The following is a 110,569-nucleotide window of genomic DNA, read 5'->3' on the forward strand; positions in this document are numbered from 1 at the left end:
TCGGCGCGGGGCTGTTGGAGCCAACTGGCGAGCTCGTCGGCGAGCTCTTGCGTTTGGTGGAACAGCCGGTGTTCGTCCGTTGCCGTCTCATCTTCATCGCCGACATAGTCGATCGCAGCTTCCGCCATCGCCGAAAGCTCGATGAGCTGCATGCGCCAGCGCTCAGCTGAGTGCCGCAGCCCGCCGGACGCAATCGCGAGCGCCGCTTTCCGCTGACTTTCCGTCTCTGCTTCGAGCAGGTCGGCCAGTCCTTCTGCTTCGGTCAGGTCAATACGGCCGTTCTCAAGTGCCCGGCGGGTGAACTCACCCGGCTGCGCTTCCCGGAGCCCATCCAACTCGCGCAGGGCCAGGAGCACGGCGCCGACCACCGCGCGGCCACCATGGCAATGGAACTCGACCAGATCCTCGCCCGTCGAAGTGGCCGGTCCATCGAAGCGCAGCAGCAACGCTCGGTCGAGTTCGACGCCAGCTCCATCACGCAGGGTGCGGAGGCAAGCCGTACGCGGTTCGGGCAAACCGCCGGCGAGGAGCCTAGCAGACCGGCGTGCAAGAGGGCCGCTGACCCGGATGATTGCGATGGCGGCCGGTGGGCGGCCACTCGAAAGCGCGTAGATCGTGTCGGATCCGCTCACCGGCGGGCTGCCTCAGGCGATTTCCTCAAGCAAGCAGGCGACCCACGCCAACCTGCGGATCGACCCAGCCGTCGTAGATCATCTTCATCGCCACCCATAGGATTACGACCAGACCGATATAAGCGATCCAGCGGTAGCGCTCGATGTAGCGGGCGATGACGTTGGCCGCGAGGCCCATCAACGCAACCGCGAACACTAAGCCGACTATGAGGATGCCGGGGTGTTCGCGAGCCGCACCGGCGACCGCCAGCACATTGTCCAGGCTCATGCTGACATCCGCCACTGCGACGGCCCAGGCGGCTCCGGCGAAGCTCTTCGCTGGTCGCAAGCCCGAACTCTCGTCGCCTGCAACTTCGGGCGAACCGTGGCTCTCCCCGCCGGCGTGCCGAAGCTCGCGCCACATCCGCCACGCCACCCACAGAAGTAGCAGACCACCCACCAAGATGAGCCCGATGATTTGCAGCAATTGCGTGACGATCAGCGCGAAGCCGATGCGCAGGACCAGTGCCGCGAGGACGCCGATCAGGATGACCTTCTTGCGCTGCTCGGCTGGCAAACCCGCAGCAAGGGCGCCCACGACAATCGCATTGTCGCCGGCCAGCACCAGATCGATCATGAGCACCTGGAGAAAGGCGGCGAAGGCGCCCGGCTCGTTGATGTTGGAGAAGTCCTTGACAATCGACGCCCAGATCTCGGCCGGGCCGCCGAAATCCATCGGCGCAGCGTTGACGGAGGCGACGGCGCTTAGCAGCAAATCGAGCAAAGGAACTTACCCCGTAGGCGGTTGGAACTAGGAAGCAGTTGGAAAGCCAAGAGGCGGGTTCGAGTTCCCGGGCCCCTGCCCCGTAACCAGACTACTGGTTCATCGATGCGAAGAAGTCTTCGTTCGACTTGGCGTCCTTCATCTTGTCCAGCAGGAACTGCATCGCGTCGACCGTGCCCATCTGCATCAGAATGCGGCGGAGCACCCACATCTTGGACAAGGTGCCCTGTTCGACCAGCAGCTCTTCCTTACGGGTGCCGCTCTTGCCGACGTCCAGCGCGGGAAAGATGCGTTTGTCCGCGACCTTGCGATCGAGCACGATCTCCGAATTGCCGGTGCCTTTGAATTCTTCGAAGATGACCTCGTCCATCTTGGAGCCGGTGTCGATCAGCGCGGTGGCGATGATGGACAGCGAGCCGCCTTCCTCGATGTTGCGGGCAGCGCCGAAGAAGCGCTTGGGCCGCTGCAGGGCGTTGGCGTCGACGCCGCCGGTCAACACCTTGCCCGAGCTCGGCACTACCGTGTTGTAGGCGCGGCCAAGACGCGTGATGGAATCGAGCAGGATCACCACATCCTTCTTGTGCTCAACCAAGCGCTTGGCCTTTTCGATCACCATCTCAGCCACTTGCACGTGGCGCGATGCGGGCTCGTCGAAGGTCGAGCTGATCACCTCGCCGTTGACCGAGCGCTGCATGTCGGTGACTTCCTCCGGCCGCTCGTCGATCAGTAGCACAATCAGGAACACTTCGGGATGGTTGTCGGTGATCGCCTTGGCGATGTTCTGCAGCAGCACGGTCTTGCCGGTCCGCGGCGGCGCGACGATCAGCGCGCGCTGGCCCTTGCCTTGAGGCGAGACGATGTCGATGACCCGCGCGCTCTTGTCCTTGACCGTCGGGTCGAGCGTGTCGAGCCGCAGCTTGGCGTCGGGGTAAAGCGGGGTCAGATTGTCGAAGTTCACGCGGTGGCGGACCACCTCAGGATTGTCGAAGTTGATCCCGGTGACCCGCGTCAGGGCGAAATAGCGCTCGCCATCCTTGGGGCCGCGGATCTCGCCTTCTACCGTGTCGCCGGTGCGCAGGCCAAAGCGGCGGACCAGCTGAGGCGCGACGTAGATGTCGTCAGGACCGGCAAGATAATTTGCTTCGGGCGAGCGAAGAAAGCCGAAGCCGTCGTTTAGCACCTCGATGGTGCCCGCGCCCATTATTTCCGCCCCGCTCTCGGCCCGGACCTTGAGGATCGAAAACATCAGATCCTGCTTGCGCAGGGTGGACGCGCCCTCCACCCCCATCTCCTCAGCCTGTGCGACAAGCTCGGCCGGGGTTTTCTGCTTCAGGTCCTTGAGGTGCATGGGTGAACTCTATGCTGGCTGGTGTTCGGCGTGGGGAGAGCCGGTGACTCGACCGCAACAGGAAGGCAGTCACACCGGCGGGGGAACAGGGCACAGTCGATCGCGACTGCGTGACACGAGGTTATGGCCAGCGCCCTAGGCTGTCAACATGGTTGGGCTGCGCCGCGACTGCAAGGTCAGAACGGTTTGACGATCACCAGCACCACGATCACGGCCGTCGCAATCCCCGGAATTTCGTTCATGATCCTGAGCGTGCGGTTCTCCAGCGGCCGCGCCCCTTTGGCGAGCTTGCGGCCGTACGCCGACATCCAGCCTTGATAGCCGGTCAGCAGGACCACCAACGCCAGCTTGGCGTGGAACCAGCCTTGCGCGAAGGCATCGATGTTGAGCGCCAGGGCGAGCCCCAGCACCCATACGATCAGCATCGCCGGCCCCAGGATGATCGATCGGGCGCGGCCTTCCCGTTCGATCCAGGCACGGTCCTCGGCCGAGCCGGGAGCGGTGGCATGGTGGTAGACGTAAAAGCGCGGCAGCAGAAACAGCCCGGCGATCCAGAAGATTACAAAAGTCAGGTGGGCCGCCTTCACCCACAGGTAGGCGCTACCCATGAAGCCGACATATTGATCAAGCCCGGTCACAGCGGCTTCCCTAGCAGCCGCAGCAGGGTTTCAACATGGGCGATCGGCGTGGTTTGCTGGATGCCATGGCCCAGATTGAAGATGTGCGGCCGCCCGGCAAGCGCATCGCAGATGTTCCGGATCGCATTCTTCAGCGGCTCGCCTCCAGCGATCAGGGAGAGCGGGTCGAGGTTACCTTGAACCGGCAGGCTGTCGGGCAGGACCGAATGGGCCCAGGCCGGATCCACTGTCTCGTCCAGGCCTAACGCGTCCACACCGGTTTCGCGGGCGTAAGCGGCAAGCTTGCCTCCCGCGCCCTTGGGGAAGCCGATGATCTTGAGCTGAGGCCGCTCGGCTCGCAGCCGCTCTACTAGCCGCGCGGTCGGGGCGATCACCCATCGCTCGAACTCGCGCGGAGCAAGACTGCCGGCCCAGCTGTCGAACAGCTGCACTGCATCAACCCCGGCATCGACCTGCCCGAGCAGGTAGGTGAGCGTCGTGTTCTCGATCGCCTCGACGATCGCGGCGAAGCGGCCCGGATCGCGATAGGCCAGCTGGCGGGCATCGGCCTGTTCGCGGCTGCCCTCGCCGGCGACCATGTAGGTGGCGACCGTCCATGGGCTGCCCGCGAAGCCGAGAAAGGTAGTGGAAGGCGCAAGCTCGGCCTTCACTCGCCGCACAGTCTCATAGATGGGCTGCAGGCGATCCATGCGCGGCTGGAAGTCCCCGAGCGATGCATCGGTGAGCGGCGGCGCAAGCCGCGGGCCCTCGCCGGCCACGAAGCTCAGCTCCTGCCCGAGGGCATGGGGCACGATCAGGATGTCCGAGAACAGGATCGCTGCGTCGAGCGGGAAGCGGCGCAGCGGCTGCAGCGTGATCTCGGCAGCCGATGGCGGATCATAGACCATGTCCAGGAACCCGCCCTTGTCCGCCCGCAAGGCGCGATACTCAGGCAGGTAGCGGCCGGCCTGCCGCATCATCCACACCGGCGGCGGGTCCCGCCGCTCGCCTCCGAGAACGGCGAGGAGCGGCTTGTCGACCGATTGATCGAGGGGCTTGGGGTCCACCCTTTTCTTCTCTTTCTTATAGATTCTTAAAAAGGATGATGAAGTTAGATGGGCGGCGGGAGGTGGGGAATAAGGCCGCCTCCCGAACTTGCCAACAGGCAGGTGCAGCCAACTCGGCTTGGGCTCCGGCGAGTCGGGTCGAGGCGCTCCCGCTATTCACAGGCTGGGGATCACTGCCGGCGGCAGTGGACAGAATGCCGGATGACCCTTGCGCTGGCAGGGGCGATCACGAAGTTTGGACCGTACCCAGCTCGGCGCTAGGGGAAGCCACCGGCTTTTCCACAGGAACATGTATGGACCTGCTACTTGCTTCAACCTCCCCGATCCGGGGGACGCTACTGGCCAACGCCGGCGTACCCTATAGTGCGGTGCGGCCGGAAGTGGACGAGGCCGCGGTGAAAGCGGGGTTCGCCGGAAGCGATGCCGGTCTGGCGACCGCGCTGGCGGGAGCCAAGGCCCTGAGCGTCAGCCGCAGCCGGCCGGACGCGCTGGTAATCGGTAGCGATAGCATCGTTTCGGTCGAGGGCCGCCGCTTCAGCAAGCCCGGCGGCCGCGGGCAAGCTGCCGAGCACCTCCGCTTCTTCTCCGGCCGGAGCATGCAGCTCACCAGCGCGGTGGCTCTGACCTGCGGCGAAACAGTGGAGTGGCGGCACGCGGCTGAAGCCCGGCTGCAAGTGCGGCCGCTCACCGACAGCTTTATCGAAGCCTACCTCGACGCCGACTGGCCGGAGGTCAGCTACTGCGTCGGCGTGTTCCGGCTGGAAGGACCCGGCGTTCAGCTGTTCTCGGCGATCGAGGGCGATCATTTTACCATCCTGGGCCTGCCGCTGCTGCCGCTGCTCGGCGCCCTGCGAGAACGCGGCATGCTGGCGGCATGATGTCGCCGACACCCTATGCCGAGGTGATCGGCGACCCCATTGCGCACAGCAAGTCGCCGCTGATCCACGGCTTCTGGCTCGGCAAGCTTGGCCTTGAGGGAGCTTACCGCGCGACGAGGGTCACCACGGACGAGCTGCACCTTTACCTTGCTGAACGCCGACGCGACCCTAGTTGGCGCGGCTGCAACGTCACCATGCCGCTCAAGCGGGCAGTCGTTCCTTACGCTGGACGCCTCAGCGACGACACGTCGGTGCTCGGCGCGGCCAACCTCCTCCTGCCGGACGGCCAAGGCGTTCTGCGCGCGGAGAACAGCGATGTCCGGGGCGTGGCGGAGCCGCTATCACGATTGCCGCGAGCCGATTACCCCGGCCATGTCGCGACCTACGTCCAGATCATCGGCTCGGGAGGCGCGGCCTTCGCTGCCGGTCTTGGGGCGGCTCGGGCCGGCTTTGGTGACTTCGACGTCTTCTGCCGCTCGCGGGAACAGGGCCTTACTTTAGCCGGTCTGATCGGAACGCCCTTCGGCGAGTGCCAATCTATTGATGCCCTGGGCCCGATCCGCAATCCGGATAGCGGCCCAGAGGACCAGCGCTACTCCCACGTGATCATCAACGCGACGCCGCTGGGCATGGCAGGCCAACCCGAGGTTCCGGTCGACCTGTCGAGCTACTACCCCGATACGATCGTGTTCGAGATGGTGTACCACCCGCTGGAAACCGGCCTAGTTAAACAGGCGCGCGCCTTGGGGTTGCGGGTGATCGACGGAGTGGACATGCTCGTTGCGCAGGGCGCACGCGCATTCGAGGCGTTCTACGGCCATTCTGCACCGCGCGAGCATGACGCTGAGCTCCGGCGGCTTCTCATCCAATGATCACTCTCGCGCTCACCGGCTCGATCGGCATGGGCAAGTCCACAGTGGCGCGAATATTCGCTGATCTCGGAGTCCCCGTGTTCGATGCCGACGCTGTGGTGCGGATGCTGCAGGGACCTGGCGGGCGGCTGGTGGCTCCGATTGAGCAACGGTTTCCAGGCACGACCCGCCACGGCAGCGTCGACCGGGAGGCGCTCAGCACAGCGGTGCTCGGGTCGCGGCAAGAGCTGGTGGAGCTCGAGGCCATCGTGCACCCCGCGGTACAAGCCGAGCGCGCCCACTTCATCGCGGAACATGGCGGTGCGCCGGCGCTGCTGTTCGACACTCCCTTGTTGTTTGAAACCGGCGGCGAGAACGCCTTCGACCATGTTCTGGTGGTCAGCGCTCCCGCTGCGCTGCAGCGGCAGAGGGTGCTGCAACGGCCCGGGATGACCGCAGCCAAGCTCGACGCCATCCTGGCGCGACAGATGCCTGACGAGGAGAAGCGCAGCCGCGCCGACTTCGTCATCGACACCTCCGGCAGCCTGGCCCAAACCGAGACGCAGGTGCGTGCCATCCTGGCTGGACTAGGCCTCGCGACAAGCGCATGACGCCATTCATGCGCGAGATCGTGTTCGATACGGAGACCACCGGCACCAACCCTGCCGGGGGCGACCGGATCGTGGAAATCGGCTGTGTCGAGTTGGTCAACCGGGTCGAGACCGGGCGAACCTTTCACGCCTACTTCAACCCGCAGCGCGCCATGCCACCCGAAGCGGAAGCGGTGCACGGCCTGTCGAGCATCTTCCTGTCGGACAAGCCCCTGTTCGACGACCGTGCGGCCGAGCTGATCGACTTCATCGCCGACGCGCCGCTGATCGCCCACAACGCCGGCTTCGATTTCGGCTTCCTCAACGCCGAGCTCGCTCGCTGCAGCCGCGACCCCGTGTGCCTCAGCCGCATGGTCTGCACCCTGGTGATGGCTCGGAGCAAGCATCCGGGTGCCAAGCACAGCCTCGACGCGCTGTGCAGCCGCTTCGGCGTGGACCGCAGCCAACGGGTTAAGCACGGTGCTTTGCTCGACGCGCAGCTGCTTGCCCAGGTTTATGTCGAGCTGACGGGCGGTCGCCAGATCGGCCTTGGGCTGATGACCGAGATCGCCCCACAAAGCGGAGAGCGCTTCGGCTACGCTCCGGCGCAGCGCCCGATCCGCCCGCCGCGGCCGCATTCTGCGTCGCTTGAAGAACGGCAACGGCATGCCCAGTTCCTCCGGGCGATAACCGACCCGTTGTGGGCCAGGCTCGCCGTGCCCGAAGGGCGGACCGCGACTTGCTGAATGGGGCTGGCCATGGTCGGTACAGGGAGGATCGCGCACGTGGATGTTCGGGTTTCCGGCCACCAAGTCGAGACGGGCGGCGCCCTGCAGGAGCATGTTGCGACGCGGGTCACGGGCTTGGCAGAACGCTATTTCTCCCGCGCGATCGGAGCGAATGTGACGTTCGGCAAGGGGCCGCACGATCACGGCTTCACCTGCGACATCGTCGCGCCCGTTGCCCATGGCATGGTGCTCAAGGCCAGCACCAGGGCGCCCGACGCGCACATCGCATTTGATGCGGCGGCCGACAAGATCGAACGGCAGCTCCGCCGCTATGTTGGCCGCTTGCGCGAGCACAAGGGCGCTAGCGAGGTCTCGCCAAGCATGAACGAGAACGCGGCTTACACCGTCTTCGCCGCACCCGCGGACGAGCCTGAGGTCGCCGACTACCCGCCGATCGTCGCGGAAACGCGCGTCGACATCCCGGAGGCGAGTGTCGGCGATGCGGTCATGATGATGGACCTGCGGAACACCACCGCGCTGATGTTCCGCAACAGCGCGACGGGCACTTATAACATGGTTTATCGCCGCGAGGACGGGACGGTCGGATGGGTGGAGCCTAAAGCGGCCTGAAGCTCGCCTCTCTTTACTTGCGCAAGCTCCGGGGCGGGCTTGCCGGACAGAATGCGCATCTATGCTATTGCATGATTTCATCGACCTGGAAGCGATCAAGCCGAACCTGCCGGCCACCAACAAGCGTGGCGTGTTCCAGATCTTGGGGCAGATGGCAGGGCAACGGCTAGGGGTCGCGACCGGCGCGGTAGTCGCGGCGATCACTGACCGGGAACGGCTGGGCTCGACCGGGTTCGGCAACGGCGTAGCCATCCCGCACGGCAAACTTCCCGGCTTGGCGCGCATCTACTGCAGCGTCGCGCGGCTGTCGGAGGCGATCGAATACAAGGCGATTGACGGGCACCCGGTCGATCTCATCTTCTTCATGCTTTCGCCGCCCGATGCCGGCGCAGATCACCTCAAGGCATTGGCGGCGATCAGCCGGGCGGCGCGCCACGCGCCGACGCTAGAGAAATTGCGTGGTGCCCGCTCGCGCGATGCGCTGGCGGCGGTTCTGATAGGCGTGGATGAGCGCGACGCAGCCTGACCGACTTGCCCCGGGGCTCGAGGTCGCATCGTTCCTGCGGCTTGCCGAAGCGCACGGCGGCTTCGGGATGGTTCTGCACAAGGGGGACGAAAGTCGCGGCTCTCTCCTGCTGGTGATTCTGGAACGCGGCCGGCAAACCAGCTTGCTGGAGCGAAGCCTTGGCGCCGATGGAGTGTACGATTGGACGGTAACCGGCCCGCGTGAGATCGATTCGGCGCTCGCAACACAATATGTTGCGCGACGCAGCCACTCCGACCCGGATTGTTGGGTGATTGAACTGGATATCCCACACAGCGAACGATTCATCGCTGAAACGATCGGGACGACTTGATCATCAGCGAAATTGCGGTGAACGGAGGAACCATATTCAGCGGGTGCTTCCGTGAGCGGCAATTCTAGCCGTTGCGGTGAGTGGCGCGAGACGGGGGAAAAGCCAAGCTGCGTGAGCGAACCATCGCTCGGTCCTGCGCATCCTTGCGGCTGCTCCACCGCACTTGATCGGTTCTTGAATGCTGCATCGTTTCGCCGTGCTGATTGCCGGGATCGCGCTTACCGCCGGTTCGGTTGCTCCCGCCCAGGTTGCTCCGGTCTCCGTCCAAACCTCGGTGCCCAGCACGGCCCTTGACGATGTGCCTTCACCGGCAACGCCGCCTATTACGCCCTCTCCCGACGCCGCTTCCATTACCGAACCGGCCATGGTCGAGCTCAAGCCGGCCATTCAACCTGCCGCTTCGCTCGCCGAGAAAGTGGCGGAAATGCGCGGCAGCGACGCCGGCAGCCGTGAACTGGAATGCCTGGCGGCCGGCGTCTATTTCGAGGCCAAGAGCGAGCCGCTGGCCGGTCAGCTTGCTGTCGGCCAAGTCATTGCCAACCGCGCCAACAGCAGGGGCCGCTTCCCTTCATCCTACTGCGGCGTGCTGTTTCAACGCGGCCAGTTCAGCTTCGTTCGGGGCGACCGCTGGCCGGCCGTGAACAAGTCGGGGGCGCAGTGGAAGAATGCTGTGGCGATCGCCCGCATCGTCGACGCCGACCTGCACGACAGCAGCATTGGCCGGGCGCTTTTCTTTCACGCCCGCCGCGTGTCGCCCGGCTGGCGCCTGACCCGGGTGGCCAGCGTTGGCAACCACGTCTTCTACCGCTAGTTTTCGTCCCCTCTTTGTTCTAATGCTCGGGCGTGAGTAGCGCGCCCGAGCCCCTTCTCGATCCTGGCTGCTTTGCCGATGCGTCTCCGGTCGCAGCGGAGGTGGCGCGCGGGGTCACCCGGCTGTTCTTTCGCCAGGACTTATTCTCCATCTGCGAAGTGCCGCTGCCGAATGGGCGCCGCGCCGACATGATGGCGATCGACCCGAAAGGGTGCCTGACCATTGTCGAGATCAAGGTCAGCCGTGCCGACCTGGCGGGCGATGCCAAGTGGACCGACTACCTCGAGTTTTGCGACCGCTTCTTCTGGGCGGTCCCGCCCGCCTTGGCCGGCTTGCTGGATGCGGACCGTTACCTGCCGGGCGATGTCGGGATCATCGTTGCCGACCGCTACGATGCCGCCGTCTCCCGCGTCGCGCCGCAGCGGCCGCTCGCCCCCGCGAGGCGGAAGGCGGAGCTACTGCGCTTTGCGCGCCGGGCCGCGCGCCGCCTGTCCGCCCACATCGATCCCACGCTGGGTTTCGGGAACTAGGCCCTAGAGCTTGGGACCGGCGACGCCGGACGCCTTGGCCGGCTTGACCGTCTCCAAGAGCTTCAACAGGTCCGGGTTGCGGCGATCTTCGTTGGCATAGTCGCGCGCGCTGCGGCCGGTGGCATTGTCCTTGCGGTCCGCGTCGGCGCCTGCCTCCAGCAGCCGCTTGACCACGGGCGGGTGCCGCTGCTGCACGGCGATGATCAACGGGGTCTCGCCGGCACGATTCGCGAGGTCGACCCGGGCTCGGCTACGCAGCAGCCGGTCAACCGCGTCGGCGTCGCCGATGCGTGCCGCCACGATCAACGGGGTGTCGCCGGACTTGGCCTGAATGTTAGCGTCCGCACCCTTGCCCAGGAGGTAGCCCAGGTAAGTCTGGTCGCGCCGCGCGGCGACGATATGCAGCGCCGCCTCGCCGCGGTCGTTGCGGAAATTGATCACGGTGGAGCCGTCCGCTCCAAGCAGCTCTTCGACCTTGGCGCCGTCACGGTCGCGGACCGCTTGAAGGAAACTGAGGCCGGCCGGGGTATATTGCGCGAGCGCCGTCGATGCGCTTGCCACCAGCATTGCCCCGACCACCAAGCACTTGGTAAGCTTGTGCATTCCTGCCCCGTCCTGCCGTTCACCCTTGACCGCCGGGCGCTTACCAGACCACAGCTGCCATGACCATGAACAGCGACGATCCCTGGTGGCACAAGCCTTTGGCGGAGCTCGATCGGGGGCAGTGGGAAGCGTTGTGCGATGGCTGCGGCCGCTGCTGCCTGCATAAGCTGGAGGACGAGGACACGGGCGAGCTGTTCCCGACCAACGTCGCCTGCAAGCTGCTCGACCGGAGGAGCGGCCTGTGCAGCGATTACGCGAACCGCCGCAAGCACGTCAGCGACTGCGTGCAGCTGGCGGTGGGCAAGCTGGACGCCCTAGAATGGCTGCCGTCCACCTGCGCCTACAAGCTGCGCGGGGAAGGGCAGCCGCTTCCCTCCTGGCACTATCTGGTGAGCGGCAGCCGTGAAACTGTGCATGAGGCCGGCATGTCGACCCGTGGCTGGACTGTCAGCGAAGTGGATGCAGGCCAGCTAGAGTTTCATCTTGTCGACCGGGACCTTTGAGGTTCCAGGATTGCCGCTGCCGGTCGCGGTCCGGCGGCTGGCGAACGCCCGGCGGCTGCGGCTCAGGATCGATCATGATCGCCAGCTGCTTCGGCTGACGCTGCCGACGCGGGGCTCTGCTAGGGCCGCGCTGCGTTGGGCCGGCGAGCAGCGAGCGTGGGTGGAGCAGCAGCTTGCGGCAGAGCCCGGCTCAATCCCTTATGTGGACGGTGCAACCATCCCATTCCGCGGCGAGCCGCTGACCATCTGCTGGCACGAAGGCGCCCGCCGCGGTGTCCAGCGTGTGGGCGCGAAGCTCCAGGTCGGGGGCCCACACCCGAGTCTTGCTCGCTCAATCGAACGCTGGCTGCTCGCCGCAGCGCGGGAGGAGCTCAGCGCCGAGACTGCGCGGATCGCTGCTCTCGCTGGAGTATCTGTGCGTTCGGTGGCGACCGGCGACGCCGCGACTCGCTGGGGGAGCTGCTCATCAGCGGGCGTCATCCGCTACAGCTGGCGGCTGATCCTGGCCCCCCCGGAGGTCCTCCGCTTCGTAGTGGCGCACGAGGTCGCCCACCGCCTGCACATGGACCATTCGCTGGCCTTCAAGGGGGCGGAGCAACGGCTGTTCGGCGGTTCGGTCAGCGACGCGCGGCGGTTACTCCGAGAACTCGGGCCGGCTCTGCGCAGGGTCGGTCGGGGGGGCTGAAGGCACCTTCCGCGGGTCGCGGGGCGGCTGGGGCGCGGGGGGCGGAGGGACGCCACGGTAGAGGCGGTCGATCTCCGTTTCTTCTTCTAGCAGCTGGCGATAAGGTTCGGGCGGCTGACCGGCTTGTGGAAGCGGCTGCGATTGCGGATCGACCGGCTGCACCTCCAGCGGATTGCCATAAGCATCGACCAACGGCTCGCCGCCGCCCGCTTCGTTGCCCCACAGCTGCTCCTCTGGCTCCAGCTGCCAGTCGGGCATCGGTACGGCGGTCTCGAATTGCTCCACCGGACGACTGGCGACTGCGGACACCATGAAGTCGTGGAACGCCTTGGCGGGAGCGGTGCCGCCCTGAAGGCCGGCGATCGGACGAGCGTTGTCGCGGCCCATCCACACGCCTGCGGTGATCCCGGACGAGAAGCCGATGAACCAGCCGTCCTTGTTGGATGAGGTGGTCCCGGTCTTGCCGGCGACCGGCCGCCCGATTTGCGCCGACCGGCCGGTGCCCGACAGCACGGCGGTCTGCAGCAGGTCGGTCATCTCCGCCGCTACCCAGGGCGCCACCAGCACGCGGGCGTCGCTTTCCTCATGGCGGTACAGCATGCGGCCGTCCGCGGTGGCGACGCGGGTGATACCATAGGGCATGACCCCGACCCCGCGATTGGCCACGGCGGCATAGGCGCGGGTCATGTCGATTAGGCGCACGTCCGCGGTGCCCAGCACCATCGAAGGGTTGGTCGAGATGTTTCCGGTGATCCCGAAGCGGTGCGCCATGTCGGCGATGGTGGAGAAGCCCAGCTCGGCGCCGATCTTGGCGCTGATGGTGTTGATCGAGCGGGCGAACGCCTCGCGCAGGGTGACCGGGCCCAGGTGTGTCCGGGTCGAGTTGCGTGGCCGCCAGCCTTCGATGGTGACCGGCTCATCGACCAGGGTGGTGGTCGGCTTCATCCCGCTTTCGAGCGCCGCCAGATATACGAACAGCTTGAATGCCGAACCTGGCTGCCGCTGCGCCTGGGTCGCGCGGTTATAGAGCGAGCTGACGTAGTCGCGGCCGCCGATCATCGCTCGTACCGCTCCGTCTCGGTCGAGCGCCACCAGCGCGCCCTGTGCGGCGCGCGGCGTGTTGGCGTTGATCGCGCGGTCGGCGGCGCCCTGCATGCGGGTGTCCAAGGTCGTCCATACGTCGATCGGCTCGGACGTCTCGTCGATCAGTGTGTCGAGCTGCGGCAGCGCCCAATCGGTGAAGTAACGGATGCTGTTCTGCTTCTCGGTCGGTTGCACCATGATCCGTGCGGGGTCGACGTTCTGCGCGGCGCTACGCGAGATGAAGCCGTTCTCGACCATGGTCTGCAGCACCACTCCGGCGCGCCCCCGGGCGGCCTCCACGTCGGCGGTTGGCGAGTAGTTGGACGGCGCCTTGACCAGTCCGGCGATAACCGTCGCTTCGCCCAGGCTCATGGAGGTGGCGTCGTGTCCGAAGAATGTCCGCGACGCGGCGTCGATGCCGTAGGCGCCGCCGCCAAAGTACACTCGGTTGAGATATAGCTCGAGGATCTGGTCCTTGCTGAACTTGCGCTCGAGCGCGAGCGCCAGGATGCCTTCCTTAACTTTGCGCCCGAAGGTCCGGCTGTTAGTCAGGAAGATGTTACGGGCGAGCTGCTGCGTGATGGTGGAACCGCCCTGGGTCCAGCGACCCGTGTCCAGCCGCACCTTGAACGAGCGTGCGATGCCGATCGGATCAACGCCGATGTGTCCACGAAAGCGCTTGTCTTCCACGGCGATCATGGCGCTGCGCATCGCCGGCGGGATGTCCCCGTACGGGATCCACTTGCCGAAGCTGGGGCCAAGCGACACCAGCAGCTTGCCGTCGGCGCCGCGCACCCGGATCATCTGGCCGAGGTCGTTACGCTGGACGAGTTCGCCGTAGCTCGGCAGCTGCGTCGTCGCCACACCGACCGACACTGCAAGCGCGATCAGCCCGGCGAGGAAGGCGTACAGCCCCCACCAGAACAGCCGGGTCAGCACCGAACGCTTCGGCGTGGCGGGGAGCGGCGCTGCGGAAGGTCTGCGGGGCGGAGCGGCCATCGGTACCGATGGCTTACGGACTCAGCAGGAACCCCGCAAGGTCGGCTTAGGAACGCCCGTCCTTCGGCTCGAACTCAAGGCTTGCCGAATTGACGCAGTAGCGCAGACCGTTGGGACCCGGACCATCGGGGAACACGTGCCCGAGGTGACCTTCGCACGTGGCGCAGCGGACCTCCACCCGGCGCATGCCGTGGCTGTCGTCCGCGATCTCCTCGACCGCCTCGCCCGCCACGGGAGCGGTGAAGCTCGGCCAGCCGCTGCCGCTTTCAAATTTGGTGTCGCTCGGGAACAAGGGCGCGCCGCAGCCCGCACAGCGGTACTCGCCCGCCGCCTTGTTGCCGAGCAGCTCGCCCGTCCACGGCGCCTCGGTGCCCGCTTGGCGGAGGATGCGATAGCGATCCTCGCCCAGCTTCGCGCGCCACTCCGCTTCGTTTGTCGGCATGTTCGCCATGATCAACTCCTTGTGCCGTTCCATGTGGGAAGGCCGCCGTGGAGAGGGAAGGGTCGTGCATCTTCTTGTAAACTGACGGGTTGTTGCTCTCGTGAGCCAGATCCGTCTTCCCGAGGCCAGTGCCCGCGAGGTGCTGCTTGTTCGCGCCATTGAAAGCGAGGATCCGGAGGGCGCCGTGCTGACCCGCGAGGACCGGCAGTTCGCGACGGGCGCAGCGCTCAGCGAACGCGGGCTAGGCGAGCGGGACGATCCGCGCGAGACCGCCCGTTTTCTCCACCGCCGCTCCGAACTGGCGCTCGAACGTATGCTCAGCCGCTTCCCAGCCTTGCGCCGCGCTTGCGGCCTGTCGCGCTGGCCGCCGTGGCTGAACTGGGCGGTTCCGCTGCTGGCCTTGGCGGTCGGACTCGTCAGTCACCGGCTCGACGGTGATCGCCTCAACATCCTTGCTTTTCCCCTGCTCGGTATGCTGGCCTGGAACCTCCTGGTCTATGCCTGGCTGCTGGTCGGGAAGATCCGGCGTGCGCTCGGCCGGCGGACGGAGATGAGCGGACATCCGCTGTTGCAGTTGCTGGAGCGGTTTGGAGGCCCTGCCGCCACCCGCCTTGCCGCTCAGCCGACGCTGGAGCGCGGGGTGGCGCGCTTCGTGCGCGATTGGGGCCGGGCAGCCGGAGCGCTGACCCGCTACCGGGCGAGCCGCACGCTCCACCTGGGCGCGGCGCTGTTCGCGGTGGGCGTGATCGCCGGCTTGCTGATCCGTGCCCGCTACACCGCCGAGTACCGCGCGGGCTGGGCCGGAACCTGGGCGGGGGCGGAAGGGGAGGTTGCGGGCTTTCTCCAGCTCGTCCTCGGCCCGGCGAGCTGGCTGACCGGGATCGCCCTGCCGGACGTCGAACGGCTGCGCGCCCTGCGCGGCGGCGGGGAGAATGCCGGCGATTGGCTGATCCTGTGGGCGGTCACCGCAACCTTGTTCGTGATCGGCCCGCGGCTGCTGCTCGCCGCCTGGAACGCAGGCAAGGCTGCCGTTCTGAAGCGGCGGGTGCCGGTTCCGGGTGCCGAGGACTTCTACGTACGCTCCCTGCTCCGCAATGCGCTTGGCCGCCCTGGCGTCGCCCGAGTTGTCCCGTACGGCTTCGAACCCTCGCCCGCGGCTCGCGAGCGGCTTGGCCGGCTGCTCGGAGCTGCGTTGGGCGAGAAGGTCCGGGTCGAGGTGGACGACCCCGTTCCCTATGGCGCCGAGGACCGCTGGCTAGCGTCCGAAGGCAGGGACCTCGGCCGTGCCGACCAGTTGGTACTGCTGTTCGCCATGGCCTCGACCCCCGAAGCGGAAAACCACGGTGCGTTCGCGCGCGGCGTGCGCGACGCGCTGGTCGGCGGCGGTACCGGCCTCACCTTGCTGATCGACGACAGCAGCTTCCGCGAACGGCTGCGTGGGCAGGCCTCGGCTTCGCGGCGGCTGGACGATCGCGCGTCCGCCTGGCGGGGAGTGCTGGCGCCGGTCGGCACCGCGCCGGTGCTGCTCGGGCTCGAGCTCGGCGAGGACGAGGTCAGCGCCCGGACGCTGGAGAAGGCATTGATGCGCTCACCGGTACCGGCATGAGCGACGAACCGCCCCGCACCGTCAACCTTAGCCTGATCAGCCACACCAATGCTGGCAAGACCACCCTGGTGCGGACGCTGCTCGGCCGCGATGTGGGCGAGGTGCGTGATGCGGCGCACGTGACCGAGGTGGCAACCGGATATGTCATGCTGCAGGCGGACGCCGACACGCTGATGCTGTGGGACACGCCAGGCTTCGGCGACACCGCTCGGCTGGTCAGCCGCCTGCGGATCAGCGGCAATCCGATTGGCTGGCTGCTGACCCAAGTCTGGGACCGCTTCCGAGACCGGCCCTTGTGGTCGTCGCAGCAGGCCGTGCGCAACGCCCGCGATGAAGCGGACGTCATCCTCTACCTCGTCAATGCCAGCGAGGACCCGGCCGGCGCTGCCTATGTTCCGCTGGAGATGGAGGTGCTGGCCTGGGTGGGCAAGCCGGTCATGCTCCTGCTCAACCAGACCGGCCCGCCGGGCGAGCAGTCGCGCAGCGATGAGGACCGCTGGGGCCGCCATCTTGCCCATCTCGAACTGGTGCGCGACACCATGACCATGGACGCCTTTGCCCGCTGCTGGGTGCAGGAAGGCGAATTGCTGAAGCGCATCGATCCGCTGCTTCCGCCGGACAAGCGTCCGGCGATGCCCGCGCTGGCAGCGGCCTGGGCGGAGCGCAACCTCGAGCGCTTCCACCGCTCCATGCACGTGTTGTCCGAGCAGCTGGCGGGCGCGGCGACTGCGCGCGAGGACATCCCCGACCGCAACATCGGCGACCGAATCCGCGGCGCGATCCTCAACCCCGCAGGCGGCGACAACTCGCCCGAAGCGCAGCGCGCGATGGGCCGGCTGGCCGAGCGGCTTGACGCTGACATCCGCCGCTCGACGGACGAGCTGATCGCCCTCCATGGCCTCAGTGGCAAGGCGGCGCGTGAGGTGCTCAAGCGGTTGAAGCGCGACTACACCGAGTCCGCTCCGGCCCGCGAGGGCGTGGCCACCGTGCTCGGCGGCCTCATCTCGGGGGCGGCCGGCGGGCTTGCGGCCGATCTCGCCGCCGGCGGACTGACGCTGGGCGCCGGCATGTTGGTCGGGTCGGTTCTCGGCGCGTTCGGGGCCAAGACCGCCGCGCGCGGCTACAACATGGCGCGCGGCGAGGAGACCAACGCCGTGCGCTGGTCGGAGGAGTTCCTGGCCGGGCTGACCCGCTCGGCCCTGCTGCGCTATCTGGCGGTGGCGCACTTCGGCCGTGGCCGTGGCGAGTGGGAAGAGGGCGAGCACCCCACCCACTGGCAGGCTGCGGTAGAAAAGGCGGTAGCCAGCGAGCAGTCAGCGCTTCGGTCCGCCTGGGACCGCGCCAAGGACGGGCTTGAGGCTGTTGCCGACGCGCTGCAGCCGGTGCTGGCCCATGCGGCCAAGCGGCTGCTGGTCGGGCTGTACCCCGAGGCAGAGGAAATCTTCGCGGCGGATCGGCATGAGCCTAGACGGCTCCGTCACTCCCGCGAGGGCGGGAACCCAGCTGCTGCGCTTACGTCCCGCGTGTCGACGGCGGCGGATGCGCTGCCGCCTCCGCGGGAGTGATCTGAGCAAAGCTGGCTGGGCCCCGCAGCACGGCTAAGGCGATCGTGCAGGCCGCCGTGCCCCCGGCACGGCTAAAGCTTCGCTTCACCTTCACGATGGTGCGGTCGAGAAGACTCGAACTTCCACGCCCTTTCGGGCACAACGACCTCAACGTTGCGCGTCTACCAGTTCCGCCACGACCGCATCATATTCGCCGGCCCGGAGGACCGCCGCTGGCAAGGCGCGAGCCTCTAGCAGCGGCTCCCGGCCTGCGCAACTGCCCGCCGCTCAGCCGGCCTGGCTGCTCCCCTCGGCACCCATTGCCCGGCACGGCTCCTTGGCCGAGACGCCGCCGAACGACACGTCCAGGCACGCCGCCGATGCCGGAATGTTGAGTTCCGCGCTGTTGAACGAGGCGCTGCCGCCCGGCGAGAGCACGGCGGCGGGCGGCGGGATGGTCCAGCGGTAGACCACCTGCTGCTCCAGGCTCCGCAGCTGCGCCTGCAAGGGGGGCACGCGCTGGGCCTGGTCGGTCGGGTTGATGACCTTGCCGCTGACCTCCAGCAGTTGATTGCCGCTGGCCAGCGTGCGGCGGTTGCGCTCGTCGATCTGCACCAGCAGCGGAGTGTCGTTCGGCTGCGCTACGCCAAGCCGCTGCTGCCATCTTGCCGGAGCCAGGAACCACAGGGCCGCCGCCAGGCCGGCGATCAGGAGCGCGGCGACCAGCAGGTACAGCCAGGTGCGCGAGCGCCGCTCGTGGTGCTCCTCGGGCGCGTAGGCGGCGAACGCAGGCTCCTCGGCAGCCTCCGCCACACCTTCCTCCGGTAACGGCTGCGCGGCATGCGGCTGCCCGGGTGCGGACACCGGTTGCGCTTCGAAGTCGCTGCGCGCGGTTGCCACCGCCTCCGGCTGGTCGGGCGCCGCGAACATCGGCGTCGTGGCGTCAGGCTCCGGCAGCGGGTGCGCGTCCGGGTCGCCAGCGTCCCATGCCGCCTCCCCCGGCGTGTCGGGATGGGCATGATCCGCCAGAGCGACTTCTGGAGCCTTTCCACCAGGCTCTCCCGCGGGGTGCGTCAGGGGCGCCGGCGCGGGGAACTCCTCCGCGCTGCCAAGTTCGGGTTGCCTCTGGTCGGGCATATCGTGTCGCGGGTCGAGCTCCTGCGGGTCCTGGTGCCAGCTGTGCTTGCACGATGCACAGCGGACCTGCCGGCCACCCTCGGGGATGGCGCCGTCCTTCACCACATAGCGGGTGCCGCACTCCGGACAGGTAAGGATCATGCAAGCGCCTTTCGCCCCCGGGTCCAATTCCGCGCTGGTAACCCCTCCCGAGCGCCATTGGCAAGGCGCGGCCCGCATGCGAGAGAACAGGGTGGGAGATGGGTGGGGTTCAGGTGAGCGCGATCGTCGAGTTCGACAGCGTGGGATTGCGTTACGGGACGGGTGCGGAGGTGCTCAAGGACCTCGACCTGCGCCTGCCGCGCGGCGGCTTTACCTATCTCATCGGGCCCTCGGGCGCGGGCAAGACCTCGCTGCTGAAGCTGCTCTACCTGGCGCAGCGTCCGACGCGCGGGCGGATGCGGATCTTTGGGGAGGAGCTGAGTGCCGCGCCGCGTGACGCCATGCCGGCCTTTCGCCGCCGCATCGGCGTGGTGTTCCAAGACTTCCGCCTGGTGCAGCACTTGTCGGCGTTCGACAATGTCGCGCTGCCGTTGCGGCTGGCCGGGCGCGATGAGGCGGACGTGATCGGCCCGGTCCGCGAGCTGCTGGCCTGGGTCGGGCTGGCCGACCGAGCGGCCGCCAAGCCGGCGACCCTGTCGGGTGGGGAGCAGCAGCGGGTAGCGATCGCCCGCGCGGTGATCGCCCACCCCGAGCTGCTGGTCGCCGACGAGCCGACCGGCAACGTCGACGCGGACATGGCGGCACGCCTGCTTCATCTGTTTGAGTCGCTAAATCGGCTCGGGACCACGATCCTGGTGGCGACGCACGACCTGTCGCTGATCGCCGCCACCAAGGGCGCGGAGCTGATGCGGTTAGAGAACGGCCGGCTGGTCGATCCCACGGGCGCGCTGCGCAACCCACCGCGGCGGGTCGGTGAAGGATGATGCTAGCCGCCCTGGTAACCCCCGCCGGCGAGCGCGGATTCCTGCCCGACCGAACGGGACGGCCGACCCCGTGGGTGATCGCGATCATGATGTTCGTGACGCTGGTGGTCGCCGCGGCCGGCTTGGCGATGGCCAACGCCGCGCGGGTGCTCGGAGACAGCGTGACCGGCCGCTATTCGATCCAGATTCCCGGCGGCGCGCGCACTGCTCCCGTCGCGGTCGCGACCGCGCGGCGCGTTCCGGGTGTTCTGGCGGTCAACCAAGTACCGGAAGCGGATATCCGCGCCACGCTGCAGAGCTGGCTTGGCCCCGAGGCAGCCTCTGCAGGCCTGCCGCTGCCCGCGCTGATCGACGTCGACCTTCAGCCCGGCGCCGATCCCATCCGGATGACAACGCAGGTGCGGCGCGCGGTCCCGCAGGCCCGCGTGCTCGCCTATAGCGAGCAGCTGGGCCCGGTCACCGGCTCGCTCCGCGCGCTGCAGTGGCTGGCGCTCGGGCTGGTGCTGCTGATGACAGCCGCGACAGCGGCTACCGTGGTGCTGGCGACCCGCGGCGCCTTCGACACCCACCGTTCCACCATCGAGATCATGCACGGCATCGGCGCCACGGACGAACAACTCGCCCGGCTGTTCCAGCGCCGGCTGGCGCGCGACGCGCTGGTTGGCGGAGTGGTGGGTGGCGCGGCGGCAGCGCTGGTGCTGCTGCTGGTGCGGACTGTCCCGGGTTCGCTGCTGAACGACCTTGGCGGCGGGCCGGTGCTGCGTCCGCTCGATTGGTTCCTGCTCGCGCTGCTGCCGCTGCTTGGCACGCTGGTGGCAATGCTGGTTGCCAGAACCACCGTCCTGAAGGCATTGCGCAGGGTCCTATGATCCTCCGCGCGGGTGCCCTGCTGTTGTTGCTTTACGCGCTAGGCTTCGCCCTGTTCGGCGTGACGCTCGGCGAACCGGCGGGTGCCACGGAGACCGACTCCGTCGTGGTCCTGACCGGCGGGCCGGGGCGGATCGAGCGTGGAATTGACGTCATGCGGCAGGGCGGGGCCAAGCGGATGCTGGTGGCCGGCGCCGATCCCAGCGTCACTCGCGCCGACCTCCGCCGCCGGCTCGGTGCGCGCTCGGCAAGCGTGCTGCGCTGCTGCGTGGATCTCGGCTCCGAGAGCGTTGATACCCGCTCCAACGCAGAGGAAGCGGGTCGCTGGCTGGAACGGAAGGGTTATCGCTCGCTGCGCCTGATCACTAGCGATTGGCACATGCGCCGGGCGGAATACGAGTTCCGTCGGCACCTGGACGACGATTTCTCCGTGATTACCGATGGCGTTCCAACCAAGCCGCGGCTCACTACTCTGTTCGGCGAGTACAACAAATATCTGTTGCGGCGCCTCGCCGTGCTGTTGGACCTGTGATGCAGTGGCTTCGCTCAGCGCTGTTTACCTTGCTCTTCTACTTGGGAACCCTGGTCTACGTGCTGGGCGTGTTCGCCGTGTCGCCGTTCGGCAGGGGGCCGGTTCGGGCGGTGGTGCATGGCTGGTCCGACTACCACCACTGGCTGGTGCACTACCTGCTCGGCATCCGTTGGCAGATCGACGGCACGATCCCTCCCGGACCTTACCTCATCGCCATCAAGCATCAGGCGGTGGTGGAGACCGTCGAGTGCCTGCGCCTGGCCGACACGCCGGTGGTGGTGATGAAGCGCGAATTGACGCAGATTCCGCTCTTCGGCTGGGTGACCCTGCGCTACGGAGTGATCGGCGTACATCGCGACGCGGGGGCCAGTGCGCTGCGGGAAATGATGGCCCTGGGCAAGCGGGCGATCGCTGACGGACGTCCAGTCGTAATCTTCCCGGAGGGCACGCGGATGCCGGTGGGCGAGACGCCGGAACTAAAGCCGGGCTTCGCCGGACTATACCGGGCGCTCGGCCTACCGGTGGTGCCGGTGGCTCTGGACAGCGGGCGCTTGTGGGGCCGGAGCTTGGTCAAGCGCCGCGGCACCATCCACGTCCGCGTCGGCGAGGTGATCCCTCCGGGTCTCAAGCGCGCAGAGATCGAGGCGCGGGTCCACGCCGCGATTAATGCTCTGGAGCTAGCTCCGCAGCCGCGCGCCTAGCTTGGTCGCCGCGGCGACGATCCTGTCGGACACCGCCTGTATCTCCGCTTCCGTCAAGGTCCTCTCGACCGGCTGGAGGGTCACCTCTACCGCAAGGCTGAGCTCGCCGCCTTCCGGCTGATACCGGTCGAACAGCCGAGCGCCGGTGATCAGCGCCTTGTCAGCACCGCGCACCGCCCGCACGAGCGTTTCGGCGGCGAGCTCGGGCGGCACCAGGAAGGCGAAGTCGCGGCTGACCGGCTGCAGGGCGGGCGGTGTGAAGGCCGGCCGACCGCGTGCAGTGGCCCGTGCTGCGGGGATCGCTTCGAGGTAGATCTCGGCGGCCTGGGTGGTGCCCTCCGGCACGTCGAACTGCCGCGCAAGACGCGGGTGAAGCTCCCCAAAGGCTGCCACTACGGTCTTGGGGCCAAGGCGCAGCGTCGCCGAGCGACCCGGATGCCAGGTCGGTCCAGCGTCGGCGAAGGTCTGGAGATTGCCGACCGGTGCGCTGGCTGCTTCGAGCAGGGCCAGCGCTTCTGCCTTGGCGTCGAACGGCGTGAACGGCCGGGCCTTGCCGGCCTGCCAATTGCGGACGCCTGCCTCGCCAACCAGCAGCACGGCGGCGGTGGGCCGTTCCGCATCATGGAGGTAGCGCCGTCCGATCTCGAATAGGCGAACGCTGGCCGCGCCGCGATCGAGGTTCCGCCGGGCCGCCGCCAGCAATCCCGGCAGCAGCGAAGGGCGCATGACCTTCATCTCTTCGCTGAGCGGGTTCGCCAGCGTCCATTGTGCGTCTCCGAAGCCCGCTGCCTCGGCCTCGCTGACGAAGCTCCAGGTGATCGCTTCATCGAGGCCACTGGCCGCGGCCGCGCGCCGCAGCCGCCGCTCCAGCCGCTGCGCCGCCGTGGCCGTCGGTCGGGTCACACCGGGATCGCGCGGCAGGGGTGTGGAGGGCACCCGGTCGTAGCCGTGGATGCGGGCGATCTCCTCCACCAGGTCGGCCTCGCCGTCGATGTCCGGCCGCCAGCCGGGCGGGACGATGCCGCCTGGCTCAACTGCGAAGCCCAAACGGTGGAGAATGGCATGCTGCTCGGAAAGCGGCAGGTCCAGCCCCGCAAGTTCGTTGACCCGGGCCGGCCGGAGCTCGACATGGCGCTCTGCGGTGACCGCCGCCCAGCGGCTGCTGGTCGCCAGCGTGACATCCGATGCCTCGCCGCCGCACAGTTCCAGGATCATGGCGGTGGCTGCCTCGACCATCTCCCCCATCGCCAGCGGGTCGACGCCCCGCTCGAAGCGTGCACGTGCGTCGGTGCCGACGCCATGCCGCCGCCCGGTCGCGCCGATACTCGCCGGATCGAACCACGCGCATTCCAGCAACACGTCTGCAGTGCCGTCCCCGACCCCGGTGTCCGCGCCGCCGATCACGCCGCCCAAGCCCAGCACCCGCCTGTCGTCCGCGATCACGCAGTCGTCTGAGACGACTTCATATTCCTTGTCGTTAAGCGCCAGGAAGCGCTCGCCGGCGCGGCCGCGGCGCGCGATGATGCGGCCTACCAGCTTGGCCGCGTCGTACACGTGCAGCGGCCGCGCCCGATCAACCGAGAAGAAGTTGGTGACGTCCACCAGCGCCGAGATCGGGCGCAGGCCGACCGCGGTCAGCCGGCGCTGCAGCCACTCCGGACTAGGGCGGTTGCGCACGCCGCGGATCAGCCGCCCGGCGAAGGCCTCGCAGCCACTGTCCTCCTCCGTGGCAATCGCTAATGGCTGCGCGAAGCCGCCGGACACCGGAGCGATCGGGCGCTCGACAAGCGTGCCCACCCCCGCGGCCGCGAGGTCGCGCGCGATCCCGCGGACGCCCAGACAGTCGGGCCGGTTGGGCGTGACCGCGATGTCGAACAGCGGATCGTCAAGGCCGGCGTAAGCGGCGAAGCTCTGCCCGACGGGAGCCTCGGCCGGCAGCTCAATGATCCCGTCATGCTCCTCGCCTAGCTGTAGCTCGCGGACCGAGCACATCATGCCGTTGGACTCGACCCCGCGGATCGCCGCGACCTTGAGGGTCATGGCGCTGCCCGGCACGTAGGCGCCCGGCGGACCGAACACGCCCTTCATGCCTGCGCGGGCATTGGGCGCGCCGCATACTACCTGGAGCGGACCCCCATCGTTGAACTCGGCGCCCGCGTTCACGGAGAGCACTTGCAGCTTGTCAGCCCGTGGATGCTTCTCGGCAGTCAGCACTTCCGCGACCCGGAACGGCGCCAGCGATTCTGCCGGATTGCTGACGCTCTCGACCTCTAGGCCGATGGCGGTGAGCTTTTCGGCGATCTCCTGCGGCGACGCGTCCGTTTGCAGGTGATCCTTGAGCCAGGCCAAGGTGAACTTCACGCGCCCACTCCCATGGACAGGGTGGGCACGGCCAGCGCGCTGAAGCCGTAGTGCTTGAGCCAGCGGATATCGCCGTCGAAAAAGGCGCGCAGGTCATCCATGCCGTATTTCAGCATCGCCAGCCGGTCGACGCCGGTGCCGAAAGCGAAGCCCTGCCATTGGTCGGGGTCGAGGCCGGCGGCGGCGATCACCTTGGGGTGGACCATGCCGCTGCCGAGCACCTCCATCCAGCCCTGCTGCCCGCCGACTACACGGCGGCCTTTCTCCAGCGACCAGCCGACGTCGACCTCCGCCGATGGCTCGGTAAAGGGGAAATAGCTCGGGCGCAGGCGGATGGCGATGTCATCGCGCTCGAAAAAGGCCTTTAGAAAGGTCTCCAGCGTCCATTTGAGGTGACCCAGGTGGATCGCGCGGTCGATCACCAGCCCTTCGATCTGGTGGAACATCGGCGTGTGCGTCGCGTCGCTGTCCGACCGGTACACGCGTCCGGGCGCGATCACCCGCAGCGGCGCCCCCCGCTCCTGCATCGCCCGGATCTGCACAGGGGAGGTATGGGTGCGCAGCACGTAAGGCAGGCCGTCGGCGTCGGTGCGCTGAAGGTAGAAGGTGTCGTGCATCGCTCGGGCAGGATGGCCGGGCGGGAAGTTGAGCGCGGTGAAATTATACCAATCGCTCTCGATCTCCGGCCCTTCCGCCACCGCGAAGCCCAGGTCGGCGAAAATTTCGGCCAGCTCCTCCATCACCTGGCTGATCGGGTGAACGGTGCCGCGTGAATGTTCGGGCGCAGGGAGCGACAGATCGATCCGCTCGGTAGCAAGCTTGCGCTCCAGCTCAGCGGCCTCCAGCTGCTCTCTGCGTTGGGCGATGGCGTCGGTCAGGCGAGCGCGCACGCGCTGAAATTCCGGCCCGCGGAGCTGGCGCTCCTCCGGCGTCATGCCGCCAAGCGTCTTGAGCAATCCGGTCACCCAGCCGCTTTTGCCGAGCGCCTCGACCCGTACCACGTCCAGCGCTGGCAGATCGTCGGCGGCGGCGATCCGCGCGATAGTTCCTTCCACGTCATTCATGGCGCGAAGCTGTAGCGGCGGCTCAGCGGCCCGTCACGAGGGCACGAACGGGTAGGGCGAGATGCTCTTGCGGTTCTCGTGCACCGCCAGCGCCCGGCCCGCGGGAGGAGTTGCCCGGTAAGGACATTGCAGCCGCGGACAGATCGAGCACGCCGGCCCGACCGGGGTGGCCGGAGTGTTCACCAAATCGAGGCCGTCCGAATAGGCGATCCGGCCCGCATAGCGGACATCGCAGCCCAGCCCGATCGCTAGGAGCGAATCGTCCCTGAGGTCTGGACGGATCGGCCGCTCAATCGTCCGACTGATGGTGAAATAGCGCTGCCCGTCGGGCGTTTCGATCAGCTGGCGGATCGTCTGCCCTGGCGTCTGAAAAGCCGCGTGCAGGTGCCAGCGCGGACAGGTGCCGCCGAAATGGCTGAACGGGAAGTTCTCGCCCGCATAGCGCTTTGAGATGTTCCCTGCGGGGTCGACCCGCAGCATGAAAAACGGCACCCCGCGTGCGCCCTGCCGGCCAAGCGTGGTCAGCCGGTGCGCCACCTGCTCGACGTTGGCGCCAAAATCGCCGCACAGCCGGTCGATGGCGTAGCGATGCTCTTCAGCCGCGAGCAGGAACTTGCCGTAAGGCATCATGATGGCGCCCGCGGCATAGTTCGCGAAGCTCATGTGCAGGAGGCGCCGGCTCCCCGGGTCAGGCGGGCGCGCCGCTTCCAGCATCCGGACGATGGTCGGATGGAACTCGAGCAGGCTAAGCTGATAGGCGATGCCGAAAGTGCGGTTCTCCGGCCGCAGCAGTGAAGACAGGAGCAGCAACCGGCGCTGCGGGTCGTACATCTGGCTGGCCTGTTCAAGCGTCTCGGGCGGGACCAGCCGCACGTCCACGCCGAAAGCTTCCTTGAGGCGCCGGCGCAGCGGCTCGGCCACCGACAGAGGATCGCCAAGCGCACCGCCCAGCGTCTCCGCACCCTCCTCCAGTTCGGGCCAGTGGTTGCGCTGCGACTGGATGTAGTCGCGCACCCAGGTCTCGGGCGTGATCAGCACCCGCGGGTCCGCGCCGCCGGTTGCTGCGTCCGGCGGATGCCGCTGCAGCTCGCGGAATGCCGTGTAGAGCCGGGTCAGTCCGTCGGCCAGGGCGGGGGCGTTGTCGGCGAGCTCCATGATCTCGTGCCGGCTGATCCCAAGGTCGGCGAACATGCCATCCGAGAAGACTTCCAGCAGCTGCTCGGCGCCGCCTCCATCGCTGCCCTCCGCCGCAAACTGCTTGATGTCGACATCGAACGTTTCAGCCAAACGCAGCAGAATGCCGGCGGTGACCGGCCGCTGATTGCGTTCCAAGTGATTGAGGTAGCTGGCGGAAATACCCAGTTCGCCCGCCATCGCCGCTTGCTGAAGACTGCGTTCACGCCGCAGCCGCTTCAATCTCGCACCCAGGAAGAGCTTGCGCTGCGCCATCGAGTCAGATTGTCAACTATTTACAAGGAGCACAAGTCGTAACTTGGCTGCTTAGCTCTTTTCGATGCGACGCGACTCGGCGGGTGGCGTTGGATGCCTTCTTTCGAAATTCCTAACGAGGGGTCGTCCATGTCCGATTACGCGTCCGTTGTTTCCGCTCCGCCTGGCCGTTTCGACGGCATCGAGCGTCCCTATAGCTCAGAAGATGTCGAGCGGCTCCGCGGCTCGGTGCCGATCGACTACACGCTTGCCCGCCGCGGCGCGCTGAAGCTGTGGGAGCTTCTGAATGGGCAAGAGGAGCCGATCCGCGCGCTCGGCGCCGTCACCGGCAACCAGGCGATGCAGCAGGTCCGTGCCGGGTTGCAGGCGATCTACCTGTCGGGCTGGCAGGTCGCCGCCGACGCCAACACCGCCGGCGCGATGTACCCAGACCAGTCGCTGTATCCGGCCAACGCCGGGCCGGAACTCGCGCGGCGGATCAACCGCACGCTGCAGCGCGCCGACCAGATCGAGCATCTGGAAGGCGGCGCCAAGCGTGATTGGTTCGTGCCGATCGTTGCGGATGCGGAGGCCGGCTTCGGCGGGCCGCTGAACTGCTTCGAGATCATGAAAGCCTATATCGAGGCGGGCGCCGCGGGCGTGCACTTCGAGGATCAGCTCGCGTCCGAGAAGAAGTGCGGACATCTGGGCGGCAAGGTGCTCATCCCGACCCAAGCGGCGATCCGCAACCTCGACTCCGCCCGGCTCGCGGCCGACATCTGCGGGGTCCCGACCGTGCTGGTCGCCCGCACCGATGCGGAGAGCGCCAAGCTCATCACCTCCGACGTCGATGAGCGCGACCGGGAGTTCATCACCGGCGAGCGCACGCCCGAGGGCTTCTTCCGCCTGCGCGAGGGGAGCGGGCTTGACCACTGCATCGCCCGCGGCCTTGCCTTCGCGCCGCATGCTGACCTGCTTTGGTGGGAAACCTCCCACCCGGACCTTGAGGATGCGCGCAAGTTCGCCGAAGCGGTGCACAAGGTCTATCCGGGCAAGCTGCTCGCTTACAATTGCTCGCCCTCGTTCAACTGGGCAGCCAAGCTCGACCAGGAAACCATTGCCAAGTTCCAACGCGAACTCGGTGCGATGGGCTACAAGTATCAGTTCGTCACCCTGGCGGGCTTCCACAGCCTAAACCACGGCATGTTCGAGCTGGCGTCGGGCTACCGCGACCATGGCATGGCAGCTTACTCGGAACTGCAGCAGGCCGAGTTCGCGTCCGAAAAGGACGGCTATACCGCCACTCGCCACCAGCGCGAGGTCGGGACCGGCTATTTCGACGCAATCGCCACCGCAGTCAGCGCCGGGCAGGCGTCGACCACGGCGCTGAGCGAGTCCACCGAAGCCGCCCAGTTCGTGGCTGCGGAATAATCTGGCCTGAGAAGGAGCATCAGCATGTCCAAGCGTTTCTGGATCGTCGGCGGCGAGTATTCCGACTGCATGTTCAAGCAGCTTCAGCCCGGCACAGAGCGGGTGAGCGGCCCCTTCCATGACGAGGTGAAAGCCCGCATGGAGTGGCAGCGCCTAACCTTCCGCGACCGTTGCGGTGCTACCGAGCGCTACTCGATCTGCGTTGAACCGGAGGCGCAAGCCCGGTGAGCACTGTGCTTGACCGAACGCGCGCAGTCGCCGAGCCGAGCGGGGTTCCGGGCGCCTCCGAGCTGCTCACTCCTGACGTGCTGGAGTTTCTAACCGAGCTCCACCAGCGTTTCGACGCGCGCCGCCGATCCCTGCTGGCCGCCCGCGGCGACCGGCAGGAGCGGCTGGACGCGGGTGAGCTGCCGGACTTCCCGGAGGCCACGCGCGACATCCGGGACGCCGAATGGCGGGTGGGCGAGATTCCGGCCGACCTCCGGGACCGGCGCGTGGAGATCACGGGGCCGACCAACGCCAAGATGGTGATCAACGCGCTGAACTCGGGCGCCAAGGTGTTCATGGCGGACTTCGAAGACGCCACCGCGCCGACCTGGGACGAGCTGCTGCAGGGTCAGCTCAATCTGCGGGCGCGCTGGCAGGGATCGCTGGGCTTCACCGACGCGGCGAGCGGCAAGCAATACCGGCTGAATGACAGTCCCGCTGTGCTGATCGTCCGCCCGCGCGGTTGGCACCTCGACGAGCGGCACCTCACGGTTGACGGCGAGCCGATCGCCGGCGGCTTGTTCGATTTTGGGCTCTACTTCTGGCACAACGCCAAGGCGGCGATCGCGGCGGGCTCGGGCCCCTACTTCTACCTGCCCAAGCTCGAGTCCCGCTTCGAAGCGGAGCTGTGGAGCGAGGTCTTCAGCATTGCGGAGACCAAGCTGCACCTGCCCCGTGGCACGATCAAGGCCACGGTGCTGATCGAGACGCTGCCCGCGGCGTTCGAGATGGACGAGATCCTGTTTGCCTTACGCGAGCATATTGTCGGTCTGAACTGCGGGCGCTGGGACTACATCTTCAGCTACATAAAGCGGTTCGGCCGGTCGCCCGAGCGGCTGACTCCTGACCGGTCGGCGATGACCATGGATAAGGCGTTCCTTGCGGCTTACTCGCTGCGACTGATCGCCACCTGCCATCGCCGCGGCGCCTTCGCGATGGGCGGCATGTCGGCCTTCATCCCCGTCAAGGGGGATGAGGCGGCGAACCAGGCCGCGATGGACAAGGTGCGCGCGGACAAACAGCGCGAGGTCGGCAACGGCCATGATGGCACCTGGGTAGCTCACCCGGCGCTGGTTCCCGTGGCGCTGGAGGCCTTTGAGCAGATGCACGGGCCCAACCAGCTCGACAAGCTGCCGCCGCAGGTTCCTGGACGCGACGAGATGCTGGCCATGCACAGCGGCTCGCGGACCGAGGAAGGCGCGCGCGAGAATATCCGCGTCGGCATCCAGTATATCGCCGCCTGGCTCAGCGGACGCGGCGCGGTTCCGCTCTACAACCTCATGGAAGACGCCGCGACTGCGGAGATCTGCCGGACGCAGCTCTGGCAATGGCTCCGGTTCGAAGCTCCGTTAGAGGATGGCCGCAAGTTCGACCGGGCGACGTTCGAACGGCTGTTCGAAGAGGACTTGGCGGCGATCCCGGACCAGCCGCATCTTGATGAGGCCGCGGGGTTGTTCCGCCGCATGATTCTCGATGAGGACTGCGAGGAGTTCCTGACCCTTCCGGCCTACCCGCTGCTTAACTGAACCAGCTCACGTTTGTCAGCGTGCCGAACGAAGAAGGGCGCCCCGGTCTTCCCGAGGCGCCCTTCTTTGTTTCACGTGGATCGCGAGCTTAGGTCGCGGCGGCCTGCTGCTGCTCCGCCTGCACGACATTGCCGCGGACCTGGCCGATTAGCGCGCGAAAGGCATCGCCTTCGTGCATCGCCATGTCGGCCAGCACCTTGCGGTCCAAGTCGACGCCGGTGACCTTCAGCGCGTGCATGAACTGCCCGTAGGTCAGCCCCTCGGCGCGGACCGCGGCGTTGATGCGCTGAATCCACAGAGCGCGGAAGCTCCGCTTCTTCACCTTGCGGTCGCGGTAAGCGTATTGCCCGGCCTTCTCGACCGCCTGCCTGGCGATGCGGATGGTGTTCTTGCGGCGGCCATAATAGCCCTTGGCTTGTTCCAGCAGCCGCTTGTGCTTGGCGCGGGTGGTTACACCCCGTTTGACGCGTCCCATGTCCTATCCGGTCCTTAGTTGAGGCCGTAGGGCGCCCAAAGCTTCACTCGCGCCGTGTCGGCGTCGGCAAGAACTTCGGTGCCGCGGTTCTGGCGGATATACTTGGCGTTGTGGCTGATCAGCCGGTGACGCTTGCCGGCGACGCCGTGCTTCACCTTGCCGGTGGCCGTGAGCTTGAAGCGCTTCTTGACGCCGCTCTTGGTCTTGAGCTTGGGCATTTTCGTCTCCTTGTTGCCCCCACGCAGGGGCGACGTTCGCAAACTGCCACGGCAGCCCTCACTGGCCGGGCCGTTCGTTTTTCCACTAATCTGGAAAGCGCGCGCCTATAAGGGTGGTCACGCGACAAGGCAAGGAGGCAGGCATGGAGCGGAAGGAGAACCAGGGGCCGGAGGGCGGAGTCACCGCGCACATCAGCATCCCCGATCGCCGTGGAGCGGAAGCGGTCGACTTCTACAAGGCGGCGTTCGGCGCACGCGAGCTGGCGCGGATGCCAAGCGAGGACGGCCGGCTGATGCACGCCCACCTGCTGATTAACGGCGGCTCGCTGATGCTGAACGACGAGTTTCCCGAGTATGTCGGATCGGGTGAGCCGACGGGACCCTATCATGGCTGCACGCTCCACCTGCAGGTCGCGGACGCGGACGCGACATGGAACGGCGCGCTTGCCGCCGGCGCGGCCGTGGTCATGCCGCTGGAAGACCAGTTCTGGGGTGACCGCTACGGTGTCATACGCGATCCGTTCGGCCATCGCTGGTCGATCGGCGCGCCGGCGGTCGCCAAGCAGGACTAGCCTACCAAGGCAGCGCTTCGCCGGTGCGGTCGAAGAAGCCGCCATTCCCGCTTGGTGAAAGGTCTGCGATCACTGCTCGCATCTGGCGAATACTCTCGCTCGCTGCCAATGGGGCGCTGGCGCCGCCCATGTCCGTCTGAACCCAGCCGGGGTTGAGCGTCGCGATGGTTACCCCACTGTTCGCCGCCTCGAGCGCCAGTACGTGCCAAGCCATGTTGAGTGCCGCCTTGGACGAGCGATAGGCGATGCTGCCCGCGGAACTATCAGTGATGCTTCCCATCCGGCTTGAAATGGCGACCATCTTCCCACGCGCCTGTTGCACGAGTGGCAGCACCGACCGCGCCAGTAAGGTTGGCGCAATGCAATTCACGCCGAAGACTTCAAGCCATGCCTGGCCGTCCTCGACGCTGGATACCTCGGGCGGTCCGTAGATGCCGGCGTTGGCGACGAGCAGGTCGAGGTTCGAGTCCAGTCGGTCCGCGAAGCCCGAGACCGCCTCGAGGTCACCCATGTCCAACGCTTCTTCCCGTACGGACAGCGCGGACAATGCCTCGCTTGGATTGCGGCGGGCGGCCACGACGGTCCAGCCCTCGGCTTGGTACTGGCGCACGAACTCCAGCCCTAGCCCACGATTGGCGCCGGTGATCAAAACTGTGGGCATGGCAAGTCTCCTAGTCGAACAGGCTCGAAACGCTCGACTCGTCGGCAATTCTCCGGATCGCCTCGGCCAGTAGCGGGGCGATGGTCAGGCGGCGGATCTTGTTGCCCCTTTCGTCCGGCTCGCCTGAGTAGATGGAATCGGTCACCACCAATTCGGTGAGCTCGCTTGCCCCGACGCGCGCGGCCGCGCCGCCCGACAGCACGCCGTGGGTCACGTAGGCGACCACCTCCGATGCGCCCTGCTGCCGCAACGCCGCCGCGGCGTTGCACAGGGTGCCGGCCGAATCGACGATGTCGTCGATGAGGATGCAAAAGCGGCCGGATACCTCACCGATGATGTTCATCACCTCCGACTCGCCCGCGCGCTCCCGGCGCTTGTCGACGATCGCCAGCGGCGCGTTGTTGAGCCGCTTGGCGAGGCTCCTGGCCCGGACGACGCCGCCGACATCGGGCGAGACGACGGTCATCGGCCGGTCGCCGAAGCGCGCCTGGATGTCGGCGCTCATCACCGGGGCTCCGAACAGATTGTCGGTGGGGATGTCGAAGAAGCCCTGGATCTGCCCGGCATGGAGATCGACCGACAGCACCCGGTTGGCGCCCGCAACGGTGATCAGGTTGGCGACGAGCTTGGCGGAGATGGGCGTACGCGGCCCGGGTTTCCGGTCCTGCCGCGCATAGCCGAAGTAGGGCACCACCGCCGTGATCCGCTTGGCCGACGCGCGGCGCAGCGCATCGATGCAGATCAGCAGCTCCATCAGATTGTCGTTGGCGGGGTAGCTGGTCGACTGGATGAGGAAGACGTCCTCGCCGCGTACGTTCTCGTGGATTTCGACGAAGATTTCCTCGTCGGCGAAGCGCCGCACGCTGGCCTGCGTCAAAGGCAGCTCCAGATATTCGGACATCGCCTTGGCAAGCGGTAGATTGGAGTTGCCGGCAAGCAGTTTCATGGTCACCCCCGAGGAACGCGCGCTCCGTCTAGCGGTGGGCGGCGCTGGACGAAAGGCTCGGTCGCGCTAGGAGGAGCGCATGACCGATCGCCTCCTGATAGCCTTGGCCCAGATGAACCAGCGGGTCGGCGACCTGCCGGGCAACGGCGCCGCCATCCTGGAGGCCCGCGGCCGGGCGACCGGCGCCGATCTCCTGCTGGTGCCGGAGCTGCAGCTGACCGGCTACCCGCCTGAAGATTTGGTGTTGAAGCCTGGCTTCCTGCGCCACACGGCCGAGCAGGCGGCACAGCTGGTCGCGGCGACAGCGGACGGCGGTCCGGCGCTGGCGTTCGGCTCCATCGTGGTGCGCGACGGCAAGGCGTACAACGCGATGATCGTCGCGGAGGGCGGCCGCGAATTGTTTATGACTCTCAAGCGCGAGCTGCCCAACTACGGCACTTTCGACGAGAAGCGGGTGTTCGCCAGCGGTCCGCTGCCGGAAGTGTTCGACTTCCGCGGCGTCCGCATCGGCTTGCCGATCTGCGAGGACATCTGGCTGGAGGATGTCTGCCAGCATCTGGCCGCGGAAGGGGCCGAGCTGCTGCTGGTCGCCAACGGCAGTCCCTACGAACTCGACAAGGACGATCTCCGTCAGACCCTGGTGAAGAGCCGCGTCGCCTCGACCGGCCTGCCGATGGCCTACCTCAACCGGGTCGGCGGGCAGGACGAGCTGGCGTTCGACGGCAGCTCGTTCGTGGTGAACGCCAACGGTGAGCTGGTGGTGCAGATGCCCGACTGGGACGACGCGCTGCTGTTGACCGAGTGGCGGCGTTCCTCGGGCGGCTGGTCGTGCGCGACCCGGCAGGACTACCAGCTCGACCCTTATCCGGAGGACGTCTACCACGCGATGATGGTGGGCCTGCGCGATTATGTCACGCGCAACGGCTTCCCCGGGGTGATCTTGGGCCTCTCAGGTGGCATCGACAGCGCCTTGTCGGCGGCGGTGGCGGTCGATGCGCTTGGGGCCGACAAGGTGTGGGGCGTGATGATGCCGTCCGTGTACACCGGCTCGGCGAGCGTGGAGGATGCCAAGGCAAGCGCGGAGCTGCTCGGCTGCCGCCATGACGTCATCCCCATTGTTTCTGCGGTGGAGGCGCTGGGGGAGATGCTCGCGCCCGCCTTCGCTGACACAGAACCGGGCCTTGCCGAGGAGAATATCCAGGCGCGACTGCGCATGGTCGCGCTGATGGCTCTCAGCAACAAGTACGGGCACATGCTGCTGACTACCGGCAACAAGTCGGAGATGAGCGTCGGCTATTCTACCCTCTACGGCGACCTAGCGGGCGGCTATTCGGTGCTCAAGGACGCCTACAAGACGACCGTGTTCGCCTTGTCGCGCTGGCGCAACGCGCAGCGGCCGGCGGATGCGCTTGGACCTGACGGGCCGGTGATGCCAAGCCGGGTGATCGACAAGCCGCCCTCCGCCGAGCTCCGGCCCGACCAGAAGGACGAGGACAGCCTGCCGCCGTACGCGCTGCTCGATCGCATGCTGGCCGGCTTGGTCGACGAGGAGAAGGGGGTGGCGGAGGTCGCGGCGGAGACCGGGGCAGAGATAGCGGTTGTGGCCGAGATCGAGAAGCTGGTGCTCCGCGCCGAATACAAGCGGCGCCAAGCTCCGCCCGGCGTCAAGATCGGTGGCCGCAACTTCGGGCGCGACCGGCGTTACCCGATCACCAACGCCTTCCGGACGCATCGCTCGTGAGCGTCGTTACCCGCTTCGCCCCGTCGCCGACAGGGCGGCTGCATGTCGGCAACATCCGCACAGCCCTGCACAACTTCCTGTTCGCGCGGCGTCATGGCGGCAGGTTCCTGCTGCGGATCGACGACACGGACAGCGAGCGCTCCACGCCGGAGAACGAGGCGAGCATCCGCGACGATCTCGCCTGGCTCGGCTTGCAGCCCGATGGCAGTGTGCGCCAGTCGGATCGCTTCGCCTTGTACGAACGCGAGTTCGAGCGGCTGCGGGCGGCCGGGCGGGTCTACGGCTGCTACGAGACGCCTGAAGAGCTGGACCTGCGCCGCAAGGTCCTGCTCGGGCGCGGCCTGCCGCCCGTCTACGAGCGCCCCGAGGGCGAGAACGCGCCCGTGCCGGGACGCACGCCGCACTGGCGCTTCCGGCTCGACCACGAGTCGCCGATCGCCTGGAACGACCTGATCCGCGGCGAACAGCGGTTCGACCCCAAGCTGCTGTCCGACCCGGTAGTCCGCCGCGCCGACGGCAGCTACCTGTACTTACTGCCCTCGGTGATCGACGACGTCGATCTGAACGTCACTCACATCGTTCGCGGCGAGGACCATGTCTCGAACAGCGCCGCGCAGCTGCAGATGTTCGACGCGTTGGGCAGCGCCCCGCCGCAGCTGGCGCATGAAGCGCTGCTGGTCGCGGCCGAGGGCAAGCTGTCCAAGCGCCTCGGTTCGCTCGGGGTGGATGCGATCCGTGACGGAGGGCTCGAAGCCACGGCGCTGCTGTCGGTGCTCGCCCGGCTCGGGACGTCGCAGCCGGTCGGAGCGGTTGCCAGTCTGGACGAACTCGCCCGCGACTTCGACTTAGGCCATTTCGGCCGCGCTCCCGCGCACTTCGACCTCCATGACGTCGAATTGGTCAATGCCAAGCTGCTCCACCAGCTGCCGTTCGCGCTGGTGCGCGACCGCTTGCCGCCCGAGCTGAGTGAAGCGGACTGGCTGCTGCTGCGCGACAACCTGCTTCATCTGGACGAAGCTGCCGACTGGCTGCCGGTGCTGGCCGGCGACCTGCCTGCACCCGAAATTGAGGCCCCGGACAAGCCTTACCTTGCGGAGGCCGCCGAGGTCGCCGAAGTCACCGACTGGGGCGGCGATCCATGGCACGCGCTGACCGGCACACTGAAGGAGCGCACCGGCCGCAAAGGCAAGGCGCTGTTCCTGCCGCTCCGCCTGGCGCTCACCGGACGGGAGTCGGGGCCAGAGATGGCAACGCTGGTGAAGCGCATCGGGCAGCGGCGCTCGATCGCGCGCCTGCGGAACGCCGCAACCTAGCCAGCCTGGTGCCCGAAGCGAGGCAGCCGCTCTCCTGCTTGCCAAACTTCATTTGTTATGTTGTAACATGCAGTGCTCAATGAGGAGGCTGCCATGCTCGCTTATGCCGCCCACCGCCGCCAACAGCGGAAACTCAGCCCAACCGCACTCAGTCTAATTGTCGGCGCCCACGCAGTGGCGCTGGCACTGCTGATCGGCGCCAAGATGGAGGTGAGCGGTCCTCCGCCCGTGACCAAGACCTGGGTCAAGCACATTCCGCTGCCGCCTGAGCCGCTGCCGCCACCGCCACCCCAGTCCCAGCCCCAGCTTGCACCTCGCACTCCGGCTCCGCAGCCCAGCAACCTCACCCAGCCCAAACCGCTAATCGACACGCCGACCGCCGCCCCGACGATCGACCTCGGGCCGCCCACCACAACGATCGTTCCCGACATCCGGCCGGTGCTGGAAACGCCGCTGCGTCCTCTGCCGCCCGCACTCGACCCGCCCAAGCCGGCGCCCCCGATCCGCGTTGCCGCGCGCTTCAACACCCCCGCCGACCTGCTCCGGCCGCCCTACCCCGAGGGTAAGCGTCAGGGCGAGGAGGAAGCCACGCTTCGCCTCCGCCTGTTGATTGACGCGCGCGGGCGGGTGACGTCTGTGGAGTCGGTCGGCCCGGCGGATCCCGAGTTCCTGGCCTCCGCCCGCCGTCATCTCGTTCGCCACTGGCGCTACCAGCCAGCGACCGAGAACGGCCGTTCGATTGGGTCCACCCTAGTGATCACCTTGCGTTTCCAGCTCGAGGACGCCTGACCGGGAGCACAGGACTGGCGGCGCCCAACCGCCAGTCCTATCTTAGGTTTCATGCCGATCTTTCCCCGCCCTTCCAGCCCGCGCGTGGCGCTTGCCGACCTCCGGGCCTTCCTCGGCCGGCGCAGCCGCGAGCAGGCCATTGGTGGAGCGCTCGCGCTGGTGATCACCTTGGCCATCGTCGTCGTGTTCTTCCTTGATGCCAGCGTGAACACGGCCCCGCCCGCGCAGATCATCTGGGTTGAAAGCTACGCCCCGACCCGCACCGACGCCGAGATCATCGCAGACCAGAAGGAGCGGCAGGCGGCCAAGGACGCGGCACGCAAGGCCCGGCAGGCCGAGTACCAGAAGCTGGAGAAGCAGTTCGGCATTGAGTGACGCCAGGTGGATGGCCGAGGCAGTCGCGCTCGGTGACGCTGCGTGCGGGCAAACGGCGCCCAATCCGAACGTCGGCTGCGTGATCGTCCGCGCCGGCGAGGTGGTCGGACGTGGCGCGACCGGAGCCGGCGGACGGCCCCATGCCGAAGCCGTCGCGCTGGAGCAGGCGGGCGAGCTGGCGCGGGGCGCCACCCTTTACACCAGCCTTGAACCTTGCGCTCACCGCAGCGTCCGCGGGCCGACCTGCGCCCGGCTGATCGCGGAGGCGGGGGTCGCCCGAGTGGTGGCCGCACTGCAGGACCCCGACGAACGCACCGCCGGCGACGGCTTCAAACAATTGCAGGCCGCCGGCACCGCCGTGGACGTCGGCAAAGGCGCGGAGGCGGCAGCCGAGTCGATCGCCGGGTGGCTGACCCGCTTGGCGCTGGGCCGGCCCCGGATCACCCTCAAACTTGCCCTATCGATCGACGGCAAGGTCGCGCTGCCTTCGGGCGAGTCGAAGTGGATCACCGGCGAGGACGCGCGGGCCCATGTCCACCTCGAGCGGGCGCGGGCCGACATGATCCTGGTCGGCCGCGGCACTTACTTGGCCGACCGGCCGCGGCTGGACGTCCGCCTCCCCGGGCTGGAGGACCGGTCGCCGCGCCGCGCCCTGTTGACCCGCGGCGAGCCGGTGCCCGGCTGGGAAGTGCTGCACTCGCCCGAGGACGTGTTCCGGCTTCATGACGTCAACGACCTGCTGGTGGAGGGCGGATCGGGGACGGCCACGGCATTCCTGACCGCCGACCTCGTCGACCGCATCCTGCTGTACCGTGCCCCGATCATCATCGGCCAGGGCAAGTCTTCCGTCGGCTACATCGGCCTGGATGCGATTGCCGACGCACATGGCCGCTGGGCACCGGCGGGCGGACGCTTGCTTGGCATCGACCGGCTCGAAGTCTACGAGCGGGTGCGTTCCAGCTGAGGTCCTCATGTTCACCGGAATCATCACCGACGTCGGTATCGTCCGCTCCGCCGAGCAGCGCGGCGACCTCCGGCTCGCGATCGGCTGCGGCTACAACCTCGGCACCGTGGAGCTCGGGGCGTCCATCGCCTGCTCGGGGGTGTGCCTGACCGTAGTGGACAAGGGCGCTGACTGGTTTGCAGTGGACGTGTCCGGCGAGACGCTGTCGCGGACGGCGCCGGCTGCCTGGCAGCGGGGCGCTCCGCTAAATCTGGAGCGAGCGCTCAGGATGGGCGACGAGCTGGGCGGCCACCTCGTCACCGGCCACGTTGATGCGGTCGGCGAAGTCATCGGCACCTGCCCGGAAGGCGCTTCGACCCGCATTGGGATCCGGGTTTCGCGTGAGCTGGGCGGAGCGCTTGCGCCCAAGGGCTCGGTTACGCTCGACGGCGTGTCGTTGACGGTGAACGAGGTCCGCGATGAGGTCGACGGCACGCATTTCTCGGTCAACGTCATCCCGCACACTGCCGCGCAGACCACGCTGGGAGCGCTCACCACAGGTGGGCAGGTCAACGTCGAGATTGACGTGCTGGCGCGCTATCTCCAGCGCATGCTTGCCGCCCAATCACATTGAAGAGCGCAGATATGAGCTTCGCAATCACACCATGATGTGATAACGAGCGCTTATGTCCTCTTCCCTCATCGACCGCCTTGCTGCCATCATCGACACCGGGGAGGTCAGCCGGGCAGGCCTGGCCCGGGCGGCAGGCCTTCATCCCAACAGCCTGCGCAAGCTCGGGTCGCCCGAGTGGAATCCCACCGCCGATACGCTCGTGCGACTCGAGAAACTGCTCAAGCGCGGCACGGCGGAGGTGCTGGTCGGTGCCGAGCAGATCATCGACGAGGCGCGTAACGGCCGCATGTTCATCCTGGTCGACGACGACGACCGCGAGAATGAAGGCGATCTGGTCATTCCCGCGCAGATGGCTACACCCGATGCGATCAACTTCATGGCACGGCACGGGCGTGGGCTGATCTGCCTGGCGTTAAGGGCGGATCGGGTCGAGCAGTTGCAGTTGCCGCTAATGGCCAGAGCCAACGGCACCCGGCACGAGACCGCTTTCACCGTGTCGATCGAAGCGCGCCATGGCGTCACCACCGGCATCAGCGCCGCCGACCGTGCGCGAACGGTGGCCGTTGCGATCGACAGCGCCAACGGGCCCGATGCCCTGGTTTCCCCAGGCCACGTCTTCCCACTCGTAGCGCGGCCGGGCGGCGTGCTGGTCCGCGCCGGTCATACGGAAGCTGCGGTGGACGTGTCCCGCTTGGCTGGCCTCAACCCGTCGGGCGTTATTTGCGAGATCATGCGCGAGGACGGGACCATGGCCCGGCTCGACGACCTGGTCGAATTCGCGCTGACGCACGGCCTCAAAATCGGCACCATTCGCGACCTCATCGCCTATCGGCTGAAGAAGGACAATATGGTGGAGCGGGTCGCCCAGACCGGCTTCATCGGCGGCTCGGGCGCCGAATGGCAGGCGCAAGTGTTTCGCGACAAGGCGACCGGCGCCGAGCAGCTCGCCCTGGTGCACGGCCCCTTGGACACCAGCCGGCCGGTCCTCGTGCGGATGCACAGCCTCGACCTCTTCGCCGATCTGCTGCGGGAGCGCGGTGAGCGGAGCGGCCTGCTGGCGGGCGCGATGAAGATGATCGAGGCCGAGGGCTCCGGCGTGATCGTCGCGTTGCATGCCGCCGCGCCCGGCTCGCTGTCGCGCGCGGCCGACCGCCGCTCCGGCAAGGAGGTGGCAGGCGGCGACATGCTGCGCGACTATGGCATCGGGGCCCAGATCCTCGCGGCGCTCAACGTCCATGACATGATCCTGCTCACCAACACCCAGCACTCGCCGGTGGCGCTCGGCGGCTACGGACTGGCGATCGTCGAGGAGCGCGGCATCGACTGCGGCGCGGAGCCCGCGGCGGAGCGCGAGACCGTCCTTCGACAAAGCTCAGGACAGGCCTGATGCCCCGGGTTCTCATTGCCGAAGCGCGGTTCTACGCGCACCTCAACGACATGCTGCTGGCCGGAGCCCGAAGGGCGCTGGAGGAGGCTGGGCACCGGCACGAGACGATCACCCTCCCCGGTGCGCTGGAACTGCCCGGAGCGATCGCGCTCGCCGCGGAGGCTGGCGAGTTCGACGCCTATGTCGCGCTCGGCGTGGTGATCCGCGGCGAAACCTACCATTTCGAGATCGTCGCCGGCGAGAGTGCCCGCGGGATCATGGCGCTGACCATGGACGGGCTGGCGGTCGGCAACGGCGTCCTGACGACGGAGAACGAAGCGCAGGCGATCGTCCGCGCCGACCCCGCGCAGGGGGACAAGGGCGGCGATGCGGCCCGGGCGGCGCTGGCGCTGCTCGCGCTGCGCGAGCGCTTCGTCAGCTGAGCGGCAGCAGCACCTCGCAGCGGCGCAGCGCCGGCGGAATCATCGGCGAGTTGTAGAAGGCGTACTCGGGCTCGGCCGCCAGGCAGTTCTCGCCGTGCCGCGCGAGCCAGCCGCGCAGCCGGTCGCCCTCGGCCGCGAGCCGTTCGTCGCTGGCGGTGCCGTGAAAGGTGATCGCACCGACCCGCCGCGCCGGGACTTCGGTCAGGGTGACGCCATCGGGCGCCATCGGCAGCTCGCCGCCTTCCGGTAGCGTCAACCGTACCCGCCAGCCGCCGTCCACCGCATCGTCGAAGACCGGCGGGTCGCTGGCCATCGGATTGCCCGCATCCTGCAGCACCGGCACCCGCATCGGCAGCTTCTCGCCCGGTCGCGACTTGGCGGTGAGATAGTCGGACAGGATGCGATAACCCTCGTTCAACGCCTGCTTGCGCGGACCCTTGACCACTGTTTCGGCGACCTGGAATGGAGGATAGGCGCGGATCTCGAATTCGCGCTCGCTGGCGAGCACGCGATGCTCGGGCTCCGGCGTCGCCCTCTCCCGCAGCAGCCAGGCGATGCCCAGCCCAAGGGCAGCACCTCCTGCCGCGACCGCCCAGCCCGTGTTCTTGCGCATTCGTCCGCTCTCCTTGCACGGACAATGGCTCAGGCGGCCTGCTGTTCCTGCAGGGTCGGGTAATCGAGATAGCCTTCCGGCCCCTGGCTGTAGAAAGTCTTGACGTCAGCCGCGTTGAGCGTCGCGCCGGCGCGGAGGCGCTCGACCAGGTCAGGGTTGGCTAGGAATGGCCGGCCGAAGCTGATCGCGTCGGCGATTCCTTCAGCCAGCCGCTGCTCGGCCGAAGAGCGGACGTAGTCGCTGTTGAGGACCAGCGCGCCGCTGAAGACCTGGCGGATCGCGGGGCTGATCGGGTCGACGTCCGATGCCAGAAAGGTGGACTGGCTGCCCGGTTCCCGCAGCTCCAGGCTGGCGACGCCGAGCTCACCCAGCGCGGCCGCTGCGGCGGTAAACAGGGCGAGGGGATCGCTTTCGTTGACGCCCTGCACCTCGCCGTTGGGCGACAGGCGGACGTGGGTGCGGGCGGCGCCTGCTTCGGCCACCAGCGCCTCCGTCACCTCGCGCAGCAGCCGGATGCGGCTCCCGACCGGACCGCCGTAATCGTCGTCGCGCCCATTGGAGCCGTCGCGCAGGAATTGGTCGATCAGGTAGCCGTTGGCGGCATGCAGCTGCACGCCGTCGAACCCGGCCGCGAGCGCATGGCGGGTAGCGCGCGCGTAATCCTCCTTGATCCGGGCGACGTCCTCGAGGGTCGCCGCCCGCGCCTTCACATAGGGCTTCTTGCCGTCATAGGTGTGCGCCTTGTGCGGAGCGGTGGTGGCCGAAGCGCTGACTGGCTGCCCGCCGCCCAGGTCCGGGTGCACCAGCCGGCCCATGTGCCATAGCTGCGCGATCATCCGCCCACCCGCGGCATGCACCGCGTCCAGCACCGGCTTCCACCCCTCGACCTGCGGGTCGGTCCACAGCCCGGGCGCATAAGGCCAGCCGAGGCCCTCGCGGCTGATCCCGGTGGCTTCGGAGATGATCAGTCCAGCCGCGGCGCGCTGGGCATAGTAGGTGGCCATCATCGGCGTTGGTACGCCTTCGCGGGTGGCCCGGCCGCGGGTCAGCGGCGCCATCCAAATACGGTTCGCAAGCTGGAGGTCACCGACGGTGAGCGGTTCGAAGAGACTTGTCATGGCGGCACAGATGGTCAGCCACTGCCCGCGTGGCTAGGGGGCGACCGTGACCAGCAAACCGCATCCACTCGCGTTCGCCGCCCTGCTGCTCGGCAATGCTGCGCTGGCGTTCGGACCGTGGCTGGTGCGCTTGTCGGACGTGGGACCAGCCGCCGCGGGCTTCTGGCGCCTCGCCCTGTCCATTCCCTTTCTGCTGGTGATCGCCCGCCTGGCTGGCCAGCCGGCGCACTGGCCCGGGCGTGCCTTGGCAGTGGTAGTCGCGGTGTCGGCCTTCTTCTTCGCGGCCGACCTTGCCGCCTGGCATGCCGGCATCCGTCTCACCAAGCTTGGCAATGCGACCCTGTTCGGCAACGTCGCGAGCTTCGCCTTTGCCGCCTGGGGCGTGTGGCAGGCGCGGCGCTGGCCGACCGGGCTGCAGGCGGCGGCGCTGATCCTGGCGGCGGTTGGCTCGGCGCTGTTGATGGCCGGCAGCGCCGAGCTGTCTGCCCGCAACCTCCACGGCGACCTGCTTGCCCTGACTGCGGGGCTGCTCTACGCCGGCTACCTGATCGGGATGGAGCGGGCGCGGGGCAAGCTCCAGCCGCTGCCGGCCCTGATCCTCGCCAGCGCTTTCGGCGCCGCCATGCTGTTGCCCTTCGCTCTGGCCACCGGCGAACGGCTGCTGCCGGGCAATTGGACTCCGCTGCTGATCCTGGCGCTCAGCAGCCAGGTGCTCGGTCAGGGTCTGCTGGTCTACGCGCTTGGTGTCATGCCGCCGCTGGTGATCGGCCTGGCCCTGCTCACCCAGCCGGCAATCAGCGCGTTGATCGGCTGGCTCGCCTACCGGGAGACGCTGAGCCCGCTCGATTGGGTCGGCGCCGTGGCGATCGGCGCAGCCCTGGTGCTGGTGCGCTTGCGTGCCGACGCGCAACCCGCCACTTGAGCGCGATGGAAGATACCCCGTCTCCGCTGGAGCAGATCCGCCGCCAGCTTGCCCTTGTCGTGGGTGAAAACGCGGCATTCGACGGCTGGACCGGGGCCGCGGTCGAGGCCGCCGCAGCAGCCGAGGGGATTGACCCCGTCCAGGCCCGGCTGGCGCTGCCCAAGGACGCGGCGGGGCTCATCGACGTCTACATTCGGGGTGTCGATCGCGCGTTGGAAGCCACCTTCCCGCCCGAACGGATCGCGGCCATGAAGATCCGTGCCCGCATCCGCGAGATGGTTTGGGAACGATTGCAGATTCAGGCGCCCGCCAAGGAAGCGGTGCGCCGCGTGGTGGCGATCCTGGCAATGCCGCAGAACCTTGCCCTGGCGACTCGAACCGGCTGGCGCAGCGCCGACCTGATGTGGCGGCTGGCCGGGGACACGTCGACCGACTTCAACCATTATACCAAACGGCTGACGCTGTCGGCCGTGTACGGCTCGACGCTGCTGGCCTGGCTCGGCGACGACAGTCCAAGCGCGAGCGAGACCGCGGCGTTCCTCGACCGGCGGATCGATGAGGTGATGCAGTTCGAACGCTTCAAAGCGCAGTGGAGTGGCAGCGGCGAGCGGCGGCTGAGCCTCACCCGCTTCCTCGGGCGGTTGCGCTACCCACCACGCTGAGGTTGGGCGCTGGCTAACAAGGGGTCTAGCTTTCGCTCGTCGTTATTGATAATCAGTAGCAATATGACGGCGATCGCTCCTCCATCGACCTTTGCTCTGCCGTTGGATCAGTTGCAGGTCGGCAGCCGCGCGCGGATCCAACGGGTCGACTGGGCTGCGCTGGAAGACGGCGAAGCATGCCGCCTCCAGCACTTCGGGTTCGATGAAGGCGTGGTCGTGGAGCCGCTCCACCAAGGCCCGATCGGTCGTGATCCCCTGGCAGTGCGAGTCGGACGGATGACCGTCGCCATCCGCCGCACGCATGCCCAAGCCGTGCGGGTGATACCCGGCGCCTGAGCCGCTGAGCGAACGGTGAACCCGGCACCCCTGATTGCAGTTGTCGGCAACCCCAACGCCGGCAAGAGCGCGCTGTTCAATGCGCTGACCGGCGCCCGGCAGAAGGTCGGCAACTATCCCGGCGTGACCGTCGAGCGGAAGAGCGGGCGGACAACCCTGGCCGACGGCCGTCCGGTCGAGCTGGTCGACCTGCCCGGCGCGTACGGCCTCGATCCGTCCAGTCCCGACGAGGCCGTCACCCGCGACGTGCTGCTAGGCAAGCTGGCGGGTGAGCGGCGGCCCGACGGGCTGCTGATCGTGGTGGACGCGTCCAACCTCGACAATCATCTGCGCTTCGCACTCCAGCTGATCGGACTCGGCCTGCCGACCGTGATCGCCCTCAATATGGTCGACATGGCCCGCCGCGACGGGCTGGAGGTCAGCGCGGAGCGCTTGTCGGCGGAACTCAGGGTGCCGGTGGTCGAGACCATCGCGGTTCGGCGCAAGGGGGTGGACGAGCTCCGCGAAGCGCTGAGCCAGCGGCTGCTCGGGCCCAAGGCGAGGCACGAGCCCGCGGTGCCCGATCGCTCGACGGTTCAGCGTGAGGCGCGCCGGATTGCCGCGGCCGCGATCGTCAACGAAACGCCCGTACGCCGGTGGACTCACCGACTCGACCGCGTGCTGCTGCACCCGATTGCCGGGCCGCTGATCCTGGCATTCGTCATGTTCACCATGTTCCAGGCGGTGTTCGCCTGGTCGGAAGCCCCGATTGGCTGGATCGAGGCGCTGGTCGGGGGCATCGGCGAAGCGGTCACCGCGGCCCTGCCCGAAGGCCTGCTCCGCTCGCTGCTGGTCGACGGCGTCACTGCCGGGGTGGGCGCAGTGGTCGTGTTCCTCCCGCAGATCCTGATCCTGTTCCTGTTCATCCTGCTGCTGGAAGGCACCGGCTACATGGTTCGGGCGGCCTTTCTGATGGACCGGCTGATGAGCCGCGCCGGGCTGTCGGGCCGGGCCTTCATCCCGCTGCTGTCGAGCTTCGCCTGCGCCGTGCCCGGGATCATGGCGACCCGCACCATCGACAATGAAAAGGACCGGTTGACCACCATCCTGGTCGCGCCGCTGATGACCTGTTCGGCGCGGCTGCCGGTCTACACGCTGATCATCGCCGCCTTCATCCCGAACCGCAACGTGCTGCCGGGAGTCAACCTGCAGGGTGTCGTTATGTTCGGCCTGTACCTGGCCGGCATTTTCGGCGCGCTGGGGGTCGCCTTGCTTCTCCGCAATACGGTCGCCCGGGGCGGCTCCAGCTTCTTCATGATGGAGCTGCCCAAATACCAGCTGCCGCCGCTCAAGGACGTTGCCTTGGGCCTGTGGCAGCGCGGATCCATCTTCCTCAAGCGCGTGGGCGGGATCATCCTGGTCACCACCGTGGCGTTATGGGCGCTGATGAGCTTCCCCCAGGCTGGCCCGGGCGAGAAGCAGAGCGAGGTGTCGATCGCGGGCCGGATCGCCAGCGGGATCGAGGTCGTGGTCAGCCCGATCGGCTTCAATCACGAGATCGCGATGGCGTTGCTGCCCGCCATGGCGGCGCGAGAAGTCGCGGTCAGCGCCATCGCTACCGTCTACGCCATCGACCAGTTGGACGAAGCGCAGATGAACCAGAGCCTGGAGGAGCGCTTGGGCGGCAACTGGCCGCTGCCGACCGCGCTGGCGTTCCTCGCCTGGTTCGTGTTTGCGCCGCAATGCATCTCGACCATCGCGGTTACCCGGCGCGAGACCAACGGGTGGAAATGGCCGGCGTTCATGGTCGGTTACCTGTTCGCCCTCGCCTATCTCGCAGCCGGCGCGACCTACTGGACGGCCACCGCGCTCGGCTTATAGCGGCCCTCAAGCAAGAGGGAGCGAGTCATGGCGGGCAGCGTCAACAAGGTCATTCTGGTCGGCAACCTGGGAAAGGACCCCGAAGCGCGCAGCTTCGCCAATGGCGGCAAGGTGGTCAGCTTCACCGTCGCGACCTCCGAAAGCTGGAAGGACAAGGGCTCGGGCGAGCGCAAGGACAAGACCGAATGGCATAACGTCTCGATCTTCTCCGAAGGCCTCGCCCGGGTAGCCGAGCAGTATCTGCGCAAAGGCAGCAAGGTCTATCTCGAAGGCCAGCTCGAGACCCGCAAGTGGCAGGACCAGTCTGGCAATGATCGCTACACGACCGATGTGGTGCTGCGGAACTTCAACAGCTCGATGGTGCTGCTAGACGGCCGCGGCGAGGGCGGCGGCGGAGGACGCGGCGGTGGTGGCCGCGACTTCGACGATGGCGGACTCGGCGGCGGCGGTTATGGCGGCGGCTCGCGCGGCGGCAATCAGTCGCGCCCGGCGCCCGCGACCTTCGACAACGACCTGGACGACGACGTGCCCTTCTGAGACCTTGCCTCAGAAGTCGGTGGCGACGGTAGCCGCGAAGCCGCTGCCCGGCTCCGATCGCCCGAACAGGCGGTGACGGTAGTCGAGGTGGGTGCGGATGCCCGGCCGCACCTGCATCGACAGGCGCGGGCCAACGTGGAGGCGCGACAGGCCAGGCTGAGCTCCGCCCCACACGCCCGCACCCAGCGCGAAGCGGCCGAACAGCGGGCGGGTAACGGTAACCCCGCCGTCCACGAACCAGTCGCGGGTCCGCACGCCGACTACGCCGGCCTGACCGTAACCGTCCAAGCGGAACTGCCACGGCAGCGCGCGTCCGTAGACCCCGCCCTCGCCGAGCACCGCGAAGGCGTCGCGGCCACCGCCCGGCGCACCGATCGCCTTGCGCCGCTCAACCATCAGCCGGACGGGTACGCTTCGCAGCGGCTGCCAGGATACGCCCAGCGCCGCCTCTCCGGCCATCTTGGTCTGACCCTGCCGCAGCGGCGCGGAGACCCGCAGGTTCACCGCGAGAGCCCGGTTCGGCCGCCAGGTCAGCCGAGCCCCGGCCTGGCTCCCGCCGAGCGTTCCGCCGCTAGCAAGCGGGGCTTCGCCGACCGGCATGGCTTGAGCGCGCAGGTCTACGAGCTGCGGCTGTTCCTGCCGGATGAAGGCCCAGCTGGACAGCGACAGCCGGTCGAACCCGCTCCGCGGCTTGTCGATGAACGTGGCCGGCGCCGATTGCCGCCGCATCGGCGCAGTGGCGGCAAGCTGGGAGAGCGGCATTTCCTCCGCCTGGCCGAAGCCGCCGAAGTCCAGCTCCACCAACGATAGCGGCGCGGCTGGCGGTCACGGGCGCGACCCTTGCCGAAGCGGCGAACGGTACTCGGGCCTCTTACCACGCAACAAACCCCGAGCCGGCCGCTGCCTGTCCCAGCACCTCTACTGCGACAAAGGTGAAGAGAATCTTTGCAACAACTCCTGGCGTCTCGCACCGCGCGGACTTGCGCCTCCGCGGATGGCGCGGAACAACGCCGCATGCGCCGCCGCCATCTCAGCTTCGGATTGGCCCTTCTGCTGGCAACGGGCGGCCCGGTCCATGCCCGGACGCTGTTCGCCGGCGGCCACTGGGTCGCGGTGGAGCGTCCCGACGGCCGCAGCTGCGCGGCGCTGGCCCGGTCGGAGCTGATCGCGCCGAAGGGCAGCGACCAGGCGCGGGTGAGCTTCACCTTCGATTCGCGCGGGCCACGCCAGGGCGAGCTGCACGTCCGTTTGAGCCGGCCGGCGCGCCCGGGGAGCAGCGTGTTGCTGGTGGTCGGCGGACAGCCCTTCCAGCTTCTCGCCCGCGGCCCCGATGCCTGGAGCCGCGGACCGGCGCAGGAAGGCGCGATCATCGCGGCGCTGCGCCGGGCCGGCGACATGCGGGTGCGCTTCCGTGGGCATGGCAGCGGCTACACCGACCGCTACCTGCTCGCCGGCGGCCCCACGGCGATCGATGCCGCCGTGGCGGCCTGTTCGCGGCCCCGGTAGAAAAGCGTCGCGATCTCCACTACATGGAAGCTTCCTCATGAGCGCCGACACCAACCTGATGCCGATCCCCGGCCCGGTCGACCCCGTGCCCGTGCCCCGCGCCGCGCCGGTGCGCGCCGACGGGCGGGTGGAGCTGGTCGGCCTGTCCCGCGAGGCGATCCGCGATGCCTTGGGGGCCGCCGGCATGGACGTGCGCCAGGCCAAGCTCCGCGCCAAGCAGCTGTGGCACTGGATCTACAACCGCGGGGTCACCGACTTCGCGCTGATGACCGACATCGCCAAGGCGCAGCAGCCCTGGCTCGCCGAGCGGTTCAGCATCTCGCGTCCGGGCGTGGTCGAAGCGCAGGTCTCCACCGACGGAACCCGCAAGTGGCTGCTCAAGACCGACGACGGCCACGAGTTCGAGGCCGTGTTCATCCCCGACGCGGACCGCGGCACCCTGTGCGTGTCGAGCCAGGTCGGCTGCACGCTCAACTGCCGCTTCTGCCATACCGGGACCATGCGGCTGGTCCGCAACCTCGAACCGCATGAGATCGTCGGCCAGGTGATGCTCGCCCGCGACGCGCTCGGCGAGTGGCCGTCCCAGCCCGAAGGCCGCATGCTGACCAACATCGTGATGATGGGCATGGGCGAGCCGCTCTATAATTTCGACAATGTCCGGGACGCGCTGAAGATCGTGATGGACGGGGATGGCCTGGGTCTCAGCAAGCGGCGGATCACGCTCTCCACCTCGGGCGTGGTCCCGATGATGGCGCGCGCCGGCGAGGAGATCGGCGTCAACCTGGCCGTGTCGCTGCACGCGGTCACCAAGGAGATTCGCGACGAGATCGTGCCCTTAAACCGCAAGTACGGCATCGAGGAGCTGCTGCAGGCCTGCGCCAATTACCCGGGCGCCAACAATGCCCGGCGGATCACCTTCGAGTACGTGATGCTTCGCGACAAGAACGACTCGGACGAGCATGCGCGCGAGCTGGTGCGGCTCATCCGCCACTACCGCCTGCCGGCCAAGGTCAACCTAATCCCGTTCAATCCATGGCCGGGCGCGCCCTACGAGTGCTCGACCGACGAACGCATCCGCGCATTCAGCAACATCATCTTCGAAGCCGGCATCTCCGCTCCCGTCCGGACTCCACGCGGCCGAGACATCGATGCGGCCTGCGGCCAGCTGAAGACCGCGGCCGAAAAGCGCAGCCGGGCGGCGCTGGATCGCGAGCAGGCTGCGTAGGTTTGTTCCCCGGCGAACGCCGGGGCTTCAGCCCTTTTTTGGGGGAACCGCGATACATCCGCGGCTGGAGTCCGGCGTTCGCCGGAGCACGGCAGTGTCCTGCACGTTGAAGCTTGATGGCTTCCCTCGCACCACCCGTAGAACTGCTCCGCCGCCGCATCGCCGGCGAGATCGTCGCCTTCTTCAATGACTCAGAGCAGGGGCAGGAGCCGATTAAGTCCTCGCCCGACTCGCTGTGCCCACCCCATGGCGTTGCCTGGCGGGTTCACGGCGACGTCACCTCCATGATGGTCGGCGGAATTGCCGCGCTGCTGCTGCAAATGCTGCACCCCGGGGCGCTTGCTGGCGTATGGGACCACAGCGACTTCCAGAAGAACATGCACGGGCGGCTGCGCAACACGGCGCGGTTCATCGCGGTCACCACCTATGGCCACCGCGATCAAGCGGAGGCGGCGATCGCCCGCGTTCGGCGCATCCACGATCATGTGAACGGCACGCTGCCCGACGGCACGCCCTATGGCGCCAACGATCCGCGGCTGCTCGCCTGGGTGCATGTCGCGGGCTCGGCGATGTTCCTCAATGGCTGGATCCGCTTCGGGGAACCGGGGATGAGCGCCGCGGACAAGGACGCCTACTGGCGCGAGGTCGCGCCGGTGGCCCGGCTGCTCGGCGCCGATCCGGTTCCGGAAACGGCGGCTGCGGCCGCGGAACTGCTGCGCAGCTTCATCCCCGAGCTCAAGCCGGACGAGCGGACGCGCACGGTCCGCAACATCATCCTGCGCAATGCGCCGGACAAGCTGCGCATCCTGCCGGTGCAGGCCTTGCTGATGCAGTCCGCGGTCGACTTGCTGCCGCCCTGGGCGCGGCGGATGCACGCGGTGCGCTCCTCCGGCCTGACGCGGCCGGCCGTGGGCGCCGCGACTCTGGGCTTGGCCGGGACTTTGCGCTGGGCCCTGTCGCCGCGCTAAACAGGATGGGGAGGGCAGCCATGGGGATCGTTGAGGGCCTGCTGAACCGGGTGGTGAGGCGCGGCGTGCTGACCGTCCGCTACGCCGACGGCTCGGAGCGGCGCTTCGGCCGGCCCGATCCCGCCTTCGACGACGTCACGGTTCGGTTCGCGGATAGCGGCGTGCCGGGAGCGATCGCCCGCGACCTGCGGCTGGGTGCGGCCGAAGCCTTCATGGACGGACGCCTTATCATCGAGCAGGGCGACATATTGGCGCTGCTGACGCTGATGCGCGGCAATGCGCCCTGGTCGAAAAGTACAGCCCTCAAGATCCCCAACCCGCTGCGGCGCGCGGTCAGCAGGACCTCCGGGCGTCTGTCTCGGCTTAACTGGCAGCGCCGTTCGCGCCGCAACGTTGCGCACCATTATGACCTCGGCAACGATTTCTACCGCCTCTTCCTCGACCCGGATCTGCAATACAGCTGCGCCTACTTCACCGACCCTCGGAATAGCCTGGAGCGGGCGCAGGAGGACAAGAAGGCCCACATCGCGGCCAAGCTGGCGCTCAAGCCCGGCCAACGGGTGCTCGACATCGGCTGCGGCTGGGGCGGCATGGCGCTTTACCTCCACCGCACCGCCGGCGTGGAAGTGCTTGGCATCACCCTGTCGGAGGAACAGCTCGCCGTGGCGAGGGAGCGGGCGAAGGCCGCGGGCGTCGCCGACCAGGTCCGCTTCGAGTTGACCGATTACCGCCAGCTCACCGGCCGCTTCGACCGGATCGTCTCGGTCGGCATGTTCGAGCATGTCGGCCCGCCGCACTACCGCGAGTTCTTCCGCACCTGCCACAACCTGCTGGCGGAGAATGGCGTCATGCTGCTCCACACCATCGGCCGGTTCGGAGGGCCGAACGTCACCGACGCCTTTGTCCGCAAGTACATCTTCCCCGGCGGCTACATCCCGGCCCTCAGCGAGATCGTCGCGGCCAGCGAGAAGAACAATCTGATCATCGCCGACATCGAGATGCTGCGGCTGCACTATGCGCTGACCGGCCGGCACTGGTACCGCCGCACCGTCGAAAACCGCGAGGCGATTGTCGCCATGTACGACGAGCGCTTCTATCGCATGTGGCTGTTCTATCTCGCCGGGGTGATCGTCACCTTCGAACATGGCGGCATGGGCAACTACCAGATCCAGTACGTCCGCGACCGCCACGCCCTGCCGCTCACCCGCGACTACATGGGGCAGGCGGAGGAGCGGTTGCGCGCCGGTCCTCCGCCTGCCCCTTAGCGCCGCCGAGCACCCAGTTCGGCCAGGAGCGCCGGCGCCGGATAGATGTCGCGCAGCGCCTCGGTCACCGCCTCCGTCGATACCACCACCGTGCGGTTGAGCGTGCCGTCGTAGCCGTAATTGCCGCCCAGGCTGTGGATGTTGCCGTCGAACGCCGTGCCGATCACCGTCCCCGCCCGGTCGATCACCGGCGAGCCCGAGTTGCCGCCGATGATGTCGTTAGTGGTCACGAAATCGTAGGTCAGACCCTTGCCGATCCGCGCTTCATTGCGGACGAAGGCGGCCGGCAGCTTGAACGGCTCGGCGCCCGTGGCCCGCTCGAACGCGCCGCCGAGCGTGGTGCGAACCGGCACCTGCTCCCCGCGCTCGGTCCAGCCCGCGACCTTGCCGTAGCTGATCCGCAGGGTGAAGGTCGCGTCGGGGTAGACGGTATCGCCGTATGCCGCGAACCGCGCCGTCGCCAGCCGCGCCTGGGCGGCGGTGACCGGAGCGTCGTAGCGCTCGTTGTAGAGCCGCGTCAGTTCGCGGTCGCGGGCGTCGAGCTTGCGGGCGTATTGAATCAACGGATCGTTCGACGCCTGGATGGCGGCGAGGCCACCCTCCCACAACTGCTTGCGATAGGCCGGGTCGGCCAGTCGGGTGCCGCGCACCAGCCGCCTGCTGAGCTGTTCCGGCGACTCGCGGCCCAGCATCAGCCGGGTCTGCGGATCGTCCGCGCCGAGATACTCGCGCGCTTTGGCCACGCTCCATTCGAGCATCAGCTCTTCGAGCCAGGTGGTGATCGGCTTGGCGTCGGTGACCTGCTTCTCGAGCAGCGGCAGCGCGCTGTCGGTATAGCCGGGCAGGCGTTCGCTGTTGGGCTTGGCCCGTTCTTCCGCCGCCCGCACCAGCGCTTCGGCATAGCCGTACAAGTCGCCCTGCGGCGTGATGAAGCGGTAGGGCACGTAGATGTCGCGATAGGCTTGTATCGCCTGGCGGATTTCGCCCCACGCATCGCCGACCTGGGCGTTGCCGGCCGAGCGGCGCTTGAGGTCGGCTTCCGCCGCTGCCAGCTTGGCGGTGAAGGCGGGATCGTTCAGCGCCTTGACCCGGCCGATGAACACCTTGAGGCTGTTCTCCACGCCGAACAGCGCATCGCCGCCCTCGCGCCGCTTCTCCGGGCTCTGCGCCATGGCCGACAGCAGCCGGCCGCGCAGCTCCGAGTAGGTCGCCAGCGTGATCGGCAGCGCCACTTCGCGCTGAAAGGCGAGCTGGTCCTGGGTCAGCAGCCGCTGCGTCGAGCCGGGGTTGCCGACCACAAAGGTCGCCTCGCCGTCTTTGGGCGCTCGCGGGTTCCAGCGGAGGTGGGTCGGCGTCGCGACCGGCCGATCATTCTCGTAAGCCCGGAGGAAGGCGGCATCCATGGCGTAGCGCGGGAAGTTGAAATTGTCGGGGTCGCCGCCGAAAAAGGCTGCCGCGAACTCGGGCGCCCAGGCGATCCGCACGTCCGAATATTTCCGGTACTTGTACAGCTTGTACTGGCCGCCGCCGTACAGCCGGACCACCTGGCAACGGGTCGTAGCAGTGTCGGTGCAGCCGGTCTGCTCGATGTCGGCAATGCGGGCGTCGCGCGCCTTGACCGCGGCCTCGCCCGTGGCCGAACCGATCGCGCGCTGGACGTCAGCGGTGACGTCGGTGATGGCGGTCACGACCTCCGCCTGCTGTCCCGGGCACCGGCGCTCGGCCGTCCGAGAGGCGGGGGTGAAGCCGTTCGCAACGATGTCGTTCTGCGCGGTGGACAGGTCCTGCAGGCAGCTCACCACGCAATGGTGGTTGGTCAGGATCAGCCCCTCCGGCGACACGAAGCTGGCCGAGCAGCCGCCAGTCAACCGCACCGCCGAGGCGCGGACCTTGTTCAGCCAGCCCTGGTCCGGCGCCCAGCCGTAGGTCGCGCGCATCTTGGCGGCGGGAAAGGCGTCGAACGTCCACATGCCCTCGTCTGCCCGGGCCACCGCCGGCAGGGCGAAGGCGAGTATCGCGGCACCGGCCGCAAGTTGGGGAAGGCGCATCAAAAATCCTTGATCGATTGCCATGTGCAACCCTTGGTAGCGGTCCCGTCGCGCAAGGAAAGGGGCCCGGCAGCACTTCGCCGAGCCCCTTACATTCTTTCTAAATGTGGGGAACTAGCCGCGGGCCGGCATGTGCTTGCGCATCTTCTGCCACTCCTCGCGGGTCACTTGGCCGTCGCGGTTGGCATCGGCGTGGTCGAAGTGCTGGGTGGCAACACCCGTCGCCTCGCTGAGCGAAACGCGGTTGTCGCGGTTGGCGTCCGCCATCGCGAACAGCTGCCCACCCTGAGCCGCGCCAGCGCCAGCCTCGGCGCGGGTGATGAACCCGTCGCGGTTCGCGTCCAGGCGGGCGAAGACCTGCTGAATCTGCTGGACGAACTCGGCACGACTATGCGCCCCGTTGCCGCCGCCGTGCTGGTGCGGCGTCTGGGCCGAAGCCGCCACCGAAGCTGCAACGGCAAGAACGGCACCGGCTGCAATCGACATTTTGGACATGGGAACTCCTCTTTGTTGAGGAGGGCACTAGCCGGAGGCCGCTGTCTGGCGGTTGAACGCTGTCCCCGCCGCGGTGGCGGTCGGCATTGCCGATCGGCGCATCTGCCACCATTGCGCCGACGCGAGGGCCGCCAGCGACAGGGGCAGCAAGGGCACGGATGCGTAGGCTGCCGCCATTCCTAGGCCCGGCGCGATGAACGCCATGCCGGCAGCAAGGCGCTGCCAGCGGCGCCGGGCTTCCACCATCAGGACCACTGCGCTCAGCATCACGGCGGTGAGATCGTAATTGAAGGCGTAAGGCAGCGCGACAAAGGTGGAGGTCGCGGCTAGCAGTGCCAAGTCGCGAGTGCGATGCGGCCGGCATGCGGCCGTCACGACCAGCAGGATTGCGGTTAGGCTCGCCGCGCTCTGCACCATCGCCGTTATCGGCATGTCGGGCACCAGCCGCAGCACTCCGGTCGCTAGGGAGGTCGACATCAGCCCATAGAATTTGCCGCCCGCATCGATCATGCCGGACTGCGCGGCGCCCACGTCGAACAGGAACTGCACCCATAAGGTCCAGCCGAACGCCAGGCTGGTTGTGGCCACCAGCGCCGCCACGGTGGCCGCGCCCGCCGCGACCGCCTTCCACTCGCGTCGGGCGAGCAGCGCGACCGCGACCATCACCGCCAGGTGCGGCTTCAGCAGCATGCAGCCGAACAAAATGCCGGCCTGCACCGGGTGGCGGTCTAGCCGCTGCCAGCCGAGCAGGAACAGGCCGCCGAGCAGGAAGCCGTAATGACCCGCCCAGACGTTCAGCAGCGCCGCCGGTGTCAGCACCGCCAGCCAGTACGGACCGGCTCCCGCCGGCCACCAGCGGCGGCAGGCATGAACGAAGAAGGCGCCCGTGCCGAGCGTCCAGGCGGCCAGCGCCAGCGGGTAGGGCGGCAGCGAGAACAAGGCAGCTATCGGGAAGCTCACCGGCGGGTAGGAGTAGTTGTGCGGGTGCAGTGGACCGAACAGTCCGGCCTGAAAGGCCTGGTAGGCGGGCATGTCGTAGATGAGCCCGAGCTCGCCCGAGCGAAGGAGCTGCCCGGCGGTCCATAAGTTGACGAAGTCGCGGCCCCAGTAGCTTCCGCCGGCCACATGTCCGCGGTCGAACAGCACCCAGTCGCCGAAGAACAAGACCAGCGGCGCCAGCGCGCCGAGCACCCACCAGACCGGCGACATGCGGCCCGTCACCGCAGGATCGGCAACAGCAAATCGGAATGCAGGAGCGTTCACCTCGCCGGCTTAGGCGCGAATGGTTAATGCCGGCTTGTCGCTGCTGCCGCCGGAGGCGACTTCCGCGCATTGGCGGTGAAAGCAGCTGTTAACCGTAAGCAGCTACGCCCGTCGTCGCGAGGGCTGGGGAAGCGTCAACGGTGATCGGGGAACAGCGCGAGATCAGGGCTGCGGCCGTCGGGGCAATGGCCGTGAGCGCATATATTGCACTGGTCCTCGCCAGTGGGCGCGTCGCCTTGCCCGAGTTCGGCCGGCTGCTGCTCTTCTACTTGACCGCCAGCTTCTCTTTATGGGCCGTGATCGGCGCGGGCGTTTTCATCGCCGCGCTTGCCCGCAGTGCGCATCGCAGCGGCCGTGAGCCCTTTCTCGCCGCCTTTCTCCGCGGTTCGCTCGGCGCCCGCTGGGAGCGTGATCGCTGCGTGTCCCTGCTGTGGCCGCCCTTGCTGTTCGCCTTGCTGCTGACCTCCTTCAATGCTTTCAAGCAGATGATTTTGCCGCTTGCCGGGTTTCGCTTCGACCCCGCCTTCACCGCCCTCGACCGGGCATTGTTCGGGGGCGTCGATCCGTGGCGGATCACCCATGCGCTGCTCGGCTCGCCCACCGCCACTGATCTGGTCGACAAGGCCTACCATGGCTGGTTCGTGCCGATGTCGGTGGGGCTGGTCGCATGCGCCTTTCTGCCGGCCGCGACCTACCGCCTGCGCACCCAATATACCCTGACCTACATCGGCGTCTGGATCGGCATCGGCAGCGTGCTGGCGTTCCTGCTGCCGGCCGCGGGACCGTGCTTCACCTCGGCCTTGGTCGGCTCTTCCCCATCGTTCGACGCGCTGCATGGCCGGCTTCTGGCGACCGAAGCCGCGACCGGCTCCCCATTGGCGGCCCTCCGCAACCAGGCGATGCTGCTCGAGGCGATCGGCAGTGACCGCCTCCGGGTCGGCGGCGGCATCTCCGCCATGCCCTCAGTCCACAATGCGCTGGCGGTGCTGTTCGCGCTTGCCGCCTTTCGCTTGAACCGGGCGGCGGGTTGGGTGCTTGCCGCTTATGCCGTGCTCATCTGGATCGGCTCGGTGCACCTTGGCTGGCATTATGCCATAGACGGCCTGGCCGCCGCCGCACTGACGGTGGGCTTATGGATCGCAGCCGGCCGGCTCAGCGACCGACTGGAGCGCCCGCTACTCGCCGCTACGCCGCAGCCCGCCACCGCCTGAGGCAAACCGCTTCTCCCCGTCCGTGACTCCCCGGAGGCTGGCAAACGTCCGGCACGGCGCTAGGGAATGGCGCCATGGCTCCGACGCTCGCCACTTCACCGGACCGGTCCGGTGGCCTAGGACCCCTGGCCTGGTGGGAGACCCGCTGGTTCGCCGCCGCCGCCATCCTGTTGTCCGCGGTTCCGCTGCTCTATCCGCCGCTGCCGCCGCTGGTCGACCTGCTGGGACATATCGGCCGCTACCGGGTCCAGCTCGACCTCGGGAACTCGCCCAGCCTGCAGCGCTTCTACGACTATCATTGGGCGACCGTCGGCAATCTTGGCGTGGACCTGCTCATCTGGCCGCTCGGCAAGCTCCTGGGGCTTGAGCCGGCGGTCAAGCTGATCGTGCTGCTGATCCCGCCGACCACTATAGCCGGCATGCTGTGGGTCGCGCGCGAAGTGCATGGCCGGCTGCCCCCGACCGTGCTGTTCGCGCTGCCCTTCGCCTACGGCCACCATTTCCTGTTCGGCTTCGTCAACTACGCGCTGAGCATGGCTCTGGCCTTTCTGGCGTTCGGCCTGTGGCTACGGCTGGCGCGGCTGGGTAAGGTGCGGCTGCGCGCCGCGTTGTTCGTGCCGATCGGCATCTTCGTCTGGCTTTGCCACGCCTTTGGCTGGGGCATGCTGGGGCTGCTCGCCTTTTCGGCCGAAGCGGTGCGCCAGCATGACAAGGGTCGCGGCTGGATCATGTCCGCCGCGCGCGCCGCCTTTCACTGCCTCTCGCTCGCGGTGCCGCTGCTGCTGATGCTGCTGTGGCGGGGTGAGGGCGGCGGGCAGACCGCCGACTGGTTCAATTGGACGATCAAGGGCCGCTGGATCGAGATGGCGCTGCGCGACCGCTGGTACGATTTCGATCGGGCCTCCGTGGCGGCGGTCGGGCTGGTGTTCCTGCTGGCGATCGTTCACCCGCGACTGACCCTATCGCGCATGCTGTTCTTCACCCTGCTGGTGCTGTGCGCCGCTTTTGCGCTGCTGCCGCGCATTATCTTCGGCTCGGCTTACGCCGACATGCGGCTGGTGCCGTTCCTGCTCGCCGTCGCCATGCTGGCGATCCGTTTCCGGCGCGAGCCGTCCTGGCTGCTGGCGCGGGCGGCCCGCAGCTTCCGCTTGCCCCTGCGGTTCAAGCCGGAACCGCCGGCCTGGTTCGCCTGGAGCCTGGCGCTGGCCGCGCTGACCTATTTCCTCGTTCGCACGGCGAGCGTGACCGCCAGCCTGGCGATCGCCGCCAACGATCACCGCCAGCAGTTGGTGGCGCTCCAGCATGTTCCGATGGGGGCGCGGGTGGTGTCGATGGTGGGCTTAAGCTGCCGGAACAAGAGCTGGCCGATGTGGCGCAACGCGCACCTTGGCGGCCTGGTCGTCGCCCGGCGCCACGGCTTCTCCAACGATCATTGGGAAACCCCCGGCGCGCAGCTGCTCACCGTCACCTATGAGCCGGCCGGCTATTGGAGGTACGACCCCTCGAACCTGGTCCGTCATCCGACTTGCCGGCTCGGCTCCGCCCATCCGGTCGGCCCCATGCTGGCCAACTTCCCACGGCAAGCCTTCGACTATCTCTGGCTGATCGACCCGCCGCCGTTCGACCGCAAGCTGCTGGGCGACGCGCGACCAGTCTGGCAGGGCCCCAACGGCTCGGCCCTCTACCGCCTGAACGAACGAAGCGCTACGCAGCGGCAATGACCGCGCTGTCCATTGTCGTGCCCTGCTACAATGAGGAGGCGTGCCTCCGCCTGTTGCACCGGCGGCTGACGGACGCGGCCCGTGCGGTGGTCGGCACGGACTACGAGATCGTGCTGGTCAACGACGGTTCGCGCGACGGCAGCTGGCCGCTGATGCAGCAGCTGGCGGCCGGCGACCCGCACGTGGTCGCGCTCGATCTGTCGCGCAACCACGGCCACCAGCTGGCGCTGACCGCCGGGCTCGACCTCGCGCGGGGCGAGCTCATCCTGATCGTCGATGCCGACCTGCAGGATCCACCCGAACTGCTCGGCGCGATGCTGGAGACCATGCGCCGCGAAGGCGCCGACGTGGTCTATGGCGTGCGCCGCACCCGCGCGGGCGAGACCCGTTTCAAGCGCGCCACCGCCCATGGCTTTTACCGGCTCTTGTCCCGCGCCACCGAGATCGACATTCCGCTCGATGCCGGCGACTTTCGGCTGATGAGCCGCCGCGCCTTGAACGTGCTGCTGGCGATGCCGGAGCAGGCCCGTTTCATTCGCGGCATGGTCGCCTGGATCGGTTTTCGCCAGGTTCCGTTCCCCTACGACCGCGACGAGCGCGCCGCGGGCGAGACCAAATATCCGCTGGGCAAGATGCTGCGCTTCGCCTTCGATGCGCTGACCGGCTTCTCCTCCGCCCCATTGAAGCTCGCCAGCCACGCCGGACTGCTGCTGAGCGCGGGATCGCTGCTGATCATCGTCTACATCGCCTATGCCTGGGCGAGCGGCCGAAGCATCCAGGGCTGGACCTCGCTGATGCTGGTGGTCGTCATCCTGGGTGCGGTGCAAATGTTCGTGCTGGCGATGATGGGCGAGTATATCGGCCGGCTCTACAGCCAGGCCAAGCGCCGTCCGCTGTACATAGTGCAGGCGATCGCCGGTGAGACCGACAAGCGCGAAGGCCAGCTCGGTCAGATCGCGGAAGCGACTGCGAACAAGGACAATCCGGGCGGCAACGGCACCCGGCCGATCAGCCGCGCTTCGTGAGCGAACACGATTTCCAGCGCCCGGTTGAGCGGTGCGGGCGGGAGCTTGTCGTCGCTGTCCTGCTTGCCAGTGAGCTTGCCCGCGACCCGCGCGCCGACCGCCAGCGGGAACAGCAGGCTGTTGAAATAGCCGAGCGCTTCGAGCTTCAGCGGCGAAGCATCGACCAGCCGCTCGAGGCCGGCTTTTGAATAACGCCGTTTGTGGTGGTTCACTACGTCGTGGGCCGACCACATCCAGCCGTGCGCCGGCACCGTCATGATGAACCGGCCGCCCGGCTTCAGGCAGCGGGCGACGCTGACCAGGGCGGCATCATCATCCTGAATATGCTCGATCACGTCGAATGAACCGATGAGGTCGAAGGCATGGCTCGGAACGCCGTCGAGCGCAGGCAGCGGGGCCGAGCCGACCGCCCGGCCGAGCCGCTGCTCTGCCACCGCGCGCGCAGCGGGATCGACCTCGATCGCCTCCACTGTGCCGAACTCAGCCAGCATCGCCAGGTTGTGGCCAGTCCCGCAGCCCACCTCCAACATGCGGGCGCCCGGCGGCGGGAGCGCCCGGCGCCGGATCAGCGCGGCCAGCACCTCCCGGCGCGCCCGGTACCACCAATGGCGCTGGTCCAGCTCCGCCATTCGGTCGTAGACGACCCGCTCCATTTAGCGGAATACCCATTGGCGATTCAGAGTGAAGGTGACGAGCGGCGTCACGAACAGCATCGGGACGATCGGCCAAGCGGGCGACAGGCGGAACGGCTCGGTCAGCAGCCACACCCAGAAGCTGTTCAGGCCCAGGCTGATGAGCGACACGGTGACGAACCGCGCCAGCGTGCCACCGCCCCGCTCTCCCCCATGATCGCGAAAGCTCCAGCGGCTGTGCAGCAGATAACCAGTCGCCGCCGCGGTCACGTAAGCAAGGAAGTTGCCGAGCTGCGGGTGCCAGCGCAGGCCAAGCGCGACCAGCGCGTACACGCCAACGCCCAAGGCCGTGACGATCCCGCCGCTTACCAGGAAGCGCAGCAGCTGGCCGAAGATGGCGCGGCGCTCGGGGGGAAGGATCGCAAGCATGGGGTAACTTGCCCTTTAGAGCCGACGGTCTACGACGCCAGTGTTTCTTGGGACTGCGGCGGCGGGGTGAGGGGTTGGACAGGGCGTTGATCTGGACGGCCAGGCACTGGCGGCTGCTGGTGCTCGTCTTCTGGCTGCTCGCCGCGGCATGGTTCACCTCCATGCGCTGGAATGGCATTCAGCTGTTCGCGCTTGGCGACACCGACGACAACATGCGGATGAGCCAGGTGCGCGCCTGGCTGCAGGGGCAGGATTGGTACGACCTGCGCCAGTACCGGCTGGCGGCTCCGATCGGGGCCGACATCCATTGGTCGCGGCTGGTGGACCTGCCGCTCGCCGCGCTGATCACGATTGGCAAGCTCTTCACCAGCGGCGCCAATGCCGAGCGCTTCGCGGTCGCCGCTGCGCCGCTGATCCCCCTGCTTCCGCTCGCCGGGGCGCTGGCGCTGACCGCCCGGCGGCTGATCCACCCGGCCGCCTTTGCCCTGTCGCTGCTGACCCTCTACTTCGCCGCATCGACCAACGGCATGTTCATGCCGACCCGGATCGACCATCACGGCTGGCAGCTGACCTTCCTGGCGATCGCGGTCGCGGGACTGGCCGATCCCAGGCCCGCACGCGGGGGCGCGACGACCGGCATTGCCACGGCCTTGTCGCTGAGCGTCGGGCTCGAGATGCTGATCTACCTGGCGCTGGCCGGCGCGGCGCAGGTGCTGATGTGGATCGACGAGCGCGACCAGCGGCGGCGGCTGGGCGCTTATGCCGTGACCCTCGCGGGCGGGACTGCGCTCGGCTTTCTCCTGTTCGCCAGCTACGCCAATCGCGCCCCGGTGTGCGACGCGCTATCGCCGGTGTGGCTGTCGGACGCACTGCTCGGGGGAGCGCTGCTGGCCCTGCTCGCCTGGTGGTCGCCGGGCAGTTGGAAAGCGCGGCTCGCGGGGGCGGCAGCGGGGGGCGCGGTAGTCGCATTATTTCACGCGCTGGCGTGGCCGCATTGCCTGTCGCGGCTGGAAGGCGTCTCGCCGGAGGTGCAGCAGCTGTGGCTTAATAACGTCCGTGAGGCCAAGCCGATCTACGCTCATTCGGCGAAGATCGTCGCGGTGGTGGTTACCCTCCCGTTGATCGGCCTTGCCGGCTGGATCCTGCTGGCGCTCTCCTCGCTCGGCGACCGCGATCGCTTCCGCCGCGTGCTGTCTGTGGCGGCCATTGCGCTGACGGCGTTGCTGCTGCTCCTGTGGCAGACCCGCGCCGGGCCCGCCGCGCAGATGCTCGGCGTCACCGGCTGCGCGGCACTGGCCTGGCTGCTGGTGCCCAAGGCCTGGGCGCTCAAGAACCGGTCGCTGTCGGTGCTCGCCACCGCGGCGGTAGTCGTGGTGGCGGTCGGCGCGGCCATCCCGATGGTGGTCAGCCGTTTCCCCGAGAAGCCGCAGACCGCGCGCGACAAGGCCATCGCCACCGCCAATCGGCTGTGCCCGTCGATGCCGGCGTTGCGCCCGGTGGCGCTGCAGCCCAAGGGCACCGTCTTCACCTACGTCGACCTGGCGCCCAGGCTCATCACCGTCACCCATCACAACAGCATCGTCGGCCCCTATCACCGCAACGGCGAGGCGATCGCCGACGTGATGAAGGCGTTCCGCGGCTCGGCCGAACAGGCGCGGGCGCTCATTGGCAAGTACCGCGCCGACTATCTCCTGACCTGCCCGAACATGAGCACGGCGACCCTGTTCCAGTCGGCCGCGCCGAACGGCTTCTACATGCAGCTCGAGCGCGGGCAGGTCCCCGCCTGGCTTCAGCGCGTGCCGCTGCCCGCGGACCCGCCCCTCAAGCTGTGGCGGGTGGTTGGCTGAGTCTGGCTTGGCGCGCTTCCGGACGGAAAACCGGTACCCACTTTTCCTGGAAGCGCTTCAGCCTGCCAGCCCGGGCAGGCTGCTTTCCAGCCCGTCGAGCACGAACTGCACCGCCAGCGCGGCCAGGATCACGCCCAGGATGCGGGTGATCATCGCTTCCAGCCGGGCCCCGATCAGCCGCATCAGCGGACCCGCGGCCAGGAGGGCGAGCAGGGTCAGAACGATCACGGCCGTCATCGCTGCAAGGACGACCACCTGCTCGGCGGTGCCTGAAGCCCGCGCCGACAACAGCATGATGGAAGCGATCGAGCCCGGCCCGGCGATCATCGGGATGGCCATGGGGAAAACGGAGATGTCGTCCGCGTCCGGCGTGCCCTCGATCTCCTGCGCCCGCGCTTCGCGCCGCTCGGTGCGTCGCTCGAACACCATGTCGAGCGCGATCATGAACAGCATGATTCCGCCCGCCAGCCGGAACGCCGAGAGGCTGATTCCCAGTGAGCGGAGCAGCGGCTCGCCGAATAGGGCGAAGAACACCAGGATGCCCCACGCGACCAGCACTGAGCGGACCGCCATGGCGCGGCGATGCACAGCACTGGTGCCGCTGGTCAGGGAAGCGAAGATCGGCGCGCAGCCCGGCGGGTCGATGATCACCGCCAGGGTGATGAACGCGCTGGTGAACAGCTCGATCATCGGCGGCGCGGTGCGGCCACGTTCTGTTGGAGCACCGTGGCGTAGCGCCGCCCGTTCCATAGCTGCGTCTGGAAACGGCGGGCGCCTTCCTTGGTGACCTGCCACTCCCAGATCAGCGTTCCGTCGGCCGAGCGGCCCTGGCCGGCGTCGGCCGGAGGCTGGCCGGCGATCAGCTCGAGCGGCTTGGTTTCGGCGCGGTAGGCGGCCGGAATGCGACGAAGATTGGAGCAGCTCGCGCGGCGCACGGCGGCCTGCGCCGGGCGGGCAGGCGCTCTGCTCAGCGTGTCGCCATGGTCGACCCCCCACTTCCAGCCGCCGTCCTTCTGCCGGCTCCAAACCGTCCCGAAGTATCCATGGCTGCCGTCAGGGAAGCGGGCGCCGCCCGTGTTCACTGCCAGCTTGCGGTCGCAGGAGACGAAGCTGCGTGTCGGCCACCATTGCACCGACTGCGGCGGGTCCTTGCGGCCTTTCAGATACTCATGCGCCCACACCGCCTGGGGCGTGAAAATGACGGCGGTGGGCTCGGCAAATTCCCGGAACGCGGTCCATTGTCCGGCCTGTTGCGCGCGGGCGGCGAAGGCGCGTTCGGCATCCACGGCGGTCTGGGTCGGGGCAGCGGCGGCGAGCAGCAGGGTAAAGATCATAGGTCCTCCGGCGGCTTGAGGCCGGCGCGGCGATGCGCCGCCACCTGCGTATTTCTGAGCAGCATGGCAATGGTCATCGGGCCCACGCCGCCCGGCACGGGCGTGATCGCGCCGGCAACCTCACGCGCTTCGTCGAATGCGACGTCGCCGACCAGGCGGGTCTTGCCCGCCGCCGCTCCGGGAACGCGGTTGATCCCGACGTCGATAACGGTAGCGCCCGGCTTGATCCAGTCGCCGCGGACCATCTCGGCCCGGCCAACCGCCGCGACCAGGATGTCGGCGCGCCGGCAGACTTCGGGCAGGTCGCGGGTACGGCTATGGGCAATCGTCACCGTGCAGCTTTCGCCCAGCAGCAGGCTCGCCATTGGCTTGCCCACGATGTTGGAGCGGCCGATCACCACCGCGTTGGCGCCGCTCAAGTCGCCAAGCTCCGTCGTCAGCAGGTGGAGGCAGCCAAGCGGCGTGCAGGGCACCAGCGCCTCCGCGCCCACCGCAAGGCGCCCGGCGTTCACCACATGAAAGCCGTCCACGTCCTTGTCGGGCGAGACGGCGTCGATCACCCGCGCCGAGTCGATCTGCTTGGGCAGCGGCAGCTGAACCAAGATGCCGTCGACTGCGTCGTCGCGGTTCAGCGTATCGACCAGCGCCAGCAGCTCGGCTTCGCTCGTCTTGGCCGGCAGCGGATGGTGGAGGCCGTGCATGCCCGCCTCCTCCGTCGCCTTGATCTTGGAGCGGACATAGACCGCGCTGGCCGGGTCCTCGCCGACCAGCACGGTGGCCAGGCCGGCCGGCCGCCCGGTGCTCGCCCGAAAGAAGTCGGCAATGATCGCCAGCCGCGCGCGCAACGCTTCGGCCGCGGCGCGTCCGTCGATCAGTCGCGCGCTCACCCCGGGTAGGCCACGTCCGCAGCGAGGCCGCTAAGCAGCATCCGCAGGATCTGGATGGAGAGCAGCAGTACGATGGGCGACAGGTCGAGCCCGCCGAAGTCCGGCAGGATCTTGCGGATCGGCCGGTAGAGCGGATCGAGCAGCCGGTCGATCGCACCGATGAAGCGCCGCACGCCGTCCGACGAAGTGTTGATGACGTTGAACGCCACCAGCCACGACAGCACGACCTGCAGGATGATGATCCAGCCGAGCACCCGCAGCAGCAGGTCCAGCACACCGAAAAGGGCAAGAAGCATGGCCTGCGCTTAGCCGTGCCGCGTTACAGGGGCAACACGGGCGTTAGGGTGCGAACCGCTCCGGGTGCGCTTCCGCCAGCACCACCGCGAAGTCGCCTGCTCGATCGGTCCACTCGGCCAGCGGAGTCCAGCCGCCTGCCAGCAGCAGCAGGCGAGCGCTGCGGGGGCCGTATTTATGGCTGTTCTCCGTGTGGATGGAGGAGGCGGCGGCCAAGCGGAACAGCTCACCCGCGATGCTGAACTCGACATTGCGGGCCGCGACCAGGTGCATCTCGATGCGGCTCAGCACGTCGTTCCACCGCGCCTCGTGCCGGAACGCATCGACCGGCACCGTACCGCCGAGCTCGCCGTTGATGCGGTGGAGCAGGTTCAGGTTGAACGCCGCTGTCACCCCTTGCCTATCGTCGTAGGCGGCGAGCAGCCGCTCAACCGGCTTGATCCGGTCCATCCCGATCAGCAGCAGCGCCCCCGTGCCGAGGACCGCACGGAAGTGGCGTAGCAGGTCCGTCGCGCTGGCCGGAATGAAGTTGCCGATGGTCGAGCCCGGGAAAAAGCCCAGGCTTGGCAGCCCCGACGCTTCCGCCGGAAGAGCGATGGCATCGCTGAAGTTAGCCACTACGGGGTGGAGCGGCAGGCCCGGCAGCTTGCCGGCCAGCTCGGCGGCGCTGGCCTGGAGGTACTCGCCGCTGATATCAACGGGCACATAGAGCGCGGGCTGGATCGCCTCGAGCAGCAGCGGCGTCTTGGTCAGCGAGCCCGCGCCGAACTCGACCACCGCACGGTTGCTGCCGACCCGCTCGGCGACCTCCGGCATGATCTCCTGGAGCAGCGCCGTTTCGGTGCGCGTCGGATAGTAGGACGGCAGCCGAGTGATGGCGTCGAACAGCTCGGACCCGCGTTCGTCGTACAGCCAGCGCGCGGGAATGGCGGGCGGCTGCTGCCGCAGTCCGCGCAGTACATCGTCGCGAAACGCCGGATCAGGCGTCACGGGCGAGGCGCACGCCGGAGAACTGCCAGCGGGCAGCAGGCGGAAAGAAGTTGCGGTAGCTCGGCCGGCTGTGCCGGCGCGGGGTGGCGCAGCTGGCACCTCTGAGCACGAATTGGCCGCACATGAACTTGCCGTTGTACTCGCCGACGGTGCCTTCCGCGGATTGGAAGCGGGGGTAGGGCAGAAAAGCCGACGCGGTCCAGTTCCAGACGTCGCCGAACAAAGCGCCGTCCGGATGAGGCATCGCTGGGCCGGCGCGGTCCAGCTGATTGCCGCCTGCCGGATTGCTCGACGCCGCCAAGCTCTCCCACTCCGCTTCGGTCGGCAGCCGTGCGCCGGCCCAGCGCGCAAAGGCGTCCGCCTCATAGTAGCTGATGTGCGCCACCGGCGCGGCCCGGTCGAGTTCGCGGCGTCCGGCGAGGGTAAAGGCGCAGCCGTCCCCGCGCCAGTAGAGCGGGGCGGTGACCTGCTCCCGCTGCACCCAGTCCCAGCCCTCGCTGAGCCACAGCTGTGCAGTCTGGTAACCGCGATCGGCGATGAACTGCAGCCACTCGCCATTGGTCACCGGCGTTGCGGCTATCTCATGCGGGTGCAGCAAGGCGTGGTGCCGCGGCCGCTCGCTGTCGAACGCGAAGCCCTCGGCAGGAGCGCCGATCTCGACGATGCCGCCTTGGCTGCAAAGCCACTCGTCCTTGCGAGGAGCGCCAGCGACGAGGCGACTCAGTTCCCTGCTTGGCGGAGAGGAAGTGGATTGCTTCGTTCTGCTCGCAATGACGGGCATGTACGCCGGTTCCAGCGGGTTCTCGGCAAGGGTCGCCAGGATGTCGGTCAGCAGCAGCTCCTGATGCTGCTGCTCATGCTGGATGCCAAGCTCGATGAGTTCCAGCGCCGCCGGCGGCAAGTCCGGAAGTGCGCGGTCCAGCGCCCCGTCCACATGGCTGCGCCAGGCGCGGACCTCGTCCAGGCTGGGCCGGCTGATCATCCCCCGGCGCGGCCGGGCATGCCGCGGGCCTTCGCCCTCGTAATAGCTGTTGAACAGGAACGGCCAGCGCTCGTCGTGCAGCCGATAGCCGGGCAGGTGATCGCGCAGCACGAACGTTTCAAGGAACCAGGTGGTGTGCGCCAGGTGCCACTTGGCCGGAGAGGCATCCGGATGCGGTTGGATGGTCGCGTCGGCGTCTGACAGCGGTCGGGCCAGATCGGCGGTCAGCCGGCGCGTGGCGAACAGCCGCTCGCTGAGTCCCGCGGCGTTCAGTCGGTGCGGGTCGCGCCGGGTTGCCACAACACATCGCCCCCCTGGCTCGCGGCAAGGTGCCGCGCGGTCACGAACAGATAGTCCGACAAACGATTAAGATAGGCGCGAGCTTCGGCGTTGACCGGTTCGGCGGCCGCGAGCGCGACCACCGCGCGCTCCGCCCGGCGGACAACGGCACGGGCGAGGTGCACGGCCGCCACCGCGCGGCTGCCGCCCGGCAGGATGAAGCTGGTGAGCGGCTCCAGCTGCTCGTTCGCGGCGTCCATCTCGTGCTCGAGCCGCGCGACCTGGCTGGCAACGATCCGCAGGGCGCCTTCGATCTCGCCAGGCGTGGCGATGTCCGCGCCAAGGTCGAACAGCTCGTTCTGAATGCGCAACAGGCTGGCGGCAGCAGGACTGCCGAACTCGAGCTCCGCCACCGCAACGCCGACGGCCGAGTTCGCCTCGTCCACCTCGCCGATAGCAATCATCCGCGGGCCGGCCTTGCTGACTCGGCTGCCGTCAACCAGCCCGGCCTCGCCGCCGTCCCCGGTGCGGGTGTAGATCCGGTTGAGCTTGACCAGCTTAGCGGCCGCCACCGGCAAGCAGCAGGATCAGCGCCGCGACCATGATCGCAATGCCCTGGTACAGGACGCGCTTGCGCATCCATTGCTGCTGTTGCTGCTGGCCGTTGCCGAGCTTGCCCGAAGCCATGGCCATGACGCCGCGCACCAGCGCGTAAGCGGTGAAGGCCATCGCGACCACCAGCGCAACGATGAGAAGGGTATTCATAGCTGGTCCTATCTAGGCATCCGCTAGACGAAAACCATAAGGAAGGCGGCCGTTCCCGAGATCGTCGCGAAGTTTTAGCCCGTCCACCCCGGCTTGGCGCAGCGCCGCCAGCGTGGGCGCCTGGTCGCGCTTGGCCAGCCGCCGTCCGTCCTCGTGCACGACGAGCGGGTGATGAAGGTAGGTCGGTTCGGGCAGTTCGAGCAACCGCTGCAACAGCCGCTGGATCGGGGTGGACGGCCGCAGGTCGGCGCCTCGAACGACCAGGTCCACCCCGCTGTTCGCGTCATCGACCACGCAGGCGAGATGGTAGGAGGAGGGTGCGTCCTTGCGGGCGAGCACGGCGTCGCCGAGATCCTGCTCGCGCGAGGCGAAATGGCCTCCGCCGACTTCCCGCCACCCCGGCAGGCCAACGCGCGCGATCGCGGCTGCGCTGTCCAGCCGCCAGCTGTGCGGGATGGCGGCGCGCCGCTTCGGGTCGTCCGGCTTGCCGCGGCACGTGCCGGGGTAGCCGGTCGCGGCATCGCCATGCGGTGCGGTCACGGAGGCCGCGATGTCGGCGCGGGTGCAGAAGCAGGGATAAGCCAGCCGCTCGTCTACCAGCCGCTGCAGCGCCGCCCCATAAAGACACGTGCGCTCCGACTGCACCAACATCGCGCCATCATGCGGCAATCCGAGCCAGGCGAGGTCCTTCAGTATGCCATCGACGAACTCGGGCTGGCTGCGGCCTGGATCGAGGTCTTCGATCCTCAGCAGCCAGCGTGTCCCCGCCGCGCGGCCGAGAGCGGCGCTATAAGCATGCCCCAGGTGCAGCCGTCCCGTCGGCGATGGCGCAAAGCGGGACGTCGTCATTGCGGTCCCACTTGACCGCTGCCAGCCAAGTTGCGATTCACGGTCCTGTCACGCCGGGCTGGCATCCGGCGCGTCACAAGGGAAGCGGCCGAGCACGGCCTCTCCTCCTTGCGTGCGACGGGGCCGGGGAGCGCGGGTTCGGTTTCAACCGAACGAAAGGCCATGCGCGCGCGTGTATCATCCCGATCTCATCCGCCATCCCGACAGTTGTCCGGCGCTGGTGCTCAACGCCGACTATACGCCCCTCTCCTACTATCCGCTGAGCCTGTGGCCGTGGCAGACCGCGGTCAAGGCGATGTTCCTCGAGCGGGTGGACGTGGTCGCCCACTACGAGCGCGAGGTGCATTCCCCCAACCACACGCTCAAGCTGCCGAGCGTGATCGCGCTCCGCCAGTTCGTGAAGCCCAACGAATATCCGGCCTTCACCCGCTTCAACCTGTTCCTGCGCGACCGCTTCCGCTGTGTTTATTGCAGCAGCCACCGAGAGCTGACCTTCGACCACGTGATCCCCCGTGCTCAAGGCGGGCGAACCACCTGGGAGAATGTCGCCACCGCCTGTGCGCCGTGCAACCTCAAGAAGGGCGGCCGCACCCCGCGCCAAGCCGGCATGGCGATCCACCGCGAGCCGATCCGCCCGACCAGCTGGCAGCTGCAGGACCACGGCAAAAGCTTCCCGCCGGGCTACCTCCACGAAAGCTGGCGCGATTACCTCTACTGGGACGTCGAACTGGAGGCTTAGCGGCTGGCTAGAAACTCCCGCACAGTCGGCGCCAGATCGTCGCGTTCCAAGGCAAGCGCTAGCGTCGCCAGCACATAGCCGGTCTTGTCGCCGCAGTCGTGGCGGACGGCGTCGACCTTGACCGCATGGAACGGCTGCTGGCCGATCAGCTTGGCCATGGCGTCGGTCAGCTGGATCTCGCCGCCGGCACCCGGCTCCTGCTGGTCGAGCACGCTCATGACCTCGGGCTGGAGGATGTAGCGGCCGATCACGCCCAGCCGCGACGGTGCGACGTCAGGCGCGGGCTTCTCCACCATGCCGCGCACCTCGGTGAGGTTGCCGTTTGTGGCGCCGGGAGTGACGATGCCGTAGCTGCCCGTCTTCTCGCGCGCGACTTCCTCCGCGCAGACGATGTTGCCGCCGACCCGGTTGTAGGCTTCGACCATCTGCGCCAGCGCGCCGGGCGTTCCGGCCATCAGGTCGTCCGGCAGCAACACCGCAAACGGCTCGTCGCCGACCACATGCCGGGCGCACCAGACCGCATGGCCGAGCCCGAGCGGCTGCTGCTGCCGGACGGAGATCAGCTCGCCGAAGTCCGCCCGGCTGAGCTCTAGTGCTTCCAGGCTCTTGCCCTTTTTCCGCATGGTCGATTCGAGCTCAAAGCTGACGTCGAAATAGTCGACCAGGCTGGACTTGCCGCGTCCCGTCACGAAGACCAGCTGCTCGATCCCCGCTTCGCGCGCTTCGTCCACCGCATATTGAATCAACGGACGGTCGATCACCGTCAGCATCTCCTTGGGCATGGTCTTGGTCGCCGGAAGCAGGCGGGTGCCGAGGCCGGCGACGGGAAACACGGCTTTGCGAAGCGGCTTGAAGCTGTCGGTCATTGCGGTTTGATGGGTCCTGGTTCGTCGATGCGTTGTTCGGCTTGGGTGTTGGTTTCAGCCACGGGCGCCGCGCCCCCGTCGGGTGGCGGCAGGTCGAAGCGGTCGGATCCGCGCGGCTCGTTGCGGCTCTGCAGCTCGTCGACCCGCTCGGGCCGCGCGTAGGGCGGACGAGCAAGCAAATCCTCGGCCGTCGGGGTGGTCCGCGCCAGCTTTGGTTTGACCGGCAGCGGCTGACCCGGCGCGGTCCGGAGCTCGCCGACCCGCCCGCAGGAAGCAAGTGCCATGAGGGCGAAGGTGACAGCCGCAGCCTTGCTCACTATCGCTCCGGCCATGCGCGCGCTGATCCTCCTTGCCGGGCTGCTTGCCCTTGGTGGCTGCGATAGGGAAAAGGACGGGGGAAGCCAAGCCGCGCCGGCGGCAACGCGCAGCGCAGGCTTGGACCGGAGCCAGGCAGGTAAGCCCGGTCCAGGGATCAACTTTCGCGACCCCGAGGGCGAAGGGGCCAGCCTGGCGGATTTCGGTGGGCGTCCGCTGCTGGTGAACCTGTGGGCCACCTGGTGCGCGCCCTGCGTCAAGGAGCTGCCGACGCTGGCCGCGCTGGCGGAGCGTCCCGGTGCGCCGCAGGTGCTCGCCCTGTCGCAGGACCTCGGCGAGCAAGCGAAGGTCGCGGCGTTCTTGGCCGAGAAGAAGATCGCGCTCGAAGCCTATCAGGACGCCGAGATGGCGATGAGTTCCGCGCAGGGCGCGACCATCCTGCCGACAACCGTGCTGTATGGCTCCGACGGCAAGGAAATCTGGCGCTATACGGGCGACCTCGACTGGACGGGGGCGGAAGCGGCGAAGCTGCTGCAGGAAGCACGCTAGCTGGTTCCCCGCCGCCGTCTGCTCACGACCCATATTGGATCCTGGCCGAAGGTCCGCTGATGATCCATTGCAGACGATCCGTGGCTGCGGCCGGACTCGGCTCCGGTCCAGTCGCGAACCCGGCGACCATCGTGCCGCCGCGGGACTCCCGTTCAGGGTCATGCAACCCACGGTCCGGCAAGGGCGTTCATCTCGTTCTTTCACGTCGGGAGGGCGTCGTTCACGCGGCGGCGCGAGGTTTGTGCACAAACAGCTTACCCTGATTATCGGCGCGGCCTGCCTGCTGACAGCCACTCCGGCCGAGGCCGCTGTTCCCCGCGGGGACGAGCCGATCGCCGTGCCGCGGGCGATCAAGCAGGGTATCGACTTCGTCTATGTCGATCCGCAGATGAGCACCGTCGCGCGCAAGAAGCAGCGACCGCAGAACTGGCTTGCCCGTCTCTTTAACCCGGCGGCGACGCCGCGGCGCAATCAGCCCAATCCCATGTTCCTCGACCTCGCACGAGGACTGCAGCAGTATCAGGCAAGCTGGGGTCGCCTTCCTCAGGTGAAAGTTCCGGCAGGCTCCGCTCTGAAGCGTGGCGCGACGGGTACGCGGGTCTCGGCGTTGCGCCGACGGCTTGGACTGCCGGCTGCCGGCGGTTACGACGCTCGTGTCGCCCAGCTGGTGTCCGCCTACCAGCAGGTCCATGGCCTTGGAAATCCGGACGGGGTCGCCGGGCGCGCAACAGTCGCCTCCCTGAACCGGAGCCCCAACTATTATGCGCGCCGGATCGCGATCAACATGGAGCGGGCGTGGCGGTTGCCGACCACGGGAACCTTCGACCGCTATGTCGTCGTCGACAGTGGCGCGGCGCAGACCTACCTGTTCCAGAAGGACCGGGTCGTCGACGGCATGAAGGTCATCGTCGGCGCGCCCGAAAGCAAGACGCCGATGATGGCCGTGCTGATGCGCAATGCCAAGGCTAATCCCTACTGGCACGTTCCGCCAGACCTCGTCCGCAGCCTGACGGCCAAGAAGGTCAAGGAGCAGGGGCCCTCCTATTTCCAGAACTTCCACTACGAAGTTCTATCCGACTGGGGGCCCAATGCGCGCCCGGTCAATCCGAGGACTGTCAACTGGAAGGCGGTCGCCTCGGGCCGCAAGGCGCCGGACATGCTGGTCCGGCAGAAGCCCGGGCCCTGGAATTCGATGGGCGCCATGAAGTTCGAGATGCCCAACGATTTCGGCATCTTTCTTCACGACACGCCACTCAAGGACAAGTTCAACCTGACCGAGCGCTGGATCAGCAACGGCTGCGTCAGGCTGCAAGACTATCGCCGCTTCGCTTCCTGGGTCTTTCCGGGCGGTGTTCAGGCGAGTAACGTGCCGGAGCAGCGGATCGATCTGCCGCGGCCCGTGCCTATTTACATGACTTACCTGACCGTGGCGCCGACCCCCAATGGCGTGGTATTCCGGGCGGATCCCTACGGGTTCGACGCGCAGGCCATGCCGCAGATGTTCGGGCCGCAGATGCGAGTCGCCTCAATCGGCTAGGAGGCTCGTGTTTCAGGATCGCCGCGTGGCTCGGCCGTAGGGCTCTTCCCATCACCGATCCAGCAACCGCAACAAGTATCTTACCGCCGGGAAGGTCGGTACAACCGGCGGTACACCCTCAGTCCCGCAGCAGCTCATTGATGCTGGTCTTGCTGCGCGTCCGTTCGTCCACCCGCTTGACGATCACCGCGCAGGCTAATCCAAGACCCTCGTCCTTGCCCGGCAGCACGCCCGGAACCACCACCGAGTATGCCGGCACCCGCCCGTACATGACCTCGCCCGAGGCGCGGTCGACGACCTTGGTGCTGGCGCCTAGGAATACGCCCATGCTCAGCACCGCGCCCTGCTCGACCACCACGCCTTCTGCCACTTCCGAGCGGGCGCCGATGAAGCAATCGTCCTCGATGATCACCGGTCCGGCCTGCAGCGGCTCCAGCACCCCGCCGATCCCGGCACCGCCCGAGATATGGACGTTGCGGCCGATCTGCGCGCAGCTGCCGACGGTGGCCCAGGTGTCGACCATGGTGCCCTCGCCGACCCGCGCGCCGATGTTGACGAAGCTCGGCATCAGCACCGCGCCGGGCGCGACATAGGCACCGCGGCGGACGACCGCGCCAGGCACTGCCCGAAAGCCGGCGGCCTTGAACTCCGCTTCGCCCCAACCGGCGAACTTGCTCGGCACCTTGTCCCACCAGTGCGCTCCGCCCGGAGCGCCGGCGATCAGCTCCATCGGCTGCAGGCGGAAGCTCAGTAGCACGGCTTTCTTGAGCCACTGCCGGACCTGCCACTCGCCATCGACCTTTTCCGCGATCCGCGCCTCGCCGGAGTCGAGCAGCGACAGCGCGCGATCGACCGCGTTTCGCACCTCGCCGTTGGTGTCGGCACCCACTTCATCGCGCCGCTCCCAGGCCGCCTCAATCACGGCATGCAGGTCGCTCAATCGTCATCTCCCAGGATCTGCTGCAACCAATCGCCGACGTCGGTGATCGTCAGGTCGATGTGGGCCGGGTCGGCGTCGTGATTGCCGCGCTCGGAGCCATTGTCCACCCACACGGTGGTCATGCCCAGCGCCTTCGCGGGCCGCAGGTTCTGCGCCATGTCCTCCACCATCACCGCAAATGTAGGATCGATCTCAAACTGGTCGCACAGCAGGCGGTAGCCATGCGGATCGGGCTTAGGCTTCAACTCGGCCGCATGAATGTCGTGCAGGGATTCAAAATGGTCGTGCACTCCGATCCGCTCTAGCACCCGGCGGGCGTAGGGCGCGTCCCCGTTGGTGAAGACGAACTTGCGCCCCGGCAGCTGCCCCAACCCCCGCGCCAGCCGCTCGTCGGCCGCGACCCGCTCGAGCGGGATCGCGTGCACGTCCTGGAGGAACTTGTGCGGGTCGACGCCATGCTCTGCCATCAGCCCGGCCAGTGTGGTGCCGTGGGCGTGAAAATGGGCCTTCTGGACGCGGCGCGCCTCGACCGGGTCGCAGTCCAACAGCCGCTGGATGTAGGCGCCCATGCGCTCGTCGATGAGCCCGAACAGCCCGGTCGACGCCGGGTACAGGCAATTGTCGAGGTCGAAGATCCAGTCGCGAACATGAGCAAAGCGCGGGTCCATCCTTGCGGCACCTAGCGGCCAACGGCCGAACCGGCCAGATGAAAGCATCCGTTCATCGAGCCTGTGGTTATTCCGCCTACTTTTCAGTGGCTTGGAGAATCAAATGGGAGATGGTTGGCGGACGGGTTCGACCTCCTTGCTGGTTCTCGCACTCGCTGCCTGCGGCGGCGGCGGCGGCGGCGGCGCGCGGCCGCGGCCGATCGCGCCTCCGCCCGCGGCTCCGGCACCAACTCCCACACCGACGCCGGCTCCTCCTCCTCCTCCGGGCGCCAAGCTGACGCCGGTTCCTCCTGGCGGATACAACACCGCTGAATATGCCAACAGCAATGCTGCCGTCGCGGCCAGCGCCATTACTGCCTATGACAAGGGCGCCACCGGCAGGGGCGTGAAGCTCGCGGTGATCGACAGCGGCATCAACCCAGCTTTGGTGGAGTTCTCCGGGCGGATCGATCCCGCCAGCCGCGACGTCGCCGGCAGCCGCGGGGTTAGCGACGAAGACGGCCATGGCACGGCGGTAACCGCGGTTGCCGCCGCGGCGCGGGACGGCGTTTTCATTCATGGCGTGGCGTTCGATTCGACCATTCTCAATTTCCGCGCCGATAGCCCGGGCACTTGCAGCGATGACGACGGCTGCAAGTTCGGCGATCCGGCAATTGCGACGGGCGTTCGGGCGGCGGCTGATGCCGGGGCCAAGGTCATCAACCTGTCGCTCGGGGGCAGCACGCCTGGAAGCACCCTGCTCAACGCCATGTCCTATGCGGTGGGCAAGGGCGCGGTGCTGGTCATCTCGGCCGGCAACGACGGCGAGGACGCAAGCAAGAGCGCCAATGCCGACCCGTTCGCCGCCGTCCCCGCAGGCAATTTTCCGGGCTGGGTAATCGTCGCCGGCTCGGTCGGAACGTTCGACGGGGACAGCAGGACCACCGTTGCGCTGGATCAGCTGTCACCCTTCTCGAATCGCGCCGGCACCGCCCAGAATTCCTACCTCGCGGCACTTGGCGCGGGGGTGAAGACGGTCGATCAGGACGGCGGCCGGTTCTTCATGTCGGGAACCAGCTTTTCCGCTCCGGCGATCACGGGCGCCGTGGCGTTGCTGGCCCAGGCCTTTCCCAATCTCACCGGCAAGCAGATGGTCGAGATCCTGTTCACCAGCGCCGACGACCTCGGCGCCCGAGGCACCGATCCGGTGTTCGGGCGCGGTCGGCTCAACATCGCCCGGGCCTTCCAGCCGATCGGGGCCACCACGCTCGCCGGCAGCCAGGTGCCGGTGGCGAGCACTACGTCGACCGTGCCAGGGGCTGCGGGCGACGCGCCCAAGACTGGCACGGGCTTGGGAGCGGTGATCCTCGACGGCTATTCACGGGCGTTCGCCGTCGACCTCGCCCGTTCGCTGCGCACTGCGGAGCAGGCGCAGCCGCTCGGCCGCGCGCTCTCGGGCAACAGCCGGATCGCCGGCGCAAGCGCGGGGCCGATCAGCATCGCCATGACCGTCAGCGAGCGCAAGGACCGGCGTCAGGGCTTCGCGCTTGAGCGCACCGGCATTGGTCCCGAGGACCTGCGGCAGTCGCGGCTGGTCGCCGGCTCGATGGTCGCCAAGCTGAGCAACAGGACGGCCGTGGCGCTCGGCTTCGCGGAAGGCGCCAAGGCCATGAGCCGCCGCCTGGCCGGCGTGAACGGCAGCGGCTTCCTGGTCGCCGCCGATACACTGGGGGAGCCGGGGTTCGTCGCGCGGCACGGCAACAGCATGGCAGTGCGACATCAGCTCGGGCCGGTCGGAGTGACCGTCGCGGGCGAGACCGGCAAGGCGTGGGAGTCGCTGCACAGCCGCGGGCTCGACTCGAGCTACAAGCTAACGGGCATAACGGTTGATCGCTGGCTCGGCGGCACCGCCCTATCGCTCGGGCTGAGCCGGCTTCAGGAGAAGCGAACGGTGCTCGGCGGTTGGATGACCGACATTCTTGGCGGCGGCGGGGCCACGACCAGCTTCCTCGACCTGGAAGCCCGGCGCGAGTTCGGCGGCGGCATTTCGGCCGGGCTGTCGGCACGCCGCGGCTGGACCCGTTTCGCGGGCGGCGATTTCCAGAGCGGCGCCTATGCCTTCGATCTTGCCAAGCTGGGCGTGCTGGGCGGCGGCGATCGTTTGAGCTTCCGCCTGGCCCAGCCGCTGCGGATCGAGCGCGGCGGCCTCGCGCTGACCCTGCCGACGGGCTGGAGCTACGCGACGGAGACGCCGACGCTGAGCCTGTCGCGCATGTCGCTTGCGCCGCGCGGCCGCGAGATGGATGCGGAGCTTGGTTACTCCTCCACCGTGCTCGACGGCAGCGGCTGGCTGGGCGTCAATCTGTTCGCGCGGCGGCAGCCCGGCCACTTCGCCCAGGCCGATGGCGACGTCGGGGGCGCGGTGCGCTTCACCCTGGGGTTCTAGTCGCCCAGCGCTTCGCCGACGATCGCTTCCGCGCGGGTGAACAACTCTGGGTCGACCTTCGCGCCCGATGCGCCGCAGTTCTCGACCACCTGTTCGGGCCGCGAGGCACCGATGATCGCGCTCGCGACATTGGGCTCGCGCAGCACCCAGGCGAGCGCGAAGTGCGGCAGGGTAAGCCCGGCTTCGGCCGCGAGCGGCTTCAACCGCTGCACCGCTTCGAGCACCGCGCGCTGCAGCAACCGGTCCATGAACCCGCCCATTTCGTCGCTGGTGGCGCGGGTCCCCGCGCGTGGCGGCTGGTCGGGATGGTACTTGCCGCTGAGCACGCCCTGGCCGAGCGGTGACCAGACGATCTGGCTTATATCGTTGGCCGCGCATAGCGGTATTACGTCGCGCTCCGGGGCGCGCCACAGCAGGCTGTACTGCGGCTGGCTCGACACGAAGCGCGCGACGCCGGCCATGTCTACCGCCGCTTGGATGCGCTCGGCCGGCCATTCCGAGAACCCGAGGTAACGCACCTTGCCGCTGTCGACCGCGCGGGTCAGCGCCTCCATTGTCTCCTCCAGCGGCGTGTCCCGGTCGTAGCGGTGGCATTGATACAGGTCGATGACTTCGGTCCGCAGCCGCCGCAGCGAAGCTTCCAGCTGCTTCTCGACCTGCGCTCGCGACAGCCCCCGATCGGTGTCGCTCATCGGGAAGTAGAGCTTGGTCGCGAGGACATAGCTGTCGCGCGGCCGGCCGGCGAGCGCTTCGCCGAGGAAGGTTTCCGCGGCGCCGCGGCCGTAAACGTTGGCCGTGTCGATGAAGTTGATCCCCTGCGCGAAGGCCTCCTCCAAGCAGGCACGGGCCTGGTCGGCCTCGACCCCGACGCCGTAGGTCAGCCACGATCCGAGGCTGATCTCCGACACCTGGAGGTCGCTGCTGCCGAGCTGCCGATAACGCATGGGCTGTCTCCTTGTGAGCAGCCTCAATGCGCCGCGCGGTCCGAAGCTCCCCGGCGTGCCCCAAGTTGAGCTTGTCCCGGCCGGTCGCTACGGCTCCCGCGTGCTCCGCTATCTCCATTATCGGCTTGAAGAACTCGCAAACCGCCTGCGCTGCTGGTACTTCCCGCGGGTTTTTCCCGGCTTGCGGATTGGCCGGGAGGTGCTGCTTGGCAAGGGCGTGCGCTTCGACATCCCGCCCGGCGGACGGATCGAGATCGGCGATGAGACCACGGTGGAGCCCTACTGCAACCTCGGTGCGGCCGGGCACCTCAGCATCGGTCCGCGCGGCTTTATCGGCTTCGGAGCAGTGATCTCGGCATCTAGCCGCGTGGTGATCGGCGAAGACGCGCTGATCGCCGCCTACTGCATGATCCGCGACCAGGACCACGGCACCAGCGCTGCTCCGTACAATGTGCAGCCTTCGGTCAAGCAGCCCATCACGCTCGGCAACAACGTCTGGCTCGGCAGCCATGCGATCGTGCTCAAGGGGGTGAGCATCGGCGATCACGCCATCGTCGGGGCTGGGGCGGTGGTCACCCGGTCGTTGCCGCCCGGCGCCAGGGCAGGCGGAGTACCGGCCGTCCCGCTCGGCGGGGGCCCGAGGTGACCTCGCCGGACCTCCGCATGCTCGTTCTGCCCGACGGCCGCCAGGTTGCGACGCGTTATCGGGTGGGTTCGGGACCGGCGACCCTGGTGTTCCTGCCCGGCTATGGCTCCGACATGGAAGGCGGCAAGGCGGTCGCGCTGGACGCCTGGGCGGCGGAGCGAGGCCTCCCGGTGCTGCGCTTGGACTATTCGGGTACGGGCGCCTCGTCGGGCAGGTTCGAGAACGGAACGCTCAAGCGCTGGCTGGAGGACGCACGGTTCGCCATCGAGCAGCTGACGACCGGGCCGCTGATGTTGATCGGCTCGTCGATGGGCGGGTGGCTGATGCTGCATCTGGCGCTCGCTCTGCCCGACCGGGTGCGCGGCCTCCTTGGAATCGCGGCGGCGCCCGACTTCACTCAATGGGGCTTCAGCGAGGAGGATCGGGCCACCTTGCGGCGCACTGGGCAGTTGGTGCGCGATCCGGAGGCAGGCAACGCCGGGCTGACCACCCTGGCGTTCTGGCAGTCCGGCCAGGAGCTGCTGCTGCTCGGGGGTCCGATCGCGCTGTCCTGCCCGGTGCGGCTGCTCCACGGCGATGCCGACGAGACGGTGCCGTTCGAGGTTGCCGTCCGGCTCAAGGACGCGCTGCGTTCAGCCGATGTCCAGCTGACGATCGTCAAGGGCGGCGGGCATCGTCTGTCCGAGCCGTCGGAGGTCCGAACGATGCTGCGGACCGCGGCGGACCTGCTGGAGCTTGCCGGATGATCCTTGCCTTTCTCGCCAGCGCCGCCCTTGCCCAGGCCGTTTGCCCCGCCGGCGCGCCCGGAGCTGCCTGCCGCGCGGTGGCCGCGGTCAAGGGCAACCAGCCCGCGGTCGCAGCCGCCGAGTTCGAGACGGCCGCTGCTGCCGCGTCGGGTCCTGCCCGCGATCGCGCGCTGGCGGCAGCCGGGAACATGTGGATCGCGGCAGGCCAGCCGGGCAAAGCTGCGCTTGCGCTCGACCGGGCGTTGGCCGGAAGCGGTCTGCAGGCCGAACAGCGAGGCGAAGCGCTGCTCGACCGGGCGCGGGCCGCCGAGGCGCAGAACGACCTGAAGCTCGCCCGCGCCAAGGTGACGGAGGCGACGGGAACGATCAGCGCCGACCCGTTCCTGTGGTATTTCTCGGCTGCCTTGGCGATCCGCGAGGGCGATGCCGCCAATGCCAAGTCCGCGATCGGGCGGGCGCTGAGCCTTGCTCCGAACGACGCCCTCGCGCTGTTCGAGGCCGGGCACGTCTACCACTTCGCGGGAGAGCTCGAGCGGGCCCGGGACTATTGGCGCCGCGCGGCAGCCGCGGAGCCGACCAGCCCAACCGGCAAGGCCGCAGCCGAGGCACTGGCCTTGCTGGACAAGCCCGCCGCGCCCAAGTGAGCGGGCATGCGCTTCCTCCATATCATGATCCGGGTGTCGGACCCTGACGCCACCGTCCGCTTCTTCAATCTGCTTGGCCTCGAAGAACGACGGCGGATGAACAATGAGGCGGGCCGCTTCACCCTGATTTTCCTCGGCGCGCCGGGCGACCAAGGCGGGGAAGTCGAGCTCACCCACAATTGGGATCCTGAGCAGTACACTGGTGGGCGGAACTTCGGGCATCTCGCCTACGAGGTGGACGATATTTACGAGAGCTGCCGGCGGCTCGCGGACGCGGGCGTCACCATCAACCGCCCGCCCCGGGACGGACGAATGGCGTTCGTCCGCAGCCCCGACAATATCTCGATCGAGCTGCTGCAGCGCGGCGGCGCCCGGGCGCCGGCGGAGCCCTGGGCCTCCATGCCCAACACGGGCGAATGGTGATGACAGGCGGCGCGGAGGTCGTCGCGGTTCCAGCGCTCGGCGACAATTACATCTGGCTGCTCCACGATCGGGACAGCGGCCATACGGCGGTAGTCGACCCGGGTGACGGCGCGGCGGCGCTGAACGCCTTGGCCGAGCGCGGCTGGACCGCGGACCAGCTGCTGGTCACCCACTGGCATCCCGACCATACCGCTGGGGTGGCGCAGGTGCAGGCCGCAAGCGGCGCCGAGGTTTGGGCGCCGGGGGCCGAGCGCGCTAAGTTCGCCGGCTTCGATCATGGGGTGGGCGAGGGCGACCGAGTGACGGTCGGCCCATGGACGGCGGAGGTCTGGGCAGTGCCGGGTCATACGCTCGGGCACATCGCCTACATACTGCCGGAGATCGGCGTTGCCCTGGTCGGGGATACCCTGTTCGCCTGCGGCTGCGGCCGCCTGTTCGAAGGCACGCCAGAGCAGATGTTCGGATCGCTGCAGCGCCTGGGCGAGCTGCCTGGCGAGACGCTGGCCTATCCGGCGCACGAATATACGCTGTCCAACGTCCGCTTCGCCGCGCATGCGGAGCCGGGCAATGCCGCCATCGCCGAGCGGTTGCGCGCGGTCGAGGCGGCGCGAGCGAAAGGGCGGGTCACCCTGCCAACCAGCATTGCGGATGAGCGCGCCACTAATCCTTTCCTGCGCGCCGCCAGCGCAAAGGAGTTCGCCGCGCTCCGGGCCCGCAAAGACAGCTTCCGTTAAGCCGGGAGAAAGCATTCTCGGCCGTGCGTTGCAGGATCGAAGTCCTGCCCTGGAGACCACACATGCGCGCCCTCTTTACCGCAGCACTCGTCATCGCAACCTTGGCTGGCTGCGCCGTCAACGACGCTCAGCAGGGGCAGCGCTCCCTGCGCGGGCAGCAGACGCTCGACCGTTATCTTGCCGGCAAGACGGCCGGGGCGCCGCAGAGCTGCCTGCCTTCCTACCGCTCGCAGGACATGGTCGTGGTCGACGATCGGACGATCCTGTTCCGCGACGGATCCAACCGGGTGTGGCGCACCGATCCCGTTGGCGGCTGCAGTGGCCTGGGCCGGCCCGGCACCGCTCTGGTCACCCGCAGCTTCGGTGGCTCGGGCCTGTGCCGCGGCGAGATCGCAACGGTCGTGGACACCGCGAACGGCTTCACGGTGGGCAGCTGCTCCTTCGGCGACTTCGTGCCGTTTGAAGGGCCGCGCCGCTCCTGAGCTTATTTGCCGTAGAGCGCGTCCAGCCGCTCGCCGTAGCAGGCCCGGATGACGTGGCGGCGGATCTTCATGGATGGGGTCAGCATCTCGTTCTCGACCGAGAAGGCCTCGTCGGTCAGCGCGAATCGCCGGACCTTTTCGACCACCGACAATTCGGCATTCACCCGGTCCACCGCCCTGCCCAGCGCCGCGCGGACCGCCGCCTCGTCGTTGCCGAGCTCGCTTACCAGCTCGGGCTCGGGCACCAGTAGCCCGACCAGGTGCGGCCGACGGTCGCCGACCACCATCGCCTGAGCGATTTCGGGCTGGAGGGTCAGCATGCCCTCGACCCGTTGGGGCGAGACGTTGTCGCCCTTGTCGTTGACGATCAGGTCCTTCTTGCGGTCGGTGATGACGATCCGTCCGGCCTCGTCGAAGTGGCCGACGTCGCCCGTGTGCAGCCACCCGTCTTGCAGCACGCGCGCAGTCTCCTCCGCGTTGCGCCAATAGCCGTGCATGACGAGCTCGCCGCGAACCAGCAGCTCGCCGTCCTCGGCGATCCTGACCTCCGTATCGAGGAGCGGCGGGCCGACCGTGTCCATGCGGATGCCGTTCTTCGGACGGTTGCAGCTGATTACCGGCGCGGCCTCGGTCTGGCCGTAACCTTGCAGCACGGTCAGCCCGAGCGAGTGGAAGAACAGCCCGACCTCCGGGTTGAGCGGCGCGCCGCCGGAAACCATCGCCTTGATCCGTCCGCCGAAGCGTTTGGCGACCTTCCGGCGCACGGTCAGCCCGACCAGCAGGTCCATCGGCTTGTCGGTCAGCGGGATCGAGCCCTGCTCGTAGCGTTCCTGCCCGATCTCCAGCGCGCGGGTCAGCAGCTGCTGGGACAGCCCGCCCGATTTCTCGATCGCCTTGAGGATGCGCGCGCGCAGCATCTCGAACAGCCGCGGCACCACCACCATGATGGTCGGGCGCACGTCCTCGATGTTGGCCGACAGCTTCTCGAGGCTCTCGGCAAAGTAGATCTGAGCGCCGAGTCCGATCGGGAAGAACTGTCCGCCGCTATGTTCATAGGCGTGGCTGGCGGGGAGAAAGGAGAGAAAGATCTCCTCGTCCCAGCCGAAGTCGTTGGCGATGACGTCGGTGCAGGCGGCGACGTTGTGAAGGATGGCGCCATGATGCTGGCGGACGCCCCGCGGCGCGCCCCCGGTGCCGCTGGTGTAGATCAGGCAGGCGAGGTCCTCGCGGCGGAGCGTTGCGACTCGCTTGCGCAAGAGTTCGAGGTCACTGCCGTCCGACACCAGCTCGCCCCACTGGTGGAAGCGCGCGCCTTCCATCGACTGGCCGGTGCGGAAATCCTCGATGCCGATGACGTCATGGCAGTCGGACGAGAACAGCACGGCCGGCACCAGCGCCTTGGCCAATTTCTGGTTGGAGACGATCGCCACCTTGGCGCTGCTGTTGCCCAGAATGTGGGTGTGATCGCGGGTGGTATTCGTAGTATAGGTCGGCACGGTAACGCAGCCCGCGGCCATGATCGCGAGGTCGGCGATCAGCCATTCGGGCCGGTTCTCGCTCACCAGCATGACCCGGTCACCGGGTTGCAGCCCGAGCTTGAGGAGGCTCTCGGACAGCGCGGCGACCTGCCGTGCGGCTTCGTTGTAAGTGGTCGAGTGCCACTTGCCCCCGCGCTTGGCCCACAGGAACGGCTTGTCCCCTTTTTCCGCCACCCGCGCCAGGAACATGGCCACGAGGTTTGGAAAATGCTCCAGCTGGGTGCGCTTGCTCACGGGACGACCGCAGCCCCTTCGCTGCGGGGGTCGGCTGCTCCGAGCCATCCGCCGTCGCGCCACTCGATCGCATTCGCCTTGAAGCCCGGCTCGCGTGCCTCGACCTTGTGGCCGAGGGCACGAAGGGCGGGGATCATCGCCTCCAAGCTAGTGCCGCGCTCGACGAACACCGTGTCTCCGGGAGCAAACAGCGTGGGTGCGGCGATGGCCTGCTGGGCTGTCATGTTCCAGTCGACCACGCCGACGATCGCCTTGGCGACCTGCGCGATGATGGTCGCTCCGCCTGCTGCGCCGACCGCCAGCCGGACCTTGCCGTCGGGCCCGTAGACGATGGTCGGCGACATGGAGCTGCGCGGCCGCTTGCCCGCTTGAACGCGATTGGCGACCCGTTGGTTGTCGACCGTGGGGACGATGGAGAAATCGGTCAGCTCGTTGTTGAGGTAATATCCGTTGACCGTGAGCCCCGAGCCGAAGACGCTTTCGATCGTGGAGGTGAGCGACGCCACCTCGCCCCAGCGATCCACCGCGACGAAGTGGGAGGTGCCCGCTTCGACCTGTTCGCGCCCGGCAGCCACCCGCGGGGCCCCGGCGGGAGTGCCCGCGGCAACGCTCGTCAGCGCGCGGTCGGGTGCGATCACGGCGGAGCGCTGCGAGAGATAGCCGGGGTCGACCAGCCCCGCCGTGGGCACCGACACGAAGTCTGGGTCGGCGAGGTAGTGGTCGCGGTCGGCGAAGGCCAAGCGCATCGACTCCGCCAACAAGTGCCAGCTGGTCGGCGAACCGGGGCCGAGCCGCGCGAGGTCGAAGCGTTCGAGCTGCTTCAGGATGGCGAACACGGTTGTGCCGCCCGACGACGGCGGCCCCATGCCGCAGATGCGGTAGGCGCGATACCGGCCGCACACCGGCGGGCGCGGCTTGGCGTCATAGCTGGCGAGGTCGCCCGTCGACATACGTGACGGATTGCGCGGACTCCCGTTCACCGCCGCGACGATTGCCCGCGCGTTGGGGCCGACGTAAAAGGCCTCGGGGCCCCGCGCCAGCTGCTCCAGAAAGCCCGCGAGCGCCGGATTGCGAACGATCGTGCCGACCGGCAGCGGCTCTCCTTCCGGCCCGTAGTAGAGTGCGCGCGCCTCCGCGCTAAGCGCTCCCGTTTCGCGCGAGCGGTCAAGCGCGCGCCGGAACCGCGGCGTGATCGCGAAGCCGTCCCGTGCCAGGCGGATCGCCGGGCCGAACAGCTCCGCCCAGCGTAGCCGTCCCTGGTCGCGGTGGGCCAGCGCCATTAGCCGGACGTTGCCCGGCACGCCGACGCTGCGCCCGCCCGGGATGGCCTGCCCGACCGAGAGCGGCTGGCCGTTCTCCCAGAACCACAGCTCGTTGGCGGCCGCCGGTGCCTCTTCGCGGCCGTCGTAGGTCTGCGGCGTGCCGTCTCCATCCTCGTAGACCAGGAACCCGCCGCCGCCGATGCCGCTCGACTGCGGCTCGACTACGGTCAAGGCCACCAGGGTCGCCAGGGCCGCATCGGCCGCGCTGCCGCGGCGACGGAGCATCTCGGCTCCAGCCTCGGCCGCCCGGGGATCGGCGGCACTGACCAGTCCGGGCGAGGCGGCCGGGCCGGCGACAGGCGTCGTGGTGCAGGCGGAGAGCAGCCAGACGGCGAGCAGGGCCGGAACGCGGACACGCATGACGGGCAGCGCTACTCCGTCCCTACCGCCTCGGCAATGCTGTGGAAACCCGCCCGGCGGACCCGCTCGGCCAAGCCGTCCGCGATGCGGCGCGCAACCCCGGGGCCCTGATAGATCATCGCACTGTACAGCTGCACCAGGCTCGCGCCGGCGCGGATGCGCTCCCACGCGTCCCCCGCCGAGCCGATGCCGCCCGCGCCGATCAGCGGCAGTTGCCCGCCGGAAGCCGCGCGGAAGCGGCGCAGCGCGTGCAATGCCAGGGGCTTCAGCGGAGCGCCGGACAGCCCGCCGCTCTCCCCGGCGTGGCGCGACCGAAGCGGGGGGCGCGACACCGTCGTGTTGCTGACGATCAAGGCGTCGATCCCATGGTCGATTGCAGCGCGGACGATCTGTGCCGGCTCGGCCTCGCCAAGATCGGGCGCGACCTTGAGGAAAACGGGAGGCAAGCGACTCCCGTTTGGAGGGCCGGCAGCGCTGCGGGCATCGCGCACGGCAGCCAGCAGCTCCCGCAGCGCGCCTTCGTCCTGCAGCTGTCGCAATCCCGGCGTGTTGGGCGAGCTGATGTTGACGGTGAGATAGTCCGCCACCGGGGCCATCCCGCGGATGCCGTCCGCATAGTCGGCGATCCGGTCCGCGCTGTCCTTGTTGGCGCCGATGTTCACGCCGACGATCCCCATCTGGCCATCGCGCTTCCGCAGCCGTTCGGACGCTTCCGCCTGGCCGTGGCTATTGAAGCCGAAGCGGTTGATCACCGCCTCGTCCTCGGGCAGCCGGAACAGGCGCGGCCGGAAATTGCCGGGCTGAGGCTGCGGCGTCACCGTGCCGACCTCCACGGAGCCGAAGCCCAGCGCCAGCATCGCGCCTGCCACCTCGCCATGCTTGTCGAAGCCCGCGGCCAGGCCGACCGGAGAAGGGAAGCGCAGGCCTGCGACCGTGCTGGCGAGCTCAGGGGCAAAGGCTGGCGCGTGGCGCTTCGGCATCGCCCTCAGTGCGGCGATCGTCAGGCTGTGGGCCTGCTCCGGATCGACCCGGAAGATCAGCGGCCGAAGGGTCTGATAAAGTCGCATGGGCGGCGTGGTTGCGGAAATCGCAGCCGGCGACAAGCGTAGCCTGCCCCTTCTTTTCTCAACCGCCGTCCGCCCCACATGGAAACCCACGCGCCGCCGCCGGGTTGGGCCGGTGCAAAGGGAGTTGTGTCTGATGGCCGATGTTGAAACCCAGGTCCGGCGCTTGCAGGTGGCGAACCTGCCGCCCGCGGACAGCGGTCGCGGCATCGCCCGCTTGCCGACCAAGTTCATGGCGGAGCTCGGGCTGGCGGACGGTGACGTGGTGGAGATCGTCGGCAAGCGCACCACCCCGGCTCGCGCGATCCGCCCTTATGGCGACGACGAAGGCCTCGACATCATCCGGCTGGACGGCCTTCAGCGGGCCAACGCCGGGGTCGGCTCAGGCGATTTCGTGGAGGTGCGCAAGGCCGACAGCAAGCCCGCCACGCGCGTGGTCTTCGCGCCGGCGCAGAACAACATCCGGCTGGCCGGCTCGACGGAGGCGCTGAAGCGCAGCTTCGCCGGGCGCCCGCTCACCGCCGGCGATACGGTCGCCACCACCGGTCACCAGCGAGTCAACGCCGACATGCCCGAGCACGTCCGCCACCTGCTCAACGCCCCGGCCTTTGCGCTGCAGGAGATACGCCTCAACGTCGTCAGCACCGGGCCGCGCGGGATCGTCCACATCGACGCGAACACCCAGGTGGAGCTGCTGCCCGAGTTCACCGAGCAGCATGGCGAACGCCGCGCGGATGTCACCTACGACGACCTCGGCGGGCTTCGCGACACGATCGACGCGTTGCGCGAGATGGTGGAGCTGCCGCTGCGCCATCCCGAGCTGTTCCAGCGCCTCGGTGTCGATCCTCCCAAGGGCGTGCTGCTCCACGGCCCTCCCGGCACCGGCAAGACCCGGCTGGCGCGCGCGGTCGCCAATGAGAGCGATGCCCAATTCTTCCACATCGCGGGACCCGAGATCATGGGCTCGGCCTATGGCGAGTCGGAGAAAAGGCTGCGCGAGCTGTTCGAGGAAGCCGCGCAAGCCGCGCCGTCGATCGTCTTCATCGACGAGATCGATTCCATTGCGCCCAAGCGCGGACAGGTCACCGGCGAGGCGGAGAAGCGGCTGGTCGCGCAGCTCCTCACTCTGATGGACGGGCTTGAGCCGCGCCAGAACCTGGTGGTGATCGCCGCCACCAACCGGCCCGAGGCGATCGACGAAGCGCTGCGCCGCCCTGGCCGCTTTGACCGCGAAATCGTGGTCGGGGTGCCCGACGAGAACGGCCGGCGCGAAATCCTCGGCATCCATACCCGCGGCATGCCGCTGGACGGCGGGGTCGACCTCGACGGCCTGTCGCGCCGCACCTACGGCTTCGTCGGCGCCGACTTGGCCGCGCTGACCCGCGAAGCGGCGCTGGAGTCCGTCCGCCGGATCATGCCGGAGATCAACCTGTCGGAAGGCACCATTCCCAACGAGGTCCTGGATAAGCTGGCGGTGGTCGGCTCGGACTTCGACAATGCTCTCAAGCGCGTGCAGCCCTCGGCCATGCGCGAGGTCATGGTGCAGGTGCCCAACATTGGCTGGGACGATGTCGGTGGCCTCGACCAGGCGGCGGAGAAGCTGCGCGAAGGCGTCGAACTGCCGCTCAAGCACCCTGAAGCGTTCCGCCGGCTCGGCATCCGACCGGCCAAAGGCTTCCTGCTCTACGGCCCGCCGGGCACCGGCAAGACCCTGCTGGCCAAGGCCTGCGCGCGGGAGAGTCAGGCCAACTTCATCGCGGTGAAGTCTTCGGACCTGCTCAGTAAATGGTATGGCGAGAGCGAGCAGCAGATTGCCCGGCTGTTCGCCCGCGCCCGCCAGGTTGCACCCACCGTAATCTTCATCGACGAGCTCGACAGCCTGGTGCCCGCGCGCGGCGGGGGCATGGGCGAGCCGCAGGTCACCGAGCGGGTAGTCAACACCATCCTCGCCGAAATGGACGGGCTGGAGGAGCTTGGCAGCGTGGTGGTGATCGGCGCCACCAATCGGCCCAACCTCATCGACCCCGCGCTGCTTCGGCCGGGCCGCTTCGACGAGTTGGTCTATGTCGGCGTGCCCGATGCGAAGGGCCGTCGTCAGATCCTGGCGATCCACGCCAAGGAGATGCCAATGGCGGCGGACGTGAACTTGGATGCGCTGGCCGAGCGAACGGAGCGGTTTACGGGCGCGGACCTTGAGGATCTGACCCGCCGCGCGGGCCTCACCGCCCTGCGCCGCGGTGTCGATGCTACCGAGGTCACCATGGCCGACTTCGACAAGGCGCTGGAGGAGACGCGCGCTTCCGTCACAAAGGAGATGCTGGACGAGTACGAGCGCATCCAGGCGACCTTGAAGAGCGATGCGGTGCGGCCGGACGGCGGTGGAATCGGGTTCGTTACGCCGGGGATGCTTCGTCCGCGTGGGGCTGAGCGCCCGGCTTAGCGAGGCGCAGCGCCGCCCATGGCAGCAGCAGCAATAGCAGAAGGGCGGCAGCGGCGAACGGCAGGTGCTGGTCGAGCTCGTACAGGGCCATGCCGACTGCCGGCGCCGCAACGAAGCTGATGCCGTTGGCCGCGGTGATCACGCCCGCCACCGCGCCCTGCTCGGCCAGCGGCACCGCCAGGCTCGCCCCCGCGGTGAAGCCTGGGCGAGTGAAACCGAAGCCGACCGACGTGATGCCGAACCCCAGCACCAGCCCGTAGAGGTCCTCGGCGAACACGGTAGTGACCAGCCCGAAGCAGGCGATGGCGCTGCCCCACAGGATCAGGCTCCGCGGGCTGAGGTCAAGGCGCGGGATCAGGCCCCATTGCGCTGCCAGGGTCGCCGCCGCACCCGCCATCATCACGATCGCGATCGACTCCTCCGCGCCGTTGGGCGAGAGCTTCAGCTGGTCGATCACGAAGAAGCCGATGCAGGTCAGCGCCGCCGCCTGGGCGTGGCCCGCCGCGACGCCCGCCAGCACCCAGCGGCGAATCCGCCCGTCGCGCCAGCTCAGCCGCGGCCCGCGCTGCTCGGCCGTGGCCGCGCGCACGCTGGCGCCCGTCACCATGGACGCCTGGCTCGGGTAACTCATCGCGGCCCCGCGGCCTTCCCTCGGCCCCGCCGCATCGTCGGGCAGCCACAGCAGGATGGCGACGAACACGCCCACCCCGATCAGCGAAAAGGCAAACAGCGGGCCGGGCAGACCGATGAACGGCAGCACGAACAAGGGGGCAAGCGCCGGTCCGACGATGGTGCCGAGGCCGAAGGAAGAGGAGAGGGCGGACAGGGCGGCGACCCGCGCCGACTTGCGCGTCTTGCTGGCGAGATAGGCCTGGGTTGCACTGGGGGTGGCGCAGCCGAGCGAGCCGTAGATGGCGCGGAACAGCCCGAACAGGACGAAGGTGAGCGTTCCGCCGATCCAGCCGTGCAGTCCGGCGACCAGGGCGAGGCCGCACAAGGCCATGGATACGATAAAGCCGCCGACGCCGAGCAAAGTCAGCGCCTTGCGGCCGTTGCGGTCGCTCTTCTCCGCCCAGTAGGGGGCCAGCACCACCCACAGCACCGCCGACCAGGTATAGGCGATCGCCACCCAGAAGTCGGCAATGCCGATGGCGCGGCCGATGGCCGGCATGACCGATTGCAGCGCGGTGTTGCCCGCGGCCGCGACCAACATGGCCGCGAACAGCAGCAGGAAGTTGGACGTCGACAAGGCCGAGCCGCCGACCCGCTGATGCTTGCGGCTTCCAGGCATGCGGCGGCCTTAACTTGCTGGGCCGGCCACGCAACCGACATCGGGCGGAACTTGCCAAAGACTGCGGCATTTGCTTGACGAGCCGCTTTCCCCCGTCACCGGAGCCTGCATGTCCGTCTCGTCCGCCCGCACGCTGAAGGGACCCCGCCGCCTTGCCCGACGCAATGCGCTGGGGTCGGCCAACCCGCGCCTACAGTTCCTGCGCGAGTTCCTGAAGCACCCGGTGATGGTCGGGTCCGTGATCCCGTCCAGCCGCAAATTAATCGATCGCATGCTGGCGCCGGTCGACTGGGACAACACGGAGCTGTTCGTCGAATATGGCCCGGGCGTCGGCACCTTCACTCGCCCGATCCTGGAGCGGCTCGGCCCGAACGCAACGCTGATCACCATCGACACCAACCCGGGCTTTACCGAGTTCCTGCGGGAATCTGTCGACGACGACCGGCTAGTGCCGGTGACCGGCTCCGCGGCGGAGGTTGAGAAGATCCTGGCCGACCGCGGCTTTGCCCAGGCCGATTATGTGCTGTCCGGCCTGCCTTTCTCGACCTTGCCGCCCGGCGTCGGCCATGCCATCGGTGCCGCGACCTCACAGGTGATCCGCCCTGGCGGGGCGTTCCTGGTCTACCAGTTCAGCCCCAAGGTCCTCGACTTCATCGCGCCGGTGTTCGAGCGGGTCGAGCGCGGGTTCGAATGGGTCAACGTCCCGCCGGCCACCCTGTTCTGGGCGTACCGCGAACCCAGCGACTAACGTTCCGCGCCGAAGTTCAGCCGGCGGGTGACCGTATAATCCATGCTGGTCACCAGCCAGTGGCTGACCGTCCACTTCAGCCGCCGCAGCCAGCCAGCCCTGGCCTTGTGCAGCTCGGGCGTGATCCGCTCGCTGTCCGCCAGCTCCCGCTCGAAATAGCTGCGCAGCTGGGCGGCAAAGCCCGCGTCCTCGATCCGCAGCATCAACTCCAAGTTGAGGTACAGGCTGCGGAAATCGAAGTTGGACGAGCCGATGTGCACGGCGTCGTCCAGGATCAGCAGCTTGGTATGCAGCTTGGCCGGGCGATATTCGAACATCTCGACCCCGGCCCGGAGCAGCCGCGCGTAGGTATGGCGGGCGGCGGCAATGGTGGCGTCATTGTCGGACTTGGCGGCGGTGATGATCCGCACCTGTCCCCGCCGCCCCATGCGCGCCACCCGCCGCAGCATGGCGAACGGAGGCGAGAAGTAAGCCGCGATAAGGTCGAGCCGCTGCCCTTCCTTGAGCTCCTTGACGATCTGCCTGACCCACAGGTTGCGGCGGCTCATCGGGCCCGAGAAGCGCCATTGCAGCGGTCCTTCCCGCTCCGTGTGGCGGAGCATGATCCGCCGGAGCGAGCGCATCTTCGCGCCCTTGGTGCCGGTCCACCGGAGGATCGCGTCGAAGTAGCGGCCCGCGGCCGGAACCGCGGCACCGTCCAGCAACAGCCACAGGTCGCGCCAGTGTGCCGGCCCCTGATCGCTTAGGTAATGGGCATGGATGTTCGCCCCGCCGATGATCGCACGATGGTCATCGACCACCACCAATTTCTGATGGTTGCGCAGCAGGTAGCGCCGCCCGTAGCGGGGGTGGAACAGGCACAGCTTCCCACCCTGTTTCCTGAGCGGGTCGAAGAAGCCGGCAGAAACGTCCGAGCCGAACCCGTCGATGAGCAGGTCGACTGCCACTCCGCGCATGGCGGCGCGGGTCAGCGCGTCGCGGACGGCCTTGCCGGCGCTGTCGTCGGCAAACATGTAGAACAGCATGCGGATGCTGCGCTCCGCCGTGTCGATCAGCGCCAGCAGCGCCCGCAACCGCGCCGCGCCGGTCTCCAGCACCTCCAGCCGCGTGCCCGCGATCTCCGCGGTGATCCGCTGGGTCTCGGAAGCAGGAGCTGACAGGACCGCTTCAGCCATTGGGAGCGACTTGGAACGACCTGGCCGCAGTGGCAAGCGTCCATCACCGGCTGTCATGGAATGGGAGCAGGCCGCTTTCCTTGACAGACCGGAGGCTCCGGCTTACTTCGCACGCTTCCTTTTCATGCTGCTCCAACAAAAAGGCAGGCCCGGTCCATGGCGCGCGTCACCGTCGAAGATTGCGTCGACAAGATCCCCAACCGCTTCGACCTCGTCCTGTTCGCTGCGCAGCGCGCCCGGCAGATCTCCGGTGGCGCCGACCTGACCATCGATCGCGACCGCGACAAGAACCCGGTCGTCGCCCTGCGCGAGATCGCGGAGGAAACGGTGCGCCCGCGCGAGCTGGAGGAAGCTGTGGTCAGCGGGCTGCAGCGCGTCCAGGTCGACGAGGAGGATGCGACCGACGAGCTGGCCAGCCTCAGCGAGTCGGCGGAGGCCCTCCGCCTGACCGCAGCTGCCCCGCCGCGGCCGACTCCGAGCGGCGGCGACTACGAATAAGCAGCTGCCGGCCGCTCAGGCGGCGGCGTCTTCCACGATCGTCAACGGCTCCGGCAGCCGGTAGCCGCGCCCATCGTCGTCCAGCCACATTAATTCATGCAGCGCGAGCTCACGCCCGTCATGCGCGCGGATGGTAATACGTCCAATCGGCTTGCCGTCGCGAACGTCCGCCACGACCCGATCGTTGCTGCCATGCCCCCAATCCAGCGCCCATTGCCGCAGCGCCAGCACCACCGGCAGCAAGGCCTCGCCCTTCTCCGTCAGTGAGTAGATCACCTTGCGCCGGTCGCACGGATCGGCGGCCCGCTGCAGGATGCCACCGGTGACCATCTTGGCGAGCCGGTCGGACAGGATGTTGCGGGCAATGCCGAGGCAGGCCTGGAACTCCTCGAAGTGTTGCAGCCCGTTGAGCGCTCCCCGGACGATCAGAAACGCCCATTTCTCGCCAATCAGATCAATCGCGCTGGGCAGGGGACAACGCAGTGCCGCCGCCTTGAACGCATCGATATGCTTGATGTCGCGGGTCAAGCCTCAGTCCCTTTTCTCTTCGGCCAAGCAATACAAGCACATCTTCTAGCAACTGAACAGCTTAAGCGTTCGTGTTTGAAGCGCTTCGGGCCAGTCACCGGTGCTTTTCGCACTTGCAACATAGGCGATTGCCAGCCCACATAGCGGAGGTGCTGCGCCAATATGAACTGGTTGAGCGGGTCCGCTCCTATGATCCGGACGCCGACGAAGGGCTGATCAACCGCGCTTACGTCTTCTCCATGAAGGCGCATGGTGCGCAGACCCGGGCCAGCGGCGATCCTTATTTCAGCCATCCGATCGAGGTCGCGGGAATCCTGACCGACCTCAAGCTGGACGACGAGACCATCGTTACCGGCATCCTCCACGACACCATCGAGGATACGGTCGCCACCCCCGACGAGATCGAGCGGCTGTTTGGGGCGAACGTCGCGCGGCTGGTCGACGGGGTCACCAAGCTCAGCAAGATCGAGGCGCAGTCGGAAAGCGAGCGGGCCGCGGAGAATCTCCGCAAGTTCCTGCTGGCGCTGTCCGACGACATCCGCGTGCTGCTGGTGAAGCTCGCCGACCGGCTGCACAACATGCGCACGCTTCACCACATCGACTCGGAGGAGAAGCGCCGCCGTATCGCCCGCGAGACGATGGACATCTACGCGCCGCTCGCCGAGCGGATCGGCATGTACGAGATCATGAACGAGATGCAGACGCTCGCGTTCACCGAGCTCGAGCCCGACGCCTACGCTTCCATCACCCGTCGCCTGGCGCAGCTCCATGCCGAGGGCGGCGACATCGTCAGCCGCATTGGGTTGGGGCTGCAGCTGCATCTCGCCGACAACGGGCTGGAAGCGGAGGTCACCGGCCGCGAGAAGCATCCCTACAGCATCTGGAAGAAGATGGCCGAACGGCACATCAGCTTCGAGCAGCTGTCGGATGTCATGGCCTTTCGCGTGATCGTCGACGATGTGGACGAATGCTACCGCGCGCTCGGCCAGATTCACCGCCGCTGGCCGATGGTGCCCGGCCGCTTCAAGGACTTCATCTCCACCCCCAAGCGCAACGGTTATCGGTCGCTTCATACCTCCGTCATCCACGACACCAAGATGCGGATCGAGGTCCAGATCCGCACGGCGGCGATGCACGAGCAGGCCGAGCAGGGGCTGGCCGCGCACTGGGCCTACAAGGAAGGCAAGCCCAGCGCCGACGTGCGCGTGCCGTGGATCGACGACCTGGTCGAGATCCTTGACCATGCCGACAGCCCGGAAGAGCTGCTTGAGCATACCCGGATGGCGATGTACCAGGACCGGATCTTCGCCTTCACGCCCAAGGGCGAGCTCATTCAGCTGCCCAAGGGCGCGACCCCGGTCGACTTCGCTTACGCGGTGCATACCCGGCTGGGCGACCAGACGGTCGGGGCCAAGGTCAACGGCCGCGTGGTGCCGCTGCGCACCCTGCTTGAGAACGGCGACCAAGTCGACATCCTGACCAGCGACGCCCAGCATCCGCAGCCCTCGTGGCTACGCTTCGTCGCGACCGGCAAGGCGCGCTCGGCCGTGCGCCGCTTCGCCCGGCACAAGGAGCGCGACGAATCGGTCGAGCTGGGCCGCAAGATCTTCGACGAGATCGTTGCACGCCTGCCTGTCCCGCTGCCGGCGGAGGCGCTGCCGCGCACGCTCAAGAAGCTCAAGCTTGAGGACGAGGACGCGCTGATGATCGCCATCGCGCGCAAACGGATCGGCGACGAGGCGCTGATGGAGGCGCTCATGCCGGGTTCGACCGGCGGCGACGTTGCGCCGCGTCCCGTCGCCCAGAAGCGGGCGATCTCCATCAAGGGGCTGACCGCCGGGGTTGCCTATCACCTCGCGCCCTGCTGCCACCCGATCCCTGGCGACCGCATCGTCGGCCTGCGCCGCGAGGACGAGGAAATCGAGGTGCACGCGATCGGCTGCGACCGGCTCGCCTCGGGTGTGGACGCGGACTGGATGGACCTCGCCTGGGGGGACGGCTCGGACGGTGCCACGGCGCGGCTGTGCATCATCCTGCGCGACGTGGCCGGCGCCCTCGGCTCCATGGCCGGCGTGCTTGGCGGCAAGGGCGCCAACATCGTCAACCTGGCGCTGGTGCACCGCGACGGATCGTTCCACACATTCCACGTGGACGTGGAAGTGCACGACCTGGCGCACCTTCATGCAATTATGGCGGCGCTGCGGGCCGCGGATCAGGTGTCCAGCGCGGAGCGGATATAAGTCGGCCGTCATCCCCGCGAAAGCGGGGATCCATCTCCCCTCGACACCTCGTAGCCCACACTCAGAAGATGGACTCCCGCCTTCGCGGGAGTGACGCTCACGCTCGCTTGGCCCGCTCCGCTTCACCAGCCGCCAGCACGGCCAGCGTGACCAGGTCCGTGGCGGTCGCCGTCATGGGCGCGATCTGCACCGGCAGGCTCATGCCGACCAGGTACGGCCCGAGCACATTCTCCCCGCCGACGGCGCGGAGCAGCTTGGCCGACAGGTTGGCCGACTGGAGGCCCGGCATGATCAGGATATTAGCCGGGCCAGTCAGCCGACTGAACGGATAGAAGCGCCGCTGCATCTCGTGATTGAGCGCCACATCCGGGGACATCTCGCCTTCATATTCGAAGTCGGTCTGCCGCGAGTCGAGCAGCGCCACCGCCTCGCGCAGCGCGCCGACGTGCGCGCCCGGCGGGTTGCCGAAGGTCGTGTAGCTGGCGAAGGCGACCCGCGGCTCCTGCCCCATGCGGCGGGCGAAGGCCGCGGAGCGCTCGGCGATGGCGGCCAGCTCCGCGGCGGTCGGACGCTCGGTCACCGCGGTGTCGGCGATCAGCACCGTCTGGTTCTGGCCCACCACAATGTTGATGCCGAACGGCGCGCAGCTCTCCTCGCCAATCACCATCTGCACCTGGCGCAGCGACTGGCTGAACGGCCGGGTGGTCCCGGTGATCATCGCGTCCGCTTCGCCCAGCGCCAGCATGGCGGCGGCGAAATAGTTGCGGTCCTGGTTGACCAGCCGCTCGATCTCGCGCCGGAGGAAGCCCCGGCGCTGCAGCTTGGCGTAGAGATGGTCCACGGCGCGTCCGACCAGCGGGGAATTGCGGCTGTTGAGCACCTCGAAGCCGGACGGATCGTCGACGCCTAGCTCGCGCAGATGGTCGTACACCTCGTCCCGCCCGACCAGCACCGGCGTGCCGAGCCCGCCATCCTTGAAGGCGATGGCGGCCCGCAGGACGTTCTTTTCCTCGCCCTCGGCGAACAGCACCCGCTTGGGACTGGTCTTGGCCGCCTCGTACGCCAGGCTGAGGACCGACACGGTCGGATTGAGCCGCGCCCGCAGGGACTGGCGGTAGGCGGCCATATTGTCGATCGGCAGCCGGGCGACTCCCGAGCGCATCGCCGCTTCCGCCACTGCGGCGGGCACCACCTCCAGCAGCCGCGGGTCGAACGGCGCGGGGATGATGTAGTCGGCGCCGAAGCGCGGCGACTGGCCGCCGTAGGCCGCGGAGACCTCGTCCGGCACCGGCTCGCGGGCCAGCCGGGCGAGCGCCTCCGCGGCGGCGATCTTCATCTCGTCGTTGATCGCGCGGGCCCGCACGTCCAGCGCTCCGCGGAAGATGAAGGGGAAGCCGAGCACATTGTTGACCTGGTTCGGGTAATCGGAGCGTCCGGTAGCAACGATCGCATCAGGCCGCGCCGCCTTGGCCTCAGGCGGGGTGATCTCGGGATCGGGGTTGGCCATGGCGAAGATGATCGGCCTGGGCGCCATCGCGGGCACCCATTCCGCCTTGAGCGCGCCCGCCGCGGACAGTCCCAGGAACACGTCGGCCCCTTGCAGCGCATCGGCCAGAGTGCGGCGCTCGGTCTCGACCGCGTGGGCGGACTTCCATTGGTCGAGGTCGTCCCGGCCTTTGTGGATGACGCCCGAACGGTCGCACATGATGACCTTGTCGCCGCGCACGCCCATCGCCTTGATGAGCTCGGTGCAGGCGATCGCCGCCGCGCCCGCGCCGTTCACCACCACGTTGATCGCCGACAGCTCGCGTGCCGTCAGCAGGCAGGCGTTGATGAGCCCTGCGGCAGTGATGATCGCCGTGCCGTGCTGGTCGTCGTGGAACACGGGGATGTTCATCCGCTCGCGCAGCGTCTGCTCGATGACGAAGCAGTCGGGCGCCGCGATGTCCTCGAGGTTGATGCCGCCGAAGCTGGGCTCGAGCAGCGCCACCGCGTCGATGAAGCGCTGCGGGTCCTCCGTATCGAGTTCGAGGTCGATCGAGTCGACGTCGGCGAAGCGCTTGAACAGCACCGCCTTGCCCTCCATCACCGGCTTGGAGGCGAGCGCGCCCAGGTTGCCGAGCCCGAGAATGGCGGTGCCGTTGGAGATGACTGCGACGAGGTTGCCCTTGGCGGTGTAGTCGTAGGCTGAGGCCGGGTTCTCGGCGATCGCCCGCACCGGCACCGCGACCCCCGGCGAGTAGGCCAGGCTGAGGTCGCGCTGGGTCGCCATCGGCTTGGACGCGACGATCTCGATCTTGCCGGGCCGGCCCCGCGAGTGGAAGTGGAGCGCCTCGGCTTCGCTGAACTTGACGTTGCTCTCGGACATGGGAGCGCGGTTACACTCCGCGTCTTTCCCCGTCACCACGAAACGGGCTACGTACGCGCATGGCCAGGGCCGACGCCGCCACCCCGATGATGCAGCAATACCACCGCCTCAAGGCCGAGGCCGGTGACGCGCTGCTGTTCTACCGTATGGGCGACTTCTTCGAGCTGTTCTTCGATGACGCCAAGGCGGCAGCCGGGTGCCTCGACATCGCGCTCACCAAGCGCGGCGCCGACGCAGGCGAGCCAGTGCCAATGTGCGGCGTGCCGGTGCATTCGGCCGAGTCCTACCTCGCCCGCCTGATCCGCGCCGGTCACTGCGTCGCTATCGCCGAGCAGACGGAAAGCCCCGCCGAAGCCCGTCGGCTGCGCGGGTCCAAGGCGCTGGTCGACCGCGCGATCATCCGGCTGGTCACGCCGGGGACCCTGACGGAAGACACGCTGCTGGACAGCGGTGCGGCCAACTGGCTGGCGGCGGTAGCCAGGGCTGGCGACGAGTGGGGAATCGCCGCCGCCGACATCTCCACCGGCCGGTTTGAGCTGATTGCCTGCGGACCGGGCGACCTCCAAGCGGAGCTGGCCCGCCTGTCGCCGGCCGAGACCATCGCCGAGGGGAAGGTGCCGGGCATCAGGTGCATGCCGGGCAAAGGTGGCTTCGACAGCGCGAACGGCGAGCGGGCACTGACCCGGCGCTTCGCGGTCGCCAGCCTCGACGGTTTTGGTGAACTCGGCCGGGCGGAGCTGGCGGCCGCAGGCGGCTTGCTGGCCTACCTCGACGCCACCCAGAAGGAGGCGACCGCATTCCTTGCGGCGCCGCGCCGGATCGCGCGGCTGGAGCATATGGCGATCGACGCCGCCACTCGGGCCAGCCTCGAAATTTGCCGGACGGCGGAAGGCAGCACCGCGGGATCGCTGCTGGGCGAGATCGACCGCTGCGTCACGGCTGCCGGACGGAGGCTGCTCGGGGCCGACCTGTCGGCGCCGCTGCTCGACCGACGCTCAATCGACGGGCGGCTGATGCTGGTGCAATGGCTACACGAGGCCGCCTTGCTGCGCGGCCGCGTCCGCGACGCCCTGCGCGCGATGCCCGACATCGGCCGAGCGCTCGGGCGGCTGGTAGCCGGGCGCGGAGGACCGCGTGACCTGGCCCTGTTGCGCGACGGCCTGGCCAGCGCGGCGACCCTGCGAGCTGCGGTCGCGGCCGAGCCCGACCAGCCCGCATTGCTCGCGCGCTTGCTCCCACGACTCGCCGGGCATGACGAACTGGTCGCGCGCCTCCGCGCCGCCCTGGTCGAGTCGCCCCCGCTCGATGCGGCCAAGGGCGGCTATATCGCAGAAGGTTATGACCCGGAACTCGACGGCTTGCGAGCGGCTTCGTCGGACGGCCGCCGCGCCATCGCCGACCTGGAGGGCCGCTACCGCGACGCGACCGGCATTGGTTCGCTCAAGATCCGGCACAATGCGGTGCTCGGCTACCATGTCGAGGTGTCGGCCAGGCATGCGGATCGGCTGCTCGCCCCGGATAGCGGCTTCACCCATCGCCAGACGCTGGCCGGCGCAGTGCGCTTCAACTCGCCGGCGCTGCACGAGGAAGCGAGCAAGGTCATCGAGGCGGGCGCACATGCGCTCGCGGCCGAGCAGGCGCATCTGGAGGAGCTGACGGCGCTGGCGGTCCGGGGTGCTGGAGCCATCGCCGACACCGCGGACGCCATTGCCCGCATCGACGTCGCCGCCAGCCATGCCGAACGGGCAGCGGAAGGCAGCTGGTGCCGTCCCGCCTTCGCCGATACGCCCTGCCTGGAGGTCGAGGGCGGCCGCCACCCGGTGGTGGAAAGTGCGCTGCGGGGTTCGGGCGAGCGCTTCATCGCCAATGACTGCAGCCTCGGGTCATACGACCGGCTGTGGCTGATCACCGGCCCCAACATGGGCGGCAAATCGACTTTTCTGCGCCAAACTGCGCTGATCGCGCTGCTCGCCCAGTCCGGGAGCTTCGTGCCCGCCAGCCGCGCGCGGCTCGGCATCGTCGATCGGCTATTCAGCCGGGTTGGCGCTTCGGACAACCTCGCTCGCGGCCGCTCCACCTTCATGGTCGAGATGGTCGAGACCGCGGCCATCCTGGCGCAGGCCACCAGGTACAGCCTGGTCATCCTGGACGAGATCGGGCGCGGCACCTCGACCTTTGACGGGCTGGCGATCGCCTGGGCGGTAGTCGAGGCGATGCACGGTGAGGTCGGCTGCCGCACCCTGTTCGCCACTCATTATCATGAGCTGACCCGCCTGGCCGGACGGCTCGACGCCTTGTCCCTCCACCATGTGCGGGCGCGCGAGTGGAAGGGGGACCTCGTCCTGCTGCACGAACTTGCGGACGGACCCGCCGACCGCAGCTATGGCATCGCCGTGGCGCGACTCGCGGGCCTGCCGCCGGCCGTGGTGGCGCGGGCCAAGGCGGTGCTGGCGAAGCTGGAGGCGGGCCGAGACGCTACCTGCGGGATCGCGGCGGGACTCGACGACCTGCCGCTGTTCGCCGCGGCCGCCGCCCAGCCCGAGCCGCCCGCCGATCCCTTGCTGCAGGCTGTTGCCGAACTGGAGCCCGACAGCTTGACCCCGCGCGAGGCGCTCGACGCCCTGTATCGGCTCAAGCGGCTGGCGGCGGAGCGCGGCTGATGTCGGCCAACCGCCTCCACCTGGTCGAGCAGCGCGAAGCGATCTTGCAGCGGGCGAGGCTCGCGGAACGGCTTGCGGTGGCCGATCGCGCAAGCGCCTGCGCCGCCTTGGTCCAGGCGCTGGCCGACGGCCGTGCCGCCATCGCCCGGCGGATCGAAGCCCAGCCCTCGCGCGGACGAGTCCACGCCGCTGCGACCGCCTGGCTCACCGACCAGATCGTCGAGCTGGCGTTCGGCTACGCCGCTACCCGGCTTTACCCGGTCGCCAATCCTTCGACCGGCGAACGGGTGAGCCTGGTCGCCCTCGGCGGTTATGGACGGGGCGAAATGGCGCCGTTCAGCGACGTCGACCTCATGTTCCTGACGCCCCAGCGCGCGCCCTGGTGCGAGCAGGTGATCGAAGCGACGCTCTACCTGCTGTGGGACCTCAAGCTGAAGGTCGGACAGGCAGTCCGCACCGTGCCCGAGCTGCTTGGCCTCGCCAAGAGCGACATGACCGTGCGCACCGCCATGCTCGAATCCCGCTTCGTCGGAGGCGATCGGCTCCTGTTCGACGAGGCGGCGGAGCGCTTCCGGAGCGAGATCGTGCGCGGTACGGCCGCGGGATTCACCGCCGCCAAGCTCACCGAACGCGACGAACGCCACCTGAAGATGGGCGACAGCCGCTATCTCGTCGAGCCCAATGTCAAGAACGGCAAGGGGGCCTTGCGCGACCTCCATACCCTCTACTGGATCGGCAAATACGTCCACGGGGTGGAGAGCTCCGCCGAGTTGGTCGGCGCCGGCCTGCTGACCCGGGCGGAGTTCTCCCGCTTCGACCGCGCCGAGCGCTTCTTCTGGTCGGTTCGCTGCCACCTCCACCGGATCGCCGGGCGAGCGGAGGAGCGGCTGACCTTCGACCATCAGCGGCTGATCGCCGAAGCGATGCGCTACACCGACCGGCCGGGCAAGTCGGCGGTCGAGCGCTTTATGCACTTCTACTATCTGCAGGCGAAGACGGTCGGCGACCTGACCGGCCTGTTCCTGGCCCAGCTGGACGAGCAGATGGGCGCGGAAGGGCGGCGGTTCGCGCTGCCGACCTTTCGGCGCCGCCCACGCCGCCTGCATGGTTTCGTGCTCGACCGCGGGCGGCTGAGCATCCCGTCCGATGGCTTTCTGGCCCAGGACCCGGTGCGCCTGCTCCAGCTGTTCGCGCTGGCCGCCGGCGAAGGCCTTGACATCCATCCCTATGCCATGCGCGCCGCCGCCAGGGATGCCCGCCTAGTCGACTCGGTCCGCGACGATCCCACCGCAAACGCGCTGTTCCTTGAGGTGCTGACCAACCGCGAGCGGCCGGAGGTGGTGCTGCGCTGGACGAACGGGACCGGGGTGCTCGGCCGCTTCGTGCCCGACTTCGGCCGGGTCGTGGCGCAGATGCAATTCGACATGTACCACCACTACACGGTGGACGAGCATACCATCCGCGCCGTCGGCCTGCTGGCGGCGATCGAGCGGGGTGACTTGGCGGACGACCACCCGCTCGCCACCGCCCTGTGCGGCCAGCTTGGTTCCCGGCGCAGCCTCTACGTCGCCGTGCTGCTGCACGACATCGCCAAGGGCCGCGGGGGCGACCATTCGCTGCTCGGCGCCGAGATCGCCCTGCAGCTGTGCCCGCGCCTGGGGCTCGATGCGGCTGAGACCGAGACCGTGTCGTGGCTGGTCCGTCACCACTTGCTACTGTCCGCCACCGCCTTCAAGCGCGACCTCGCCGATCCCAAGACGATCGAGGACTTCGCAGCGGTCGTGCAGAGCCCCGAGCGGCTGCGCCTGCTGCTGATTCTGACGGTGGTGGATATCCGCGCGGTGGGGCCGGGCACTTGGACCGACTGGAAGCGCCAGCTGCTGCGGACCTTGTGCGAGCTGGCGGAGGAGCGGCTACGGCGCGGGCACAAGGGGAGCGGACGCGCCGAAGAGGTCGCTGCCCGGCAGCAGGCCCTCACCGAAGCGCTGGGGTGGAGGGCGAGCGCGGCCCGAGCCCACGCCCGCCGTCTGCCCGACAGCTATTGGGTGGCCGAGCCGCCCGAATGGATCCTCGCCAACGCGCGCCAGATTGCCGCGGCCGAAGCGCGCATCGGCGAGTTGCAGCCCAGCGTTTCGCTAGCCGGCGAGGAGGAAGGCGCGACCCGGCTAAGCGTATTCGCGCCGGACCGGCCAGGCCTGTTCTACCGCATATGCGCGGCGCTGGCTGCAGCCGGGGCCAACATCGTGAGCGCCCGCATCCACACGACCCGCGACGGCATGGCTCTGGACAATCTGCTGGTCCAGGATGGGCGAGGGCGACCCTACTCCGACAAGCGGCTGCGCGCGCGGCTGATCCGCACGACCGCCGCGGCCCTGGCGGTGGACCAGCCCGCGGCGGTGCCGTTGCCGCAGGGCAGGGAGCCATTTGCGGTTGCGCCCTCCGTGGTCATCGCCGAGCGCGCGTCGCGGCGGACCACGGTGGCGGAAGTGAATGCGTCCGACCGGCCCGGACTATTGGCCGCGCTCGCGGGCGCGATCTTCCGCCTTGGTCACGTCGTCCACTCGGCCCATATCGCCACCTTTGGGGAGCGGGCGGTCGACGTCTTCTACCTGACGCGCTCCGACGGGAAGAAGCTGGGGGCGGGCGAGATCGAGCCGCTGCGCGCGGCCCTGCTGCACGCCGCTACCGTCAGCCCTGACGCCCGCGCCGCTTAAGGTAGAAGACAAAGGACCCCACGGTCGCCCGCGAGGCTCTCCTCTTGTTTACATTCCGATCAGCCGCGCTCGGGCGCAGGCGGCGGGGGCGGCGGCGCCGGTGGCAGCGGGCAAGCCGCAGTCGCTTCGACCACCGTGCCGTCCGGGCAGGTCTGGGTTGTCACTGGCGGCGGAGGCGGTGGCGGCGGCGGGGGAGCGACCTCCGCGACCCGCTGCGCCGGCCTCAGGTTAGCCCGCAGCGTCAGGCCGAAGGTCCGCGGCTCGGCCAGAAACGCCCCGAACAGCTGGGTCGAACGGTTGGCCACCGGCGAGCAGAAGCCGTTCAGGGCCCCGCGCGTGGTGCAGCTGCCCTGCAGCGGCGCGTCGAACGCCACCTGCTTGTAGTTGGTGTCCAAGATGTTCTGCGCCCAGAGTTCAACCGCCCAGCGATCGTCGGGACCGCGCACGCCCACCCGGCTGTTGAAGGTGGTGTAGCCGTTCTCGATCTTCTCGATGTCGAGGTCGGAGCCGGTGTTGAACTTCGACTGGTAGCGGCCGTCGAGGTAGAACAGCCCTTTGAGGCCGGTAGTACCGATCGGCGGGGTCCAGGCCAAGCTACCGGTCAGGGTGTACAACGAGCTGTTCGACAGGCGCCGGCCCGGAAGCTGGAACAGCGCGGTGCTGAGCGCCCGGCCGTCCGCACCGACCAGGTTGTTACGGTACTTGGTGTCGGACACGGTCGCACCGACATTGAAGTAGACGTTTGGCAGCGGGCGTGTGAACACTTCCACTTCGACGCCGCGGCTCTTCACGCCAGCCCGGGTGTCGCCGTCGCATTCGCCGGTCGGCACCACTTGCGCGTTGTCGGTGTCCGCGCCGTCAAGGTCGTCTTCGCACGAATTGACGTTCTCGACGAAGAAGTTGATGCCATTGAAGGTGTTGAGCTGGAAGTCGCGGAACAGCTGGCGGAACAGGGCAACGTTCACGTCGATGCCGCGGCCGTTGTACTTGGCGCCGAGCTCGACGGCGTCGTTGATCTCGGGCCGGAACTCCAGCTCTTCGATCGTGGCGGCGGTGGTCACCGCGCCTGCGACGGGAACGCCCGAGCTGTTGAGCGCAACCGTGCGGGACAGCGCCGAGCGATCGAGGTTGTACCCGCCTGCCTTGTAGCCGCGCGAGTAGCTGGCATAGGTCAGGAGGTTGTCGGTCGGCTTGAAGCTGAGCACCACCGTGCCCGTCAGCTTGTTCTCCTTGCGCGAGTCCCGCTCCTGCAGGCTGCCGCCCGGCAGGCTGGGGATAACGCAGGGGATCTGCTGCAGGGAAGCCAGCGCCCCGCCTGAGAACACGCCGCACAGGGGCGTCGCGTTCAAGTCGTTGAGGTCAACGTTCAGAGTCTTCTTCTCCCGCGTGTAGCGGGCGCCCACCGTGAGCTTCAGCGCATCGGTGATCGAGAAGATGTTGTGGGTGAACAGCGCGAGGTTGTTGCTGGTCTGGTTGAAGGTGTCGTCCGTCTGATCGGTGAACGCGCGCGGGCCTCCGCCGAGCGCCAGCGAGAGGTTGCTGAAGCCGCTGGTGCCGAACGGAGCGGCGCCGAAGTTCACCCCCGGGATGAGCGGCGAGAGTCCGGCATTGTTGAGCTGCGCAAAGGCGCCGAGCACCGTGATGTTGCCGGCGATGGCCTGCGCGGCGGCGAGGTTGCCCGCCGCCACCGCCGCGTTGAACTGCGCCAGCAACGCGGCCCTGATCCCCCCCGCCACGAGCGGCTGGAAGCAGGTCGGCTGCGTGCCCGGCTGCAGCAGCGCGGCCTGCCCGGTCACCTGAGCGAAGTTGTTCGCAACGAGGCAGTTGGCGAAGCGGCCATAATCGTCGCCATAGGCCAGGTTGTCGCGGACCCGCAGCTTCTCGCGCGCGAGATAGCCGCCGAACAGCCAGTCAACCCGGTCGCCGAAGCTTGAGCCCTGCAGCCGGACTTCCTGGCTGAAGGTCCGGAAGCGGTTGAAGGCGGTGCCGTCGTCGTCGCGGTAGAGGATGTCGAGGTTGTTGAAGTCGGCGTCCTGACCGCGGATGTACTTGTTAGTGCGCCAGGCGGTGATGGACGTCAGCTCCGCCCCACCGAAATCGTACACCGCTTCGGCCGACACGCCGCCGTCCTTGACGTCCTGGCGGTAGCTGCGCCCCGGCGTGATGGAGACCTCGCGGTCGTAGGGATCGTCGTTGATGATCGCGCCAATGCCACGCTCGATGAAAGCAATGGTAGACGGCTGGCTGGTCGCCTCGCCGCCCACCGCGACGATGTCCTCCGTCGGCAGGTAGACCGCCGCGCAGCATTCCTCGTCGCGCTTGGCGAAGTCGCCGATGAACCGGACCGACAGGTCGTCGTTAGGCTTGAAGAGCAGCTGGCCGCGCAGCAGGTATCGGTTGCGGTCGTTGACGTCGCGGCCGGAGATCACGTCTTCCAGGAAGCCGTCGCGCTTCAGGTAGATGGCGTCGGCGCGCACGGCCAGCGTGTCGCTGATCGGGCCGGTTCCGCCCACCTCGACCCGGCGGAAGTCATAGTTGCCGACCGTCAGCTCGCCGTTGACCTCCGGACGGAACTGCGGCCGGGCGGTGATGATGGAGATGAGGCCCGCGGAAGTATTGCGTCCGAACAGCGTGCCCTGCGGCCCGCGCAGCACCTCGATCCGATCGATCTGGCCAAGCTCGGTCAGCCCGGTTCCGGTGCGCGAGCGATAAACGCCGTCGATGAACACGCCGACCGAGCTCTCGAGGCCCGGGTTGTCGCCCACGGTGCCGATGCCGCGGATGCGGGCCACGGCCGCGCCTGCTTCGGACGAAGTGGAGGAGACCAGCAGCGATGGCGAGACCTGCTGCAGCTGCCGGATGTCGGCAGCGCCTGTGTTCTGCAGCTGCTGCGCGGTGACCGCGCTGACTGCCAGCGGGACGTCGGACAGGGCTTCGTTGCGGCGGGTGGCGGTGACCACGATGTCGCCGGTCTGCTGATCGGCGTTTTCCGTGTCCGCAGTGTCGTCAACCGCGCCAGCCTCGGTCGTCGCGCCCTGAGTCGCTTCTGCGCCGCCACGGTCAGTGTCGGTGTCCGCCTCTGTCGTGGATTGAGCAAAGGCTGGTGTCGAAAGAGCGAACAGGCAGGCCGACAACAGCCAGGTGGACTTGCGCATGGGTTCCCCTCCAGAAATCTTGTGGTGGGGACGCTAGTGCAGCGATGAGGCCCTTGGAAGCGAAGGGGGCAGTTAACGGCCAGTTATCCCCAGCCGCTGTTACCAAGGAGCAACATAGTGCGGTGCAGCATAGTCCTGCCGCGATGCGGCAAGGTCAAGTCGAGAGCGCGTAGCTTTCAAGAAAGCCGCAGCGCCCGCAGCGGAAGGTCGTGATCTCGTGCTGATCACGACCGCGGAGCTTGAGCCCGGTCCAGATGCTTTTCACGGGCGCGCCGGCGATCCACTTGCCTACGACATAGAAGCTATCGGTCTGATCCAAGACGAAGCCTGCCGCCATGCTGGACCCGCACTTGGAACAGTCAGGCGTATGCGGCATGCGGCTTCCCGAAGCTCGGTTACTTGGGCGACAGCACCATGAGCATCTGGCGACCTTCCATCCGCGGGTGCGCCTCGACCTTGGCGATCCCGCCCGTTTCCTCCGCGACCCGCTGGAGCACCGCCATGCCGAGCTGGCCGTGCGCCATCTCGCGGCCGCGGAAGCGCATGGTCACCTTGACCTTGTCGCCTTCCTCCAGGAACTCCACGACCTTCTTCATCTTGGTGCCATAGTCGTGGTCGTCGATGTTTGGACGCATCTTGATCTCCTTGATCTCCTGCGTCTTCTGCTTCTTGCGCTGCTCGTTAGCCTTCTTCTGCGCCTCGTATTTGAAGCGGCCAATGTCGAGGAACTTGGCAACGGGCGGGTCGGCGTTGGGGCTGATTTCGACCAGGTCGAGCCCGACGCCAACCGCCTGCTCGTAAGCCTCACGCGTATACATCACGCCCAGGTTCTCGCCGTTTTCGTCGATCACCCGGACCTTCTGGGACTGGATGAACTCGTTGTAGCGAGGGCCGGTGAACTGCGGCGGCGCCTGCGGACGGCGCGGATAGGGCGGTGGTATAGCTGAGTCTCCTGATGCAGTTGGTTCTAGCGTCGCGAGCTAAGGCTTGCGGCGGGCAATGGGAAGGGGCTTCAACCGATTTGGCGCGCTCTGTGGCGGCATGGCGTCAATTGCCGGTCCGCAGGCGACCGCGCAAGGCGAGCGATTTGCGGTTGAGCGCGGGCAGGTCCGCCGTTCCCGCAAGCAGCGCTTCGCCAAGCTCCACGGCTTTCACCAGCACCGGCCCGGGCGCGTGGCGATAAGCGGGCCGGCCCTCGATCCGTTCGTACCAGCAGCATCCGCATGCGGCGTCGAGCAGCACGCGCTGAAAACAATGGTCGAAGCGCAGCAGCCAGCCGCGCTGGACCGCCACCTCCGGCAGCGCAACGCGGGTGAGCTGCAGCCAGCGCCCTTCCAGCTCAGCCCGGCCGGCGGACAAGGTCGGGCGGCACCGCTTCCGCGGCGAAGGTGGCGATCGCCTCGTCCAAGGGCATCATCTGCTGACGATCGTCAGAGCCCAGGCGGCGGACCGCCACCGTGCCTTCCTCCGCTTCGCGCTTGCCGACGACCAGCAGCAGCGGGACCTTGGCCAGCGAATGTTCGCGCACCTTGTAGTTGATCTTCTCGTTGCGAAGGTCGGTGTCGGCCCGCAGCCCCGCCGCGCGGAGCTTGGCCGCGACCTCCTCGGCATAGCCGTCCGCGTCCGACACGATGGTCGCGACCACCGCCTGCACTGGCGCCAGCCACAGCGGGAACCGGCCCGCGTGATGCTCGATGAGAATGCCGATGAACCGCTCGAACGACCCCAGGATCGCGCGGTGCAGCATGACCGGGCGGTGCCGGGCGCCGTCCTCGCCGACATAGGTCGCGTCCAGCCGTTCCGGCAACACCGTGTCGGTTTGGATCGTCCCGACCTGCCAGGTCCGCCCGATTGCGTCCGTGAGATGAAATTCAAGCTTGGGCGCATAGAAGGCGCCTTCGCCCGGCAGCTCCTCCCAGCCGAACTCCGCCGTGTTGCGGCCGGTCGCCGCCACCGCATCGCGCAGCGATTGCTCCGACCAGTCCCACATCTCGTCGGATCCGAACCGCTTGTCAGGCCGCAGCGCGAGCTTGATCGCGTATTTGTCGAAACCGAGGTCATGGTAGACGCGGTCGAGCAGGTCGCAGAACAACGCGACCTCCTCCACCAGCTGGTCCTCGCGGCAGAAGATGTGCGCGTCGTCCTGCGTGAACTGCCGCACCCGCATCAGCCCGTGCAGCGCGCCGTGGGGCTCGTTGCGGTGGCAGCAACCGAACTCGGCCATGCGCAGCGGCAGGTCGCGATAGCTGGTGATGCCCTGTTTGAAAATCAGCACGTGCGCCGGGCAGTTCATCGGCTTCAGCGCCATCAGCTGCGCGTCGCCCGACAGCACCGGCCCTTCGTCCTCGCCCGACGGGATCTCGTCCGGCACGATGAACATGTTCTCGCGATATTTGCCCCAGTGGCCGCTCTTCTCCCACTGGCGCGCGTCCATCAGCTGCGGGGTCTTCACCTCCTGATAGCCGCCTGCGTCCAGCCGCCGGCGCATGTAGGCCTCAAGCTCGCGCCAGATGAGATAGCCCTTGGGGTGCCAGAAGATGGACCCGTGCGCCTCCTCCTGCAGGTGGAACAGATCCATCTCGCGCCCGATCTTGCGATGGTCGCGTTTGGCCGCCTCCTCCAGCCGGGTAAGGTGCTCGGCGAGCTGCTTCTTATTGAGCCACGCCGTGCCGTAGATGCGGCTCAGCATCGGGTTGGCCGGATCGCCGCGCCAGTAGGCGCCCGACACCCGCGTCAGCTTGAACGCCTGCGGGTCGAGCTTCCCGGTCGAGGCGAGGTGCGGCCCGCGGCAGAGGTCCAGCCAATTGTGGTCGGCCTTGCCGGAACGATACATGGTGATCGGCTCGCCCTTGGGCAGTTCCATCACCCACTCGGCCTTGAAGCTCTCGCCCTGACGCCGGAAGAAGTCGCGCACGTCCTCGCGCTGCCACACTTCGCGGATCAGCGGCTCATCGCGGCCGATAACGCGGCGCATCTCCTCTTCGATCGTCGGCAGGTCCTCTTCGGTGAACGGGCCACGGCCGGGCGCCGGCGCGAAGTCGTAGTAGAAGCCATCGTCCGTCGCGGGACCGAAGGTGATCTGCGTCCCCGGGTAGAGGTTCTGCACCGCCTCCGCGAGCACATGCGCGAAGTCGTGGCGGACCAGCTCCAGCGCGTCCCTTTCGTCGCGCGCGGTGATCAGCGCGAGTTCGGCATCTTCCTCGAACGGGCGGGTGATGTCGCGCACCTCGCCGTTGACGCGCGCCGCCAGCGCCGCCTTGGCCAGCCCCGGCCCGATCGCCGCGGCGACGTCAGCGGGAGTCGAACCTTCCGGCATCTCCCGGACCGACCCGTCCGGGAGCGAGATCTTGAACATCTTGGACATAGACCGCGTATGTAGCGATTGCGCGAGCCGATGTGCACCCCCCAAGGGCTTACCGCCCGAGCGGCTCCGCGCTGAGAACAAGGGGAGCAGGGCAGCCACCTATCCTACGGTCCACCGCGGCGAACATGTTCGCCTCAGGCAACTGGTCAAGCGGGATGGCCTGCGGGCGCTCGGCCTGCTTGCGGGCGAGCGACATGGGCGTCTCCGGACAGTCTGCCGGCTGCTGCAGCGGGTTCACCACCGGCATGTTCGTGACCGGCGTCGGTGCTACGATGGGCTCGGCCGGGGCACCGAGAGCGACGGCGGCAAAGGGAAGCAGCAAGGTGCGCATGACTCGCCTCCTCATCCGCCGAGCATACCATAGCTTGCGCTAGACGGTGAAGCTTTCTCCGCAGCCGCAGGCGCCCTTGGCGTTCGGATTGGTAAACACGAACCCCGCGGTGAAATCGTCCTCGCACCAGTCCATGACCGAGCCCACCAGATAGAGGATCGACCCGCCGTCGACGTAGAAGGTCCCGCCGGGCGTCTCGATTTTTTCGTCGAACCTGTCCTCGGCGTTGACGTAGTCGACCGAGTAGGCGAGCCCCGAGCAGCCGCGGCGCGGGGTGGAGAGCTTGACCCCGACCGCCCCTTCAGGCGCGCGCGACATGAGTTCGGCCACGCGCTGCTCGGCAGCTGGCGTCAGCGCGATCGCGGCCGGGCGTATGCGGGTCTTGACCTCAACCATCACAACATCCCCAATTCGAGCCGCGCCTCGTCGCTCATCTTTGATGGGTCCCAGGGCGGGTCCCAGACAAGCTTGACCTCGGCATCGCGCACGCCCGGTACTGACAGCACCCGCAGCTCGACCTCGCCCGGCATCGACTCCGCGACCGGGCAGTGCGGCGTCGTCAGGGTCATGGTGACCACCGCGTCGCAATTCTCGCTGACCGCCACGTCATAGATCAGCCCGAGCTCGTAGATGTCGACCGGAATCTCGGGATCGTAGATGGTCTTCAGCGTCTCGACGATCGCCGCCTGCAAGTCGCCGCCCGTCCCGTGCGCGGGTGCCTCGGCCGGCTTCTCGGCCAGGAAGCCCGCCAGATAGTCGCGCTTGCGCTCGAAAGTCTCCGACGGCGTCTCAAGCTCCACCCGGGCGCGCGGCGGCGGCGTCACTTCCGTCACTTCCTCGATCTCGATCCTGCGTTCCTCACCCATCATCCGAATATCCATTGCACGCGCTTGAGCCCATCCACCAGCGCATCGATGTCAGAGCTGTCCGAGTGCGCCGCAAAGCTCGCCCGGCAGGTCGCGGGAACGCCGAGCAACTCCATCAGCGGCTGGGCGCAATGGTGCCCGGCCCGGATCGCCACGCCCGCGTCGTCCAAGATGGTGCCGACGTCGTGCGGATGCACCCCCTCGACCTCGAAACTGACGATGCCGGCGCTCTCGTCCGGCCCGAACAGCCGGACGAAGCCGAGTGCACGCAAGCGCTCGCGGCCCTCCGCGACCAGGGCCGCCTCATGCCGGTGAAGCCGCTCGACCCCGATCCCTTCGACCCAGTCGATCGCTGCGGCCAGCCCGATGCCGCCGACAATGTGCGGGGTGCCCGCCTCGAACCGCTGGGGCGGGGGCATGAAGGTGGTGC

111 protein-coding genes, 1 tRNA gene and 1 pseudogene (1 of these 113 cut by a window edge) are annotated in these 110,569 nt (G+C 68.0%); 58 read left to right on the forward strand and 55 right to left on the reverse strand.

Annotation, left to right across the window (positions count from 1 at the left end; genetic code table 11):
- The 5 genes and pseudogenes from QZX62_RS00005 to hemE all read right to left on the reverse strand — a co-directional run.
- Positions 1-632: pseudogene (locus QZX62_RS00005) on the reverse strand (tRNA uridine-5-carboxymethylaminomethyl(34) synthesis GTPase MnmE); the annotation flags it as partial.
- Positions 633-657: 25 nt separating this feature from the next.
- Positions 658-1,347 carry a YjbE family putative metal transport protein gene (locus QZX62_RS00010; protein WP_294171421.1) on the reverse strand — a complete coding sequence of 230 codons (690 nt, stop codon included), beginning with the start codon at positions 1,345-1,347 and terminating at the stop codon, positions 658-660.
- A gap of 139 nt (positions 1,348-1,486) precedes the next feature.
- Positions 1,487-2,743 (reverse strand): transcription termination factor Rho, encoded by a 1,257-nt coding sequence (gene rho, locus QZX62_RS00015; RefSeq protein WP_294171266.1) that lies wholly within the window; start codon positions 2,741-2,743, stop codon positions 1,487-1,489.
- Between the two features lie 176 nt (positions 2,744-2,919).
- On the reverse strand, positions 2,920-3,351 hold the full coding sequence (locus QZX62_RS00020; RefSeq protein WP_294171423.1) for a CopD family protein: 432 nt from the start codon (positions 3,349-3,351) through the stop codon (positions 2,920-2,922).
- A 26-nt stretch (positions 3,352-3,377) separates the two neighbouring features.
- Positions 3,378-4,427, reverse strand: a complete 1,050-nt coding sequence (gene hemE / locus QZX62_RS00025) for a uroporphyrinogen decarboxylase (RefSeq protein ID WP_294171267.1) — start codon at positions 4,425-4,427, stop codon at positions 3,378-3,380.
- A gap of 293 nt (positions 4,428-4,720) precedes the next feature.
- Between hemE and QZX62_RS00030 the strand changes: the two genes are divergently transcribed.
- The 9 genes from QZX62_RS00030 (at position 4,721) to QZX62_RS00070 (ending at position 10,302) form a co-directional block, all read left to right on the forward strand.
- Positions 4,721-5,305, forward strand: coding sequence for a Maf family protein (locus QZX62_RS00030; protein WP_294171268.1), 585 nt, complete (start codon positions 4,721-4,723; stop codon positions 5,303-5,305).
- Positions 5,302-6,177: a shikimate dehydrogenase gene (locus QZX62_RS00035; RefSeq protein ID WP_294171269.1), complete on the forward strand. Its 876-nt coding sequence runs from the start codon at positions 5,302-5,304 to the stop codon at positions 6,175-6,177. The genes QZX62_RS00030 and QZX62_RS00035 overlap by 4 nt, the downstream gene beginning before the upstream one ends.
- Positions 6,174-6,767: a dephospho-CoA kinase gene (gene coaE / locus QZX62_RS00040; protein ID WP_294171270.1), complete on the forward strand. Its 594-nt coding sequence runs from the start codon at positions 6,174-6,176 to the stop codon at positions 6,765-6,767. The genes QZX62_RS00035 and coaE overlap by 4 nt, the downstream gene beginning before the upstream one ends.
- An 8-nt stretch (positions 6,768-6,775) precedes the next feature.
- Positions 6,776-7,492, forward strand: a complete 717-nt coding sequence (gene dnaQ, locus QZX62_RS00045) for a DNA polymerase III subunit epsilon (protein ID WP_294171424.1) — start codon at positions 6,776-6,778, stop codon at positions 7,490-7,492.
- Between the two features lie 39 nt (positions 7,493-7,531).
- Positions 7,532-8,104 (forward strand): ribosome-associated translation inhibitor RaiA, encoded by a 573-nt coding sequence (gene raiA / locus QZX62_RS00050; protein WP_294171271.1) that lies wholly within the window; start codon positions 7,532-7,534, stop codon positions 8,102-8,104.
- A gap of 61 nt (positions 8,105-8,165) precedes the next feature.
- Positions 8,166-8,630: a PTS sugar transporter subunit IIA gene (locus QZX62_RS00055; protein WP_294171272.1), complete on the forward strand. Its 465-nt coding sequence runs from the start codon at positions 8,166-8,168 to the stop codon at positions 8,628-8,630.
- A complete protein-coding gene (locus QZX62_RS00060; protein ID WP_294171273.1) occupies positions 8,611-8,961 on the forward strand; it encodes a DUF1491 family protein in 351 nt (116 codons plus the stop codon). Before QZX62_RS00055 ends, QZX62_RS00060 begins: the two co-directional genes overlap by 20 nt.
- Before the next feature lie 178 nt (positions 8,962-9,139).
- Positions 9,140-9,772, forward strand: coding sequence for a cell wall hydrolase (locus QZX62_RS00065; protein WP_294171274.1), 633 nt, complete (start codon positions 9,140-9,142; stop codon positions 9,770-9,772).
- Positions 9,773-9,804: 32 nt separating this feature from the next.
- Complete coding sequence (locus QZX62_RS00070) at positions 9,805-10,302, forward strand: MmcB family DNA repair protein (RefSeq protein WP_294171275.1); 498 nt, start codon at positions 9,805-9,807, stop codon at positions 10,300-10,302.
- Between the two features lie 3 nt (positions 10,303-10,305).
- Here the strand turns inward: QZX62_RS00070 and QZX62_RS00075 are convergent, their stop codons facing one another.
- Positions 10,306-10,905 (reverse strand): ankyrin repeat domain-containing protein, encoded by a 600-nt coding sequence (locus tag QZX62_RS00075; protein ID WP_294171276.1) that lies wholly within the window; start codon positions 10,903-10,905, stop codon positions 10,306-10,308.
- Positions 10,906-10,970: 65 nt separating this feature from the next.
- Between QZX62_RS00075 and QZX62_RS00080 the strand changes: the two genes are divergently transcribed.
- Together QZX62_RS00080 and QZX62_RS00085 are read left to right on the forward strand one after the other, a co-directional pair.
- Positions 10,971-11,408 (forward strand): YcgN family cysteine cluster protein, encoded by a 438-nt coding sequence (locus QZX62_RS00080; protein WP_294171425.1) that lies wholly within the window; start codon positions 10,971-10,973, stop codon positions 11,406-11,408.
- Complete coding sequence (locus QZX62_RS00085; RefSeq protein ID WP_294171277.1) at positions 11,389-12,093, forward strand: SprT family zinc-dependent metalloprotease; 705 nt, start codon at positions 11,389-11,391, stop codon at positions 12,091-12,093. The genes QZX62_RS00080 and QZX62_RS00085 overlap by 20 nt, the downstream gene beginning before the upstream one ends.
- Here the strand turns inward: QZX62_RS00085 and QZX62_RS00090 are convergent.
- Together QZX62_RS00090 and msrB are read right to left on the reverse strand one after the other, a co-directional pair.
- Positions 12,043-14,175, reverse strand: coding sequence for a transglycosylase domain-containing protein (locus tag QZX62_RS00090; RefSeq protein ID WP_294171278.1), 2,133 nt, complete (start codon positions 14,173-14,175; stop codon positions 12,043-12,045). The two genes, QZX62_RS00085 and QZX62_RS00090, sit on opposite strands and share 51 nt — an antisense overlap.
- Before the next feature lie 46 nt (positions 14,176-14,221).
- Positions 14,222-14,626 (reverse strand): peptide-methionine (R)-S-oxide reductase MsrB, encoded by a 405-nt coding sequence (msrB, locus tag QZX62_RS00095; RefSeq protein WP_294171279.1) that lies wholly within the window; start codon positions 14,624-14,626, stop codon positions 14,222-14,224.
- Positions 14,627-14,717: 91 nt separating this feature from the next.
- On the opposite strand from msrB, the gene QZX62_RS00100 reads away from it, so the two are divergent.
- Both QZX62_RS00100 and QZX62_RS00105 read left to right on the forward strand, forming a co-directional pair.
- Positions 14,718-16,223: a hypothetical protein gene (locus tag QZX62_RS00100; protein ID WP_294171280.1), complete on the forward strand. Its 1,506-nt coding sequence runs from the start codon at positions 14,718-14,720 to the stop codon at positions 16,221-16,223.
- Positions 16,220-17,788 (forward strand): DUF3482 domain-containing protein, encoded by a 1,569-nt coding sequence (locus QZX62_RS00105; RefSeq protein ID WP_294171281.1) that lies wholly within the window; start codon positions 16,220-16,222, stop codon positions 17,786-17,788. The genes QZX62_RS00100 and QZX62_RS00105 overlap by 4 nt, the downstream gene beginning before the upstream one ends.
- A gap of 96 nt (positions 17,789-17,884) precedes the next feature.
- Here the strand turns inward: QZX62_RS00105 and QZX62_RS00110 are convergent.
- Both QZX62_RS00110 and QZX62_RS00115 read right to left on the reverse strand, forming a co-directional pair.
- A tRNA-Leu gene (locus QZX62_RS00110) sits at positions 17,885-17,971 on the reverse strand.
- 84 nt (positions 17,972-18,055) lie between these two features.
- A complete protein-coding gene (locus QZX62_RS00115) occupies positions 18,056-19,045 on the reverse strand; it encodes a zinc-ribbon domain-containing protein (protein ID WP_294171282.1) in 990 nt (329 codons plus the stop codon).
- A gap of 113 nt (positions 19,046-19,158) precedes the next feature.
- On the opposite strand from QZX62_RS00115, the gene ftsE reads away from it, so the two are divergent.
- The 4 genes from ftsE to QZX62_RS00135 are packed head-to-tail and all read left to right on the forward strand — an operon-like array spanning position 19,159 to position 21,969.
- Complete coding sequence (ftsE, locus tag QZX62_RS00120; protein ID WP_294171426.1) at positions 19,159-19,869, forward strand: cell division ATP-binding protein FtsE; 711 nt, start codon at positions 19,159-19,161, stop codon at positions 19,867-19,869.
- Positions 19,866-20,738 carry a cell division protein gene (locus tag QZX62_RS00125; RefSeq protein ID WP_294171283.1) on the forward strand — a complete coding sequence of 291 codons (873 nt, stop codon included), beginning with the start codon at positions 19,866-19,868 and terminating at the stop codon, positions 20,736-20,738. Before ftsE ends, QZX62_RS00125 begins: the two co-directional genes overlap by 4 nt.
- Positions 20,735-21,268: a YdcF family protein gene (locus tag QZX62_RS00130; RefSeq protein WP_294171284.1), complete on the forward strand. Its 534-nt coding sequence runs from the start codon at positions 20,735-20,737 to the stop codon at positions 21,266-21,268. The genes QZX62_RS00125 and QZX62_RS00130 overlap by 4 nt, the downstream gene beginning before the upstream one ends.
- On the forward strand, positions 21,268-21,969 hold the full coding sequence (locus tag QZX62_RS00135) for a 1-acyl-sn-glycerol-3-phosphate acyltransferase (RefSeq protein ID WP_294171285.1): 702 nt from the start codon (positions 21,268-21,270) through the stop codon (positions 21,967-21,969). Before QZX62_RS00130 ends, QZX62_RS00135 begins: the two co-directional genes overlap by 1 nt.
- On the opposite strand, the gene pheT is transcribed toward QZX62_RS00135, so the two are convergent.
- The 3 genes from pheT to QZX62_RS00150 are packed head-to-tail and all read right to left on the reverse strand — an operon-like array spanning position 21,946 to position 26,843.
- On the reverse strand, positions 21,946-24,330 hold the full coding sequence (gene pheT / locus QZX62_RS00140; RefSeq protein ID WP_294171286.1) for a phenylalanine--tRNA ligase subunit beta: 2,385 nt from the start codon (positions 24,328-24,330) through the stop codon (positions 21,946-21,948). The genes QZX62_RS00135 and pheT overlap by 24 nt on opposite strands.
- The gene (pheS, locus tag QZX62_RS00145; protein WP_294171287.1) at positions 24,327-25,394 is read right to left on the reverse strand and encodes a phenylalanine--tRNA ligase subunit alpha; all 1,068 of its coding nucleotides are present in this window, start codon (positions 25,392-25,394) and stop codon (positions 24,327-24,329) included. The genes pheT and pheS overlap by 4 nt, the downstream gene beginning before the upstream one ends.
- A 33-nt stretch (positions 25,395-25,427) precedes the next feature.
- Positions 25,428-26,843, reverse strand: coding sequence for a short-chain fatty acyl-CoA regulator family protein (locus QZX62_RS00150; RefSeq protein ID WP_294171288.1), 1,416 nt, complete (start codon positions 26,841-26,843; stop codon positions 25,428-25,430).
- Between the two features lie 129 nt (positions 26,844-26,972).
- Here QZX62_RS00150 and aceA point away from each other — a divergent pair, with 129 nt between their 5' ends.
- Genes aceA through aceB form a run of 3 tightly spaced genes read left to right on the forward strand, consistent with a single transcriptional unit; the run spans position 26,973 to position 30,046 of the window.
- Entirely contained in the window at positions 26,973-28,253 is a 1,281-nt protein-coding gene (gene aceA, locus QZX62_RS00155; protein ID WP_294171289.1) for an isocitrate lyase, read from the forward strand.
- A 24-nt stretch (positions 28,254-28,277) separates the two neighbouring features.
- On the forward strand, positions 28,278-28,481 hold the full coding sequence (locus QZX62_RS00160; RefSeq protein ID WP_294171290.1) for a hypothetical protein: 204 nt from the start codon (positions 28,278-28,280) through the stop codon (positions 28,479-28,481).
- The gene (gene aceB, locus QZX62_RS00165; RefSeq protein ID WP_294171291.1) at positions 28,478-30,046 is read left to right on the forward strand and encodes a malate synthase A; all 1,569 of its coding nucleotides are present in this window, start codon (positions 28,478-28,480) and stop codon (positions 30,044-30,046) included. Before QZX62_RS00160 ends, aceB begins: the two co-directional genes overlap by 4 nt.
- Before the next feature lie 88 nt (positions 30,047-30,134).
- Here aceB and rplT read toward each other — a convergent pair whose 3' ends face one another.
- Together rplT and rpmI are read right to left on the reverse strand one after the other, a co-directional pair.
- Entirely contained in the window at positions 30,135-30,521 is a 387-nt protein-coding gene (gene rplT, locus QZX62_RS00170; protein WP_294171292.1) for a 50S ribosomal protein L20, read from the reverse strand.
- Between the two features lie 14 nt (positions 30,522-30,535).
- Positions 30,536-30,739, reverse strand: coding sequence for a 50S ribosomal protein L35 (gene rpmI / locus QZX62_RS00175; protein WP_200971293.1), 204 nt, complete (start codon positions 30,737-30,739; stop codon positions 30,536-30,538).
- Positions 30,740-30,882: 143 nt separating this feature from the next.
- Here rpmI and QZX62_RS00180 point away from each other — a divergent pair, with 143 nt between their 5' ends.
- Positions 30,883-31,311, forward strand: a complete 429-nt coding sequence (locus QZX62_RS00180) for a VOC family protein (RefSeq protein ID WP_294171293.1) — start codon at positions 30,883-30,885, stop codon at positions 31,309-31,311.
- A 1-nt stretch (position 31,312) separates the two neighbouring features.
- Here the strand turns inward: QZX62_RS00180 and QZX62_RS00185 are convergent, their stop codons facing one another.
- Together QZX62_RS00185 and QZX62_RS00190 are read right to left on the reverse strand one after the other, a co-directional pair.
- Positions 31,313-31,972 (reverse strand): SDR family oxidoreductase, encoded by a 660-nt coding sequence (locus tag QZX62_RS00185; protein ID WP_294171294.1) that lies wholly within the window; start codon positions 31,970-31,972, stop codon positions 31,313-31,315.
- 10 nt (positions 31,973-31,982) lie between these two features.
- On the reverse strand, positions 31,983-32,918 hold the full coding sequence (locus QZX62_RS00190) for a ribose-phosphate pyrophosphokinase (RefSeq protein WP_294171295.1): 936 nt from the start codon (positions 32,916-32,918) through the stop codon (positions 31,983-31,985).
- 79 nt (positions 32,919-32,997) lie between these two features.
- Here QZX62_RS00190 and QZX62_RS00195 point away from each other — a divergent pair, with 79 nt between their 5' ends.
- The 8 genes from QZX62_RS00195 to ribH all read left to right on the forward strand — a co-directional run bounded on the left by QZX62_RS00195 (position 32,998) and on the right by ribH (position 40,522).
- Positions 32,998-34,659 carry an NAD+ synthase gene (locus QZX62_RS00195; RefSeq protein ID WP_294171296.1) on the forward strand — a complete coding sequence of 554 codons (1,662 nt, stop codon included), beginning with the start codon at positions 32,998-33,000 and terminating at the stop codon, positions 34,657-34,659.
- Positions 34,656-35,972 (forward strand): glutamate--tRNA ligase, encoded by a 1,317-nt coding sequence (locus tag QZX62_RS00200; RefSeq protein WP_294171297.1) that lies wholly within the window; start codon positions 34,656-34,658, stop codon positions 35,970-35,972. The genes QZX62_RS00195 and QZX62_RS00200 overlap by 4 nt, the downstream gene beginning before the upstream one ends.
- Before the next feature lie 93 nt (positions 35,973-36,065).
- The gene (locus tag QZX62_RS00205) at positions 36,066-36,761 is read left to right on the forward strand and encodes an energy transducer TonB (protein WP_294171298.1); all 696 of its coding nucleotides are present in this window, start codon (positions 36,066-36,068) and stop codon (positions 36,759-36,761) included.
- A gap of 51 nt (positions 36,762-36,812) precedes the next feature.
- The gene (locus QZX62_RS00210; protein WP_294171299.1) at positions 36,813-37,136 is read left to right on the forward strand and encodes a hypothetical protein; all 324 of its coding nucleotides are present in this window, start codon (positions 36,813-36,815) and stop codon (positions 37,134-37,136) included.
- A gap of 10 nt (positions 37,137-37,146) precedes the next feature.
- Positions 37,147-38,100 carry a bifunctional diaminohydroxyphosphoribosylaminopyrimidine deaminase/5-amino-6-(5-phosphoribosylamino)uracil reductase RibD gene (gene ribD / locus QZX62_RS00215; protein ID WP_294171300.1) on the forward strand — a complete coding sequence of 318 codons (954 nt, stop codon included), beginning with the start codon at positions 37,147-37,149 and terminating at the stop codon, positions 38,098-38,100.
- A 7-nt stretch (positions 38,101-38,107) separates the two neighbouring features.
- Positions 38,108-38,713, forward strand: a complete 606-nt coding sequence (locus QZX62_RS00220; RefSeq protein WP_294171301.1) for a riboflavin synthase — start codon at positions 38,108-38,110, stop codon at positions 38,711-38,713.
- Between the two features lie 52 nt (positions 38,714-38,765).
- Positions 38,766-40,100 (forward strand): 3,4-dihydroxy-2-butanone-4-phosphate synthase, encoded by a 1,335-nt coding sequence (gene ribB, locus QZX62_RS00225; RefSeq protein WP_294171302.1) that lies wholly within the window; start codon positions 38,766-38,768, stop codon positions 40,098-40,100.
- Entirely contained in the window at positions 40,100-40,522 is a 423-nt protein-coding gene (ribH, locus tag QZX62_RS00230) for a 6,7-dimethyl-8-ribityllumazine synthase (RefSeq protein WP_294171303.1), read from the forward strand. Before ribB ends, ribH begins: the two co-directional genes overlap by 1 nt.
- On the opposite strand, the gene QZX62_RS00235 is transcribed toward ribH, so the two are convergent.
- Together QZX62_RS00235 and QZX62_RS00240 are read right to left on the reverse strand one after the other, a co-directional pair.
- Positions 40,515-41,135, reverse strand: a complete 621-nt coding sequence (locus QZX62_RS00235; protein WP_294171304.1) for a heme-binding protein — start codon at positions 41,133-41,135, stop codon at positions 40,515-40,517. The two genes, ribH and QZX62_RS00235, sit on opposite strands and share 8 nt — an antisense overlap.
- 29 nt (positions 41,136-41,164) lie before the next feature.
- A complete protein-coding gene (locus QZX62_RS00240; RefSeq protein WP_294171305.1) occupies positions 41,165-42,253 on the reverse strand; it encodes an alkene reductase in 1,089 nt (362 codons plus the stop codon).
- 46 nt (positions 42,254-42,299) lie between these two features.
- Here QZX62_RS00240 and QZX62_RS00245 point away from each other — a divergent pair, with 46 nt between their 5' ends.
- From QZX62_RS00245 to ssb, 5 genes are all read left to right on the forward strand, one after another.
- Positions 42,300-43,175: a DMT family transporter gene (locus QZX62_RS00245; RefSeq protein ID WP_294171306.1), complete on the forward strand. Its 876-nt coding sequence runs from the start codon at positions 42,300-42,302 to the stop codon at positions 43,173-43,175.
- Between the two features lie 5 nt (positions 43,176-43,180).
- The gene (locus QZX62_RS00250; RefSeq protein WP_294171307.1) at positions 43,181-43,837 is read left to right on the forward strand and encodes a COQ9 family protein; all 657 of its coding nucleotides are present in this window, start codon (positions 43,181-43,183) and stop codon (positions 43,835-43,837) included.
- 63 nt (positions 43,838-43,900) lie between these two features.
- Complete coding sequence (locus QZX62_RS00255) at positions 43,901-44,173, forward strand: FeoA family protein (RefSeq protein WP_294171308.1); 273 nt, start codon at positions 43,901-43,903, stop codon at positions 44,171-44,173.
- Positions 44,174-44,188: 15 nt separating this feature from the next.
- Positions 44,189-46,033 carry a ferrous iron transporter B gene (locus tag QZX62_RS00260; protein WP_294171309.1) on the forward strand — a complete coding sequence of 615 codons (1,845 nt, stop codon included), beginning with the start codon at positions 44,189-44,191 and terminating at the stop codon, positions 46,031-46,033.
- A gap of 27 nt (positions 46,034-46,060) precedes the next feature.
- Positions 46,061-46,570 carry a single-stranded DNA-binding protein gene (gene ssb, locus QZX62_RS00265; RefSeq protein WP_294171310.1) on the forward strand — a complete coding sequence of 170 codons (510 nt, stop codon included), beginning with the start codon at positions 46,061-46,063 and terminating at the stop codon, positions 46,568-46,570.
- Between the two features lie 9 nt (positions 46,571-46,579).
- On the opposite strand, the gene QZX62_RS00270 is transcribed toward ssb, so the two are convergent.
- Entirely contained in the window at positions 46,580-47,371 is a 792-nt protein-coding gene (locus QZX62_RS00270; RefSeq protein ID WP_294171311.1) for a hypothetical protein, read from the reverse strand.
- Positions 47,372-47,584: 213 nt separating this feature from the next.
- Here QZX62_RS00270 and QZX62_RS00275 point away from each other — a divergent pair, with 213 nt between their 5' ends.
- The 4 genes from QZX62_RS00275 to QZX62_RS00290 all read left to right on the forward strand — a co-directional run bounded on the left by QZX62_RS00275 (position 47,585) and on the right by QZX62_RS00290 (position 51,534).
- Positions 47,585-48,076: a hypothetical protein gene (locus tag QZX62_RS00275; protein ID WP_294171312.1), complete on the forward strand. Its 492-nt coding sequence runs from the start codon at positions 47,585-47,587 to the stop codon at positions 48,074-48,076.
- Positions 48,077-48,113: 37 nt separating this feature from the next.
- Positions 48,114-49,301 (forward strand): 23S rRNA (adenine(2503)-C(2))-methyltransferase RlmN, encoded by a 1,188-nt coding sequence (gene rlmN / locus QZX62_RS00280; RefSeq protein WP_294171313.1) that lies wholly within the window; start codon positions 48,114-48,116, stop codon positions 49,299-49,301.
- A gap of 116 nt (positions 49,302-49,417) precedes the next feature.
- Positions 49,418-50,269, forward strand: a complete 852-nt coding sequence (locus tag QZX62_RS00285) for an oxygenase MpaB family protein (RefSeq protein ID WP_294171314.1) — start codon at positions 49,418-49,420, stop codon at positions 50,267-50,269.
- Between the two features lie 20 nt (positions 50,270-50,289).
- A complete protein-coding gene (locus QZX62_RS00290; RefSeq protein WP_294171315.1) occupies positions 50,290-51,534 on the forward strand; it encodes a cyclopropane-fatty-acyl-phospholipid synthase family protein in 1,245 nt (414 codons plus the stop codon).
- On the opposite strand, the gene QZX62_RS00295 is transcribed toward QZX62_RS00290, so the two are convergent.
- The 3 genes from QZX62_RS00295 to QZX62_RS00305 all read right to left on the reverse strand — a co-directional run bounded on the left by QZX62_RS00295 (position 51,531) and on the right by QZX62_RS00305 (position 55,286).
- Positions 51,531-53,582, reverse strand: a complete 2,052-nt coding sequence (locus QZX62_RS00295; RefSeq protein WP_294171316.1) for a S46 family peptidase — start codon at positions 53,580-53,582, stop codon at positions 51,531-51,533. The two genes, QZX62_RS00290 and QZX62_RS00295, sit on opposite strands and share 4 nt — an antisense overlap.
- Before the next feature lie 114 nt (positions 53,583-53,696).
- On the reverse strand, positions 53,697-54,077 hold the full coding sequence (locus QZX62_RS00300; protein WP_294171317.1) for an EF-hand domain-containing protein: 381 nt from the start codon (positions 54,075-54,077) through the stop codon (positions 53,697-53,699).
- Between the two features lie 27 nt (positions 54,078-54,104).
- A complete protein-coding gene (locus QZX62_RS00305; protein WP_294171318.1) occupies positions 54,105-55,286 on the reverse strand; it encodes a glycosyltransferase family 87 protein in 1,182 nt (393 codons plus the stop codon).
- A 245-nt stretch (positions 55,287-55,531) separates the two neighbouring features.
- Between QZX62_RS00305 and QZX62_RS00310 the strand changes: the two genes are divergently transcribed.
- The 3 genes from QZX62_RS00310 (at position 55,532) to QZX62_RS00320 (ending at position 59,297) form a co-directional block, all read left to right on the forward strand.
- Positions 55,532-56,551 carry a phosphatase PAP2 family protein gene (locus QZX62_RS00310; RefSeq protein WP_294171319.1) on the forward strand — a complete coding sequence of 340 codons (1,020 nt, stop codon included), beginning with the start codon at positions 55,532-55,534 and terminating at the stop codon, positions 56,549-56,551.
- A gap of 74 nt (positions 56,552-56,625) precedes the next feature.
- The gene (locus QZX62_RS00315; protein ID WP_294171320.1) at positions 56,626-58,272 is read left to right on the forward strand and encodes a hypothetical protein; all 1,647 of its coding nucleotides are present in this window, start codon (positions 56,626-56,628) and stop codon (positions 58,270-58,272) included.
- On the forward strand, positions 58,269-59,297 hold the full coding sequence (locus QZX62_RS00320; RefSeq protein ID WP_294171321.1) for a glycosyltransferase family 2 protein: 1,029 nt from the start codon (positions 58,269-58,271) through the stop codon (positions 59,295-59,297). Before QZX62_RS00315 ends, QZX62_RS00320 begins: the two co-directional genes overlap by 4 nt.
- Here QZX62_RS00320 and QZX62_RS00325 read toward each other — a convergent pair.
- Together QZX62_RS00325 and QZX62_RS00330 are read right to left on the reverse strand one after the other, a co-directional pair.
- Complete coding sequence (locus QZX62_RS00325) at positions 59,222-59,950, reverse strand: class I SAM-dependent methyltransferase (RefSeq protein WP_294171322.1); 729 nt, start codon at positions 59,948-59,950, stop codon at positions 59,222-59,224. The two genes, QZX62_RS00320 and QZX62_RS00325, sit on opposite strands and share 76 nt — an antisense overlap.
- Positions 59,951-60,358 carry a GtrA family protein gene (locus QZX62_RS00330; protein WP_294171323.1) on the reverse strand — a complete coding sequence of 136 codons (408 nt, stop codon included), beginning with the start codon at positions 60,356-60,358 and terminating at the stop codon, positions 59,951-59,953.
- 86 nt (positions 60,359-60,444) lie between these two features.
- Between QZX62_RS00330 and QZX62_RS00335 the strand changes: the two genes are divergently transcribed.
- On the forward strand, positions 60,445-62,205 hold the full coding sequence (locus QZX62_RS00335; protein WP_294171324.1) for an AcrB/AcrD/AcrF family protein: 1,761 nt from the start codon (positions 60,445-60,447) through the stop codon (positions 62,203-62,205).
- A gap of 57 nt (positions 62,206-62,262) precedes the next feature.
- Here the strand turns inward: QZX62_RS00335 and QZX62_RS00340 are convergent, their stop codons facing one another.
- Genes QZX62_RS00340 through gluQRS form a run of 9 tightly spaced genes read right to left on the reverse strand, consistent with a single transcriptional unit; the run spans position 62,263 to position 68,585 of the window.
- The gene (locus QZX62_RS00340; protein ID WP_294171326.1) at positions 62,263-62,895 is read right to left on the reverse strand and encodes a MarC family protein; all 633 of its coding nucleotides are present in this window, start codon (positions 62,893-62,895) and stop codon (positions 62,263-62,265) included.
- The gene (locus tag QZX62_RS00345) at positions 62,892-63,539 is read right to left on the reverse strand and encodes a hypothetical protein (RefSeq protein WP_294171328.1); all 648 of its coding nucleotides are present in this window, start codon (positions 63,537-63,539) and stop codon (positions 62,892-62,894) included. The genes QZX62_RS00340 and QZX62_RS00345 overlap by 4 nt, the downstream gene beginning before the upstream one ends.
- Positions 63,536-64,426: a bifunctional methylenetetrahydrofolate dehydrogenase/methenyltetrahydrofolate cyclohydrolase FolD gene (folD, locus tag QZX62_RS00350; protein ID WP_294171329.1), complete on the reverse strand. Its 891-nt coding sequence runs from the start codon at positions 64,424-64,426 to the stop codon at positions 63,536-63,538. The genes QZX62_RS00345 and folD overlap by 4 nt, the downstream gene beginning before the upstream one ends.
- On the reverse strand, positions 64,423-64,722 hold the full coding sequence (locus tag QZX62_RS00355) for a YggT family protein (RefSeq protein WP_294171331.1): 300 nt from the start codon (positions 64,720-64,722) through the stop codon (positions 64,423-64,425). The genes folD and QZX62_RS00355 overlap by 4 nt, the downstream gene beginning before the upstream one ends.
- A 43-nt stretch (positions 64,723-64,765) precedes the next feature.
- The gene (egtD, locus tag QZX62_RS00360) at positions 64,766-65,710 is read right to left on the reverse strand and encodes an L-histidine N(alpha)-methyltransferase (protein ID WP_294171332.1); all 945 of its coding nucleotides are present in this window, start codon (positions 65,708-65,710) and stop codon (positions 64,766-64,768) included.
- A complete protein-coding gene (gene egtB, locus QZX62_RS00365; RefSeq protein ID WP_294171427.1) occupies positions 65,700-66,938 on the reverse strand; it encodes an ergothioneine biosynthesis protein EgtB in 1,239 nt (412 codons plus the stop codon). Before egtB ends, egtD begins: the two co-directional genes overlap by 11 nt.
- A 23-nt stretch (positions 66,939-66,961) precedes the next feature.
- Positions 66,962-67,528 (reverse strand): cob(I)yrinic acid a,c-diamide adenosyltransferase, encoded by a 567-nt coding sequence (locus QZX62_RS00370; protein WP_294171428.1) that lies wholly within the window; start codon positions 67,526-67,528, stop codon positions 66,962-66,964.
- Position 67,529: 1 nt separating this feature from the next.
- Positions 67,530-67,736: an HIG1 domain-containing protein gene (locus QZX62_RS00375; protein ID WP_294171333.1), complete on the reverse strand. Its 207-nt coding sequence runs from the start codon at positions 67,734-67,736 to the stop codon at positions 67,530-67,532.
- 12 nt (positions 67,737-67,748) lie between these two features.
- Entirely contained in the window at positions 67,749-68,585 is an 837-nt protein-coding gene (gene gluQRS, locus QZX62_RS00380) for a tRNA glutamyl-Q(34) synthetase GluQRS (protein WP_294171335.1), read from the reverse strand.
- A gap of 172 nt (positions 68,586-68,757) precedes the next feature.
- On the opposite strand from gluQRS, the gene QZX62_RS00385 reads away from it, so the two are divergent.
- Positions 68,758-69,324, forward strand: coding sequence for an HNH endonuclease (locus QZX62_RS00385; protein WP_294171336.1), 567 nt, complete (start codon positions 68,758-68,760; stop codon positions 69,322-69,324).
- On the opposite strand, the gene galU is transcribed toward QZX62_RS00385, so the two are convergent.
- A complete protein-coding gene (gene galU / locus QZX62_RS00390; RefSeq protein WP_294171338.1) occupies positions 69,321-70,190 on the reverse strand; it encodes a UTP--glucose-1-phosphate uridylyltransferase GalU in 870 nt (289 codons plus the stop codon). The two genes, QZX62_RS00385 and galU, sit on opposite strands and share 4 nt — an antisense overlap.
- Entirely contained in the window at positions 70,187-70,474 is a 288-nt protein-coding gene (locus tag QZX62_RS00395) for a hypothetical protein (RefSeq protein WP_294171340.1), read from the reverse strand. Before QZX62_RS00395 ends, galU begins: the two co-directional genes overlap by 4 nt.
- Between QZX62_RS00395 and QZX62_RS00400 the strand changes: the two genes are divergently transcribed.
- Entirely contained in the window at positions 70,473-71,054 is a 582-nt protein-coding gene (locus tag QZX62_RS00400) for a TlpA disulfide reductase family protein (RefSeq protein ID WP_294171341.1), read from the forward strand. The two genes, QZX62_RS00395 and QZX62_RS00400, sit on opposite strands and share 2 nt — an antisense overlap.
- A gap of 241 nt (positions 71,055-71,295) precedes the next feature.
- Positions 71,296-72,591, forward strand: a complete 1,296-nt coding sequence (locus QZX62_RS00405) for a L,D-transpeptidase family protein (protein ID WP_294171342.1) — start codon at positions 71,296-71,298, stop codon at positions 72,589-72,591.
- 118 nt (positions 72,592-72,709) lie between these two features.
- Here the strand turns inward: QZX62_RS00405 and dapD are convergent, their stop codons facing one another.
- Positions 72,710-73,531 (reverse strand): 2,3,4,5-tetrahydropyridine-2,6-dicarboxylate N-succinyltransferase, encoded by an 822-nt coding sequence (dapD, locus tag QZX62_RS00410; RefSeq protein ID WP_294171343.1) that lies wholly within the window; start codon positions 73,529-73,531, stop codon positions 72,710-72,712.
- A complete protein-coding gene (locus QZX62_RS00415) occupies positions 73,528-74,199 on the reverse strand; it encodes a pyrimidine 5'-nucleotidase (protein WP_294171344.1) in 672 nt (223 codons plus the stop codon). Before QZX62_RS00415 ends, dapD begins: the two co-directional genes overlap by 4 nt.
- A gap of 103 nt (positions 74,200-74,302) precedes the next feature.
- Between QZX62_RS00415 and QZX62_RS00420 the strand changes: the two genes are divergently transcribed.
- Positions 74,303-76,624: a S8 family peptidase gene (locus tag QZX62_RS00420; RefSeq protein ID WP_294171345.1), complete on the forward strand. Its 2,322-nt coding sequence runs from the start codon at positions 74,303-74,305 to the stop codon at positions 76,622-76,624.
- On the opposite strand, the gene QZX62_RS00425 is transcribed toward QZX62_RS00420, so the two are convergent.
- Positions 76,621-77,568 (reverse strand): aldo/keto reductase family protein, encoded by a 948-nt coding sequence (locus QZX62_RS00425; protein WP_294171346.1) that lies wholly within the window; start codon positions 77,566-77,568, stop codon positions 76,621-76,623. The two genes, QZX62_RS00420 and QZX62_RS00425, sit on opposite strands and share 4 nt — an antisense overlap.
- A gap of 100 nt (positions 77,569-77,668) precedes the next feature.
- Here QZX62_RS00425 and QZX62_RS00430 point away from each other — a divergent pair, with 100 nt between their 5' ends.
- From QZX62_RS00430 to QZX62_RS00455, 6 genes are all read left to right on the forward strand, one after another.
- Positions 77,669-78,214 carry an acyltransferase gene (locus tag QZX62_RS00430; RefSeq protein ID WP_294171347.1) on the forward strand — a complete coding sequence of 182 codons (546 nt, stop codon included), beginning with the start codon at positions 77,669-77,671 and terminating at the stop codon, positions 78,212-78,214.
- 17 nt (positions 78,215-78,231) lie between these two features.
- On the forward strand, positions 78,232-78,960 hold the full coding sequence (locus tag QZX62_RS00435; protein ID WP_294171348.1) for an alpha/beta hydrolase: 729 nt from the start codon (positions 78,232-78,234) through the stop codon (positions 78,958-78,960).
- Positions 78,957-79,604: a hypothetical protein gene (locus QZX62_RS00440; protein WP_294171349.1), complete on the forward strand. Its 648-nt coding sequence runs from the start codon at positions 78,957-78,959 to the stop codon at positions 79,602-79,604. The genes QZX62_RS00435 and QZX62_RS00440 overlap by 4 nt, the downstream gene beginning before the upstream one ends.
- A 6-nt stretch (positions 79,605-79,610) precedes the next feature.
- The gene (locus QZX62_RS00445) at positions 79,611-80,027 is read left to right on the forward strand and encodes a VOC family protein (protein ID WP_294171351.1); all 417 of its coding nucleotides are present in this window, start codon (positions 79,611-79,613) and stop codon (positions 80,025-80,027) included.
- Positions 80,027-80,761 carry a hydroxyacylglutathione hydrolase gene (gene gloB / locus QZX62_RS00450; RefSeq protein WP_294171352.1) on the forward strand — a complete coding sequence of 245 codons (735 nt, stop codon included), beginning with the start codon at positions 80,027-80,029 and terminating at the stop codon, positions 80,759-80,761. The genes QZX62_RS00445 and gloB overlap by 1 nt, the downstream gene beginning before the upstream one ends.
- 62 nt (positions 80,762-80,823) lie before the next feature.
- Positions 80,824-81,243, forward strand: coding sequence for a hypothetical protein (locus QZX62_RS00455; protein WP_294171354.1), 420 nt, complete (start codon positions 80,824-80,826; stop codon positions 81,241-81,243).
- A gap of 2 nt (positions 81,244-81,245) precedes the next feature.
- On the opposite strand, the gene QZX62_RS00460 is transcribed toward QZX62_RS00455, so the two are convergent.
- Genes QZX62_RS00460 through QZX62_RS00470 form a run of 3 tightly spaced genes read right to left on the reverse strand, consistent with a single transcriptional unit; the run spans position 81,246 to position 85,764 of the window.
- Complete coding sequence (locus tag QZX62_RS00460) at positions 81,246-82,970, reverse strand: long-chain fatty acid--CoA ligase (RefSeq protein WP_294171429.1); 1,725 nt, start codon at positions 82,968-82,970, stop codon at positions 81,246-81,248.
- Positions 82,971-83,011: 41 nt separating this feature from the next.
- Positions 83,012-84,697 (reverse strand): gamma-glutamyltransferase, encoded by a 1,686-nt coding sequence (gene ggt / locus QZX62_RS00465; protein ID WP_294171355.1) that lies wholly within the window; start codon positions 84,695-84,697, stop codon positions 83,012-83,014.
- Positions 84,698-84,708: 11 nt separating this feature from the next.
- Positions 84,709-85,764 carry a quinone-dependent dihydroorotate dehydrogenase gene (locus QZX62_RS00470; protein ID WP_294171356.1) on the reverse strand — a complete coding sequence of 352 codons (1,056 nt, stop codon included), beginning with the start codon at positions 85,762-85,764 and terminating at the stop codon, positions 84,709-84,711.
- Positions 85,765-85,897: 133 nt separating this feature from the next.
- On the opposite strand from QZX62_RS00470, the gene QZX62_RS00475 reads away from it, so the two are divergent.
- Positions 85,898-88,201, forward strand: coding sequence for a CDC48 family AAA ATPase (locus QZX62_RS00475; RefSeq protein WP_294171357.1), 2,304 nt, complete (start codon positions 85,898-85,900; stop codon positions 88,199-88,201).
- On the opposite strand, the gene QZX62_RS00480 is transcribed toward QZX62_RS00475, so the two are convergent.
- On the reverse strand, positions 88,155-89,492 hold the full coding sequence (locus QZX62_RS00480) for an MFS transporter (RefSeq protein WP_294171358.1): 1,338 nt from the start codon (positions 89,490-89,492) through the stop codon (positions 88,155-88,157). The two genes, QZX62_RS00475 and QZX62_RS00480, sit on opposite strands and share 47 nt — an antisense overlap.
- A 109-nt stretch (positions 89,493-89,601) precedes the next feature.
- Between QZX62_RS00480 and QZX62_RS00485 the strand changes: the two genes are divergently transcribed.
- Complete coding sequence (locus QZX62_RS00485) at positions 89,602-90,240, forward strand: methyltransferase (RefSeq protein ID WP_294171359.1); 639 nt, start codon at positions 89,602-89,604, stop codon at positions 90,238-90,240.
- Here the strand turns inward: QZX62_RS00485 and QZX62_RS00490 are convergent.
- The gene (locus tag QZX62_RS00490) at positions 90,237-91,415 is read right to left on the reverse strand and encodes a phosphatidylserine/phosphatidylglycerophosphate/cardiolipin synthase family protein (RefSeq protein WP_294171360.1); all 1,179 of its coding nucleotides are present in this window, start codon (positions 91,413-91,415) and stop codon (positions 90,237-90,239) included. The two genes, QZX62_RS00485 and QZX62_RS00490, sit on opposite strands and share 4 nt — an antisense overlap.
- Positions 91,416-91,571: 156 nt before the next feature.
- Between QZX62_RS00490 and rpoZ the strand changes: the two genes are divergently transcribed.
- Positions 91,572-91,913 (forward strand): DNA-directed RNA polymerase subunit omega, encoded by a 342-nt coding sequence (rpoZ, locus tag QZX62_RS00495; protein ID WP_294171361.1) that lies wholly within the window; start codon positions 91,572-91,574, stop codon positions 91,911-91,913.
- Between the two features lie 15 nt (positions 91,914-91,928).
- On the opposite strand, the gene QZX62_RS00500 is transcribed toward rpoZ, so the two are convergent.
- On the reverse strand, positions 91,929-92,441 hold the full coding sequence (locus QZX62_RS00500) for a helix-turn-helix domain-containing protein (protein WP_294171362.1): 513 nt from the start codon (positions 92,439-92,441) through the stop codon (positions 91,929-91,931).
- Between the two features lie 149 nt (positions 92,442-92,590).
- Between QZX62_RS00500 and QZX62_RS00505 the strand changes: the two genes are divergently transcribed.
- The gene (locus QZX62_RS00505) at positions 92,591-94,681 is read left to right on the forward strand and encodes a bifunctional (p)ppGpp synthetase/guanosine-3',5'-bis(diphosphate) 3'-pyrophosphohydrolase (RefSeq protein ID WP_294171363.1); all 2,091 of its coding nucleotides are present in this window, start codon (positions 92,591-92,593) and stop codon (positions 94,679-94,681) included.
- Between the two features lie 97 nt (positions 94,682-94,778).
- Here the strand turns inward: QZX62_RS00505 and QZX62_RS00510 are convergent, their stop codons facing one another.
- Complete coding sequence (locus QZX62_RS00510; RefSeq protein WP_294171365.1) at positions 94,779-97,049, reverse strand: NADP-dependent malic enzyme; 2,271 nt, start codon at positions 97,047-97,049, stop codon at positions 94,779-94,781.
- Positions 97,050-97,108: 59 nt separating this feature from the next.
- Here QZX62_RS00510 and mutS point away from each other — a divergent pair, with 59 nt between their 5' ends.
- Positions 97,109-99,709 carry a DNA mismatch repair protein MutS gene (gene mutS, locus QZX62_RS00515; protein ID WP_294171366.1) on the forward strand — a complete coding sequence of 867 codons (2,601 nt, stop codon included), beginning with the start codon at positions 97,109-97,111 and terminating at the stop codon, positions 99,707-99,709.
- Positions 99,709-102,423, forward strand: coding sequence for a [protein-PII] uridylyltransferase (locus tag QZX62_RS00520; protein WP_294171367.1), 2,715 nt, complete (start codon positions 99,709-99,711; stop codon positions 102,421-102,423). Before mutS ends, QZX62_RS00520 begins: the two co-directional genes overlap by 1 nt.
- Positions 102,424-102,482: 59 nt before the next feature.
- Here QZX62_RS00520 and QZX62_RS00525 read toward each other — a convergent pair whose 3' ends face one another.
- The 9 genes from QZX62_RS00525 to QZX62_RS00565 all read right to left on the reverse strand — a co-directional run.
- On the reverse strand, positions 102,483-105,578 hold the full coding sequence (locus QZX62_RS00525) for a TonB-dependent receptor (protein ID WP_294171368.1): 3,096 nt from the start codon (positions 105,576-105,578) through the stop codon (positions 102,483-102,485).
- 154 nt (positions 105,579-105,732) lie between these two features.
- Positions 105,733-105,954, reverse strand: coding sequence for a hypothetical protein (locus QZX62_RS00530; protein WP_294171369.1), 222 nt, complete (start codon positions 105,952-105,954; stop codon positions 105,733-105,735).
- A 19-nt stretch (positions 105,955-105,973) separates the two neighbouring features.
- On the reverse strand, positions 105,974-106,519 hold the full coding sequence (infC, locus tag QZX62_RS00535; protein WP_294171431.1) for a translation initiation factor IF-3: 546 nt from the start codon (positions 106,517-106,519) through the stop codon (positions 105,974-105,976).
- Between the two features lie 106 nt (positions 106,520-106,625).
- Entirely contained in the window at positions 106,626-106,937 is a 312-nt protein-coding gene (locus tag QZX62_RS00540) for a GCN5-related N-acetyltransferase (RefSeq protein ID WP_294171370.1), read from the reverse strand.
- Positions 106,918-108,942, reverse strand: coding sequence for a threonine--tRNA ligase (thrS, locus tag QZX62_RS00545; protein ID WP_294171371.1), 2,025 nt, complete (start codon positions 108,940-108,942; stop codon positions 106,918-106,920). The genes QZX62_RS00540 and thrS overlap by 20 nt, the downstream gene beginning before the upstream one ends.
- A 49-nt stretch (positions 108,943-108,991) precedes the next feature.
- Positions 108,992-109,273 (reverse strand): hypothetical protein, encoded by a 282-nt coding sequence (locus tag QZX62_RS00550; RefSeq protein WP_294171373.1) that lies wholly within the window; start codon positions 109,271-109,273, stop codon positions 108,992-108,994.
- 39 nt (positions 109,274-109,312) lie between these two features.
- Positions 109,313-109,669 carry an iron-sulfur cluster assembly accessory protein gene (locus QZX62_RS00555; RefSeq protein ID WP_294171374.1) on the reverse strand — a complete coding sequence of 119 codons (357 nt, stop codon included), beginning with the start codon at positions 109,667-109,669 and terminating at the stop codon, positions 109,313-109,315.
- Entirely contained in the window at positions 109,669-110,139 is a 471-nt protein-coding gene (locus QZX62_RS00560) for an SUF system Fe-S cluster assembly protein (protein ID WP_294171432.1), read from the reverse strand. Before QZX62_RS00560 ends, QZX62_RS00555 begins: the two co-directional genes overlap by 1 nt.
- On the reverse strand, positions 110,139-110,569 hold the final stretch of the coding sequence (locus tag QZX62_RS00565) for a cysteine desulfurase (RefSeq protein WP_294171376.1). It continues 760 nt past the right edge of the window; 431 of the gene's 1,191 nt are visible here — the last part of the coding sequence; its start codon lies off the right edge, out of view — the gene reads right to left on this strand; it ends in the stop codon at positions 110,139-110,141. Before QZX62_RS00565 ends, QZX62_RS00560 begins: the two co-directional genes overlap by 1 nt.

The organism is uncultured Sphingomonas sp., from assembly GCF_902806265.1.
Classification (GTDB): Bacteria; Pseudomonadota; Alphaproteobacteria; order Sphingomonadales; family Sphingomonadaceae; genus Sphingomicrobium.

Excerpts from the sequence above, each read along its gene's own strand:
- QZX62_RS00010 (WP_294171421.1), bottom strand. The coding sequence starts at position 1,347 with ATGGATTTCGGCGGCCCGGCCGAGATCTGGGCGTCGATTGTCAAGGAC.
- rho (WP_294171266.1), bottom strand. The coding sequence starts at position 2,743 with ATGCACCTCAAGGACCTGAAGCAGAAAACCCCGGCCGAGCTTGTCGCA.
- QZX62_RS00020 (WP_294171423.1), bottom strand. The coding sequence starts at position 3,351 with ATGGGTAGCGCCTACCTGTGGGTGAAGGCGGCCCACCTGACTTTTGTA.
- QZX62_RS00030 (WP_294171268.1), top strand. The coding sequence starts at position 4,721 with ATGGACCTGCTACTTGCTTCAACCTCCCCGATCCGGGGGACGCTACTG.
- QZX62_RS00035 (WP_294171269.1), top strand. The coding sequence starts at position 5,302 with ATGATGTCGCCGACACCCTATGCCGAGGTGATCGGCGACCCCATTGCG.
- coaE (WP_294171270.1), top strand. The coding sequence starts at position 6,174 with ATGATCACTCTCGCGCTCACCGGCTCGATCGGCATGGGCAAGTCCACA.
- dnaQ (WP_294171424.1), top strand. The coding sequence starts at position 6,776 with ATGCGCGAGATCGTGTTCGATACGGAGACCACCGGCACCAACCCTGCC.
- QZX62_RS00055 (WP_294171272.1), top strand. The coding sequence starts at position 8,166 with ATGCTATTGCATGATTTCATCGACCTGGAAGCGATCAAGCCGAACCTG.
- QZX62_RS00060 (WP_294171273.1), top strand. The coding sequence starts at position 8,611 with ATGAGCGCGACGCAGCCTGACCGACTTGCCCCGGGGCTCGAGGTCGCA.
- QZX62_RS00065 (WP_294171274.1), top strand. The coding sequence starts at position 9,140 with ATGCTGCATCGTTTCGCCGTGCTGATTGCCGGGATCGCGCTTACCGCC.
- QZX62_RS00075 (WP_294171276.1), bottom strand. The coding sequence starts at position 10,905 with ATGCACAAGCTTACCAAGTGCTTGGTGGTCGGGGCAATGCTGGTGGCA.
- QZX62_RS00080 (WP_294171425.1), top strand. The coding sequence starts at position 10,971 with ATGAACAGCGACGATCCCTGGTGGCACAAGCCTTTGGCGGAGCTCGAT.
- QZX62_RS00090 (WP_294171278.1), bottom strand. The coding sequence starts at position 14,175 with ATGGCCGCTCCGCCCCGCAGACCTTCCGCAGCGCCGCTCCCCGCCACG.
- msrB (WP_294171279.1), bottom strand. The coding sequence starts at position 14,626 with ATGGCGAACATGCCGACAAACGAAGCGGAGTGGCGCGCGAAGCTGGGC.
- QZX62_RS00105 (WP_294171281.1), top strand. The coding sequence starts at position 16,220 with ATGAGCGACGAACCGCCCCGCACCGTCAACCTTAGCCTGATCAGCCAC.
- QZX62_RS00115 (WP_294171282.1), bottom strand. The coding sequence starts at position 19,045 with ATGATCCTTACCTGTCCGGAGTGCGGCACCCGCTATGTGGTGAAGGAC.
- QZX62_RS00125 (WP_294171283.1), top strand. The coding sequence starts at position 19,866 with ATGATGCTAGCCGCCCTGGTAACCCCCGCCGGCGAGCGCGGATTCCTG.
- QZX62_RS00130 (WP_294171284.1), top strand. The coding sequence starts at position 20,735 with ATGATCCTCCGCGCGGGTGCCCTGCTGTTGTTGCTTTACGCGCTAGGC.
- QZX62_RS00135 (WP_294171285.1), top strand. The coding sequence starts at position 21,268 with ATGCAGTGGCTTCGCTCAGCGCTGTTTACCTTGCTCTTCTACTTGGGA.
- pheS (WP_294171287.1), bottom strand. The coding sequence starts at position 25,394 with ATGAATGACGTGGAAGGAACTATCGCGCGGATCGCCGCCGCCGACGAT.
- QZX62_RS00150 (WP_294171288.1), bottom strand. The coding sequence starts at position 26,843 with ATGGCGCAGCGCAAGCTCTTCCTGGGTGCGAGATTGAAGCGGCTGCGG.
- aceA (WP_294171289.1), top strand. The coding sequence starts at position 26,973 with ATGTCCGATTACGCGTCCGTTGTTTCCGCTCCGCCTGGCCGTTTCGAC.
- QZX62_RS00160 (WP_294171290.1), top strand. The coding sequence starts at position 28,278 with ATGTCCAAGCGTTTCTGGATCGTCGGCGGCGAGTATTCCGACTGCATG.
- rplT (WP_294171292.1), bottom strand. The coding sequence starts at position 30,521 with ATGGGACGCGTCAAACGGGGTGTAACCACCCGCGCCAAGCACAAGCGG.
- rpmI (WP_200971293.1), bottom strand. The coding sequence starts at position 30,739 with ATGCCCAAGCTCAAGACCAAGAGCGGCGTCAAGAAGCGCTTCAAGCTC.
- QZX62_RS00180 (WP_294171293.1), top strand. The coding sequence starts at position 30,883 with ATGGAGCGGAAGGAGAACCAGGGGCCGGAGGGCGGAGTCACCGCGCAC.
- QZX62_RS00185 (WP_294171294.1), bottom strand. The coding sequence starts at position 31,972 with ATGCCCACAGTTTTGATCACCGGCGCCAATCGTGGGCTAGGGCTGGAG.
- QZX62_RS00190 (WP_294171295.1), bottom strand. The coding sequence starts at position 32,918 with ATGAAACTGCTTGCCGGCAACTCCAATCTACCGCTTGCCAAGGCGATG.
- QZX62_RS00195 (WP_294171296.1), top strand. The coding sequence starts at position 32,998 with ATGACCGATCGCCTCCTGATAGCCTTGGCCCAGATGAACCAGCGGGTC.
- QZX62_RS00205 (WP_294171298.1), top strand. The coding sequence starts at position 36,066 with ATGCTCGCTTATGCCGCCCACCGCCGCCAACAGCGGAAACTCAGCCCA.
- QZX62_RS00210 (WP_294171299.1), top strand. The coding sequence starts at position 36,813 with ATGCCGATCTTTCCCCGCCCTTCCAGCCCGCGCGTGGCGCTTGCCGAC.
- ribD (WP_294171300.1), top strand. The coding sequence starts at position 37,147 with ATGGCCGAGGCAGTCGCGCTCGGTGACGCTGCGTGCGGGCAAACGGCG.
- QZX62_RS00220 (WP_294171301.1), top strand. The coding sequence starts at position 38,108 with ATGTTCACCGGAATCATCACCGACGTCGGTATCGTCCGCTCCGCCGAG.
- ribB (WP_294171302.1), top strand. The coding sequence starts at position 38,766 with ATGTCCTCTTCCCTCATCGACCGCCTTGCTGCCATCATCGACACCGGG.
- ribH (WP_294171303.1), top strand. The coding sequence starts at position 40,100 with ATGCCCCGGGTTCTCATTGCCGAAGCGCGGTTCTACGCGCACCTCAAC.
- QZX62_RS00235 (WP_294171304.1), bottom strand. The coding sequence starts at position 41,135 with ATGCGCAAGAACACGGGCTGGGCGGTCGCGGCAGGAGGTGCTGCCCTT.
- QZX62_RS00240 (WP_294171305.1), bottom strand. The coding sequence starts at position 42,253 with ATGACAAGTCTCTTCGAACCGCTCACCGTCGGTGACCTCCAGCTTGCG.
- QZX62_RS00250 (WP_294171307.1), top strand. The coding sequence starts at position 43,181 with ATGGAAGATACCCCGTCTCCGCTGGAGCAGATCCGCCGCCAGCTTGCC.
- QZX62_RS00255 (WP_294171308.1), top strand. The coding sequence starts at position 43,901 with ATGACGGCGATCGCTCCTCCATCGACCTTTGCTCTGCCGTTGGATCAG.
- ssb (WP_294171310.1), top strand. The coding sequence starts at position 46,061 with ATGGCGGGCAGCGTCAACAAGGTCATTCTGGTCGGCAACCTGGGAAAG.
- QZX62_RS00275 (WP_294171312.1), top strand. The coding sequence starts at position 47,585 with ATGCGCCGCCGCCATCTCAGCTTCGGATTGGCCCTTCTGCTGGCAACG.
- rlmN (WP_294171313.1), top strand. The coding sequence starts at position 48,114 with ATGAGCGCCGACACCAACCTGATGCCGATCCCCGGCCCGGTCGACCCC.
- QZX62_RS00285 (WP_294171314.1), top strand. The coding sequence starts at position 49,418 with ATGGCTTCCCTCGCACCACCCGTAGAACTGCTCCGCCGCCGCATCGCC.
- QZX62_RS00290 (WP_294171315.1), top strand. The coding sequence starts at position 50,290 with ATGGGGATCGTTGAGGGCCTGCTGAACCGGGTGGTGAGGCGCGGCGTG.
- QZX62_RS00295 (WP_294171316.1), bottom strand. The coding sequence starts at position 53,582 with ATGCGCCTTCCCCAACTTGCGGCCGGTGCCGCGATACTCGCCTTCGCC.
- QZX62_RS00300 (WP_294171317.1), bottom strand. The coding sequence starts at position 54,077 with ATGTCCAAAATGTCGATTGCAGCCGGTGCCGTTCTTGCCGTTGCAGCT.
- QZX62_RS00305 (WP_294171318.1), bottom strand. The coding sequence starts at position 55,286 with ATGTCGCCGGTCTGGTGGGTGCTCGGCGCGCTGGCGCCGCTGGTCTTG.
- QZX62_RS00315 (WP_294171320.1), top strand. The coding sequence starts at position 56,626 with ATGGCTCCGACGCTCGCCACTTCACCGGACCGGTCCGGTGGCCTAGGA.
- QZX62_RS00320 (WP_294171321.1), top strand. The coding sequence starts at position 58,269 with ATGACCGCGCTGTCCATTGTCGTGCCCTGCTACAATGAGGAGGCGTGC.
- QZX62_RS00325 (WP_294171322.1), bottom strand. The coding sequence starts at position 59,950 with ATGGAGCGGGTCGTCTACGACCGAATGGCGGAGCTGGACCAGCGCCAT.
- QZX62_RS00330 (WP_294171323.1), bottom strand. The coding sequence starts at position 60,358 with ATGCTTGCGATCCTTCCCCCCGAGCGCCGCGCCATCTTCGGCCAGCTG.
- QZX62_RS00340 (WP_294171326.1), bottom strand. The coding sequence starts at position 62,895 with ATGATCGAGCTGTTCACCAGCGCGTTCATCACCCTGGCGGTGATCATC.
- QZX62_RS00345 (WP_294171328.1), bottom strand. The coding sequence starts at position 63,539 with ATGATCTTTACCCTGCTGCTCGCCGCCGCTGCCCCGACCCAGACCGCC.
- QZX62_RS00355 (WP_294171331.1), bottom strand. The coding sequence starts at position 64,722 with ATGCTTCTTGCCCTTTTCGGTGTGCTGGACCTGCTGCTGCGGGTGCTC.
- QZX62_RS00375 (WP_294171333.1), bottom strand. The coding sequence starts at position 67,736 with ATGAATACCCTTCTCATCGTTGCGCTGGTGGTCGCGATGGCCTTCACC.
- gluQRS (WP_294171335.1), bottom strand. The coding sequence starts at position 68,585 with ATGACGACGTCCCGCTTTGCGCCATCGCCGACGGGACGGCTGCACCTG.
- galU (WP_294171338.1), bottom strand. The coding sequence starts at position 70,190 with ATGACCGACAGCTTCAAGCCGCTTCGCAAAGCCGTGTTTCCCGTCGCC.
- QZX62_RS00400 (WP_294171341.1), top strand. The coding sequence starts at position 70,473 with ATGAGGGCGAAGGTGACAGCCGCAGCCTTGCTCACTATCGCTCCGGCC.
- QZX62_RS00395 (WP_294171340.1), bottom strand. The coding sequence starts at position 70,474 with ATGGCACTTGCTTCCTGCGGGCGGGTCGGCGAGCTCCGGACCGCGCCG.
- QZX62_RS00415 (WP_294171344.1), bottom strand. The coding sequence starts at position 74,199 with ATGGACCCGCGCTTTGCTCATGTTCGCGACTGGATCTTCGACCTCGAC.
- QZX62_RS00420 (WP_294171345.1), top strand. The coding sequence starts at position 74,303 with ATGGGAGATGGTTGGCGGACGGGTTCGACCTCCTTGCTGGTTCTCGCA.
- QZX62_RS00425 (WP_294171346.1), bottom strand. The coding sequence starts at position 77,568 with ATGCGTTATCGGCAGCTCGGCAGCAGCGACCTCCAGGTGTCGGAGATC.
- QZX62_RS00435 (WP_294171348.1), top strand. The coding sequence starts at position 78,232 with ATGCTCGTTCTGCCCGACGGCCGCCAGGTTGCGACGCGTTATCGGGTG.
- QZX62_RS00440 (WP_294171349.1), top strand. The coding sequence starts at position 78,957 with ATGATCCTTGCCTTTCTCGCCAGCGCCGCCCTTGCCCAGGCCGTTTGC.
- QZX62_RS00445 (WP_294171351.1), top strand. The coding sequence starts at position 79,611 with ATGCGCTTCCTCCATATCATGATCCGGGTGTCGGACCCTGACGCCACC.
- gloB (WP_294171352.1), top strand. The coding sequence starts at position 80,027 with ATGACAGGCGGCGCGGAGGTCGTCGCGGTTCCAGCGCTCGGCGACAAT.
- QZX62_RS00455 (WP_294171354.1), top strand. The coding sequence starts at position 80,824 with ATGCGCGCCCTCTTTACCGCAGCACTCGTCATCGCAACCTTGGCTGGC.
- QZX62_RS00460 (WP_294171429.1), bottom strand. The coding sequence starts at position 82,970 with ATGTTCCTGGCGCGGGTGGCGGAAAAAGGGGACAAGCCGTTCCTGTGG.
- ggt (WP_294171355.1), bottom strand. The coding sequence starts at position 84,697 with ATGCGTGTCCGCGTTCCGGCCCTGCTCGCCGTCTGGCTGCTCTCCGCC.
- QZX62_RS00470 (WP_294171356.1), bottom strand. The coding sequence starts at position 85,764 with ATGCGACTTTATCAGACCCTTCGGCCGCTGATCTTCCGGGTCGATCCG.
- QZX62_RS00475 (WP_294171357.1), top strand. The coding sequence starts at position 85,898 with ATGGCCGATGTTGAAACCCAGGTCCGGCGCTTGCAGGTGGCGAACCTG.
- QZX62_RS00480 (WP_294171358.1), bottom strand. The coding sequence starts at position 89,492 with ATGCCTGGAAGCCGCAAGCATCAGCGGGTCGGCGGCTCGGCCTTGTCG.
- QZX62_RS00485 (WP_294171359.1), top strand. The coding sequence starts at position 89,602 with ATGTCCGTCTCGTCCGCCCGCACGCTGAAGGGACCCCGCCGCCTTGCC.
- QZX62_RS00490 (WP_294171360.1), bottom strand. The coding sequence starts at position 91,415 with ATGGCTGAAGCGGTCCTGTCAGCTCCTGCTTCCGAGACCCAGCGGATC.
- rpoZ (WP_294171361.1), top strand. The coding sequence starts at position 91,572 with ATGGCGCGCGTCACCGTCGAAGATTGCGTCGACAAGATCCCCAACCGC.
- QZX62_RS00510 (WP_294171365.1), bottom strand. The coding sequence starts at position 97,049 with ATGTCCGAGAGCAACGTCAAGTTCAGCGAAGCCGAGGCGCTCCACTTC.
- mutS (WP_294171366.1), top strand. The coding sequence starts at position 97,109 with ATGGCCAGGGCCGACGCCGCCACCCCGATGATGCAGCAATACCACCGC.
- QZX62_RS00520 (WP_294171367.1), top strand. The coding sequence starts at position 99,709 with ATGTCGGCCAACCGCCTCCACCTGGTCGAGCAGCGCGAAGCGATCTTG.
- QZX62_RS00525 (WP_294171368.1), bottom strand. The coding sequence starts at position 105,578 with ATGCGCAAGTCCACCTGGCTGTTGTCGGCCTGCCTGTTCGCTCTTTCG.
- QZX62_RS00530 (WP_294171369.1), bottom strand. The coding sequence starts at position 105,954 with ATGCCGCATACGCCTGACTGTTCCAAGTGCGGGTCCAGCATGGCGGCA.
- thrS (WP_294171371.1), bottom strand. The coding sequence starts at position 108,942 with ATGTCCAAGATGTTCAAGATCTCGCTCCCGGACGGGTCGGTCCGGGAG.
- QZX62_RS00550 (WP_294171373.1), bottom strand. The coding sequence starts at position 109,273 with ATGCGCACCTTGCTGCTTCCCTTTGCCGCCGTCGCTCTCGGTGCCCCG.
- QZX62_RS00555 (WP_294171374.1), bottom strand. The coding sequence starts at position 109,669 with ATGGTTGAGGTCAAGACCCGCATACGCCCGGCCGCGATCGCGCTGACG.
- QZX62_RS00560 (WP_294171432.1), bottom strand. The coding sequence starts at position 110,139 with ATGGGTGAGGAACGCAGGATCGAGATCGAGGAAGTGACGGAAGTGACG.